Annotated in this window: 95 protein-coding genes and 1 tRNA gene (2 of these 96 running past the window's edge); 62 read left to right on the forward strand and 34 right to left on the reverse strand. The window is 72.0% G+C overall.

The window, feature by feature from the left end; all coding sequences use genetic code 11:
• Nucleotides 1-170, reverse strand: the 5' portion of a protein-coding gene (locus ACZ52J_RS11045; RefSeq protein WP_465617609.1) for an MBL fold metallo-hydrolase. The gene continues 529 nt to the left of window position 1, outside the view; the window shows 170 of its 699 coding nt (coding positions 1-170); the start codon lies at nt 168-170; the stop codon falls past the left edge of the window.
• A 327-nt stretch (nt 171-497) separates the two neighbouring features.
• Between ACZ52J_RS11045 and ACZ52J_RS11050 the strand changes: the two genes are divergently transcribed.
• Complete coding sequence (locus tag ACZ52J_RS11050) at nt 498-1349, forward strand: fumarylacetoacetate hydrolase family protein (protein ID WP_465617611.1); 852 nt, start codon at nt 498-500, stop codon at nt 1347-1349.
• Nucleotides 1350-1387: 38 nt separating this feature from the next.
• On the opposite strand, the gene ACZ52J_RS11055 is transcribed toward ACZ52J_RS11050, so the two are convergent.
• Complete coding sequence (locus ACZ52J_RS11055) at nt 1388-2143, reverse strand: TetR/AcrR family transcriptional regulator (RefSeq protein ID WP_465617613.1); 756 nt, start codon at nt 2141-2143, stop codon at nt 1388-1390.
• A 207-nt stretch (nt 2144-2350) separates the two neighbouring features.
• Here ACZ52J_RS11055 and ACZ52J_RS11060 point away from each other — a divergent pair, with 207 nt between their 5' ends.
• The 4 genes from ACZ52J_RS11060 to ACZ52J_RS11075 all read left to right on the forward strand — a co-directional run bounded on the left by ACZ52J_RS11060 (nt 2351) and on the right by ACZ52J_RS11075 (nt 8111).
• A complete protein-coding gene (locus ACZ52J_RS11060) occupies nt 2351-4057 on the forward strand; it encodes a DUF885 domain-containing protein (protein ID WP_465617615.1) in 1707 nt (568 codons plus the stop codon).
• Between the two features lie 185 nt (nt 4058-4242).
• Entirely contained in the window at nt 4243-5913 is a 1671-nt protein-coding gene (locus tag ACZ52J_RS11065; protein ID WP_465617616.1) for an MFS transporter, read from the forward strand.
• 171 nt (nt 5914-6084) lie between these two features.
• Entirely contained in the window at nt 6085-6999 is a 915-nt protein-coding gene (locus ACZ52J_RS11070; RefSeq protein WP_465617618.1) for a carbohydrate kinase family protein, read from the forward strand.
• A gap of 104 nt (nt 7000-7103) precedes the next feature.
• Nucleotides 7104-8111, forward strand: a complete 1008-nt coding sequence (locus tag ACZ52J_RS11075) for a trypsin-like serine peptidase (protein WP_465617620.1) — start codon at nt 7104-7106, stop codon at nt 8109-8111.
• A 114-nt stretch (nt 8112-8225) separates the two neighbouring features.
• Here the strand turns inward: ACZ52J_RS11075 and ACZ52J_RS11080 are convergent.
• Nucleotides 8226-8297, reverse strand: a tRNA-Arg gene (locus tag ACZ52J_RS11080).
• Between the two features lie 180 nt (nt 8298-8477).
• Here ACZ52J_RS11080 and ACZ52J_RS11085 point away from each other — a divergent pair.
• The 26 genes from ACZ52J_RS11085 to ACZ52J_RS11210 all read left to right on the forward strand — a co-directional run bounded on the left by ACZ52J_RS11085 (nt 8478) and on the right by ACZ52J_RS11210 (nt 36501).
• Nucleotides 8478-8897, forward strand: a complete 420-nt coding sequence (locus ACZ52J_RS11085) for a response regulator (protein WP_360498807.1) — start codon at nt 8478-8480, stop codon at nt 8895-8897.
• Nucleotides 8898-8991: 94 nt separating this feature from the next.
• Nucleotides 8992-10647: an arginine--tRNA ligase gene (argS, locus tag ACZ52J_RS11090; protein WP_360498596.1), complete on the forward strand. Its 1656-nt coding sequence runs from the start codon at nt 8992-8994 to the stop codon at nt 10645-10647.
• A gap of 88 nt (nt 10648-10735) precedes the next feature.
• Nucleotides 10736-12127: a diaminopimelate decarboxylase gene (lysA, locus tag ACZ52J_RS11095; protein ID WP_465617622.1), complete on the forward strand. Its 1392-nt coding sequence runs from the start codon at nt 10736-10738 to the stop codon at nt 12125-12127.
• Nucleotides 12128-12264: 137 nt separating this feature from the next.
• Nucleotides 12265-13557, forward strand: a complete 1293-nt coding sequence (locus ACZ52J_RS11100; protein WP_360498600.1) for a homoserine dehydrogenase — start codon at nt 12265-12267, stop codon at nt 13555-13557.
• 9 nt (nt 13558-13566) lie between these two features.
• On the forward strand, nt 13567-14667 hold the full coding sequence (gene thrC, locus ACZ52J_RS11105) for a threonine synthase (RefSeq protein WP_465617624.1): 1101 nt from the start codon (nt 13567-13569) through the stop codon (nt 14665-14667).
• A 366-nt stretch (nt 14668-15033) separates the two neighbouring features.
• The gene (thrB, locus tag ACZ52J_RS11110) at nt 15034-15972 is read left to right on the forward strand and encodes a homoserine kinase (RefSeq protein ID WP_465617626.1); all 939 of its coding nucleotides are present in this window, start codon (nt 15034-15036) and stop codon (nt 15970-15972) included.
• A gap of 599 nt (nt 15973-16571) precedes the next feature.
• Nucleotides 16572-18680, forward strand: a complete 2109-nt coding sequence (rho, locus tag ACZ52J_RS11115; RefSeq protein ID WP_465617628.1) for a transcription termination factor Rho — start codon at nt 16572-16574, stop codon at nt 18678-18680.
• Between the two features lie 140 nt (nt 18681-18820).
• Nucleotides 18821-19957, forward strand: coding sequence for an LCP family protein (locus ACZ52J_RS11120; RefSeq protein ID WP_465617630.1), 1137 nt, complete (start codon nt 18821-18823; stop codon nt 19955-19957).
• A gap of 137 nt (nt 19958-20094) precedes the next feature.
• Nucleotides 20095-20316: a 50S ribosomal protein L31 gene (gene rpmE, locus ACZ52J_RS11125; protein WP_030057539.1), complete on the forward strand. Its 222-nt coding sequence runs from the start codon at nt 20095-20097 to the stop codon at nt 20314-20316.
• A gap of 156 nt (nt 20317-20472) precedes the next feature.
• Nucleotides 20473-21549 (forward strand): peptide chain release factor 1, encoded by a 1077-nt coding sequence (prfA, locus tag ACZ52J_RS11130; RefSeq protein WP_360498609.1) that lies wholly within the window; start codon nt 20473-20475, stop codon nt 21547-21549.
• A gap of 64 nt (nt 21550-21613) precedes the next feature.
• A complete protein-coding gene (gene prmC, locus ACZ52J_RS11135; RefSeq protein ID WP_360498611.1) occupies nt 21614-22480 on the forward strand; it encodes a peptide chain release factor N(5)-glutamine methyltransferase in 867 nt (288 codons plus the stop codon).
• A gap of 157 nt (nt 22481-22637) precedes the next feature.
• Nucleotides 22638-23285: an L-threonylcarbamoyladenylate synthase gene (locus ACZ52J_RS11140; protein ID WP_360498613.1), complete on the forward strand. Its 648-nt coding sequence runs from the start codon at nt 22638-22640 to the stop codon at nt 23283-23285.
• Nucleotides 23286-23317: 32 nt separating this feature from the next.
• The gene (locus tag ACZ52J_RS11145) at nt 23318-23959 is read left to right on the forward strand and encodes an arsenate reductase/protein-tyrosine-phosphatase family protein (RefSeq protein WP_360498809.1); all 642 of its coding nucleotides are present in this window, start codon (nt 23318-23320) and stop codon (nt 23957-23959) included.
• Between the two features lie 270 nt (nt 23960-24229).
• Complete coding sequence (locus ACZ52J_RS11150) at nt 24230-25510, forward strand: serine hydroxymethyltransferase (protein WP_465617633.1); 1281 nt, start codon at nt 24230-24232, stop codon at nt 25508-25510.
• 173 nt (nt 25511-25683) lie between these two features.
• Complete coding sequence (locus tag ACZ52J_RS11155; protein WP_360498617.1) at nt 25684-26961, forward strand: MraY family glycosyltransferase; 1278 nt, start codon at nt 25684-25686, stop codon at nt 26959-26961.
• Nucleotides 26962-27259: 298 nt separating this feature from the next.
• Nucleotides 27260-27703, forward strand: coding sequence for a hypothetical protein (locus tag ACZ52J_RS11160; protein ID WP_360498619.1), 444 nt, complete (start codon nt 27260-27262; stop codon nt 27701-27703).
• A gap of 285 nt (nt 27704-27988) precedes the next feature.
• A complete protein-coding gene (gene atpB, locus ACZ52J_RS11165) occupies nt 27989-28804 on the forward strand; it encodes a F0F1 ATP synthase subunit A (protein ID WP_360498621.1) in 816 nt (271 codons plus the stop codon).
• A 90-nt stretch (nt 28805-28894) separates the two neighbouring features.
• Nucleotides 28895-29131 carry an ATP synthase F0 subunit C gene (gene atpE / locus ACZ52J_RS11170; RefSeq protein ID WP_030282059.1) on the forward strand — a complete coding sequence of 79 codons (237 nt, stop codon included), beginning with the start codon at nt 28895-28897 and terminating at the stop codon, nt 29129-29131.
• 34 nt (nt 29132-29165) lie between these two features.
• Nucleotides 29166-29723 carry a F0F1 ATP synthase subunit B gene (locus ACZ52J_RS11175; RefSeq protein WP_360498623.1) on the forward strand — a complete coding sequence of 186 codons (558 nt, stop codon included), beginning with the start codon at nt 29166-29168 and terminating at the stop codon, nt 29721-29723.
• On the forward strand, nt 29720-30535 hold the full coding sequence (locus tag ACZ52J_RS11180; RefSeq protein ID WP_465617637.1) for a F0F1 ATP synthase subunit delta: 816 nt from the start codon (nt 29720-29722) through the stop codon (nt 30533-30535). Before ACZ52J_RS11175 ends, ACZ52J_RS11180 begins: the two co-directional genes overlap by 4 nt.
• Nucleotides 30536-30691: 156 nt before the next feature.
• A complete protein-coding gene (gene atpA, locus ACZ52J_RS11185; RefSeq protein WP_030235796.1) occupies nt 30692-32266 on the forward strand; it encodes a F0F1 ATP synthase subunit alpha in 1575 nt (524 codons plus the stop codon).
• Nucleotides 32267-32298: 32 nt separating this feature from the next.
• A complete protein-coding gene (locus ACZ52J_RS11190) occupies nt 32299-33213 on the forward strand; it encodes a F0F1 ATP synthase subunit gamma (RefSeq protein ID WP_360498627.1) in 915 nt (304 codons plus the stop codon).
• A 2-nt stretch (nt 33214-33215) separates the two neighbouring features.
• Nucleotides 33216-34661, forward strand: coding sequence for a F0F1 ATP synthase subunit beta (gene atpD, locus ACZ52J_RS11195; protein ID WP_360498629.1), 1446 nt, complete (start codon nt 33216-33218; stop codon nt 34659-34661).
• A gap of 184 nt (nt 34662-34845) precedes the next feature.
• The gene (locus tag ACZ52J_RS11200) at nt 34846-35229 is read left to right on the forward strand and encodes a F0F1 ATP synthase subunit epsilon (protein WP_360498631.1); all 384 of its coding nucleotides are present in this window, start codon (nt 34846-34848) and stop codon (nt 35227-35229) included.
• Nucleotides 35230-35377: 148 nt separating this feature from the next.
• Nucleotides 35378-35878, forward strand: coding sequence for a DUF2550 domain-containing protein (locus ACZ52J_RS11205; protein WP_360498633.1), 501 nt, complete (start codon nt 35378-35380; stop codon nt 35876-35878).
• A gap of 50 nt (nt 35879-35928) precedes the next feature.
• Nucleotides 35929-36501, forward strand: a complete 573-nt coding sequence (locus tag ACZ52J_RS11210) for a cob(I)yrinic acid a,c-diamide adenosyltransferase (protein WP_121174231.1) — start codon at nt 35929-35931, stop codon at nt 36499-36501.
• Here ACZ52J_RS11210 and ACZ52J_RS11215 read toward each other — a convergent pair.
• Nucleotides 36498-37136: a hypothetical protein gene (locus ACZ52J_RS11215; protein ID WP_465617640.1), complete on the reverse strand. Its 639-nt coding sequence runs from the start codon at nt 37134-37136 to the stop codon at nt 36498-36500. The two genes, ACZ52J_RS11210 and ACZ52J_RS11215, sit on opposite strands and share 4 nt — an antisense overlap.
• A gap of 156 nt (nt 37137-37292) precedes the next feature.
• Here ACZ52J_RS11215 and ACZ52J_RS11220 point away from each other — a divergent pair, with 156 nt between their 5' ends.
• The 5 genes from ACZ52J_RS11220 (at nt 37293) to ACZ52J_RS11240 (ending at nt 43374) form a co-directional block, all read left to right on the forward strand.
• Nucleotides 37293-38495 (forward strand): sensor histidine kinase, encoded by a 1203-nt coding sequence (locus ACZ52J_RS11220; protein ID WP_465617642.1) that lies wholly within the window; start codon nt 37293-37295, stop codon nt 38493-38495.
• Nucleotides 38492-39142: a response regulator gene (locus ACZ52J_RS11225; protein WP_465617644.1), complete on the forward strand. Its 651-nt coding sequence runs from the start codon at nt 38492-38494 to the stop codon at nt 39140-39142. Before ACZ52J_RS11220 ends, ACZ52J_RS11225 begins: the two co-directional genes overlap by 4 nt.
• A 229-nt stretch (nt 39143-39371) precedes the next feature.
• On the forward strand, nt 39372-40241 hold the full coding sequence (locus ACZ52J_RS11230; RefSeq protein ID WP_360498641.1) for a 3-hydroxyacyl-CoA dehydrogenase family protein: 870 nt from the start codon (nt 39372-39374) through the stop codon (nt 40239-40241).
• A 354-nt stretch (nt 40242-40595) separates the two neighbouring features.
• On the forward strand, nt 40596-40919 hold the full coding sequence (locus ACZ52J_RS11235; protein ID WP_360498643.1) for an STAS domain-containing protein: 324 nt from the start codon (nt 40596-40598) through the stop codon (nt 40917-40919).
• A gap of 205 nt (nt 40920-41124) precedes the next feature.
• Nucleotides 41125-43374 (forward strand): ATP-binding protein, encoded by a 2250-nt coding sequence (locus ACZ52J_RS11240; RefSeq protein WP_465617646.1) that lies wholly within the window; start codon nt 41125-41127, stop codon nt 43372-43374.
• A gap of 4 nt (nt 43375-43378) precedes the next feature.
• On the opposite strand, the gene nucS is transcribed toward ACZ52J_RS11240, so the two are convergent.
• Complete coding sequence (gene nucS, locus ACZ52J_RS11245) at nt 43379-44038, reverse strand: endonuclease NucS (RefSeq protein WP_360498647.1); 660 nt, start codon at nt 44036-44038, stop codon at nt 43379-43381.
• A gap of 481 nt (nt 44039-44519) precedes the next feature.
• Here nucS and ACZ52J_RS11250 point away from each other — a divergent pair, with 481 nt between their 5' ends.
• The gene (locus ACZ52J_RS11250; RefSeq protein WP_360498649.1) at nt 44520-44912 is read left to right on the forward strand and encodes an SCO5389 family protein; all 393 of its coding nucleotides are present in this window, start codon (nt 44520-44522) and stop codon (nt 44910-44912) included.
• Between the two features lie 147 nt (nt 44913-45059).
• Here the strand turns inward: ACZ52J_RS11250 and ACZ52J_RS11255 are convergent, their stop codons facing one another.
• Nucleotides 45060-46208 carry an LLM class flavin-dependent oxidoreductase gene (locus ACZ52J_RS11255; protein WP_465617783.1) on the reverse strand — a complete coding sequence of 383 codons (1149 nt, stop codon included), beginning with the start codon at nt 46206-46208 and terminating at the stop codon, nt 45060-45062.
• 391 nt (nt 46209-46599) lie between these two features.
• Here ACZ52J_RS11255 and ACZ52J_RS11260 point away from each other — a divergent pair, with 391 nt between their 5' ends.
• Nucleotides 46600-46941 (forward strand): ATP/GTP-binding protein, encoded by a 342-nt coding sequence (locus ACZ52J_RS11260; protein WP_360498651.1) that lies wholly within the window; start codon nt 46600-46602, stop codon nt 46939-46941.
• Between the two features lie 35 nt (nt 46942-46976).
• On the opposite strand, the gene ACZ52J_RS11265 is transcribed toward ACZ52J_RS11260, so the two are convergent.
• Nucleotides 46977-47744: an ABC transporter permease subunit gene (locus ACZ52J_RS11265; protein WP_465617649.1), complete on the reverse strand. Its 768-nt coding sequence runs from the start codon at nt 47742-47744 to the stop codon at nt 46977-46979.
• A 1-nt stretch (nt 47745) separates the two neighbouring features.
• Nucleotides 47746-48750: an ABC transporter ATP-binding protein gene (locus tag ACZ52J_RS11270; protein ID WP_465617651.1), complete on the reverse strand. Its 1005-nt coding sequence runs from the start codon at nt 48748-48750 to the stop codon at nt 47746-47748.
• Nucleotides 48751-48842: 92 nt separating this feature from the next.
• On the opposite strand from ACZ52J_RS11270, the gene ACZ52J_RS11275 reads away from it, so the two are divergent.
• Nucleotides 48843-49640 (forward strand): alpha/beta fold hydrolase, encoded by a 798-nt coding sequence (locus ACZ52J_RS11275; RefSeq protein WP_465617652.1) that lies wholly within the window; start codon nt 48843-48845, stop codon nt 49638-49640.
• Complete coding sequence (locus ACZ52J_RS11280) at nt 49637-49957, forward strand: hypothetical protein (protein WP_360498659.1); 321 nt, start codon at nt 49637-49639, stop codon at nt 49955-49957. Before ACZ52J_RS11275 ends, ACZ52J_RS11280 begins: the two co-directional genes overlap by 4 nt.
• A 106-nt stretch (nt 49958-50063) precedes the next feature.
• Here the strand turns inward: ACZ52J_RS11280 and ACZ52J_RS11285 are convergent, their stop codons facing one another.
• The 3 genes from ACZ52J_RS11285 to mce form a co-directional block, all read right to left on the reverse strand.
• Nucleotides 50064-50993: a coiled-coil domain-containing protein gene (locus ACZ52J_RS11285; protein WP_189915750.1), complete on the reverse strand. Its 930-nt coding sequence runs from the start codon at nt 50991-50993 to the stop codon at nt 50064-50066.
• A 107-nt stretch (nt 50994-51100) separates the two neighbouring features.
• On the reverse strand, nt 51101-55894 hold the full coding sequence (locus tag ACZ52J_RS11290) for a hypothetical protein (RefSeq protein WP_465617654.1): 4794 nt from the start codon (nt 55892-55894) through the stop codon (nt 51101-51103).
• A gap of 511 nt (nt 55895-56405) precedes the next feature.
• A complete protein-coding gene (mce, locus tag ACZ52J_RS11295; protein ID WP_360498661.1) occupies nt 56406-56873 on the reverse strand; it encodes a methylmalonyl-CoA epimerase in 468 nt (155 codons plus the stop codon).
• A gap of 245 nt (nt 56874-57118) precedes the next feature.
• Here mce and ACZ52J_RS11300 point away from each other — a divergent pair, with 245 nt between their 5' ends.
• Both ACZ52J_RS11300 and meaB read left to right on the forward strand, forming a co-directional pair.
• Nucleotides 57119-58312, forward strand: coding sequence for an acetyl-CoA C-acetyltransferase (locus tag ACZ52J_RS11300; protein ID WP_465617655.1), 1194 nt, complete (start codon nt 57119-57121; stop codon nt 58310-58312).
• Between the two features lie 85 nt (nt 58313-58397).
• Nucleotides 58398-59354: a methylmalonyl Co-A mutase-associated GTPase MeaB gene (meaB, locus tag ACZ52J_RS11305; protein WP_465617657.1), complete on the forward strand. Its 957-nt coding sequence runs from the start codon at nt 58398-58400 to the stop codon at nt 59352-59354.
• A gap of 76 nt (nt 59355-59430) precedes the next feature.
• Here meaB and ACZ52J_RS11310 read toward each other — a convergent pair whose 3' ends face one another.
• The 5 genes from ACZ52J_RS11310 to ACZ52J_RS11330 all read right to left on the reverse strand — a co-directional run bounded on the left by ACZ52J_RS11310 (nt 59431) and on the right by ACZ52J_RS11330 (nt 63231).
• Nucleotides 59431-59946, reverse strand: a complete 516-nt coding sequence (locus ACZ52J_RS11310) for a MarR family winged helix-turn-helix transcriptional regulator (protein ID WP_360498667.1) — start codon at nt 59944-59946, stop codon at nt 59431-59433.
• 40 nt (nt 59947-59986) lie between these two features.
• Entirely contained in the window at nt 59987-60796 is an 810-nt protein-coding gene (locus tag ACZ52J_RS11315) for an AIM24 family protein (RefSeq protein ID WP_360498813.1), read from the reverse strand.
• Nucleotides 60797-61035: 239 nt separating this feature from the next.
• Entirely contained in the window at nt 61036-61686 is a 651-nt protein-coding gene (locus ACZ52J_RS11320) for an AIM24 family protein (RefSeq protein WP_360498669.1), read from the reverse strand.
• Nucleotides 61686-62324, reverse strand: a complete 639-nt coding sequence (locus tag ACZ52J_RS11325; RefSeq protein WP_360498671.1) for an AIM24 family protein — start codon at nt 62322-62324, stop codon at nt 61686-61688. Before ACZ52J_RS11325 ends, ACZ52J_RS11320 begins: the two co-directional genes overlap by 1 nt.
• A 109-nt stretch (nt 62325-62433) precedes the next feature.
• Nucleotides 62434-63231, reverse strand: coding sequence for a DUF2127 domain-containing protein (locus ACZ52J_RS11330; protein ID WP_360498673.1), 798 nt, complete (start codon nt 63229-63231; stop codon nt 62434-62436).
• Nucleotides 63232-63545: 314 nt separating this feature from the next.
• Here ACZ52J_RS11330 and ACZ52J_RS11335 point away from each other — a divergent pair, with 314 nt between their 5' ends.
• Nucleotides 63546-63857, forward strand: coding sequence for a DUF3817 domain-containing protein (locus ACZ52J_RS11335; RefSeq protein ID WP_360498675.1), 312 nt, complete (start codon nt 63546-63548; stop codon nt 63855-63857).
• A 166-nt stretch (nt 63858-64023) separates the two neighbouring features.
• On the opposite strand, the gene ACZ52J_RS11340 is transcribed toward ACZ52J_RS11335, so the two are convergent.
• Together ACZ52J_RS11340 and ACZ52J_RS11345 are read right to left on the reverse strand one after the other, a co-directional pair.
• Nucleotides 64024-65652 (reverse strand): M4 family metallopeptidase, encoded by a 1629-nt coding sequence (locus tag ACZ52J_RS11340; RefSeq protein WP_465617660.1) that lies wholly within the window; start codon nt 65650-65652, stop codon nt 64024-64026.
• Between the two features lie 410 nt (nt 65653-66062).
• Nucleotides 66063-67682, reverse strand: a complete 1620-nt coding sequence (locus ACZ52J_RS11345; RefSeq protein ID WP_360498679.1) for a M4 family metallopeptidase — start codon at nt 67680-67682, stop codon at nt 66063-66065.
• Nucleotides 67683-68178: 496 nt separating this feature from the next.
• On the opposite strand from ACZ52J_RS11345, the gene ACZ52J_RS11350 reads away from it, so the two are divergent.
• From ACZ52J_RS11350 to ACZ52J_RS11360, 3 genes are all read left to right on the forward strand, one after another.
• Nucleotides 68179-68715 carry a MarR family winged helix-turn-helix transcriptional regulator gene (locus ACZ52J_RS11350; RefSeq protein WP_465617662.1) on the forward strand — a complete coding sequence of 179 codons (537 nt, stop codon included), beginning with the start codon at nt 68179-68181 and terminating at the stop codon, nt 68713-68715.
• Nucleotides 68716-68791: 76 nt separating this feature from the next.
• Nucleotides 68792-69133: a DUF3817 domain-containing protein gene (locus tag ACZ52J_RS11355; protein ID WP_360498683.1), complete on the forward strand. Its 342-nt coding sequence runs from the start codon at nt 68792-68794 to the stop codon at nt 69131-69133.
• Between the two features lie 257 nt (nt 69134-69390).
• Nucleotides 69391-71076 carry an acyl-CoA mutase large subunit family protein gene (locus tag ACZ52J_RS11360; protein WP_360498685.1) on the forward strand — a complete coding sequence of 562 codons (1686 nt, stop codon included), beginning with the start codon at nt 69391-69393 and terminating at the stop codon, nt 71074-71076.
• 151 nt (nt 71077-71227) lie between these two features.
• Here the strand turns inward: ACZ52J_RS11360 and ACZ52J_RS11365 are convergent, their stop codons facing one another.
• Nucleotides 71228-71914 (reverse strand): TetR/AcrR family transcriptional regulator, encoded by a 687-nt coding sequence (locus ACZ52J_RS11365; protein WP_396287743.1) that lies wholly within the window; start codon nt 71912-71914, stop codon nt 71228-71230.
• Nucleotides 71915-72289: 375 nt separating this feature from the next.
• Here ACZ52J_RS11365 and ACZ52J_RS11370 point away from each other — a divergent pair, with 375 nt between their 5' ends.
• The 4 genes from ACZ52J_RS11370 to ACZ52J_RS11385 all read left to right on the forward strand — a co-directional run bounded on the left by ACZ52J_RS11370 (nt 72290) and on the right by ACZ52J_RS11385 (nt 77080).
• Nucleotides 72290-73282, forward strand: a complete 993-nt coding sequence (locus tag ACZ52J_RS11370) for a tetratricopeptide repeat protein (RefSeq protein ID WP_465617664.1) — start codon at nt 72290-72292, stop codon at nt 73280-73282.
• A 767-nt stretch (nt 73283-74049) separates the two neighbouring features.
• Nucleotides 74050-74721: a DUF6230 family protein gene (locus ACZ52J_RS11375; protein WP_360498689.1), complete on the forward strand. Its 672-nt coding sequence runs from the start codon at nt 74050-74052 to the stop codon at nt 74719-74721.
• Between the two features lie 158 nt (nt 74722-74879).
• Nucleotides 74880-75584, forward strand: coding sequence for a DUF6114 domain-containing protein (locus ACZ52J_RS11380; protein WP_465617666.1), 705 nt, complete (start codon nt 74880-74882; stop codon nt 75582-75584).
• Nucleotides 75581-77080 carry a hypothetical protein gene (locus tag ACZ52J_RS11385; RefSeq protein ID WP_465617668.1) on the forward strand — a complete coding sequence of 500 codons (1500 nt, stop codon included), beginning with the start codon at nt 75581-75583 and terminating at the stop codon, nt 77078-77080. The genes ACZ52J_RS11380 and ACZ52J_RS11385 overlap by 4 nt, the downstream gene beginning before the upstream one ends.
• A gap of 81 nt (nt 77081-77161) precedes the next feature.
• Here ACZ52J_RS11385 and pyk read toward each other — a convergent pair whose 3' ends face one another.
• The 8 genes from pyk to ACZ52J_RS11425 all read right to left on the reverse strand — a co-directional run bounded on the left by pyk (nt 77162) and on the right by ACZ52J_RS11425 (nt 90802).
• Entirely contained in the window at nt 77162-78589 is a 1428-nt protein-coding gene (pyk, locus tag ACZ52J_RS11390) for a pyruvate kinase (RefSeq protein ID WP_360498694.1), read from the reverse strand.
• Between the two features lie 94 nt (nt 78590-78683).
• On the reverse strand, nt 78684-79907 hold the full coding sequence (locus ACZ52J_RS11395) for an acetate kinase (protein ID WP_465617670.1): 1224 nt from the start codon (nt 79905-79907) through the stop codon (nt 78684-78686).
• A complete protein-coding gene (gene pta, locus ACZ52J_RS11400; protein WP_465617672.1) occupies nt 79904-82063 on the reverse strand; it encodes a phosphate acetyltransferase in 2160 nt (719 codons plus the stop codon). Before pta ends, ACZ52J_RS11395 begins: the two co-directional genes overlap by 4 nt.
• A 132-nt stretch (nt 82064-82195) precedes the next feature.
• A complete protein-coding gene (locus tag ACZ52J_RS11405) occupies nt 82196-82870 on the reverse strand; it encodes a hypothetical protein (protein ID WP_465617674.1) in 675 nt (224 codons plus the stop codon).
• A 46-nt stretch (nt 82871-82916) separates the two neighbouring features.
• A complete protein-coding gene (glgB, locus tag ACZ52J_RS11410; RefSeq protein ID WP_465617676.1) occupies nt 82917-85307 on the reverse strand; it encodes a 1,4-alpha-glucan branching protein GlgB in 2391 nt (796 codons plus the stop codon).
• Nucleotides 85308-85382: 75 nt separating this feature from the next.
• On the reverse strand, nt 85383-86873 hold the full coding sequence (locus ACZ52J_RS11415; protein ID WP_465617678.1) for a maltokinase N-terminal cap-like domain-containing protein: 1491 nt from the start codon (nt 86871-86873) through the stop codon (nt 85383-85385).
• 252 nt (nt 86874-87125) lie between these two features.
• The gene (treS, locus tag ACZ52J_RS11420; protein WP_360498703.1) at nt 87126-88850 is read right to left on the reverse strand and encodes a maltose alpha-D-glucosyltransferase; all 1725 of its coding nucleotides are present in this window, start codon (nt 88848-88850) and stop codon (nt 87126-87128) included.
• Nucleotides 88847-90802: an alpha-1,4-glucan--maltose-1-phosphate maltosyltransferase gene (locus tag ACZ52J_RS11425; protein ID WP_465617785.1), complete on the reverse strand. Its 1956-nt coding sequence runs from the start codon at nt 90800-90802 to the stop codon at nt 88847-88849. The genes treS and ACZ52J_RS11425 overlap by 4 nt, the downstream gene beginning before the upstream one ends.
• A gap of 1140 nt (nt 90803-91942) precedes the next feature.
• Between ACZ52J_RS11425 and glgP the strand changes: the two genes are divergently transcribed.
• The gene (gene glgP / locus ACZ52J_RS11430) at nt 91943-94645 is read left to right on the forward strand and encodes an alpha-glucan family phosphorylase (protein WP_465617680.1); all 2703 of its coding nucleotides are present in this window, start codon (nt 91943-91945) and stop codon (nt 94643-94645) included.
• An 80-nt stretch (nt 94646-94725) separates the two neighbouring features.
• Nucleotides 94726-95208 (forward strand): hypothetical protein, encoded by a 483-nt coding sequence (locus ACZ52J_RS11435; RefSeq protein ID WP_465617682.1) that lies wholly within the window; start codon nt 94726-94728, stop codon nt 95206-95208.
• Between the two features lie 101 nt (nt 95209-95309).
• Here the strand turns inward: ACZ52J_RS11435 and ACZ52J_RS11440 are convergent, their stop codons facing one another.
• On the reverse strand, nt 95310-97211 hold the full coding sequence (locus ACZ52J_RS11440) for an ABC transporter ATP-binding protein (RefSeq protein ID WP_465617684.1): 1902 nt from the start codon (nt 97209-97211) through the stop codon (nt 95310-95312).
• Entirely contained in the window at nt 97208-99028 is a 1821-nt protein-coding gene (locus tag ACZ52J_RS11445) for an ABC transporter ATP-binding protein (RefSeq protein WP_465617686.1), read from the reverse strand. Before ACZ52J_RS11445 ends, ACZ52J_RS11440 begins: the two co-directional genes overlap by 4 nt.
• Before the next feature lie 232 nt (nt 99029-99260).
• Between ACZ52J_RS11445 and ACZ52J_RS11450 the strand changes: the two genes are divergently transcribed.
• Nucleotides 99261-100694 carry a family 2B encapsulin nanocompartment shell protein gene (locus tag ACZ52J_RS11450; protein ID WP_465617688.1) on the forward strand — a complete coding sequence of 478 codons (1434 nt, stop codon included), beginning with the start codon at nt 99261-99263 and terminating at the stop codon, nt 100692-100694.
• A gap of 9 nt (nt 100695-100703) precedes the next feature.
• On the opposite strand, the gene glgX is transcribed toward ACZ52J_RS11450, so the two are convergent.
• Entirely contained in the window at nt 100704-103028 is a 2325-nt protein-coding gene (gene glgX / locus ACZ52J_RS11455; RefSeq protein WP_465617690.1) for a glycogen debranching protein GlgX, read from the reverse strand.
• 212 nt (nt 103029-103240) lie between these two features.
• On the opposite strand from glgX, the gene ACZ52J_RS11460 reads away from it, so the two are divergent.
• From ACZ52J_RS11460 to ACZ52J_RS11475, 4 genes are all read left to right on the forward strand, one after another.
• On the forward strand, nt 103241-104479 hold the full coding sequence (locus tag ACZ52J_RS11460) for a L,D-transpeptidase (protein WP_465617692.1): 1239 nt from the start codon (nt 103241-103243) through the stop codon (nt 104477-104479).
• Between the two features lie 208 nt (nt 104480-104687).
• Nucleotides 104688-105935, forward strand: a complete 1248-nt coding sequence (locus tag ACZ52J_RS11465; protein ID WP_465617694.1) for a L,D-transpeptidase — start codon at nt 104688-104690, stop codon at nt 105933-105935.
• A gap of 255 nt (nt 105936-106190) precedes the next feature.
• Complete coding sequence (locus tag ACZ52J_RS11470) at nt 106191-107396, forward strand: L,D-transpeptidase (protein WP_465617696.1); 1206 nt, start codon at nt 106191-106193, stop codon at nt 107394-107396.
• Between the two features lie 140 nt (nt 107397-107536).
• The gene (locus ACZ52J_RS11475; RefSeq protein ID WP_465617698.1) at nt 107537-108082 is read left to right on the forward strand and encodes an ATP-binding protein; all 546 of its coding nucleotides are present in this window, start codon (nt 107537-107539) and stop codon (nt 108080-108082) included.
• 268 nt (nt 108083-108350) lie between these two features.
• On the opposite strand, the gene ACZ52J_RS11480 is transcribed toward ACZ52J_RS11475, so the two are convergent.
• The 3 genes from ACZ52J_RS11480 to ACZ52J_RS11490 all read right to left on the reverse strand — a co-directional run bounded on the left by ACZ52J_RS11480 (nt 108351) and on the right by ACZ52J_RS11490 (nt 110407).
• Nucleotides 108351-109190: a hypothetical protein gene (locus tag ACZ52J_RS11480; RefSeq protein ID WP_465617700.1), complete on the reverse strand. Its 840-nt coding sequence runs from the start codon at nt 109188-109190 to the stop codon at nt 108351-108353.
• Between the two features lie 210 nt (nt 109191-109400).
• Nucleotides 109401-109601: a DUF397 domain-containing protein gene (locus tag ACZ52J_RS11485; RefSeq protein ID WP_465617702.1), complete on the reverse strand. Its 201-nt coding sequence runs from the start codon at nt 109599-109601 to the stop codon at nt 109401-109403.
• On the reverse strand, nt 109598-110407 hold the full coding sequence (locus ACZ52J_RS11490) for a helix-turn-helix domain-containing protein (protein WP_465617704.1): 810 nt from the start codon (nt 110405-110407) through the stop codon (nt 109598-109600). Before ACZ52J_RS11490 ends, ACZ52J_RS11485 begins: the two co-directional genes overlap by 4 nt.
• A gap of 163 nt (nt 110408-110570) precedes the next feature.
• Between ACZ52J_RS11490 and ACZ52J_RS11495 the strand changes: the two genes are divergently transcribed.
• The 4 genes from ACZ52J_RS11495 (at nt 110571) to ACZ52J_RS11510 (ending at nt 114287) form a co-directional block, all read left to right on the forward strand.
• Entirely contained in the window at nt 110571-111005 is a 435-nt protein-coding gene (locus ACZ52J_RS11495; RefSeq protein ID WP_360498727.1) for an ATP-binding protein, read from the forward strand.
• A gap of 249 nt (nt 111006-111254) precedes the next feature.
• Nucleotides 111255-112565 (forward strand): AAA family ATPase, encoded by a 1311-nt coding sequence (locus ACZ52J_RS11500; RefSeq protein WP_465617706.1) that lies wholly within the window; start codon nt 111255-111257, stop codon nt 112563-112565.
• Complete coding sequence (locus ACZ52J_RS11505; RefSeq protein WP_465617708.1) at nt 112519-113148, forward strand: RloB family protein; 630 nt, start codon at nt 112519-112521, stop codon at nt 113146-113148. The genes ACZ52J_RS11500 and ACZ52J_RS11505 overlap by 47 nt, the downstream gene beginning before the upstream one ends.
• Before the next feature lie 197 nt (nt 113149-113345).
• Entirely contained in the window at nt 113346-114287 is a 942-nt protein-coding gene (locus ACZ52J_RS11510) for a DMT family transporter (RefSeq protein ID WP_465617710.1), read from the forward strand.
• 57 nt (nt 114288-114344) lie between these two features.
• Here the strand turns inward: ACZ52J_RS11510 and ACZ52J_RS11515 are convergent, their stop codons facing one another.
• Nucleotides 114345-115100 carry a TetR/AcrR family transcriptional regulator gene (locus tag ACZ52J_RS11515; protein ID WP_465617712.1) on the reverse strand — a complete coding sequence of 252 codons (756 nt, stop codon included), beginning with the start codon at nt 115098-115100 and terminating at the stop codon, nt 114345-114347.
• Nucleotides 115101-115289: 189 nt separating this feature from the next.
• Here ACZ52J_RS11515 and ACZ52J_RS11520 point away from each other — a divergent pair, with 189 nt between their 5' ends.
• Nucleotides 115290-115343: the beginning of an NADPH-dependent FMN reductase gene (locus ACZ52J_RS11520; protein WP_360498732.1), read on the forward strand. It continues 540 nt past the right edge of the window; the window shows 54 of its 594 coding nt (coding positions 1-54); its start codon is at nt 115290-115292; its stop codon lies off the right edge, out of view.

Raw genomic sequence — 115343 nt, forward strand, 5'->3', positions numbered from 1 at the left:
AGCGCGGCCGGGTCCGGCCCGACGGCGCGGACGGCCTTCTCGATGGCGTCGGCCGAGTCGGCGATGCCGGTGTCGACCAGGGTCAGGCCGTGTTCGTCCCGCCACAGGTAGGCGGTGCCGAACTCCAGGGTGATCATGTGCAACTCGTCGCGTACCCGGGTGATCTCCATGGTCCGGATCCTGCGCGCCGCGCCGCCGCGGCACGCCCGCGTTCGCCCTGGGCGTGCGGGTGTTCGCCACAGGCGAAGCCGTTCGTGGCCGCCGGGTGGGGAGCGTGGGGTGGGGACCGTGGGGTGGCGACCGTCTTCGGCGGCGGTCCGGTGTCAACCGTGCGTGCACCCGAGCCGGGGCCCGGGCCGCGACGGGAATCGGGAGGATTTCGCCCATCGGGACGGTCTGGTCCCCCCACCCCGCGCGTTGGTATACCTCGTTGCCAGACTCGGGAGCGGTGTCCGTACCGCCCCGGTGAGCTGCGACGAAAGGCTGGTGACGGATCGATGAAGCTCCTTCGCGTCGGACCCCCGGGCGCCGAGCGCCCGGTCGTGCTGGGTGAGGACGGCACCGCGTACGACCTCTCCGGGCGGGCCCGTGACCTCGACGGGGCCTTCCTGGCCGGGCTGGACCCGGCCGCGCTGGCCCGGGACGTGGCCGCCGGCGTCCTGCCGGTGGTGGACCTGGCCGGGCAGCGCGTGGGCGCGCCGGTGGCCCGGCCGGGCAAGGTGGTCGGCATCGGGCTCAACTACCGCGACCACGCGGCCGAGGCCGGGGCCGCGATCCCGGACGAGCCGGTGATCTTCCTCAAGCCGAGCTCCACGGTGGTCGGCCCGTACGACGAGGTGCTGGTGCCGCGCGGCGGCGAGAAGACCGACTACGAGGCCGAGCTGGCCGTGGTGATCGGCCGTACCGCCCGCTACCTGGACTCGCACGCCGAGGCGGCCGCGGTGATCGCCGGCTACACGATCGCCAACGACGTCACCGAGCGGGCCTTCCAGTTCGAGCGCGGCGGCCAGTGGGACAAGGGCAAGTCGGCGGAGACCTTCACGCCGCTCGGGCCCTGGCTGGTCACCGCCGACGAGGTGGCGGACCCGCAGGACCTGTCGCTGAGGCTCTGGGTCAACGGCGAGCAGCGGCAGCACGGCAGCACCGCCGAAATGATCTTCCCGGTGCTCGAACTGGTCCGCTACGCCAGCCGGTTCATGGTGCTGGAGCCCGGCGACGTGATCATCACCGGCACCCCGGCCGGGGTCACCCTGGGCCGCCCCGGCACACCGTTCCTCGCCCCGGGCGACGTCGTCGAGATCGAGATCGACGGCCTCGGCCGCCAGCGCCAGGTCCTCGGCAAGGCGTAGCCCCGCGCAGCCCCGACCCTTGGCACGGGGGTCGGGCCCTACCGCGCCGCCAGCACCTCGCGCAGCCGCTCCGCCCGCGGCGCCTGCGGGCCCTCCAGCGCGAGCAGCCCCGCCAGCACCTGCGCCGTCTGCGGATCGTGCAGCGCCGTCGCCGCCGCCATCGCGGTGAACTGGTCCACCAGCCAGTCGCGCAGCCCGGCCACCGGCAGCGCGCGCCCCTCGTCCAGCCAGCTCAGCGACGCGCCCTCGACCACCGCGATCCACGAGCGCACCAGCAGCGTCAGCCGCGGACCGGCCTCCCGCACGCCCAGGTGGCGCAGCGTCCGCCGCAGCGCGGCCCGCCGGACGTCGTCCACGATCGCCGAGGTGCGGGCCGTCTCCACCACCGAGCCGCCGCGCAGCAGCGCCGAGTAGCCCGCGTCGTGCTCGGCGACGAAGGCGAAGTAGCCGTCCAGCACGGCCGCCAGCTGCTCGGACGGCGTTCCGGCCAGCGGGACGGCGAAGCGGCTGGTCAGTTCGTCGGCCGCGGTGCGCAGCGCGGCCTCGTACAACTGCTGCTTGCCGCCCGCGAAGTAGCGGTAGACCAGCGGCCGGGAGGCTCCGGCGGCTTCGGCGACGTCGTCCAGGCTCACCTCCTCGGGCGGTCGGCGGGCGAACAGCTCCAGGGCGACCGCGATCAGCTGCTCGCGCCGCTGCTGGACCGGCAGCCGCCGGTAGCCGGTGCGGCGCGGGCGCGCGTCGGGGACGGCCGGGGCGGGCACCTGGTCGGATGCCGAGGTGGGGCGGGCTTCCATGGCCGTCAGCGTAATGGGCGTCCGACCGATCGGATCCTGTCCGGCCGAACGGATTTTCGCGGGTCGTCCCCGGACATCGGTCGTCGCCGAGCGCGGGCCGTCCCCGAGCGTCGGTCGTCCCCGAGCGCGGGCTGTCCCCGAGTACGGGCCGACGGATGCCGGTGGCAAAGGGGTTGCAAACGGGCCGCACCACGAAATGATGTCCGGATGGTTGAAAAACTGATCACCGCCGACGGCAGCACCCCGCGCCGCATCGCGGACGGCTACGTCCGCGCCCTCGCCGAGCTCGACCCGCTGACCGCGGTCTACCTCGGCGTCAACCCCGAGGACGAGCGGCTGCCCGACCTCTCCCCGGCCGGTCGCGAGGCGATCGCCGACCTCGCCCGCCGCACCCTGGCGCAGCTCGACGAGGCCGAACGGGCCGGCGCCGCCGAGGACGAGGCCGAGCGCCGCTGCGCCCGGCTGCTGCGCGAGCGGCTCAGCGCCGAACTCGCCGTCCACGACGCGGGGGAGAACTTCCGCGCGGTGCGCAACCTGGCCTCCCCGGTGCACGACCTGCGGGAGTCCTTCACGCTGATGGCCACCGGCACCGAGGGTGAGTGGCAGGTGGTCGGCCGCCGGCTGGCGAAGGTCCCGGTCGCGCTGGAGCAGTACCGGCAGACCCTGGCCGAGGGCGTCGAGCGCGGCCTGCTGTCCGGCCCGCGCCAGGTGACCACGGTGGTCGGGCAGATCGGTGAGTGGCTGGAGGGGGACGTGCCCGGCGGCTGGTTCGGCCAGTTCGTCCAGGACGCGCCGGAGGGCCTGCGCGCCGAGCTGTCCGGGCACGCGGTGGCCGCCGCCGAGGGGCTGGCCGCGCTGCGCGACTGGCTGCGCGACGTGTACGGCCCGGCCGCCGCCGGCACCCCGGACGCGGTGGGCCGCGAGCGCTACCGCCGGTGGGTCCGCTACTGGGCCGGCGCCGACCTGGACCTGGACGAGGCCTACGCCTGGGCCTGGACCGAGTTCCACGACCTGCTGGCCCAGATGCGTGCCGAGGCCGAGAAGGTCCGCCCGGGCGCCGACCCGATGGCGGCGATGGCCTGGCTGGGCACCCACGGCCGGGCCGTCGAGGGCGCCGAGGGCATCCGGGAGCACCTGCAGGGCCTGATGGACCAGGCGATCCGGGACCTCCAGGGCATCCACTTCGACCTGGCCGAGCCGGTCACCCGGGTCGAGTCGAAGATCGCCCCGGCCGGCAGCGCCGCCGCGCCGTACTACACCCCGCCGTCGCTGGACTTCAACCGCCCCGGGCGGACCTGGCTGCCGCTGCTCGGCCGGGAGCGCTTCCCGCTCTGGGACCTGGTGTCGACCTGGTACCACGAGGGCGTGCCGGGCCACCACCTGCAGCTCGCGCAGTGGAACTACGTCGCCGACCGGCTCTCCACCTACCAGGTGAGCCTCGGCGGGGTCAGCGCCAACCTGGAGGGCTGGGCGCTGTACGCCGAGCGCCTGATGGACGAGCTCGGCTACCTCACCGACCCGGGCCAGCGCCTCGGCTACCTCAACGCGCAGATGATGCGGGCGCTGCGGGTCATCGTCGACATCGGCATGCACGCGGGCCTGGCCTTCCCGGCGGACTCCCCGTACAAGCCGGGCGAGCCGGTGAGCCCGGAGCACGCCCGCGAGTTCTTCGGGCAGTACTGCGGCCTGTCCGACGACTTCCTGGACAGCGAGCTGGTCCGCTACCTGGGCATGCCCGGCCAGGCGATCGGCTACAAGCTCGGCGAGCGCGCCTGGCTGCGCGGCCGGGCGGCGGCGCGGGCGGCGCACGAGGCGCGCGGCGAGGAGTTCGACCTCAAGGCCTGGCACATGGCGGCGCTCTCGCAGGGCTCGCTGGGTCTGGACGACCTGGTTGAGGAGCTCTCGGCGCTCTAGTCGGCGGCACCGGACCGGGGTTCGCGCCGGGGTCCTGGGGGGCTCGTCCCGAAGTCCCAGGGCCCTGGTTCTTTTGTCCCAAATGTCTGATTTGGCAAGATTTTTCCTTGCCATGGCGTCGGGCCGGGGTATTGGCTGGAAGGCGACTGCGTGACCTCTCCGCCCGACTCCGGAAGGTTCGACCAGTGACTGCGCAACCCGCCACCGGTCATGAGCACGCGGACAGCCGACGCTGGTGGGCGCTGGCCGTCATCGCCGTCGCCCAGCTCATGATCGTCCTCGACATCACCATCGTGAACATCGCACTGCCGTCCGCCCAGCGCGACCTGGGCATCTCCGACGCCGACCGGCAATGGGTGATCACCGCCTACACGCTCGCCTTCGGCGGCCTACTGCTGCTCGGCGGACGGTTGGGCGACCTCTTCGGCCGAAAGCGCGTCTTCACCATCGGCCTGCTGGGCTTCGCCCTCGCCTCCGCCCTCGGCGGCGCGGCGACCGACTCGGCCATGCTCTTCGGCGCCCGTGCCCTCCAGGGCGCGTTCGGCGCCCTGCTCGCCCCCTCCGCGCTGGGGCTGCTCTCCACCACCTTCTCCGACCCGAAGGAACGCAGTACGGCCTTCGGCATCTTCGGCGCGATCGCCGGCGGCGGCGCCGCGATCGGCTTCATCGCCGGTGGCCTGCTGACCGAGTACCTGAACTGGCGCTGGTGCCTGTTCGTCAACACCCCGATCGCCGTCGGCACCGCCTTCGCGGCCTTCTCCGTGCTCCAGCGCGACCACGTCGCCAAGGGGCGCCGGGTCAGGCTGGACCTGCCCGGGGCGCTGCTCGGCTGCGGCGGCCTGCTGGCGATCGTCTTCGGCACCTCCGAGGCCGTGACCCGGGGCTGGGCCGACGGCCTGGTGCTCGGCGCGCTGTTCCTGGGTGTGGCGCTGCTCGCGGTGTTCGTGCTGGTCGAGCGGCGCAGCGCGCACCCGCTGCTGCCGGTGCACATCGTCGCCGACCGCAACCGCGGTGGCGGCGCGCTCTCGGTCGGCCTGGCCATGGTCGGCATGTTCGGCCTGTTCCTGTTCCTCACCTACTACCTGCAGGCCATCAAGCACTTCTCGCCGGTGGTGTCCGGGCTGTCCTTCCTGCCCATGACGGCCGCCATCGTGCTGGCGTCGACGGGCATCGCGGCCCGGCTGATGACCAGGGTGCCGTCCCGGAACCTGATCGCACCGGGGCTGCTGCTCGCCGGGGCCGGCATGGCCTGGCTGACCCAGATGAAGGTGGACAGCCCGTGGGCCGGCATGGTGCTGCCCGCCGAGCTGCTGCTCGGCTTCGGCATGGGCCTGGTGTTCATGCCGTCGATGAGCCTGGCCACCCTCGGGGTCGCCCCGAACGAGACCGGCGCGGCCTCCGCCACCATCAACTCGGCCCAGCAGGTGGGCGGTTCGTTCGGCACGGCGCTGCTGAACACCATCGCGGCCAGTGCCACCGCGAGCTTCCTGGCCACCCGGATCGCCTCCGACCCGGCGGTACGGGCGCAGGGCGCGGTGCACGGCTACGTGACCGCGACCTGGGTGGCGATGGGCGTCCTGCTGCTGGCCGCGCTGGTCGCCTTCCTGATGATCGACCACCGGCCGGAGCCCGGTGAGGCCACCGCCGTCGTGGGCGGCGCGGAAGCGGAGGCCGCGGCAGCCACCGCCGTGCGGGCCGTGGACGGACGACCGGTGGACGGACGACCGGTGGACGGGCAGCCCGTCGACGGGCGGCCGAGCCCGCGGGAGGCCGCCATGGCCGACGTCAAGGCCAACGTCCGGGCGGGTGGCGAGGTCCGGACGGAAGCGGGGGTGGAGCGGCCACCGACCGATTGAAAGTTGCAGCAAGGTCTTGCAGTCAGCCTTCGGCGCCTGCTTGACTCCTGGCCACCGTCCGGGGATCAAGGAGGCGCCGCCGTGCTGCCCGAGTCTGAGCCATCCGAATCCGAGCCGTCCGGATCCGAGCCATCCGGATCCGAGCCGTCCGCGACCGTGCCGCCCACGACCATGGAGTCCTCGCCGCCCGAATTCGACCTGCTCGTCGTCGGCGGCGCCGGCGTGGACACCATCGTCCGGGTCGAGCGGCTGGAGATCCCGCCCGGCGACTCGCAGTTCGTCGGACCGGTGCGCGACTACGTCGGCCACACCGGCAACGGCGTCGCCCTCGGCGCCCACCACCTCGGCCTGCGCACCGCCTTCCTCGACTTCCTCGGCGCCGACCCGCAGGGCGCCCTGATCCGCGCCGCCTACGCGCGCTACGGCCTGCACTTCGCGCACCTGGTGAGCCCGCACGGCACCCCGCGCGGGGTCAACCTGGTCGACGCCGCCGGCCGCCGGTTCTCCTTCTTCGACGGCCGCCACCCCGCCGACCTGCGGCTGCCGCGCGACTTCTACCTGCCGTACGCCGAGCGCAGCCGGCACGTCCACCTCTCCATCACCGGCGTCAACCGGGACATGTACGGCGACCTGCGCCGGCTCGGCCGCACCACCTCCACCGACCTGCACGACTGGGACGGCGCGAACCCGCACCACCGGGACTACGCGCTCGGCTCCGACCTGGTCTTCCTCTCGGTGGCCGGCTGCCGCGGCCGGCACGAGGAGGTGATGCGCGCGATCCTCGCCGAGGGCCGCGCACGGGTGGTCGTCGCCACCGCGGGCGCCGAGGGCTGCCACCTGCTCGCCCGGGAGGACGGCGTGCTCCGCCACCTGCCGGCCGTCGACCCGGGCCACCCGGTGGTGGACACCAACGGCGCCGGGGACGCCTTCGTCTCGGGCTTCCTGTACGCCTGGTTCCAGGGGCGCCCGGCGCTGGACTGCGCCCGGGCCGGCTCGCTGGCCGGGGCCTTCGCCTGCACCGCCGCCGGGACGCACACCGCCTTCATCGCGGCGGGGGAGCTGAACCGCTTACTCGACGCCGGGTGAGCTTTTTCTCATCAGGATCCCAGCCTTCGATAACGACCTTTCCAGGCGGAGGCGGCATAGTCGTTGACCGAACGCCGCCACCGAACCCGGCAGGAGAGCCAGGCATGGGTCAGCACCGCCTCCCGAGGTCCCGCCGCCGACGCCTGCTGGCCCCCTCCCTGTTCGCCGCGCTGTCCGCGGTCGTGGTGGCCGCCGTGGTGACCGGGACGCACATGCTGGACCTGTCCGACGCGACGGCCGCCGGAAAGGCCGCCCGCAGCACCCGCACCGCCGTTGTCGCGCCCGACCCGACCGGCACGGAGGCGGCGGCCGCCCCGGTCGCGGCGCCCGCGCCGACCGACAGCCCGACCCCGAGCGACCCGCCCGCGCCCACGTCCTCGCCCACCCCCGCGCCCGTCCCCACGAACACCGACACCCCGACGGCCGCCGCGACCGCCACCCCCGCCACCTCCGGCGCCGCCCTCGGCGCCACCGCCCCCGCCCCCGCCGACGCCCGCGAAACCGCCACCGTCGGCGCGCTGTTCAGCGGATCGGTCGCGGCCGGCAACCACTTCTGCACCGCCAGCGTGCTGCACAGCGCCACCGGCAACCTGCTGCTGACCGCCGCGCACTGCCTCACCGGCACCGACGGCGTCACCTTCGCCCCCGGCTACCGCGACGGCTCCGCCCCGTACGGCACTTGGCGGGTGACGGCGATCCACACCACCAGCGGCTGGTCCCAGAAGGGCGACGTGGACGAGGACTTCGCGATCCTGGAGACCGCCCCCAGCAACGGCCGCAAGGTCGAGGACGTGGTCGGCGGCAACCACCTGGGCGCCGACGAGCCCGTCGACGCCCCCGTCCGCCTGTACGGCTACCCCGCCGACTCCGAGACGCCCGACCTCTGCACCAACTCCACCGGCCGGCAGAGCACCTACCAGCGGGTCATCCAGTGCCCGGCCTACCCGGCCGGCACCAGCGGCGGCCCCTGGATCAACACCGCCACCGGCGACGTGGTCGGCGCCATCGGCGGCTACCAGCAGGGCGGCGACTCCGACGACGTCTCCTACAGCGCCTACTTCGACCACACCATCGCGGCCCTCTACATCCAGGCCGAGGCCACCGCGTCCTGACCCGGCCCGCCCGTCCGGCCCCCGGGCCGGAGCGGCAGGCCCGGAACATGACGAAGGCCCAGATCCGTGGATCAACTCCACTGATCTGGGCCCTGGTTACACTCTCGCGAAGAGTGCCCCCGGTAGGATTCGAACCTACGCACCCGCCTCCGGAGGGCGGTGCTCTATCCCCTGAGCTACGGGGGCCTGTCGGCCTGTCGGACGCTTCCGCGTTCCGACGGAATGAACACTACCAGGCTTCGGCAGCGGTCCGTGCACGGGTTTCCCGGAAGATCGTCGGGGTGGCGACGGGCGGCGGGGGAGCGGAAGTGTCCAAAGGCCGGACGGGGCGGTGGGGCCGCGGATAACCTCGGTGAGGTGTCGGGAGTGTCCGGGCGGGTCCTCGTGGTGGACGACAGCGAGGTGATCCGCCAGCTGATCAGGGTCAACCTGGAGCTCGAGGGCTTCGAGGTGGTGACCGCCGCCGACGGCGCCGAGTGCCTGGAGGTCATCCGCCGGGTGGAGCCCGACGTGGTGACCCTGGACGTGATGATGCCGCGACTGGACGGCCTGCGGACGGCGGCCCGGCTGCGCGCGACGCCGGACACCAGCCGGCTGCCGATCGCGATCGTGAGCGCCTGCACCCCGGCGGATCTGGACCTGGGGGACACCGTCGGTGTGGACGGCTACCTCGGCAAGCCCTTCGACCCGGCCGACCTGGTGGCGCTGGTCCGGCGCCTGATGCGGCTCACCGGCCGGCCCGACGGGTTTCGCCCTGAGCGAACAGAGCGTACGGAACGCGGCTGACACCCCGGGGCGGACGGCGCGTCGGCGCCTCCGGGCGTCTCAACCGGTAAACCGGGTGGCGGGCGGGTACCCCGTCTCGCCTACGCTTGGCGTCGTGACCCCCGCAGACCTTTCCCAGGCAATCCAGGCCGCAGTGAGCACCGCCGTCGAGGCGGGCGAGCTGGCCGTCGCCGTGCCCGAGCACGTGACGGTCGAGCGGCCCAAGAACAGGGACCACGGCGACTACGCGACCAACGTGGCCCTTCAGCTCGCCAAGGCGGCCGGCAAGCCGCCGCGAGCCGTTGCGGAGGTCCTGGCCGAGCGCCTGCGCGGGATCACCGGCGTCGCCAAGGTCGACATCGCCGGTCCGGGCTTCCTGAACATCACCCTGGACACCGCCACCGCGGGCGCGCTGGCGCGCACCGTCGTCGAGGCGGGCGAGGCCTACGGCCGCAACGAGGCGCTCAACGGCCTCAAGATCAACCTGGAGTTCGTCTCCGCCAACCCGACCGGCCCGATCCACATCGGCGGCGTCCGCTGGGCCGCCGTCGGCGACTCGCTGGCGCGCGTGCTGCGGGCCTCCGGCGCCGACGTCACCACCGAGTACTACCTCAACGACGCCGGTGTGCAGATCACCAAGTTCGCCGCCTCGCTGCAGGCCGCCGCGAACGGCCGCGAGGTGCCCGAGGGCGGGTACGTCGGCGAGTACATCGTCGACATCGCCAAGGCGCTCACCGACGCGATCCCGGGCGTGCTCGACCTGCCCGAGGACGAGCAGCTGCGGGTCTTCCGCACCGAGGGCCTCAAGCTCATGGTGGCCGAGATCAAGCGCTCGATGGACGAGTTCGGCACCCACTTCGACGTGTGGTTCTCGGAGAACACGCTGCACGAGTCCGGCGCCGTCGAGAAGGCCCTCGACCGGCTGCGCGAGCAGGGCCACGTCTTCGAGCAGGACGGTGCGATCTTCCTGCGCACCACCGACTTCGGTGACGACAAGGACCGTGTCCTGATCAAGGCCGACGGCGACAAGACCTACTTCGCCGCCGACGCCGCGTACTACCTGTCCAAGCGGGACCGCGGCGCCGAGGTCGCGCTCTACATGCTGGGCGCGGACCACCACGGCTACGTCAACCGCCTCAAGGCCATCTCGGCCTGCGCGGGCGACGACATGAACCACAACATCGAGGTGAAGATCGGCCAGTTCGTGAAGATGCTTCGCGACGGCGAAGAGGTCCGCATGTCCAAGCGTGCGGGCAACATCATCACGATCGACGACGTGGTCGAGTGGATCGGCGTGGACGCCGCCCGCTACACCCTGGCGCGCTCCTCCACGGACTCGACGATCACGCTGGACATCAACGTCCTCACCAGCCAGACCAACGAGAACCGCGTCTTCTACGTCCAGTACGCGCACGCCCGGATGTCCTCGCTGCAGCGCAAGGCGGCGGACCTGGGCATCACGCGCTCGGCGGACTTCAAACCGGAGCTGCTGAGCACGGAGTGGGAGACCGACCTGCTCGGTCAGCTCGGCGAGTTCCCGCGCGTCATCGCCGCTGCCGGCGAGCTGCGCGAGCCGCACCGGGTCGCCCGCTACCTGGAGGACCTGGCCGGCGCGTACCACCGCTTCTGGGACAACTGCCCGGTCCTGCCCAAGGGCGACGACGAGGCCACGGACCTCACGCACGCCCGCCTCTGGCTGGTCGAGGCGACGCGCACCGTGCTCGCCAACGGCCTGACGCTCCTGGGCGTCTCGGCGCCCGAGCGGATGTAGGCACCACCCCCAAGCGCACGGCGGGGGCGGCTGACGGTCAACGGAGACCGTCGCCGCCCCTCGCCATAGGCCCCGAAGGACAGGATCGATGAGCCGTTCCGCACACCCCGCAGGCCCCCGTCACGGCGATGTCCTGCCCGAGGGCCACTACCAGGCCCCGCCCGCCGACCTGAACGCGCTCGACCCCAAGGTCTGGTCGCGCACCGTCGCCCGCGACGCCGAGGGCGTGGCCACCGTCGGCGGGATCGACGTCAGGCGGCTGGCAGCCGAGTTCGGCACCCCGGCGTACGTGCTGGACGAGGAGGACTTCCGGTCCCGGGCGCGCGCCTGGCGGGACGCCTTCGGCACCGAGGCGGACGTCTACTACGCCGGCAAGGCGTTCCTCTCCAAGGCGGTCGTGCGCTGGCTGCACGAGGAGGGCCTCAACCTCGACGTGTGCAGCGTGGGCGAGTTGGCCGTGGCGCTGGCCGCCGGGATGCCGCCGGCGCGGATCGCGCTGCACGGCAACAACAAGTCGGTGGACGAGCTCGAGCACGCGGTGAAGACCGGCGTCGGGCACATCGTGGTCGACTCCTACGAGGAGATCGAGCGGCTCGCCGCGATCGCCGCCCGCCAGGGCGTGCGCCAGCAGGTGCTGATCCGGGTCACCGTCGGCGTCGAGGCGCACACCCACGAGTTCATCGCCACCGCGCACGAGGACCAGAAGTTCGGCCTCTCCCTGAACGGCGGCGCGGCCGCCGAGGCGGTGCGCCGGGTGCTCCGCCACGACAGCCTGGAGCTGCGCGGCATCCACTCGCACATCGGCTCGCAGATCTTCGACACGGCCGGCTTCGAGGTGGCCGCCCGCCGGGTGGTCGGCCTGCTGGCGCAGATCCGCGACGAGCACGGCGTCCAGCTGCCCGAGATCGACCTCGGCGGCGGCCTCGGCATCGCGTACACCAGCGAGGACGACCCGCGTGAGCCGGCCGAGATCGCGGCCGCGCTGGCCGACATCGTCCGCCGCGAGTGCGCCGCCGCGAACCTGGACGCCCCCCGGCTGAGCGTGGAGCCGGGCCGGGCGATCGTCGGCCCGACGGCGTTCACGCTGTACGAGGTCGGCACCGTCAAGCCGCTGGAGGGCCTGCGCACCTACGTCAGCGTGGACGGCGGGATGTCCGACAACATCCGCACCGCGCTGTACGACGCCGAGTACTCGGTGGCCCTGGTGTCGCGCACCAGCGACGCCAAGCCGATGCTGGTCAGGGTGGTCGGCAAGCACTGCGAGTCCGGCGACATCGTCGTCCGGGACGCCTTCCTGCCGGCCGACCTGGCCGCGGGCGACCTGATCGCGGTGCCCGCCACCGGCGCCTACTGCCGCTCGATGGCGAGCAACTACAACCACGCCCTGAAGCCTCCCGTGGTGGCCGTCAAGGACGGCGCGGCGCGGGTGATCGTCCGGCGCGAGACGGAGGAGGATCTCCTGCGTCTCGATATCGGATGACGAAATCCTTGTCTCAGATCATGGAACGACCGTAGATCCGTACGGAAAGTCCCGGAGACTGGTACGGACCGAAGTTCCCGGCGGCCCCGGAAAACCGCCGGAAATACCGAAGCACGATGAATGCAGAGCGGAGTCGGATGATGCGTACGCGACCGCTGAAGGTGGCGTTGCTGGGTTGTGGTGTGGTGGGCTCCGAGGTGGCGCGCATCATGACGACGACGGCCGACGACCTCGCCGCTCGCATCGGTGCCCCGGTGGAGCTGGTCGGGATCGCGGTCCGCCGGGCCGGGCGGGTGCGCCCGGGCGTGCCCGAGCACCTGATCACCACCGACGCCGAGGCGCTGGTCAACCGGGGCGACATCGACGTGGTGGTCGAGGTCGTGGGCGGCATCGAGCCCTCCAAATCCCTGCTCCTGTCCGCGTTCAAGCAGGGTGCCTCGGTGGTCAGCGCCAACAAGGCGCTGCTCGCCCAGGACGGCACCGAACTGCACGCCGCGGCCGCCGAGGCCGGGGTGGACCTGTACTACGAGGCCGCGGTGGCGGGCGCCATCCCGCTGCTGCGCCCGCTGCGCGAGTCCCTCGCGGGCGACAAGGTCGACCGGGTGCTGGGCATCGTCAACGGCACCACCAACTTCATCCTCGACAAGATGGACACCACCGGCGCCGGCTACTCGGAGGCGCTGGAGGAGGCCACCGCGCTGGGCTACGCCGAGGCCGACCCGACCGCCGACGTCGAGGGCTTCGACGCCGCCGCCAAGGCCGCGATCCTGGCCGGCATCGCCTTCCACACCAAGGTCACCGCGGCGGACGTCTACCGCGAGGGCATCACCGAGGTGACCGCCGCCGACATCGCCTCCGCGAAGGAGATGGGCTGCGTGGTCAAGCTGCTCGCGATCTGCGAGCGGGCGTCCGACGGCGAGTCCGTCACCGCGCGCGTCCACCCGGCGATGATCCCGCTCTCGCACCCGCTGGCCTCCGTCCGCGAGGCGTACAACGCGGTGTTCGTCGAGGCCGAGGCGGCCGGCCGACTGATGTTCTACGGCCCGGGCGCGGGCGGCTCGCCGACCGCCTCCGCGGTGCTCGGCGACCTGGTCGCGGTCTGCCGCAACAAGCTGGCCGGCGCCACCGGCCCCGGGGACTCGGTGTACACCCGGCTGCCCGCCAAGCCGATGGACCAGGTGGTCACCCGCTACCACGTCAGCCTGGACGTGGACGACCGTGCGGGTGTGCTCGCCCAGGTGGCGTCCGTCTTCGCCGAGCACGGCGTCTCCATCGACACCGTGCGCCAGCAGGGCCGCGACGGCGACGCCTCGCTCGTCGTGGTCACCCACCGTGCCACCGACGCCGCGCTGTCGGCGACGGTCGACAAGCTCCGCGCGCTGGACAGCGTGCGGGACGTGGCCAGCATCATGCGGGTCGAAGGGGAATAAGGAACAGCCATGAACGCCGTTGCCGAGAACGTCGTCCGAGGCGCGCACACCCACCAGTGGCGCGGCCTGATCGAGGAGTACCGGGACCGCCTGCCGGTCACCGCGGCCACCCCGGTGGTCACCCTGCTGGAGGGCGGTACGCCCCTGGTCCCCGCCCAGGTGCTCTCCGAGCGCACCGGCTGCGAGGTCTACCTCAAGGTCGAGGGCGCGAACCCGACCGGTTCCTTCAAGGACCGCGGGATGACGATGGCCATCTCCAAGGCCAAGGAGGAGGGCGCGCAGGCGGTCATCTGCGCGTCCACCGGCAACACCTCGGCCTCCGCCGCCGCCTACGCGGTGCGGGCCGGGATGGTCTCCGCGGTGCTCGTCCCGCAGGGCAAGATCGCCCTCGGCAAGATGGGTCAGGCGCTGGTGCACGGCGCCAGGATCCTGCAGGTCGACGGGAACTTCGACGACTGTCTCACCCTTGCGCGTGAACTGTCCGAGAAGTATCCGGTGGCCCTGGTCAACTCCGTGAACCCGGTGCGGATCGAGGGCCAGAAGACCGCGGCCTTCGAGATCGTCGACATGCTCGGCGACGCCCCGGACATCCACGTCCTGCCGGTCGGCAACGCGGGCAACATCACCGCGTACTGGAAGGGCTACCGCGAATACGCGGCGGACGGCCTGGCCTCGCGCACCCCGCGGATGTGGGGCTTCCAGGCCTCCGGCTCGGCCCCGATCGTGGACGGCGCCCCGGTGCTCAAGCCGCAGACCATCGCCACCGCGATCCGGATCGGCAACCCGGCCTCCTGGGACTTCGCGCTCGCCGCGCGGGACGAGTCCGGCGGCCTCATCGACAAGGTGACGGACCGTCAGATCCTGTCCGCCTACCGGCTGTTGGCCTCGCAGGAGGGCGTCTTCGTGGAGCCCGCCTCGGCCGCCTCGGTGGCCGGCCTGCTGGCCAAGGCGGAGGCCGGCCTGGTCGACCCGGGCCAGCGGATCGTCTGCACCGTGACCGGCAACGGCCTCAAGGACCCGGACTGGGCGGTGGCCGGCGCGCCGCAGCCGCAGATCGTCCCGGTCGACCCGGAGGCCGCGGCCCGTAGCCTCGGTCTGCTCGACCGGTAACGGGGTCTGACACTGCGACGGGCCGACCCTTTCGGGGGTCGGCCCGTCAAAGTTCTCCCCTGACACTTTTGTGTCAATTCTGCTTCGCATTCCGCTCCGATTTCGCCCCGCTCTTTGACAGAGAGGGGTGCGCATTCCGGCCAGAACCGGCAACACACCAGATCGAAGGCCCACGGGGTGTACCGCTCGGGAACCTCTCTTCGATACTCTGGCTTCGGCCGTGTGGCACATGCCCCGGGCTCGGCGCCGTCCGGGCCGCGCCGACGACTGTGACCGCCCGCCCCGAGGGGCCTGCGGCCCTTTCCCCCACCCTCGTATACGACGACGCGCTCCGCGCCGCCCGATTTCCCCAGGAGAGTCCACCGCATGGCCGGTCCTGCGTTCCGTGCCGCCGCCGTCCGGGTCAGGGTTCCCGCGACCAGCGCCAACCTCGGCCCGGGCTTCGACGCCTTCGGACTCGCACTGGGTCTGTACGACGACGTGGTCGTCCGGGTCGCTGATTCCGGTCTCTCCGTCGACATCGCCGGCGAGGGCGCCGAGACGCTGCCGCGCGACGAGCGCCACCTGCTGGTCCGCTCGATGCGCGCCGCCTTCGACCGGCTCGGCGGCCAGCCGCGCGGCCTCGAAGTGGTCTGTGCCAACCGGATACCGCACGGCCGGGGCCTCGGCTCCTCCTCCGCCGCCATCTGCGCCGGCATCGTGGCCGCCCGCGCGGTCACCATCGGGGGCCCGTCCGCGCTGGACGACGACGCGCTGCTGGCCCTCGCCTCCGAGCTGGAGGGCCACCCGGACAACGTCGCGGCCTGCCTGCGCGGCAACTTCACCATCGCCTGGACCGACGAGGAGTCCGCCAAGGCGGTCGCCCTGGAGCCCGCCGCGCAGGTCGTCCCGGTGGTGTTCGTCCCGGCCGGCGAGGTGCTCACCGAGACCGCCCGCGGCCTGCTGCCGAAGACCGTCCCGCTGGCCGACGCCGCGGTCAACGCCGGCCGCTCCGCGCTGCTGGTGGAGGCGCTGACCAGGCGCCCCGAACTGCTCCTCGCCGCCACCGAGGACCGCCTGCACCAGGACTACCGCGCCTCCGCCATGCCGGACAGCGCCGCACTGGTCGGCGTACTGCGTGCGGAGGGCGTCCCCGCGGTCATCTCCGGGGCCGGCCCGACCGTCCTGGCGCTCACCGACGAGGCGAACGCCGACAAGGTGCTCGCCTTCGCCGGGCACCACGGCCACGGCGGCGATCCGGCGTTCGCCGCGCACCGGCTGGACGTCGACCGGACCGGGGCCGTCGTGCTCCCACTGGACGCCTGAGCAGCACGGACGTGCCCGCCCGGGCCCGGCACCGGCCCCGCGCCGAGCCGGGGCCGCCGGACACGATTGGCAAGCACCAGGCTGGGGAATGTCTGAGGGGGTCGGTAGTGTTAACCTCATTGCTGCACCAGGTGCCCTCCGGGGCTCGGTGCGCCGCGTCCCGATCCCAGCACTCCACTGCCGTGGAGTCGCGGCGATGCACGGGGCGACGATTCTCCGGGAGCCCACCGCAGCGCGTACGCAGCCTGCCTGCGCGACATGCGGCCGCATCCCGAAGCCGTGACGGCACCTGACTCCCACCCGCGGCCTCCCACCTCGAGGCCAGGACGGGCGGAGCGCGGGCCACCGTCACGCGACGGGGGCCCGGGATTCGCAGGCAGCGTGGGGGTTACGCCCTCAGGGGAGGTCGACACACGACCGGCCCACGCGCCACTCAGCACCACCGTGCTTCACGCACCGCACCTCGCAGCCCTCCCTCGACAGGCTCCCGCCGTTCGAGGGATCACCGCCTCGGACCGACGCAGTCGAGCGTTGGTCAGGACAGCACAACCGGTCGCCGAGCCAGACAGGCCGACGTCCGCTCCAGGGAAGGACCCTTAGTGAGCGACTCCACCGATCTGATGGGCGCGCGCCCGGACGCCGACGCGTCGGACGCAGCCGCCGCCCCCGCCGCCCCGGCACGGCGCCGCCGCAGCGCCGCCGCGGGCCTGGACGGCATGGTCCTGGCCGAGCTGCAGAAGCTCGCCGCGGACCTTGGCATCACCGGTACCGGACGCATGCGCAAGAGCCAGCTGATCGAGACCATCAAGGAGAAGAGCGGCGGGGACCCGCTGCTCGCCGCCGGTGGCGCCCCGGCCGCCAAGCGCACCGCCGCCAAGGCGGACGCCGAGGCCCCGGCCGAGAAGCCCGCCCGCCGCACCAAGGCCGCCGCCAAGGCGGCGGAGGCCGAGACCCCGGCCGCCGCCGAGGCGCAGGCCCAGATCGAGATCCCGGTCCAGGCCGCCGCCGAGACCGCCGCGCCGGCCCGTACCGAGCGCACCCGCCGCCGTGCCACCTCGGCCGCCGGCGCGCCCACCGCCCCGTCCGGCGAGGCTTCGGCCGAGGCCGCCACCGTCGCGGTCGCCGAGCCGAAGCAGGCCGAGGCCCGCCCGGCCGAGACCCGCGGCTTCGAGGGCCGTGAGGACGGCCGCGAGAGCCGCCGCGACCGCCGTGAGCGCCGCGACCGCCGCGACACCGGCGAGCGCACGGAGCGCACCGAGCGCACCGACCGCCAGGAGGGCGGCGAGGCCCAGGACGGCGACTCGCGCGAGTCGCGTCGCGACCGCCGCAACCGCCGCGAGCGCACCGACCGCCAGCCCCAGCAGGGCCAGCCGCAGGGCAGTGGCCAGGGCGACCAGCCGCAGGGCCGCCAGGCCCAGCCGGCCCAGCAGCCGCAGGTCCAGCAGGGCGGCTACGACGACGACGAGTTCGGCGAGGGCCGTCGCGGCCGTCGCGGCCGTTACCGCGACCGCCGGGGCCGTCGTGGCCGCGACGGCTTCGAGGCCGGCCCCGTCGAGACGCAGATCGGCGAGGACGACGTCCTGATCCCGGTCGCGGGCATCCTCGACATCCTCGACAACTACGCGTTCGTGCGCACCTCCGGCTACCTGCCGGGCCAGAACGACGTCTACGTCTCGCTCGCCCAGGTCCGCAAGAACGGCCTGCGCAAGGGTGACGCCATCACCGGTGCGGTGCGCCAGCCGCGCGACGGCGAGCGCCGCGAGAAGTTCAACGCCATGGTGCGGCTGGACTCCGTCAACGGCATGGACCCGGAGAGCGGCCGGGGCCGCCCCGAGTTCAACAAGCTCACCCCGCTCTACCCGCAGGAGCGGCTGCGCCTGGAGACCGACCCGGGCGTGCTGACCACCCGGATCATCGACCTCGTGTCGCCGATCGGCAAGGGCCAGCGCGGTCTGATCGTCGCGCCGCCGAAGACCGGCAAGACGATGGTGCTGCAGGCGGTCGCCAACGCGATCACCCACAACAACCCCGAGTGCCACCTGATGGTCGTCCTGGTCGACGAGCGTCCGGAAGAGGTCACCGACATGCAGCGGTCGGTGAAGGGCGAGGTCATCTCCTCGACCTTCGACCGCCCGGCGGAGGACCACACCACCGTCGCCGAGCTGGCCATCGAGCGCGCCAAGCGCCTGGTGGAGCTGGGCCACGACGTGGTCATCCTGCTGGACTCGATCACCCGCCTGGGCCGTGCCTACAACCTGGCGGCGCCGGCCTCCGGCCGCATCCTGTCCGGTGGTGTCGACTCGACCGCGCTCTACCCGCCGAAGAAGTTCTTCGGTGCCGCGCGCAACATCGAGAACGGCGGCTCGCTGACCATCCTGGCCACCGCGCTGGTCGAGACCGGTTCGCGCATGGACGAGGTGATCTTCGAGGAGTTCAAGGGCACCGGCAACATGGAGCTCAAGCTCGACCGGAAGCTCTCGGACAAGCGCATCTTCCCGGCCGTCGACGTGGACGCCTCCAGCACCCGCAAGGAGGAGATCCTGCTCGGCAGCGAGGAGTTGGCCATCGTCTGGAAGCTGCGCCGGGTGCTGCACGCGCTCGACTCGCAGCAGGCGATCGAGCTGCTCCTGGACAAGATGAAGCAGACCAAGAGCAACGCCGAGTTCCTGATGCAGATCGCCAAGACCACCCCCGGCTCGGGCGACTGACCGTAGCCGGACGGCTGTCGAAGCACGGAACCCCGGATCGCGCGAGCGGTCCGGGGTTCCGTGCGTTCGCCGCCGGGTTGTTCCAGAGTTGGGACAACTTGGGGCCTTTGGATCATGTTGTCCGATTTACTCTGGACCGTATGGCCGAGCACAAGAGGATCCCGAGTCGCCGCCGCAAGGTCCTGCGGACGGCCGCATGCGCGTTCGTCGCGCTCGTCGTCCTCGGCACCGGAGCGGCCGTCTACGCGTACGTGAAGCTCAACGACAACATCAAGAGCGTCGACATCGACGGCCGCCTCGGTGGCGCCCGCCCGCCGGCCGCCACCGACGGCTCCTTCAACATCCTGGTGCTGGGCTCCGACTCGCGGAACGGCGAGAACGGCGACCTGGCCGGCGGCAACACCGGCGACACCGCCCGCTCGGACACCGCGATGGTGGTGCACGTCAACCAGGACCACTCGCGCGCGCAGATCGTCTCGATACCGCGCGACACCCTGGTCGCCCGCCCCGACTGCACCGACGCCAACGGCAGGACCGTCCCCGGCGTGAAGCGCGCGATGTACAACAGCGCCTTCGAGAGCGGCGGCGCGGCCTGCGCCGTCAAGACCACCGAGCAGCTCACCGGGCTGCGGATGGACCACTACCTGCAGATCGACTTCGCCGGCTTCGCCCGGGTCGTGGACGCGATAGGCGGGGCCACCGTGACCACCACGGTGGCCATCCACGACAAGGACAGCGGGCTCGACCTGCCGCCCGGGCAGCACCACCTGGACGGAAAGCAGGCACTGGCCTTCGTCCGGACCCGGCACGGCGTCGGCGACGGCAGCGACCTCGGCCGGATCGAGCTGCAGAAGCAGATGGTGAAGTCGCTGCTCCAGCAGGCCGGCGGGGCCGGCCTGTTCACCAACCCGGTCAAGCTGTGGTCCCTCGGCGACACCGTGACCAAGAGCATCACCACCGACTCCGCGCTCGGCTCGGTGAACTCCCTGGTGGGGCTCGTCCAGGAGCTCAAGGGGATCGGGCCGGACCAGCTCGGCATGGTCACCCTGCCGGTGGAGACCGCCCCCGGCGACCCGAACCGGGTGGTCGAGCAGCAGCCGCAGGCCGACCAGGTCTGGGCGGCACTCAAGGCCGACCGGGAGTTCCCCCCGGAGGTCGTCTCCGCGCAGCCGGAGAACCCCGCCCAGGCGGCCCCCACGGCCACTGCGTCGGCCCCCGCGCGGACCGCGGGGAAGCAGACCGCGAAGGCCGGCGCCAAGGCCACCACCGCGCGCTGAGCGGGCCCGGAATATCCCGGAACGCGACCCGGTTTGGGAAGATGCGGCCGGTCCTGGCAGACTGGTCCGTCGGTCCCGGTTCACGTGCGGCGCTCCAGCCGCCGACCCGGTGCCCTCCCGAAACCTAGGAGAACCCCTTGAAGCCCAACGTTCACCCCGAGTACGTGGTCACCCGTGTGACCTGCACCTGCGGTGCCGAGTTCACCACCCGCTCGACCGAGACCAGTGGCGAGATCCGCGCCGAGGTCTGCTCGCAGTGCCACCCGTTCTACACCGGCAAGCAGAAGATCCTCGACACCGGTGGCCGCGTGGCCCGCTTCGAGGCCCGCTTCGGCAAGCAGCACAGCGCGAAGGCCTAGCGCTCCCTCGGCGCCGGTTCCCGGCGCCCCCGTACTTCGTTGTCGGGGGCGCAGGGGGCCGGCGCCGTTCGCGTCCCCCCGCACGTTCCCCCCTCCCCAGCAGATCTCCCCAGCAGATCTCCACCCGATCCGAGCCCCCGGGAAGAAGGCCACCCCATGTTCGAGGCAGTCGAAGAGCTCCTCGTCGAGCACGCCGACCTCGAGACGAGGCTGGCCGACCCGTCCGTCCACGCCGACCAGAACAACGCCCGCAAGCTGGCCAAGCGGTACGCCGAGCTGACCCCGATCACCCGGGTCTACCGGCAGTGGCGGCAGGCCGGCGAGGACATCGAGGCCGCGCGCGAACTCGCTGCCGAGGACCCGGAGTTCATCTCCGAGGTGAAGGACTCCGAGGCGCGCCGCGACGAGCTCACCGAGGAGCTGCGGGTCCTGCTGGTGCCGCGCGACCCGAGCGACGACAAGGACGTCATCCTGGAGATCAAGGCGGGCGAGGGCGGCGAGGAGTCCGCGCTGTTCGCCGGTGACCTGCTCCGGATGTACCTGCGCTACGCGGAGCGGGTCGGCTGGAAGACCGAGCTCATCGACTCCAACGAGTCCGACCTCGGCGGCTACAAGGACGTCTCGGTGGCCGTGAAGACCAAGGGCAGCACCGAGCCCGGCCAGGGCGTCTGGGCGCGGCTGAAGTACGAGGGCGGCGTGCACCGCGTGCAGCGCGTCCCCGCCACCGAGTCCCAGGGCCGCATCCACACCTCCGCGGCGGGCGTGCTGGTCACCCCCGAGGCGGAGGAGGTCGAGGTCGAGATCCTCGCCAACGACCTGCGGATCGACGTCTACCGCTCCTCCGGCCCCGGCGGCCAGTCGGTCAACACCACCGACTCCGCGGTCCGGATCACCCACCTGCCGACCGGTATCGTGGCGTCCTGCCAGAACGAGAAGAGCCAGCTGCAGAACAAGGAGCAGGCGATGCGCATCCTGCGTTCGCGGCTGCTGGCCGCCGCGCAGGAGGAGGCCGAGCGCGAGGCCTCGGACGCGCGCCGCAGCCAGGTCCGCACGGTGGACCGCTCCGAGCGGATCCGGACGTACAACTACCCCGAGAACCGCATCTCGGACCACCGCACGGGGTTCAAGTCGTACAACCTGGACCAGGTCCTGGACGGTGACCTGAACGCGGTGATCCAGTCCTGCGTGGACAAGGACGCGGCGGCCAAGCTCGCCGCGGCCCAAGAGAACTGAGACCGGCGCGCCCCAGCCCACGCGCAGTCCGAAGCCGGAGCGCAGAAAACATGAGGTCGTACGGATGAACCTGCTGCTCGCCGAGGTGGCCCAGGCCACCCAGCGGTTGGCCGCGGCCGGCGTGCCGTCGCCGCGTTTCGACGCGGAGGAGCTCGCCGCCTACGTCCACCACGTCAAGCGCAGCCAGCTGCACACGGTGAAGGACGCCGACTTCGACGCCCGCTACTGGGAGGCCGTCTCGCGCCGCGAGGCACGCGAGCCGCTCCAGCACATCACCGGGCGGGCGTTCTTCCGCTACCTCGAACTGGCGGTCGGCCCCGGCGTGTTCGTGCCCCGGCCGGAGACCGAGACGGTCGTCGAGTGGGCCATAGACGCGGTGCGCGACATGGACGTGGCCGAGCCGCTGGTGGTGGACCTGTGCTCCGGCTCCGGCGCGATCGCCCTCGCCCTGGCCCAGGAACTGCCGCGCTCGACCGTGCACGCCTTCGAACTGGACGAGGGAGCGCTGGAGTACACCCGGCGCAACATCGAGTCCAGCCCGGACCGCGCCCGGGTCACCCTGCACGCCGGGGACGCCACCCGGGCCTTCGAGGGCGACCACTCCTGGGACGGCCGCTTCGACCTGGTCATCTCCAACCCGCCGTACATCCCCCTCACCGAGTGGGAGTACGTCGCGCCGGAGGCCCGCGACCACGACCCGCAGATGTCGCTGTTCTCCGGCGAGGACGGCCTGGACACCATCCGCGGCATCGAGCGGGTGGCCGCGCGGCTGCTGCGCCCGGGCGGCGCGGTGGTGATCGAGCACGCCGACCAGCAGGGCGGCCAGGTGCCGTGGATCTTCAACGAGGAACGCGGCTGGACGGACACCGCCGACCATCGCGACCTGAACAACCGGCCGCGCTTCACGACCGCCCGGAGGGTCGGGTCGTGAACATCAAGCGCCGTACGACCGCCCGGAGGGTCGGGTCGTGAACATCAAGCGCCGTACGACCGCCCGGAGGGTCGGGTCGTGAACATCAAGCGCCGTACGACCGCTCGCAAGGCCGCCTTGTAACCGCCATGAGCCACTTCGGAAGGGGACCGCACCGATGAGCCGCCGCTACGACTGTGCCGATGCCGGGGACCGCGCCACCGGTCTGCGCGAGGCCGCTTCGGCCGTCCGCCGCGGCGAACTCGTCGTGCTGCCCACCGACACCCTGTACGGGGTCGGCGCGGACGCCTTCTCCCCGGAGGCCGTCGGCGAGCTGATGACCACCAGGGGCCGCGGCCGCAACACGCCGTCGCCGGTGCTGGTCGGCTCGCCGACGACGCTGCACGGCCTGGTCACCGACTTCTCCGAGCAGGCGTGGGAACTGGTCGACGCCTTCTGGCCGGGCGGGCTCACCCTGGTCGCCCGGCACCAGCCCTCGCTGCGCTGGGACCTCGGCGAGACCCGCGGCACCGTCGCGGTCCGGATGCCGCTGCACCCGGTCGCCATCGAGCTGCTGAACGTGACCGGCCCGATGGCCGTCTCCAGCGCCAACCGGATCGGCGGGGAGTCCCCGCTGACCTGTGACGAGGCGCAGGCGCAGCTCGGCGACGCCGTCTCGGTCTACCTGGACGGCGGGTCGGCCGACCACTCCGCCGCCTCGTCCATCGTCGACGTCACCGGCAAGGTCCCGGTTCTGCTGCGGGCCGGCGCGATCAGCGTCGAGCAGCTGAGGGAGGTCGTCCCCGACCTGGAGGCCGGCAGTTGACGCCCACCGCCTCGCTCCATGCCGGGCCCGGCATAGCGCCGTACCTGAGCGTGGGCCCCAGGCCGCTGGACCACTTCCGGATCCTGTTCGTCTGCACGGGGAACATCTGCCGCTCGCCGATCGCCGAGCGGCTCACCCGGCGTGAGCTGGACACCCGGCTGAGCCCCCGGGTGGCCGGGCGGATCCTGGTGGAGAGCGCTGGTACCTGGGGCCACGAGGGTGCGCCGATGGAGGACCACGCGGCGACCGTGCTCGACGAGTACGGTGCCGACAGTGGCGGCTTCACCGGCCGTGAGCTGCTGGACGAGCACGTGGTGGAGGCCGACCTGGTGCTCACCGCGACCCTGGACCACCGCGCCCAGGTGATCTCGATGGGCCACGAGGCGGGGCTGCGCACCTTCACGCTGAAGGAGTTCACCCGCCTGGTGCGGACGATCGACCCGGGCACGCTGCCCGACCCCCGGCGCGGTGCCGACGTCACCGAGCGGGCCCGCGCGCTGGTCCGGGCGGCCGCCGCGCTGCGCGGCTGGCTGCTGGCGGCCACCCCGGAGTCGGACGAGGTGGACGACCCGTACGGGGCGCCGATCGGCATGTTCCGCAACTGCGGCGAGGAGATATTCCACGCGGTCGACCCGGTGGTCACCGCGCTCACCGGCGTGTCCGCGCCGCGCTGACGCCCCGCCCCGCCCCGCGAGCGAGCCGAAGGGCCGCGCCGGTGCCGAAAGGGAGAAGGGCCAAGCCGCCGACGAAGGAGGTGGCGCAGTGCCCGCCGACCGTCGGCGCCGGGTCAGGAGCGGCCCGGAGGCGAGCCGAGCGGCAATACAGAGGGCCCGAACGGCCGCGTCCCGACGGGCCGGGCGGCGGCGGCCGTCCTACGCTGGTCTGACCGGCCCCCAGCCTCCGGCTGGGAGGTGCCCCCACCCGCAGCGCCCGGGAGCCCCGCCATGACCGTCACCGATGCCGCGACCGGTTCGACCGCGACGAGGGGGCGCCCGTGGGCGTCCGAGGCCCTGCACCGGGCGGATCCGCAGCTGGCCGACCTGCTGGCCGCGGAGGCCGAGCGGCGCGCCGAGACGATCCAGCTGCTGGCGGGGGAGAACCTCACCACCCCGGCCGTCCTGGCGGCCCTCACCGGCCCGCTGATCGACAAGTACGCCGAGGGCTACCCGGGGCGCCGGCACCACACCGGCTGCATGCTGGCGGACGCCGCCGAGCTGCTGGCGATCGACCGGGCCCGCGAGCTGTTCGCCGCCCCGCATGCCAACGTCCAGCCCCGGTCGGTGACTTCGGCGATGCTGGCGGCGTACGCGGCGCTGCTGAAGCCCGGTGACGGGGTGCTCGCGATGTCGCTGGAGCACGGCGGTCACCTCAGCTGCGGCTCGCGCGCCAACTTCTCCGGCCGCTGGTTCGCCTTCACCGGCTACGGCGTGCGCGAGAGCGACGGGCTGATCGACCTCGACCAGGTGCGCGAACTGGCCCGGCTGCACCGCCCCAAGGCGATCGTGGCGGGCTCGATCTCCTACCCCCGGCATCCGGACTGGGCGGCCTTCCGGGAGATCGCCGACGAGGTGGACGCCTACCTGATCGCCTCCGCGGCGCAGACCACCGGTCTGGTCGCGGCGGGGGTGGCGCCCTCCCCGGTGCCGTACGCGGACGTCACGGTGGCGGCCACCCACAAGCTGCTGCGCGGTCCGCGCGGCGGCCTGCTGCTGTGCACCGCGGAGCTGGCCGAGCGGATCGACCGGGCGGTGTTCCCGTTCAGCCAGGGCGGCGCGGCGATGAACGAGGTGGCCGGCAAGGCGGTCGCCCTCGCGGAGGCCTCGACGCCCGCCTACCGGGCGTACGCGGAGCGGACGGTGTCCGGGGCGCGGGTGCTGGCCGAGGGGCTCGCGGAGGCCGGAGCGCGCCCTCTGACGGGCGGGACCGACACCCATCTGGTGACGGCGGACGTGAGCCCGCTCGGCGTGACCGGCGCGGAGGCCGAGCGGCGCTGCGCGGCCGCCGGGCTGCTGCTCGGCAAGTGCGCACTGCCGTTCGACCAGGCGCCGCCCGCCGAGGCCTCCGGGATCCGGCTGGGGACGGGCACCGTGACCAGCCAGGGGATGGGCGGGGCGGAGCTGTCCGAGATCGCCGGGCTGATCGTGCGGGTGCTCGCCGGGGGAGCCGTCGCCCCGGCCGCGGTGCGGGTCCGGGAGCTCGCGCTGGCGTTCGCCGACCGGTCCTGACGGCGGTCCGTCCACGGGCATCCGGATCTCCTACCCGGGAGAGCGAACCGCGATGCACGTCCCGGGCGTCCGACTCAATAAGGTGGGTGCCGTGGCGACGCACCTCGAACCCCGGGAAGGCAGGGGAGTACCTTCGGTACTTCCCCGTTCGACAGTGATGCAGGAGGCCAGTGGTGCGTGAGTATCTGCTGGTGCTGTTCTGCACCGCCGCCGTCACCTACCTGCTGACCGGCCCGGTCCGGAAGTTCGCCATCGCGGCCGGCGCCATGCCGCCGGTGCGCGCCCGTGACGTCCACCGCGAGCCCACGCCGCGGCTCGGCGGCATCGCGATGTTCGGCGGGCTGTGCGCGGGCATCCTCGTCGCCTCGCAACTCGACAACCTGAGCAAGGTGTTCACCCAGGGCACCGACATCCGCGCGCTGCTGTCCGGCGCCGGGATCATGTGGCTGCTCGGCGTGCTCGACGACAAGTGGGGCGTGGACGCGCTGGTGAAACTCGGCGGCCAGATGATCGCCGCCGGTGTGATGGTCTGGCAGGGTGTCACGGTCATCACCCTCCCGGTGCCCGGTGTCGGCGCGGTCGCGGTGAGCCCGACCCAGGGCATGGTCATCTCGGTCACCCTGGTCGTCGTCATGGTCAACGCGGTGAACTTCATCGACGGTCTGGACGGCCTGGCCGGCGGCATGGTCTGCATCGCCGCGATGGCGTTCTTCCTGTACAGCTACCGGCTCTGGTACGGCTACGCGATCACCGACGCGGCCCCCGCGGTGCTGTTCAGCGTGCTGCTGATCGGCATGTGCCTGGGCTTCCTGGCGCACAACATGCACCCCGCGCGGATCTTCATGGGCGACTCCGGCTCGATGATGCTGGGCCTGATGCTGGCCGTCGCCGCGATCTCCATCACCGGCCGGGTCGACCCCGACCTGATCAACAACGAGACCGGTTCGCAGACCGCCACCGTGCACGCGTTGGTGCCGATCTACATCCCGCTGCTGCTGCCGCTGACGGTCATCGCGCTGCCGCTGGCCGACCTGCTGCTCGCGGTGGTGCGTCGCACCTGGGCCGGCCAGTCGCCGTTCGCCGCGGACAAGCGCCACCTGCACCACCGCCTGCTGCAGGTCGGTCACTCGCACAGCCGGGCCGTGCTGATCATGTACTTCTGGGCCGCGCTGATCGCCTTCGGCACGGTGGCCTTCTCGGTCAGCAACACCGGCCGCACCGTGGTCCTGACACTCGCCGGGCTCTGCCTGCTCGGCCTGGTGGTGCTGCTCACCCCGCGGTTCCGGCCGCGCGCCCCGCGGGCGGTGCAGTCCTTCGTCCCGCCGCGGTACCGCCGGCAGTCCTCGGGTCCGATGGCCGAACTGTCGGCGAAGGACAAGCAACTTCTGGGTGAAGCCAGCCGGGACTCGTCCGAGCGGGCCGACCACGGACCGGCCAGCGGCCGTCACTGACAAGGGAGTTGGCGATCCGTCAAATGGCTTCACCCATACGGCGGATTCGCTGAGCCGTTGGTGTGACAGGTGCCACACAATCATGGTAAAGCTCTCATCAAATAGTTTGTGATACCGTTCACGAGTACCGAGAACACGCCGAAAGTCCTGACAGGTGGATGACTTCCGTCCCTGTCGGTCTCCCTTGACGGGCCCGCCGTTCCAGCGGGCGGCCCGACGGCGATGCCTCGGTCGGTGTCACTTCACCACCGTCTGTGCCCGTCCCCCGCCACATCGACATGCCGCCGGAGCTGCCGACATGCCGTCCACCGACGCCCGGATCCTCCGAGGCGCCGCGATTCCCACTGCGGTCGCCGGGATCATCGCCATGGCGATCTCGTTCGCCGTCGCCGGCGGGAAGGGCCTGCTCGGCGCCCTCTTCGGCGCTCTGCTCGTGATGGCCTTCTTCAGCTTCGGCCAGGTCGCGCTCGACCGGCTGACCCGGTCGAACCCGCAGATCATGATGGCCGCGGCGCTCCTGGTGTACACCACGCAGATCCTGCTGGTCGGCATCGTCCTGGCCGTCTTCAAGGACACCACGCTGTTCAACCGGCAGGCCTTCGCCTTCACCCTGCTCGGCTGCGCGCTGATCTGGACGGGCTTCCAGGTGCGCGGCGCACTCAAGGCCAAGACCTTCTACGTCGACCCCGACGCCTCGGAAAAGAAGGGCGACAAGCCCTCCGACTCCGGACGTCAACAGTGACGAGGCCCGGCTGTCCCCCCAACGAGGGGGGCGGTGTTTATGCCGCACTGACGGCCTGCTATCGTCCGTCGCAACAACGGAGTACGGGAAGAGGCCTGGTCTGTCCGGACAGCGGACTGATCGCCCCCCGGACCCGCGCAGTCTTCGATGATCCCGCAGTCGCGCAGCGCGCCGTCGAGCGGGGTCGGCGAGAAACCCATCAAGTTCCAGTGCCGCTCCGTGGCCGTAGGCCACGCCGACACACCGAGGTTGCCGTATCCATGCGTCACGACGAAGGAGTCCGTGGTGAGTGCTGAACTCACGTCGTCCCTCGCCTCAGGCAGTTGCCACTTCGGGGACGCTGGCTGCGGCTTCCCGGCCCCGGGTCTGAACGAATTCGACTTCAAGCCGATCTTCACCATCGGCAGCTTTTACTTCAACAAGCCGATGCTGCTGTCGATGATCGTCGCAGTGTTGGTGGTCGTCTTCTTCTGGGCCGCCTTCGCCAAGCCGCGCCTGGTCCCCGGCAAGCTGCAGCTGGTCGCCGAGATCGGCTACGACTTCGTCAAGCGCTCCATCGTGCTCGAGACGATCGGCAAAAAGGGCGAGAAGTACGTCCCGATGCTGGTCTCGATGTTCTTCTTCATCTGGCTGATGAACATCATGTCGGTCATCCCGTTCGCACAGTTCCCGGTGACGGCGGCGATCGCGTTCCCGGCCGGCCTCGCGGCGGTCGTGTGGGTCACCTACATGACGCTGACCTTCAAGAAGCACGGCTTCGTCGGCGGTTTCAAGAACCTCTGCTGGCCCTCGGGCATCCCCGGCTGGGTCATGTTCATCCTGGTGCCGATCGAGTTCTTCTCGAACATCTTCGTGCGCCCGTTCACGCTCGCGGTCCGAGCCTTCGCGAACATGTTCGCCGGCCACCTGCTGATCGTGATGTTCTCCATCGCCTCCTGGTACCTGCTCAGCCCGACCCTGGGCGCGCTGTACGGCTCGGCCTCGTTCGTCGTCGCCGTCGCGCTGACCGCCTTCGAGCTGCTGGTCCAGTTCCTGCAGGCCTACATCTTCGTGATGCTGGCCAGCAGCTACATCGCCGGTGCCCTCGAAGAGTCGCACTGAGCCAGGGGCTCAGCCCCTCCCCAGAACCACCTCCCGGATCGCCCGGTGGCCAATCACCACCGGTTCACCACCCTGCAAAGGACAACGTCAATGAGCATCCTCGCTGAGGGCACTGTCTACGGTTCCGTCGCCTCCATCGGCTACGGCCTCGCCGCCATCGGCCCCGGCATCGGCGTCGGTCTGATCTTCGGCAACGGTGTCCAGGCGATGGCCCGTCAGCCCGAGGCTGCCGGTCTCATCCGTTCCAACATGTTCATCGGCTTCGCGCTGACCGAGGCGCTGGCCCTCATCGGCATCGTCATGCCGTTCGTCTTCGGCAACAAGTAATCCTGCCGCAGACCCTTTCGAGGAAGGTCCAGATATGAGCATGTTGGCTCAGCTCGCGGCCGAGGAGAAGATGAACCCTCTCCTCCCCAACTGGCCCGAGATCATCATCGGCCTGCTCTGCTTCTTCATCGTCTTCGGTCTGCTCGGCAAGAAGCTTCTTCCCAGCATCGAGAAGGTGCTGTCGGAGCGCCGGGACGCCATCGAGGGCGGCATGGAGCGCGCCGAGGCCGCTCAGGCCGAGGCCCAGGTCGTGCTCGAGCAGTACCGCGCCGAGCTTGCCGAGGCACGTCACGAGGCTGCCCGCATCGTCGAGCAGGCTCGTGAGCAGGGCGCTGCCCAGCTCGCCGAGATGCGCGAGGAGGGCCAGCGTCAGCGCGAGGCCATCGTCGCGGCCGGTCACGCCCAGATCGAGGCGGACAAGAAGCAGGCGACCACCGCCCTGCGCCAGGACGTGGGCTCGCTGGCCACCCAGCTGGCGTCCCGCATCGTGGGTGAGTCCCTGGAGGACCACACCCGGCAGAGCGGCGTCATCGACCGTTTCCTGGACGAGCTGGAGGCCAAGGCCGCCGTTGCTCAGGGCGCGGCCAAGTGATCGGCGCCAGCCGTGAGGCCCTCGTCGCCGGCCGGCGGAACCTGGAGAGCCTGACCGACTCCACCTCGGTGGACGCGGCCAAGCTCGCCGAGGAGCTCACCGCCGTCACGGCCGTGCTGGACCGCGAGGTGTCGCTGCGCCGAGTCCTGACCGACCCCTCCCGGTCGGGCCAGGACAAGGCCCAGCTGGTCAGCTCGCTGCTGACCGGCCAGGTCTCCGGCGAGGCCGTCGACCTGGTCTCCGGTCTGGTCCGCTCCCGCTGGTCGGGCTCGCGCGACCTGGTGGACGCGACCGAGGAGCTCGCCGCGTACGCCGAGATCATCGCCGCGGACAGGGCCGGCGCCCTGGACGACGTCGAGGACGAGCTGTTCCGCTTCGGTCGGGTGGTGAGCGGCTCGCACGAGCTGCGCGCCGCGCTGACCGAGCCGAAGGCCGGTGCCGTCGCGAAGGCCGAGCTGATCAAGAAGCTGCTCGGCGGCCGCGCCAACGCCGGCACCGTCCGGCTGGTCACCGCCGTCGTCAACGCGCCGCGTGGCCGTAGCCTGGAGCAGGGCCTGGAGTCCTACTCCAAGCTCGCCGCCGCACGCCGCGACCGCATGGTGGCCCTGGTCGCCACCGCGGTGCCGCTGTCGGACACCCAGAAGGAGCGCCTGTCCGGCGCTCTGGGCCGGATGTACGGCCGCCAGGTCCACCTGAACATCGACGTCGACCCCGAGGTCGTCGGCGGTGTCCGGGTGCAGATCGGCGACGAGATCATCAACGGCACCGTGTCGAGCCGCCTTGAGGGCGCTCGCCAGTCGCTCGAAGGCTGAGCACCGAAGCAGCACATCCGACCCTCGGTCGGGAAACCGGCTCCCCAAGGAGCCGGCACATCGTACGGCCGGTTCGAAAGACCCGGCCGAGAGTCGAATACTTGCGGCCCTCAATGGCGGGCCGAGGATCGCAAACTAGGAGAGCAGGGAAGCCTGATGGCGGAGCTTACGATCCGTCCGGAGGAGATCCGGGACGCGCTGGCCGACTTTGTCCAGTCGTACCAGCCGGACGCCGCTTCTGTGGAAGAGGTCGGTACGGTCACTGACGCAGCGGACGGCATCGCGCATGTCGAGGGCCTGCCCTCGGTCATGGCGAACGAGCTGCTGAAGTTCGAGGACGGCACGCTCGGCCTCGCGCTGAACCTCGACACCCGCGAGATCGGTGTCGTCGTCCTCGGTGAGTTCGGCGGCATCGAAGAGGGCCAGACCGTGCGCCGCACCGGCGAGGTCCTCTCGGTTCCGGTCGGCGACGGCTACCTCGGCCGCGTCGTGGACCCGCTGGGCAACCCGATCGACGGCCTGGGCGACATCGCCTCCACCGGCCGTCGTGCCCTGGAGCTGCAGGCCCCCGGCGTCATGGCCCGCAAGTCGGTCAAGCAGCCGCTGCAGACCGGCATCAAGGCCATCGACGCGATGACCCCGATCGGCCGTGGCCAGCGTCAGCTGATCATCGGTGACCGCCAGACCGGCAAGACCGCGGTGGCCGTCGACACGATCATCAACCAGCGTGACAACTGGCGCTCGGGCGACCCGGAGAAGCAGGTCCGCTGCATCTACGTCGCCGTGGGCCAGAAGGGCTCCACCATCGCGTCCGTCCGCGGCGCCCTGGAGGAGGCCGGCGCGCTGGAGTACACCACCATCGTGGCTGCTCCCGCCTCCGACCCGGCCGGCTTCAAGTACCTCGCCCCGTACACCGGTTCGGCCATCGGCCAGGAGTGGATGTACGACGGCAAGCACGTCCTGATCATCTTCGACGACCTGTCGAAGCAGGCCGAGGCCTACCGCTCCGTCTCCCTGCTGCTGCGCCGCCCGCCGGGCCGCGAGGCCTACCCGGGTGACGTGTTCTACCTGCACTCCCGCCTGCTGGAGCGCTGCGCCAAGCTGAACGACGCCCTGGGCGGCGGCTCGATGACCGGTCTGCCGATCATCGAGACCAAGGCCAACGACGTCTCGGCGTACATCCCGACCAACGTCATCTCCATCACCGACGGCCAGTGCTTCCTGGAGTCCGACCTGTTCAACGCCGGCATCCGCCCGGCCGTGAACGTCGGTATCTCGGTCTCCCGCGTCGGTGGCTCCGCACAGATCAAGGCCATGCGCTCGGTCGCCGGCCGTCTGCGTCTGGACCTCGCCCAGTACCGCGAGCTGGAGGCCTTCGCCGCCTTCGGTTCCGACCTGGACGCGGCCTCCAAGGCCCAGCTGGAGCGCGGTGCGCGCATGGTCGAGCTGCTGAAGCAGGGCCAGTACCAGCCGTTCCCGGTCGAGGAGCAGGTCGTCTCCATCTGGGCCGGCACCACCGGCAAGCTGGACGACGTCCCGGTCGCCGAGATCCGCCGCTTCGAGCGTGAGTTCCTGGACCACGTCCGCCTGCAGCACAAGGACCTGCTCGCCGGCATCGTCGAGACCGGTCTGCTCGCCGACGGCACCGTCGACGCGCTGACCACGGCGATCGACGCGTTCAAGCAGGGCTACCAGACCGCTGACGGCAAGCTGCTCTCCGAGCAGGCCTGAGTCCGGTAGCGAGGGAAAGGACGTAACGACCCATGGGAGCACAGCTTCGGGTCTACAAGCGCCGGATCCGCTCTGTCACCGCGACGAAGAAGATCACCAAGGCGATGGAGATGATCTCCGCGTCGCGCATCGTCAAGGCGCAGCGCGCGGTGGCCGCCTCCACTCCGTACGCCGATGAGCTCACCCGGGCGGTGACGGCGGTGGCCACCCGGTCCAACGCCAAGCACCCGCTCACCACCGAGAACCCGAGCGCCTCGCGCGCCGCCGTGCTGATGATCACGGCGGACCGCGGTCTGGCGGGCGGCTACTCGACCAACGCCATCAAGGCCGCCCAGGTGCTCACCGAGCGCCTGAAGGCCGAGGGCAAGGACGTGGTGACGTACATCGTCGGCCGCAAGGGCGTCTCGTACTACACGTTCCGCGGTCTCGCGATCACGGGCTCGTGGACGGGATTCTCCGACAAGCCGACCTACGGTGACGCGAAGACCGTGGCCGCCGACCTGATCGAGGCCTTCACGGCCGAGACGGGCGGCGTGGACGAGCTCCACCTGGTCTCGACCGAGTTCGTGTCGATGCTGACGCAGAACGCGGTGGAAGCCCGGCTGCTGCCGCTGAAGCTGGACGAGGTCCAGCTCAGCGACCAGACGCCGGCCAAGTCGGAGATCTTCCCGCTGTACGACTTCGAGCCGTCGGCGGAGGGCGTCCTGGACGCGCTGCTGCCGCGGTACGTCGAGAGCCGGATCTACAACGCGATGCTGCAGTCGGCTGCCTCCGAGCACGCCGCTCGTCGTCGCGCGATGAAGAGCGCGACGGACAACGCCGGCGAGCTCATCAAGTCGCTCACGCGGCTTGCCAACTCGGCCCGTCAGGCCGAGATCACCCAGGAAATCAGCGAGATCGTCGGTGGCGCCAACGCGCTGGCCGACGCTAGCCGCGGGAGCGAATGAGTATGACCACCACTGTTGAGCCGACCACGGCGACGGGCCGCGTCGCGCGGGTCATCGGCCCGGTCGTCGACGTGGAGTTCCCCGTCGACGCGATTCCGGAGATGTTCAACGCCCTGCACGTCGAGGTGGAGAACCCCGACGGTTCGGGCAAGAAGATCCTTACCCTCGAGGTTGCCCAGCACCTCGGCGACGGCATGGTCCGCGGCATCTCGATGCAGCCGACCGACGGCCTGGTCCGTGGCGCGCAGGTCACCGACACCGGCTCGGCCATCTCGGTGCCCGTCGGCCAGATCACCAAGGGCAAGGTCTTCAATGCCCTCGGTGACGTGCTGAACGTCGACCAGGAGGAGTTCGACCAGCAGGTCGAGGTCCGCTGGCCGATCCACCGCAAGGCGCCCGAGTTCAAGGACCTCGAGTCCAAGACCGAGATGTTCGAGACCGGCATCAAGGTCATCGACCTGCTCACCCCGTACGTCACGGGTGGCAAGATCGGTCTGTTCGGTGGTGCCGGTGTCGGCAAGACCGTTCTGATCCAGGAGATGATCTACCGCGTCGCCGAGAACTTCGGTGGTGTGTCGGTGTTCGCCGGCGTCGGCGAGCGCACCCGTGAGGGCAACGACCTCATCGACGAGATGGTCGACTCGGGCGTTCTGGACAAGACCGCGCTGGTCTTCGGCCAGATGGACGAGCCGCCGGGCACCCGTCTGCGCGTCGCGCTCTCCGCGCTGACCATGGCGGAGTACTTCCGTGACGTCGAGAAGCAGGACGTGCTCCTCTTCATCGACAACATCTTCCGGTTCACCCAGGCCGGTTCCGAGGTGTCGACCCTGCTCGGCCGCATGCCCTCCGCGGTGGGCTACCAGCCGAACCTGGCCGACGAGATGGGCCTCCTGCAGGAGCGCATCACCTCGACCCGCGGTCACTCGATCACCTCGATGCAGGCGATCTACGTCCCCGCGGACGACCTGACCGACCCGGCGCCGGCCACCACCTTCGCCCACCTGGACGCGACGACCGTTCTGTCGCGTCCGATCTCGGAGAAGGGCATCTACCCGGCCGTCGACCCGCTGGACTCCACGTCCCGCATCCTCGACCCGCGGTACATCGCGCAGACCCACTACGACACGGCCCTCCGTATCAAGGGGATCCTGCAGAAGTACAAGGACCTCCAGGACATCATCGCGATCCTCGGTATCGACGAGCTGTCCGAAGAGGACAAGATCACGGTGCACCGTGCCCGTCGCATCGAGCGCTTCCTCTCGCAGAACACCTACGTGGCGAAGCAGTTCACCGGTGTCGAGGGTTCGACCGTGCCGCTGTCGGAGACCATCGAGGCCTTCAACGCGATCGCGGACGGCAAGTACGACTCCGTCCCGGAGCAGGCCTTCTTCATGTGCGGTGGCATCGAGGACCTCGAGAAGAACGCCGCCGAGCTGGCGAAGAAGTAATCGCGGCCGGTAGCAGCTGAGTGACCGTGAGGGGTGGCCCCCGAGCCTGGGAGCCACCCCTCGCGTCGCATCGGCTGTGATTCCGGTCAAATCCGTGCCGCCGGTTTCATGCCGGAGGCACGGGGCCGTTATTCTTACCGAAACTCCCGAGTAATCGGGCGTTGCATGAGCCTAGGAGCCCACGTTGGCTGAGCTGCACGTCGAGCTGGTCGCAGCCGACCGCAAGGTGTGGTCCGGTGCGGCCACCATCGTCGTCGCCCGTACGGCCTCCGGTGACACCGGCATCATGCCGGGTCACACCCCGGTGCTGAGCGTGCTGGAGACCGGCCCGGTCACCATCCGCACGGTGGACGGCGGCACCGTGATCGCCGCGGTGCACGGCGGCTTCATCTCCTTCGCCGACAACAAGCTGTCTCTGCTCGCGGAGATCGCCGAGCTGGCGGACGAGATCGACGTCGCGCGTGCCGAGCGCGCACTGGAGAAGGCCCAGTCGGACCTGGACGAGCACGCCGAGCGGCGTGCGGAGGTCCGTCTGTTCGCGGCGCGCGGCCTCAAGGTCCACGCCTGAGTGTGCCGGACCCCGGCTTGGCGGGGTCGACCGACGGTCCCGGGGACGCGCGAGCGTGACCCCGGGACTGTCGTCGTAGTTGGTAGGTCAGCGCGGTCGCTTGATACGACCGCTACGGGGAACGCGGGTAGCGAGGAGGTAGGTGAGCATGGTCCTCGCGCTTGTGGTGTGTGCGGCGGTCGTGGCGCTGGGTGTGATCGGCCTGATGGCCTTCGCCGTCCGCCGCCGCTTGATCCAGCGGGTAGGCGGTACGTTCGACTGCAGTTACCGGCTCAAAATGCCCGCCGACGCCTCGACGCAGCCCGACCTCGACGAGAACGGCAAACCCACCTCCGCCCCGGTCCCCCCGACCGACGGCAAGGGGTGGGTTTTTGGTATCGGCCGGTACAGCGGCGACTCGATCGAGTGGTTCCGGGTCTTCTCCTACGCCCCGCGTCCGCGCAAGGTGCTGCCGCGCCGGGAGATCGAGGTCCTCGGCCGGCGCTACCCGGAGGGCCAGGAGGAACTGGCACTGCTCTCCGGCTCGGTGGTGCTGCGCTGTCTGCACAACGGGGCGCCGCTGGAGCTGGCGATGAGCGACGACGCGCTGACCGGCTTCCTGGCCTGGCTGGAAGCGGCCCCGCCCGGGCAGAGGGTCAACGTCGCCTAGGGTCGTTTCCGGGGTTAACGCGGCCTAACCTGCCCGGCTAGGGTGGCCGCATGGTCAATCTGACGCGCATCTACACCCGTACCGGCGATGACGGCACCACCGCGCTCGGCGACATGAGCCGGACCACCAAGACCGACCCGCGGCTGATCGCGTACGCGGACGCCAACGAGGCGAACGCGGCGATCGGGGTGGCGCTCGCGGTCGGGGCGCTGCCCGAGGACGTGGCGGCGGTGCTCGTCCGGGTCCAGAACGATCTGTTCGACGTCGGCGCCGACCTGTCCACCCCGGTGGTCGAGGACCCGAAGTACCCGCCGCTGCGGGTGCTGCAGTCCTACGTCGACCGGCTGGAGGGCGACTGCGACCACTACCTGGAGCAGGTGGAGAAGCTGCGCAGCTTCATCCTGCCCGGCGGCACGGCCGGCGCGGCCCACCTGCACCTGGCCTGCACGGTGGTGCGGCGGGCCGAGCGCTCCACCTGGGCGGCGATCGCGGAGCACGGGGACACCGTCAACCCGCTGACCGCGAAGTACCTCAACCGGCTCTCCGACCTGCTGTTCATCCTGGCCCGGGTGGCCAACAAGGAACGCGGCGACGTGCTCTGGGTGCCGGGCGAGAACCGCTAGAGCTGCTTGGCCGGGGCGTCCCCAGTCGGGGCGTGTCCGGCCGGGGCGTGCTCGGCCGGGGTCTGCTCCTTCACCACGCGGCCGTTCTCGACCCGGACACCGGCCGGCGGCTCCTTGGGCCAGCGCGAGAAGCAGCCGGCCACGATGACGTTCACGACGGCCGTGATGCCCAGCCGCCAGTACCACTGGGCGAAGGTGCCGTAGTGGGCGGAGCCCCCGGAGAGCGGGACGAGCAGGGTGATCAGGGTGAGCGTGATCGCCGCCGAGACGGTGGTGCGCCCGGCGATCTGCCACTCGTACCTGGTCCGCTCCGGGCCGTACTTCGGCGAGGGCAGCGGCTTGGGGCCGCCGGCGAAGCGGTGCTGGAAGTGCCGGTCGGCCCAGCCGACCAGCGAGGGGCCGTACCCGACGGAGAATCCGGCGTAGCTCGCGGCGAGCGCGTGCGTCCAGCTCGCCTCGGTGCCGCCGCGCAGGTCGAGCACGGTGAGCGCGTACAGGGCGAGGTCGACGGCCGGGAGGCCGAGCAGCAGCACGGTGCTGGTGCGGCGCCAACGCAGCAGGTAGCGGGCGGAGAGGGCCAGGCCGAGCACGATCCACCAGGAGATCTCGGCCGCGACGATGAGGGTGACGATCACGTTCTGCTCCCGGACGTTCGGCGGTGTGTCCAGCCTGGCGCGGGGGTGCGCCGGTGTCGTCGTCGCGCGGTGCCGTCCGGGTCTGCATCTTTCGATGTAGCGGGCTCCTCCGCGGACCGGAGCCGGACGGGCCGCCGGGGATGGTGAGATGGGGGTGTGCCCGTTCCGTCCCTCTCCCCGCGCCGGCTCGACCGGCTGATCGCCCTGTGCGGGCTGCTCGGCGGCACCGTGCTCATCGTCTTCCGGGTGTACGAGAACGTCGACCGCGTGCCGCTGTGGGCCGTGGTGCTGCCGATGCTGGTGATGGCCGGGCTGGAGTTGTGCCGACGCACCAGACCGGTGCTCGCGGTGTCGCTCGGCGGGCTGGCCTTCGCGGCCAGCCTGTTCACCGGCAGCCTGCTGGCGACCCTGATCATGTACACCGATCTGCTGTACGCGGCGGTGACCTACGGCAGCCGCCAGATGTCGCGGGTGCTGCACCTGGCCGGCGGGGCCACCGTGCTGGTGCTCTCCAGCCTGGCCTGGTACGCCGGCGGCACCCCGGCCGGGCTGCTGATCGCGGTGATCAGCGCGCTGGTCTTCCTGGCCCCGGTGTGGACCGGCGACGTGGTGCGCAAACACCGGCGGGAGGCGGAGACCGAGCGGCTGCGGGCCGAACAGACCGCGCTGCTCTCGGAGATGGACCGGCGCGAGGCGGTCGGTGCCGAACGGGCCCGGATGGCACGGGAGTTGCACGACGTGGTGGCCAACCACCTGTCGGCGATCGCGATCCACGCCACCGGTGCGCAGTCCGTCGCCAAGCGGCGGAGCCTGCCCGCGGACGACCCGCTGGTGGAGGTGCTGGCGGTGATCCGGGAGAACAGCGTCCAGGGATTGGCCGAAATGCGTCGCATGATCGGACTGCTCCGGGACAGCGGCGGCGGAGAGGTCGACGAGTCGTACGCGGCGCCCGACCTGGCCGCGGTGGACGCCCTGGTGGCCAAGGCCCGGGCGGCCGGCCAGGACGTCGGGCTGGACTTCGAGCTGGCCGAGCACGGCGAGCGCGGGGAGGTGCCGGTGCCGGTCGGGCTGGCCGCGTACCGGATCGTCCAGGAGTCGCTGACCAACGCGCTCAAGCACGCCGGGCCCGGACTGGTCCGGCTGCGGCTGGAGTTCGGGGCGGAGGACCTTCGGATCGCGGTCGACAGCCCGTACCGGGGCGAGGCGGGCCGCGGACTGCCCGGCGCCCGGGCCGGGCTGGTGGGCATGGCGGAGCGGGCCGGACTGCTCGGCGGCAGCTTCCAGGCCGGGCCGAAGGACGGAAACTGGAGCGTGCGCGCGGTGCTGCCGCGCGCCCAGGGGAGTGAGGGGCGGGCATGACGATCCGGGTGCTGGTGGCGGAGGACCAGGCGGCGGTACGGACGGCGCTGGTGATGATCATGCGCGCCGAGCCGGAGTTCACGGTGGTGGGGCAGGCCGCCGACGGTGAGGAGGCGGTCCGGCTGGCGCTGGAACTGCGGCCGGACGTGGTGCTGATGGACGTGCAGATGCCCCGGCTGGACGGCGTCTCGGCGACCCGCGAGGTGGTCGCCGCCGGGGCCGCCCAGGTGCTCGTGCTGACCACCTTCGACCTGGACGAGTACGTCTACGGCGCGCTGCGGGCCGGCGCGGCCGGGTTCCTGCTCAAGGACCTGGAGGCGGACACCCTGATCGAGGGCATCCGGACGGTGGCGCGCGGGGACGGCATGCTGGCACCCTCGGTGACCAGGCGGCTGATCGGCGCGTTCGCCCGCCCGGACCGGCTGGTCCTGCCCGAGGCCCGGGAGGCGGTGGCCGGGCTGACCGTCCGTGAGCGGGAGGTGCTGGCCTGCATCGGGGCGGGGCTGTCGAACGGGGAGATCGCGGCCCGGCTGACGATGGCGGAGGCGACCACGAAGACGCACGTCAGCCGGATCCTGGCGAAGCTGCGGCTGCGCAGCCGGGTGCAGGCGGCGATCCTGGCCCAGGACCTCGGTCTGACCGTCTGACCATCCGAGCGTCTGACCATCTGAGCGTCGGCCCGGCTGACCGTCTGACGAGCTGCTTGGGCAGCTGACCGGGTCGGTTGCAGATCACACTCTCGATTGCTACTGCGTGAGCGATTTGGGCACTAGAGTCCCGGAAACGAGCGATGCGGCTCCACACGGCGGTCACCCCTGCCCTGAGCCGCCTTCAGGGCCCGCCCGCGGGGCGGCGACGGCATCGGGAGACCCAGCCATGAGCAACGCGTCCAGCAAGCAGATCGCCGTCATCGGTGCCGGCCTGATGGGCGCCGGCATCGCCCAGGTGTCCGCGCAGGCCGGCCACCCGGTGGTGCTGCGGGACGTCACCGAGGAGGCGCTGCAGCGCGGCCTCGCGGGCATCCGCGCCTCGTACGAGAAGTTCGTCGCCAAGGGCAAGCTGAGCGCCGAGGACGCCGAGGCCGCGCTGGGCCGGATCACCACCACCACCGACCTGGGCGCGGTCGCCGAGGCCGACATCGTGGTCGAGGCCGTGTTCGAGAAGCTGGAGGTCAAGGAGGCCGTCTTCCGCGAGTTGGACAAGCTCGCCAAGGACGGCGCCGTGCTGGCCTCCAACACCTCCGCCATCCCGATCACCCGGATCGCCGCCGCCACCCAGCGCCCGGAGTCGGTCGTCGGCGTCCACTTCTTCTCGCCGGTCCCGATGATGAAGCTGGTCGAGCTGGTCCGCGGCTACAAGACCAGCGACGAGGCGCTGGCCACCGCCCGCGCCTACGCCGAGGGCGTCGGCAAGGAGGTCGTGGTGGTCAACCGCGACGTGGCCGGCTTCGTCACCACCCGACTGATCACCGCGCTGGTCGTCGAGGCCGCCAGGCTGTACGAGTCGGGCGTCGCCACCGCCGAGGACATCGACACCGCCTGCCGCCTCGGCTTCGGCCACGCGATGGGCCCGCTGCAGACCGCCGACCTGACCGGCGTGGACATCCTGCTGCACGCCGCCCGCAACATCTACACCGAGACCCAGGACGAGAAGTTCGCCGCCCCGGAGATCATGGCCCGCATGGTCACCGCCGGCGACCTGGGCCGCAAGAGCGGCCGCGGCTTCTACCCGTACGAAGGCAAGTGAGCCGACCGGGCTGAACGACCCCGCGGGCCGTGCGATCGGAGCATCGTACGGCCCGCTCCGCCGGGTCTGGTGAGTTTCCTCACGCCGGGTGCCGCAGACGGGTGATTTGGGCGGTAATCGAGCGTAGGTGTGGAGACTTCCTGCGTATATTCCCTCGGACGAGTGAAGTTGCTTCAGATCCGGCCGGAAGCAGCAACCTGCGGAGCAGCTACGCCGTCAGATGAGGGAACCCGGCAGTCCGACCGGGTCCGGGCGTGGGGCTGCGGCCCGCCCGGACGCACACCCCGCTCCCGCACCCGGTACGCCCGGGGCGGCCCCACCCCGCACCAGGCCGTCCAGGCGAAGGAGGAGAGCGTGCGCATCACCGGCGACCACACGGCGCTGGCCATCGAAGGCCGCCTCGACGTGCGCACCGCCGCCGACGCGCGGGCCCGGCTGCACCATGCCGTGGACGGCGGCTACGGCGACCTCGTGCTCGACCTCGCCCGACTGGAGTTCTGGGACGCCACCGGCCTCGGCGTGATCATGGGCACCCACCGACGGGCCGGCCGGATCGGCCGCCGCCTGGTGCTGCGTTCCGTCCCGGCCCAGCTCCAGCGGCTCCTGGTGGCCACCAAGCTGCACCGCATCCTGGCCGTCGACGGCGGCATCGCCGAGGCGCACGGCATCGTCCTGTAACGCGCCCGGTCAGCCAACACGCCTGGTCAGCGCTCCGGGACGGCCCCCGGCCCCGGACCGCCCTGCACGGGCGGGCCCGGATGTGCGAGAGTCTGCCCGTCAGAAGACGGCCGCCGGGGCTGCCCCCAGACCGCCCGCGGCCGCGACCGGGACGTCAGCCGGTCGGCGCGGGGCGCCGGCGGCCGAGCACGATGCGGAGCAGAACGTGGCACAGCCATCCGGGGAGATCCGGCAGGAGGCCGCCCGCACCCGCGGCGGCGAACTGGTCTCCGGCGCCCTGCTGGTGGGAGTCGGCGCCCCGGACGGCTCCGAGGCCCGGCCCTGCCCCGAGGAGTGGCGGCCCCGCCCGCGCCGGATCGAGCGCAGCGAGCCCGCCCGCGGCCCGGTCGGCGGCGTCGGCCGCGCGGTCGGCCCGCTCGCACTCGGCGCCGGACCCGCCGACCTGCCGCTGCTGGACCGCGAGGCGGACATCGCCGAGCTGCTCGGGCTGCTCGCCGAGGGCCGCTCGATACGCCTGGTCGGCCAGGCCGGCTCCGGTCGCAGCGCACTGCTGTCGGCCGTCGCCGAGGCCGCCGCCGACCTCGCCCCCGGCGGTGTCGTCCAGCTCTGCGGCCACCGCCGTACCGTCGCCGACCTGCTCCAGGACCTCTTCGCGGCCACCCACCAGGCCCCCGGCTACCGGCCCGATCCCGGCGGGCTGGCCGCCCACCTCGCCGAGGTCGGCGCCGTCGTGGTGATCGACACCGCCGAGCTCTCCGGCGACGAGCTGGAGCACCTGCTCGCCGTCGCCCCCGGCTGCGCCTTCCTGGTCTCGGTCGCCCCGGACAGCCCGCCGCTGTCGGCCGGCTCCCGGATGCAGGACCACCTCGTCGCCGGGCTCTCCCGCGCCGCCTGCCTCGCCCTCACCGCCCGGCTCGCCGGGCGGCCGCTGGACGTCGCCGAGAAGGCCTGGGCGGTGGACCTCTGGTTCGAGTCCGAGGGCCTGCCGCTGCGCTTCGTCCAGGCCGCCGCGCTGCTGCGCCAGCGGGACGTCTCGGTGGACGCGCTGGTCGCCGCCGAGGACGACCGGATGGACGTCTTCGGCGCCGTCGAGGGGCCCGTCCGCGACCCCGACCCGGCGATCCGCGAGAACGCCCTGCGCCGCACCGTCCCGCTGCCCTCGGTCGCCGAGACCGCCTCGCCCGCCGTCCGGCTCGCCGAGGGGCTGAGCGAGCCCGCGCAGGCCGTGCTGCGGCTCGCCGTCGCCCTCGGCGGGGAATGCCCCACCGCGCCGCACCTGCCCGCGCTGATCGACGTCGGCCTGGGCGAGGCCGCCCTCGCCGAACTCGCCGACGCCGGATTGGCGGTGTCCATCGGCGGGCACCACCGACTGACCGCCGGCGCGCTCGACCTGCTCCTCCCGCACTGGCCGGCGCTCGGCTGCGTGGACGGCGCCGCCCAGCACTTCGCCTGGTGGGTCGGGCACAGCTCGGTGACGCTGGACCAGATCGCCGCCGAGGCCGAGGTGCTGATCGGCGTCCTGCTCGCCGACCGGGCCGCCGGACGCCACGACGCGGTGGTCCGGCTCGCCCGGGCGGCGGCGCCCGCGCTGGCGCTGGCGCTGCGCTGGGGGGCCTGGGAACGGGTGCTGCAGCTCGGCCTGGAGGCGGCCCGCCGGGCCGGCTCGGCGAGCGACCAGGCCTGGTTCCACCACGAGTCGGGTGTGCACGCGATCTGCGTCCAGCAGCCGTCCCGGGCCGTAGCGGAGCTGGAGACCGCGCTCACCCTGCGGGTGTCCGCGGGGGAGCAGCGCGGGGTGGCCTCCGCGCGCCGGATGCTCGACCTGCTGCGCGCCGACGGGCGGCAGCTGCCGGCCGCCACGCCCACGGGGCCCGGTCGCGCGCCGGTCATCCGCAAGATCGCCGCCCGGGTGCCGGCCCGGTTGAAGTCCAGCAAGCGGCGGCGGGTGGCCGTGGTCACCACGGTCGTGCTGACCCTGGGAGTGCTCGGGACGGCGGTGGCGATGAGCCTCACCGGGCCGGACGAGCACACGTCGAAGGACCCGCACAGCGGTCGGCTGGACGAGGGCGGCGGCGCCCAGGACGCGCCGTTCCCGCAGCCCTCCGGCAGCGCCTCCCCGAGTGCGGTCGCAACCGCGCCGGGCGGCCCGGCGACGCAGAGCGGCAGCCCGGAGCCGACGGCGAGCGGCAGCGCCTCGCGCTCGGCGAGCGCCTCGCCGACGAAGAAGCCGAGCTCCTCGCCGGGGGCGACCGGGTCGCAGGCCCCGCAGCCGCCGCAGCCGCCCGTACCGGGACAGCCGCAGCCGCCGGCGCCGCAGCCCCAGCCGCCCACGCCTCAGCCGACGTCGCCCAAGCCGACCGGCAGCACGCCCACGCCGACCCCGAGCGCCACGCCGACCGCGACGGCCACCCCCACCGGGGTGCCCAGCCCGTCGGCTTCGACGTCGTCGGGCTGACCGGTCAGAACAGCTTGAGCTTGTCGTCGTCGATGCCGCGCAGTTCGTCGTAGTCCAGCACCACGCAGCCGATGCCGCGGTCGGTGGCCAGCACGCGGGCCTGCGGCTTGATCTCCTGCGCGGCGAAGACGCCCTTGACCGGGGACAACAGCGGGTCCCGGTTGAGGAGTTCGAGGTAGCGGGTGAGTTGCTCGACGCCGTCGATCTCGCCGCGGCGCTTGATCTCGACGGCCACCGTGGCGCCGTCGGCGTCGCGGCAGAGGATGTCGACCGGGCCGATCGCGGTCGGGTACTCGCGGCGGATCAGCGACCAGCCGGCACCGAGCACCTCCATCCGGTCCGCGAGCAGCTCCTGGAGGTGTGCTTCGACGCCGTCCTTGATCAGGCCGGGGTCCACCCCCAGCTCGTGGGACGAGTCGTGCAGCACCTCCTCCAGCGTGATGATGAGCTTCTCGCCGGCCTTGTTCTCCACCGTCCAGACCCCGTCGGCCTCCTTGAGGGCGCACGGCGGGGACATCCAGTTGAGCGGCTTGTAGGCGCGGTCGTCGGCGTGGATGCTGACGCTGCCGTCGGCCTTGACCAGGATGAGCCTGGTGGCGGAGGGCAGATGGGCGGAGAGCCGACCGGCATAGTCGACTGAGCAGCGGGCAATTACGAGACGCACGGTCGACCACGCTAGCCCACCGGGGCCAGTTGATGCGATTCCGCGACGACGGGGTGAAGAAAGCGCGAACCCCGCGAACATTGAGGTTCGGCAATTCCGCTCCCGCTCGTCGCGGTCTGGCGCCCATCCCATCTGGTCGCTACGGTGTGTGACGGCACGCTCGCGGGATCGCTGTCAACGGGGATGGAGACTTCAGATGAACGATCCGACAGGATCCGGCCAATCTGGTGCACCGCAGCGTATTTCCGAAGCAATCCGCAGGAATGACCGGCCTGCCCCGTCGTTGACTGCCACGCTGTTCTGAGCGCGGTCGGTGTTCGGGGCGTCACGTCCCGTGCCGCCACCGCTGGTCGCGAAGGTGCCGGCAACCCCCGTCCCACGGTGTTCCGGACACCACACGCGATTTCGCTCACCCTCACCTGAGCTTGGACTACGCACGACCACCCGGGCGCCGCGCGGGTGGACCGCGAGAGGAGAATCCATGTCGCTCGACGTCTCACCGGCCCTGCTGGAGAAGGCCGAGCGGGGCGAGGTCGACGAGCGGGAATTCGTCGACTGCGTCCGCGTCTCCCTGCCGTACGCCTGGGACCTGATCAGCTCGCTGGTCGCCCAGGCGAAGGTCGACGGCACCGACTTCGCCGACAACCACGTACCGCCGCCCAGCGAGCAGGCCCGTGGCCAGCTGCTGCGCGCCTTGGCCAGCGACGCCATCCGGGGCGCCCTGCAGCGCCACTTCGGTGTACGGCTGGGCTTCCAGAACTGTCACCGGGTGGCCGTGTTCCTGCCCTCGGATGCCAACGAGGCGCGGTTCACGCGCTTCACCTCCGTCCGGGAGCAGCTGCTCAACCAGTCCGAGGAACTGCGGGACTGCTGAGTGGCGGTACCGCCGCCGCGGCGCCGGCCGCCCCCGTCCTCCGCATCGGAGGGCGGAGGCGGTCGGCGCCGCGGCGGCGCGGGGCCGGTCGGTGACGGGCCCCTTTTCGACGGGCCCCTTTTCGGCGGGCCCGCTTTCGGCGGGTCCTCAGCCCAGCTGCGGCAGCACCTCGGAGCCGAGCCGGGCGATGTTGTGCAGGGTCGCCTCGTGGTCGCCGCTGCCCTCGGCGAGCAGGGCGAACCGGCGGATGCCGGTCCGCTCGGCGGTGGCCAGCAGCCGGTCGGCGCACTGCCGCGGGGTGCCCACCGCGTGCAGGTCGCAGAGGAGTTCGGTGTACTCGCGCGGGTCGCGCATCTTGCGCTCGCGGCCGTCCACCGTGCGGTGGGCGCCGAGCCCGTACTCGAACCAGCCGGGCATCGAGCCCAGCAGGGTGGACCGGGCCGCCGCGGCGCGGTCGTCGACCTGGGCCACCCCGGCCGCCACGTGCGCGCGGCCGACCCGGCGCAGCTGCTCCTCGCTGCGCCCGGCGGCCAGCCAGGCGGTGCGGTACAGCTCCAGCATCCGCAGCTTGTCGTCGTCCCCGGAGTGCATGCCGAGCAGCATCGGCAGGCCGCGCTCGGCGGCCAGCTTCACCCCGCCCGGCGAGGTGCAGGCGACCACCACCGGCGGTCCGGCCACCGGCCGCCCGGTGGCGGTGAGTTCCTCGCCGAGGCCCTCGGCGTCCTGGCGCTGGCGCGGGAAGCGCACCGGGCCGGACTGCTCGTCGAAGCCGAGCCAGCTGCTCAGACCGGGCCGCCGCAGCGGTTCGGTGGCCCGCGGCACCACCGCCACCTCCGGGAAGGCGAACTGCGGGCCGTCCGCGCCCACCCGGGAGCCGCGCAGCCAGCGCAGCAGCAGGTCCAGCCGCTCCGGGAAGCCGTTCTCGAAGGCGCCCACGCCGTCGCCGAAGATGTCCAGGTCGATCCACGGCCCGCCGCGGCCGACCCCGAGCGTGAAGCGCCCGCCGGAGGTGAGGTGCAGCAGCGCGGTCTGCTCGCCGAGCGCCACCGGGTGGCGGGTGGACAGCACGCTGACCGCCGTGCCGACGCCGATCCGGCGGGTGCGGCCGAGCAGTAGGGCGGCCAGCGTCGCGGCGTCCGGGCAGACCCCGTACGGGACGAAGTGGTGCTCGGCCAGCCAGACGCTGTCCAGGCCCGCCCGCTCGGCCTCGACGGCGGACCGGACGGTGCGCTCCAGCGCCTCGCCGTGGCTCTGCCCGGGGAACTGGGCGGACAGCATGAACAGCCCGACCCGCACCGGCGCGGTGTTCGCCGGCAGCGCCCCCGCGCGCTGCGTGGTGGGCAGCGGCTCGCCCGCGACGGCCGTCACCGGGGGGACGGCGGTCAGCGTCGGGCTGGGGGCGGGCGGCCGGGCCCCGACGGGTCGGCGGGTCTCGGCACGGGCATCGGTCTTGGTCATCCTTGGGCCTCCTCGGGTGCGCGCAGGGTCTGCGGGCCCCGCCTGTTCCCCTTGTGGGTATCCGATGTCATGTGCCAATGGCACGCTGAACCCCGAATTTCCCCGATGATCGGGTGGATCTCGGCAAAAACACCGGAGCGTCGGGCGAGCCCGTGATAGAGGCCGTTCAGAAGGTCGGCCGGCCGTAGGCTTGAACGGCCCAGAGCCCCCGGAAGAGAGGCAGTCCACCGTGTCGCCGCGCCGCAACCGGATCAAGAGCGCCGCCCCCCGCGAGAGCGCCGCCCCGCGCGAGAGTGCCGGGCCGACCGCCCCGCTCGGTGGATCGCTGCGCCGTACCGAGAGCTACCAGGGCGACGACTGGGTGGTCCAGACGGTCGCGGGCACGGCGGGGCGGCCCTACCGCTGCCCGGGCTGCGACCAGGAGATCCCGGCGGGGGTGGGCCACGTGGTGGCCTGGCCGATGCACGGCGCCGGGGTGGACGACCGGCGGCACTGGCACCGCGCGTGCTGGGGAGCGCGGGAGCGCCGGGCCTCCAACATCCTGCGAGGCCGCGGCGCTCCGCGGTACTGAGGGCCCTTCGCGGGGGCCGGGCGGGCCGAACCGCCTTACGCGTCGCGCTTCTTGAACACCAGCATGCCGCCGACCAGGGCCGCGGCGGTCCAGGCGAGGCAGATGGCGAAGCCGGCCCACGGCCCGTACGGCTGGCCGTGCTGCTCGTACACCAGCAGCATCCGCGAGCCCGCGTAGTCGGGGAAGTAGTGGGCCAGGGTCTTGACCTTCGGCACTGCCGAGAGGATCGGCGAGAGCAGGAAGAAGAACGGGACCAGCACGCCCAGTGCGAGCGTCTGGTTGTGCAGCATCGTGGTGACGCCCGCCGAGAACAGGCAGAGCATCGTCAGGTACAGCGCGGCGCCGAACACCGCGCGCAGCACGTGCGGTTCGCCGAGCGTGGTGGAGTGCGAGCCGAGCAGTGCCTGGCCGACGAAGAAGGTGACGAAGGCCGTCACCAGGGAGACCGCCAGGGCGAGCGCGCCGAGCACCGCCGCCTTGCCGCCGAGCAGGGTGGCGCGCTGCGGGACGGCGGCCAGGGTGACCCGGATCATGCCGCTGCTGTACTCGTTGCCGATCGCCAGCACGCCGAAGACGATGATGGCCAGCTCGCCGAGCATGATGCCGGCGAAGGCCGTCCCGGTGGCGTCGAACGGGGACTGCTCGTTGCGGCGGAACTCGGTGAAGTTGTTGTTGGTGAGCAGGGACAGCAGCGCGCCGATGCCGACGGTGACGACGAAGGCCAGCGCGAGCGTCCAGACCGTCGAGCGGACGCTGCGGATCTTCGTCCACTCGGAGCGCAGGATCGCCGGGAAGGACGTCATCTCAGTTCTCCTCCTGCCGTGCCGCGGCGGTCTGCCGGGCGCCGTCCGCCTTCCAGCCGGCGCCCCAGGCGCCGGGTGCGCCGGCCGCGTCCCGGCCCGGTCCGTCGCCCGCGTGGTACTCCACCGAGTCGGCCGTCATCTGCATGAACGCCTCCTCCAACGAGGCCTGCTGCGGGCTGAGTTCGTGCAGCACGACGCCGTGTGCCGCGGCCAGTTCGCCGAGCCGGGCGAGGTCGCCGTCGACCACCTCGTAGGAGCCGTCCGGGCCCGGTTCGTGCCGCAGGCCGGCGTCGGCCAGCACGTCGAGCAGCCGCTCGGGTTCGGGGCTGCGCAGCCGTACGGCGGAGCGGGAGTTGTGCCGGATGAACTCCGGCATCGGCATGTCGGCGAGCAGCCGGCCCTTGCCGATGACCACCAGGTGGTCGGCGGTGACGGCCATCTCGCTCATCAGGTGGGAGGAGACGAAGACCGTCCGGCCCTCGGTGGCGAGGCGCTTCATCAGGTTGCGGATCCAGAGGATGCCCTCCGGGTCCAGGCCGTTGACCGGCTCGTCGAACATGACGATCTCCGGGTCGCCGAGCAGCGCGGAGGCGATGCCCAGGCGCTGGCCCATGCCGAGGGAGAAGCCGCGGGCCCGCTTGCGGGCGACCGGGGTGAGGCCGACCAGGGCGAGCACCTCGTCCACCCGTCGCTCCGGGATCCGGTTGCTCTGGGCGAGCCAGAGCAGGTGGTCGCGGGCGGTGCGGCCGGGGTGGACGGCCTTGGCCTCCAGCAGTGCGCCGATGTACTTGAGCGGCTCGCTGAGCTGTCCGTAGCGCTTGCCGTCGATGGTGACCCGGCCGCCGGTCGGGCGGTCGAGGTCGAGGATCATGCGCATGGTGGTGGACTTGCCCGCGCCGTTCGGGCCGAGGAAGCCGGTCACCACGCCCTGGGGGACCGTGAAGCTGAGCCGGTCCACCGCGAGCGTCTTGCCGTAACGTTTCGTCAGGTCGTGCAACTCGATCATTCGCGCTCCCTTACTCTCTGTCAGGCTAGGACAAAGCGGATATCGCGGCCCGCTGAGTGGGCCCGCCGGGCGCACCGGAATACGGTGGGCCCATGACCGAGCTCCCCTCCGCAGTGTCCGTCCGCGAGAGCGGTACCGGAACACCCCTCGTGCTGCTGCACGCCTTTCCGTTGAACGCCTCGATGTGGTCGTCCCAGCTGGACGCGCTGCCCGGCCTGACCGGGGACGGAGCCCGGGTGCTCGCCCCCGACCAGAGAGGGTTCGGCGGCACCGAGCTGGGCGTCGACGAGCCCTCGCTGGACCGGGTCGCGGACGACCTCGCACTGCTGCTGGACGCCGCCGGGATCGAGCGCGCGGTGGTCGGCGGGCTCTCCATGGGCGGCTACGTGGCGCTGGCCTTCGCCCGCCGCCACCCCGGGCGGCTGTCCGGCCTGCTGCTGGCCAACACCCGCGCCACTGCCGACACCGACGCGGTACGGGCCAACCGGGAGCGGATCGCCGCCGCCGTCACCGCGCGGGACAGCGTGCGGCTGCTGCTGGACGAGCAGGTCGCGGCCGGGCAGCTCGGGCCCGACTCGCAGCACCTCGTGGAGCGGGTGGAGACGATGGTCGCCGCCGCCTCGCCGGCCGCCGTGGCCTGGGCCCAGCGGGCCATGGCGGCCCGTACGGACGCCCGGGACGTACTGGCCGGGCTGCGGGTGCCGGTGGCGGTCGTGGCGGGCGCCCAGGACCCCCTGGTGGCGCCGGAGGAGGCCGAACTGATGGTCCGGGCCCGCCCGGACGCCGAGCTGACCGTCATCCCCGGGGTGGGCCACCTGAGCGCCCTGGAGGCGCCCGACGCCTTCGACACCGCCGTCCGCGCCCTGCTCGCCCGGGTGGCCGCCGGATGAGCCAGGAGAGCCGGGACGCGGCGGCCTGGGACTTCTCGGCGCTGGAGGTCAGCGGTCGGATGCCCGTGACCAACCGGAGCGAGGGGCTGGTCGAGCTGACCCTGGAACCGCTCGGCGAGGACTACTGGATGCGCCCGGGGGAGACCTTCATCGTCACCTCCTACGGCGACTACGGGTCCGGCCACCCCTTCGAGGTGCAGTACTGGCCCGACTCGGTGTCGGTCTGGTGTACCTCCTGGTTCGGCACCGTCTCCGACGACGAGGGCAACCAGCTCAGCAGCGGGTACCAGCGGCCGGACGGCGCCTACCCCCGGTAGAAGACCCCCGAGATGATGACGGGGCGACAGCCGACAGGCCCTCACCCGGGCGGGTGAGGGCCTGCGGTACGGCGGGGTACGGCGGGGTGCGGCGGGGGAGCCGGCGTCAGCGCGACTGCTGGGCGGGCACGCCCATGGTGTCGTCGTTCGGCAGCGAGGCGGCGGCCACGGCCGCGCCGGTCAGCGTCGCCAGCATCTCGCGGACGTTGGTCAGCTGGGCGTTGATGCTGTCGCGGCGGTTGGTGAGCGCCGCCAGCTCGCGCTCGGATTCGCTGCGGATGCGGTCGGCCTTGGCGTTGGCGTCCGCCACGATGTCCTCGGACTGGCGCTGGGCCGTCTCGACGGTCTGGCGGGCCCGGCGCTCGGCGTCGGTGCGCAGCTTCTCGGCCTCCAGGCGCAGCTGCTCGGCCCGGTGCTCGATCTCGGCCAGACGCTTCTCGGCCTTGGCCTGACGGGCGGCCAGGTCGCGCTCGGACTGCTCGCGGCGCTTGGCCAGGTTGGTCTCGAACTCCAGCGCGGCCTGGGCGGCCTTGGTGCGGGTCTCCTCGAAGAGGGCGTCCGCCTCCTCGCGCTTGTTCTGGGCGTCCTTGTTGGCCTCGGCGCGCAGCTGGGCGGAGTCGCTCTTGGCCTTGTCGACGATCCGCAGACCCTCGTCCTCGGCCTTGGCCTTGCGGTCCTTGGCGTAGTTCTCGGCCTCGGTGCGGACCTGCTGGGCGGCGGCCTCGGCGAGCTCGCGGTGCTGCTCGGCGGCGCGGTGCGCCTCGTCGCGCAGGTCCTTGGCCTCCTCCTCGGCGAGCCGCAGGATCTTCTCGACGCGGGCGCCGAGACCGGCGTACGAGGGCTCCTGCTCGACGACCGCCGCCTGGGCGGTCTGCGTCTCCAGGTGGAGCTCCTCGATGCGCTTCTCCAGCGCACTGATCCGGGTCAAGGCACTGTCACGGTCGGCCACCAGCTTGGTGATCCGCTCGTCGACCTGGGCACGCTCGTACCCACGGCGCACCAGGTCGAAGCCGTGAGGGGAGTGACTGTCGCTCATGGGGTTCTGGGCTTCCTGTCGTCAAACCGCTGAGGTGGTTGAGGGAATCCTGACACGGTACCGGAGTGTCGACGGCGAAATGCCGTTCTCTCGCGGACAATGTCCGCTCAATCGGGTGGCGCGTTCTTGGAACGATTGCCACCCGAACGGGGGGAGCCGACTCCGGCACCGGCCTTGGCACCCCCGTCCTTCTTGGTGTTGCTTCCCCCGTTGGCCTGGGCGACCGGTGACGGTGCCTCGAAAGCCTCCAGCGCGGACAGCACGTCCTGCACCCTGGAGATCTCGGTGTTGATGTCCTTGCGGCGGCGCACCAGCTCGTCCAGCTCGCGCCGGCCCTCGTCGGTGACCCGCTTCGCCTCCGCCTTCGCCTCGGCGAGCATCCGCTCCGCCTCCGCCCTCGCCAGCTCGACCTGCTCGTCCGCGGCCTCGTCGGCCTCCCGCAGACGCTTCTCCGCCTCGGCCGCCGCCCGGTCCAGCTGCTCCTCGGCCTCGGCCTCGGCCGACCGCAGCTTCGCCTCCGCCTTCTCGATGAGCGCCTCGGCGCGGTCGGTGGAGTTGGCGAGCTTGGTCTCCGCCTCCTTGAGCAGGCCCTCGGCCTTGCGGACCGCCGACAGACGGACCTTGCTGGCCTCGGCAGAGGCCTCCGAGGTGAGCTCGCCCGCGCGGTCCTCGGCGGCCGCGACCAGCGCCGCGGCGCGGTCCTCGGCCTCGGCGACGGTGGCCACCGCCTGCTCCTCGGCCTCGGTCAGCTGCTCCTGCGCGGCCGTCACCAGCGCGTCCACCCGCTCGCCGGCCGACTTCATGGCCGCCGCGTTCTCCTTGCGGGCACGCTCGTGCAGCGCCTCCACCTCGGCGTCGGTGCGCTCGCGCAGCTCCTCGGCGCGCTCGCGGATCGCGGTGGCGTCCCGGCGGGCCTCGGCGAGCAGCGTGTCCGCGTCGGAGCGGCCCTTCTCGACCTCGGCCTGGCCGGCCGCCTCGCCGGCGAGGACCAGCCGGTCGGCCTCCTTGCGGGCGGCGGCGACCATCGCGTCCGCCTGCTCCTCGGCGGCGGCGGTGGTGGCCAGCGCGGTGGTCTGGGCGTCCTCGCCGAGCGCCTCGGCGTCGGCGAAGGCCTTCTCCAGGACCGACTTGGCGTGCTCGCGGGTGGCCTTGTCGAACTGCTCGGCGGCCTCCCGGGTCTCCGCGTCGTACGCGTCGGCCCGGGCGTGGGCGGCGCTGTCGTACTCGTCGGCCAGCGTGCGGGTGGCGAGGGCGTACTCCTCGGCCTCGGCGCGCAGCCCGGCTGCCAGCTCCTCGGCGTCGGCGACCGTCCGGGCGCCCTGGGCCTCGGCCTCGGCCACGGTCCGGGCGGCCTGCGCCTCGGCGTCGGCGCGCAGCTGCTCGGCGGCCTCCCGGGCGGCGCGCAGCTCGGCCTCGGCGTCCGCGCGCAGGTGCTCGTCGTAGGCCTGGGCCTCGGCGCGCTGCCGGCCGAGCTCGGCCTCGACGGCCTCGCGTTCGGCGGCCAGCTCCAGCTCGGTCCGCTCGCGCAGCGCGGTGGCGTACTGCTCGGCGTCCGCGCGCTGCTCGCTGGTCTCCCGGTCGGCGAGCTCGCGCTGCTCGGCGGTCTCGCGCTCGGCGAGCTCGCGGACCTCGGTGGCGTACTGCTCGGCGTCCGCGCGCTGCTCGGCGGTCTCCCGGTCGGCCAGTTCGCGCTGCTCGGCGGTTTCGCGCTCGGCGGTCTCGCGCAGCTCGGTGGCGTACTGCTCGGCGGCCTCGCGGACCTCGGCGGCCTCCTGCCCGGCGGCGGCCTTGAGCGCGGCGATCTGCTCGGCGGCGGCCTCGTGCATGCCGGCCACCGACTGGCGGACCTCGGCGGCCTCCTCCTCGGCGACGGCGACCAGTTCGGCGCCCTCGGCCTTCGCGGCGGCGATCAGCTCCGCACGGTCGGCCTTGGCCTGCTCCAGCTCGGCCGAGGCCTCGGCGCGGATGCCGTCGGCGGTGGCGCGGGCCTCGGACAGCTCGCGGCCGGCCTCGGCCCGGACGGTCCCGGCCTGCTCGTTGGCCAGCGCCAGTTCGGCGGCGGCCTTCTCGCGGACGGCCTTGGCGTCCTTGGCGGCATCCGCCCGGCGCTGCTCGGCGGTGGCCTCGGCGCGCGCCAGCAGCTCGTCGGCGGCCTCGCGGACGTCGGTGGCGTACGCCTCGGCGGCCGTGCGGATCTCGGCGGTCTCGGTGGTGGTGCGTTCGGTGAGGTCGGTGGCGTGCTGTTCGGCCTCGGTGCGGACGCGGTCGGCGTAGGCCTCGGCGCTCTCGCGCTGCTGGGTGGTCTCGTGCCGGGCGAGGGCGCGCAGTTCGCCGGCGGCCTGCTCGGCCTCCGCCCGCACCTGCGCGGCGTAGGTGTCGGCGGCCGTGCGGATCTCGGCGGTCTCGGTGGCGGTGCGTTCGGTGAGGTCGGTGGCGTGCTGTTCGGCCTCGGTGCGGACGCGGTCGGCGTAGGCCTCGGCGCTCTCGCGCTGCTGGGTGGTCTCGTGCCGGGCGAGGGCGCGCAGTTCGCCGGCGGCCTGCTCGGCCTCCGCCCGCACCTGCGCGGCGTGGGCGTCGGCGACCTCGCGGACCTCGGCGGCGGCCTGCTCGGCCTGCGTGCGGGCGGTCTTGGCGGCGGCCAGCTGGTCGGCGGTCTCCTCGCGCTCGCGGCGCAGCCCGGTGGCCGCCTCCTCGTGCTCGCGGCGGCTCTCCTCGCGCAGCGCGTTCGCGGCGGCCTCGGCCTCGGCCCGGGTGCGGGCGGCCTCGGTGTCGGCCTCGGTGCGCACCCGCTCGGCGTCGGCCACCGCGGCGTCCCGCGCCGCGTTCGCCTCGGCCTGCGCCTCGGCGGTCACGGCTTCCGCGGCGGCGTTCGCCTCGGCCCGTACCCGCTGGTCGAACTCGCTTGCCTCGCGCCGGAGTTCGGCGGTCTCGCGCTCGGCGGCGGTGCGGTTCTCGGCGGCCGCGGCCTTGGCGGCGGAGAGTGCGTCCTGACCCTGCTGCTCGGCGGTGGCGGTGATCTTCCCGGCCTCGGCGCGGGCCCGGGCCAGGGTCTGCTCGGCCCGGCCCTGGGTCTCGGCAGCCTGCTCCTGGGCCTGCTCGCGCAGCCGCTCGATCTCGCCCGCCGCGCCCGCGCGCAGCTCGTCCGCGTCGGCCTTGGCCCTGGTGAGCAGTTCCTCGGCGTTCTTCGCCGACTCCTCGATCTGCAGCACCGCCTGCCGGCGGGCCTCGCTGCGGACCCGGTCCGCCTCGGCGGCGGCCTGGGCGCGCAGCTCCTCGGCCTCGGCACGCAGCCGGGCCGCCTCGTCCTGCATCTGCTCGATCCGCTCGCGGATCGCGGCGGCGTCGTCCAGAGCGGCGTTCTGGGCCTGCTCGACGGCGGCCTGGGCCTGCTCGCGCAGGCGCTGCGCCTCGGCGGCGGCCTCGGTGCGGATCCGCTCGGCCTCGGTGGCGGCCTCGCTCCGGGCGGTCTCGGCGTCGTGGTTGGCCCGGCCGAGCACCTCCTCGGCGGTCTTGGCGGCCTTGGCGAGGTGGACGGTGGCGTCCTTGGCGCCGGCCGCCCGGCCCTCCTCCTCGGCCTCGCTGCGCAGACGCTGGGCCTCGGACTCGGCCTGCGCCCGCAGGTCGGCCACGTCCCGCTCGGCCCGGGCGCGCATGTCGGCGATCGCGGCCTCGGCCTCGGCGCGCAGCTCGGCGGCGACCGACTCGGCGGTGGCCCGCAGGCGCTCGCTCTCCTCGGAGGCGGCGGCCTTGGCGGCGTCGGCCTCGGCCTGCCGGGTGGCGGCCGTGGTCCGTACGGTCTCGGCCTCGGCGCGGATCGCGTCGGCTTCCTTCGTGGCCTGGGCCACCATCCGGGCCACCTCGGCCCGGGCGGTCTGCGAGCGCTGCTCGTTGGCGGCCTCACCGTCGGCGACCTTGCGGACGGCGGCGGCCTCGGCGTCGGCCTGGAGCTGCTCGGCGGCCTGCTCGGCCTGGGCGCGCAGCGCGGCGGCCTCGTGGCGGGTGCGCTCCGCCTCGGCGATCGCCTCGGCGCGCAGCCGCTCTATCTCGGCCTTGGCGGCGCCGAGCTGCTGCTCGGCCCGGGCCTGTTCGGCGGCGGCCTGCTCCTTGAGCCGGCCGATCTCGCCCTGTGCGACGGCCAGCTGCTGCTCGGCCGCGGCATGGGCGGCGGCCAGCTCCTGCTGGGCCTGGCCGCGGGCGGCGTCCACGTCCGCGGCGGCCTGGGCGCCGGCCTGCTGGGCCTGCTCGGAGGCGGCACGCAGCAGGCGTTCGGCGTCGGTCTGGGCCCGCTGGAGGGCGGCCTCGGCGGCGGCGTGGGCCTCGCCGCGGGCGGCGTCCACATCGGCGGCGGTCTGGGCGCGGGCCTGGTCGGACAGGGCGACGGCCTCCGCGCGGGCGGCGGCGACCATCCGCTCGGCCTCGACGCGGGCCTCCTGGAGGAGGCGCTGGGCCTCCTGCTCGGAGCCGGCCCGGGTCTGCTCGGCCCAGCCGTTGACGTGCTGCTCGGCGGAGCGGCGCAGCTCGGCGAGCTCGTCCTCCAGCTGGCGGCGGCGGGCGGTGAGCTCGGCCTCCAGACGGGCGGTGCGCTCGGCGGCCTCGGCCATGATCCGCTGGGTCGCGGCCTGGGAGTCGCGCAGCTGACGCTCGGCGTCGGCGCGCAGCTGCTGGGCCTGCATCTCGGCGGTGCGGAGCATCTGCTCGGCCTGGCCGGAGACGGCGTCGAAGGCGCGCGGCTGGGCGAGCATGCGACGGGACTCGTGCAGCTTCGCCCGGAGCACCTCCACCTGGTAGGCGAGGTCTTCGGCATGCTCGGCTGCCTTGTCCCGCTCCTTCCGAGTCCGACCCATCTCGGCCTCGAACTGGGAGAGGTGATCGTCAGCCTCGTAGCGGTCGTTGCCCCGCACTCCGCGGTCCCATCCATCTCCTGGTCGCGTCCTCGACCCGGCCGGTCCGGGGCGCCCGTTTCCGGGGTGCCGGTCCGACTGGTCCTTGCATCCGCGGCAGGTGGACGACCCCTCGCCAATCCGGGGCCGCCCGCCGCGGTCGTCGGAGTCCGGGGCGCGGAAGCGCGGCGGTGCCGCGTTCCCCCGTCCGAGTGGACTCCTGGGCGAACTCTTGCCTTGTGGAGAATGGTGACAGATCCGTCTTGCGACTGTTCAGCCGTGCCCGCGTAATGGACTCCCCTTGCGACGGGCCGACCGCTGGAGGGCGAACGGGCCTGTCTTCGGCCGTGCCCGTCGCCTCCGTCCCCCGGAGTCGTCGCGCACCTGGGCATTGTAGTGGGCGCGCACGGCGGGGGAACGGCCGCATGGGGGTTTTCCGGCTGTTCCGGCCAGGTTACTGACGGGTCATGACCGTAAGGCCCGTCGGATGCCGCCCGGGCGCGCGACACCCTGGGGGCACTCCGGTGGACGATCAGTGCTCCTCGTCGGCGCTCTCGGCGCCCTGGGCGCTGTGGGCGTTCTGCGCGGACGTGACCAGCTCGGTCAGCACGCCGCCGCAGTCCTTCGGGTGCAGGAAGGTGATCCGCGAGCCCATCGAGCCGATCCGCGGCTCGTCGTAGAGGACCCGGACACCCTTGCCGCGGATGGCCTCGGCGTCGCCGTCCACGTCGGCGGTGCCGAAGGCGATGTGGTGCACGCCCTCGCCGTTCTTCTCCAGCCACTTGGCGACGGTGGAGTCGGGCCGGGTGGGCTCCAGCAGCTGGAGGTAGGAGGCGCCGCCGTCGTCGGTCCCGTTGATCCTGAGCATGGCCTCGCGGACGCCCTGCTCCTCGTTGACCTCGGAGTGGAAGACCTCGAAGCCGTAGGTGGCGCGGTAGAACTCGACCGTCTTGTCGAGGTCTCGGCAGGCGATGCCGATGTGGTCGATTCGGGTCAGCACGGCAACCTCCGGGTGGTTGGGGACAAGGGTGGCACCAAGTGCAGCGCATGGCCCGCGGCGGACGCCAGCGTCGGACGTGCGAGCCTGCTCACACGCTGCGGGGTTCACCCGGACCGCATCGGCACGGTGTTGACTGGAGGGTGCCAGTGCGCTCGATCACACCGTCGCTCCGGTGACGGGCGGGTAACAGGTCAGTACATTGAGCGCATCCTCACCTGGCCACGACGTGCGAAGGGGCCCGTCCCATGACCAACACCACCTCTGTGATCGTTGCCGGTGCACGGACCCCGATGGGGCGCCTGCTCGGATCCCTCAAGGGCTTCTCCGGCGCCGAGCTCGGCGGCGTCGCCATCAAGGCCGCCCTGGAACGGTCCGGCATCACGGGGGACCAGGTCCAGTACGTGATCATGGGCCAGGTGCTGCAGGCCGGCGCGGGCCAGATCCCGGCCCGCCAGGCCGCCGTCAAGGCCGGCATCCCGATGAACGTGCCCGCCCTGACCATCAACAAGGTCTGCCTCTCCGGCCTGGACGCCATCGCGCTGGCCGACCAGCTGATCCGCGCCGGCGAGTTCGACATCGTCGTGGCCGGTGGCCAGGAGTCGATGACCAACGCCCCGCACCTGCTGCCCAAGTCCCGCGAGGGCTTCAAGTACGGCGCGATCGAGATGCTGGACGCCATGGCGTACGACGGCCTCACCGACGCCTACGAGAACATCCCGATGGGCGAGTCCACCGAGAAGCACAACACCCGCCTGGGCATCCCGCGCGACGTGCAGGACCAGATCGCGGCCGCTTCCCACCAGCGGGCCGCCAAGGCGCAGGCCGACGGCGTCTTCGACGCCGAGATCGCCCCGGTCGCCATCCCGCAGCGCAAGGGCGAGCCGGTCCTGTTCACCCAGGACGAGGGCATCCGCGCGGACACCACCGTCGAGGGCCTGGCCAAGCTGCGCCCGGCCTTCACCAAGGACGGCACGATCACCGCCGGCACCTCCTCGCAGATCTCCGACGGCGCCGCCGCGGTGGTCGTGATGAGCAAGGCCAAGGCCGAGGAGCTGGGCCTGACCTGGATCGCCGAGATCGGCGCGCACGGCAACGTGGCCGGCCCGGACAACTCGCTGCAGTCGCAGCCGTCCAACGCGATCAAGCACGCGCTGGCCAAGGAGGGCCTGGAGGTCGCCGACCTCGACCTGATCGAGATCAACGAGGCGTTCGCGGCCGTCGCGTACCAGTCGACCAAGGACCTGGGCGTCTCCTCGGACATCGTCAACGTCAACGGCGGCGCCATCGCGCTCGGCCACCCGATCGGCATGTCCGGCGCCCGCGTGGTGCTCAGCCTGGCGCTGGAGCTGCAGCGCCGCGGCGGCGGGGTCGGCGCGGCCGCGCTGTGCGGCGGCGGCGGTCAGGGCGACGCGCTCATCGTGCGCGTCCCGAAGGCCTGATCAGCTGATCTGAACTTCGGGGCTGCGGACCGCCACAAGCGGTCCGCAGCCCCTTCGGCATCCGCATCCGCGCTAGGAGCTCCTGATGATCGATGTCGCCACGCTGGTCGAGCAGGCCCGGCAGGGCCGGCCGCGGGCCGTCGCCCGGCTGATCACGCTGGTCGAGAACGCCGCCCCGCAGCTACGGGAGGCCATGGCCGCGCTCGCGCCGTACACCGGCCAGGCCTACACCGTCGGCCTGACCGGCTCGCCGGGAGTCGGCAAGTCCACCTCCACCTCGGCGCTGGTCTCCGCCTACCGGCGGCTCGGCAAGCGGGTCGGCGTCCTGGCCGTCGACCCGTCCTCGCCGTTCTCCGGCGGCGCGCTCCTGGGCGACCGGGTCCGGATGCAGGACCACGCCACCGACCCCGAGGTGTTCATCCGCTCGATGGCCACCCGCGGCCACCTCGGCGGGCTCTCCTGGACGGCCCCGCAGGCGCTGCGAGTACTCGATGCGGCCGGCTGTGAGGTCATCCTCGTCGAGACCGTCGGGGTCGGGCAGTCCGAGGTCGAGATCGCCGCCCAAGCCGACACCACCGTGGTGCTCCTCGCCCCCGGAATGGGCGACGGCATCCAGGCCGCCAAGGCCGGGATCCTGGAGATCGGCGACGTCTTCGTCGTCAACAAGGCCGACCGGGACGGCGCCGACGCCACCGCCCGGGAACTCAACCACATGCTGGGCCTCGGCGAGGCCCGCGAGGCGGGCGACTGGCGCCCGCCGATCGTGAAGACCGTCGCCGCCCGCGGCGAGGGCGTGGACGAGGTGGTCGAGGCGCTCGAGAAGCACCGCGCCTGGCTCGAGGAACACGGCGAACTCGCGGTCCGGCGCCGCCGCCGGGCCGCCGAGGAGATCGAGGCCATCGCCCTGGCCGAACTGCGCGCCCGCATCGGCGACCTGCGCGGAGACCGACACCTGGCCGCCCTGGCCGAACGCGTCGCCAACGGCGAACTGGACCCGTACGGCGCAGCCGACGAACTCGTCGCGGGCCTGACCACGAGCTGAGCCGGTCCTTTCGCCGCGGTTTCACGTCGCCGCCCCGCCGGACGGGTCCGGCGGGGCGGCGGGGCGGCTGTGGAGCCTACGGGCGGCCGCGGAGGCCGCGGAGGTGTTCGGCGATGGGGGCGAGGGCCGCGAACATGGCGTCCAGCTGGTCCGGGGTGAAGCGGTCGATGAAGTGGGCCCGGACGCTGCGTACGTGGTCCGGGGCGACGCGCTGCATGGTTTCCCAGCCCTGCTCGGTGAGGTGGGCGTAGAGGCCGCGGCGGTCGCCGGGGCACTCCTGGCGGAGGACCAGGCCGGCGTTCTCCATGCGGGTGATCTGGTGGGAGAGGCGGCTCTTCGACTGCAGTGTGGCGGTCGCGAGGTCGGTCATCCGCATGCGGCGGTCGGGGGCCTCGGAGAGCACGACCAGGATCTCGTAGTCGTTGATCGCCAGGTTGTGGGGCTGGAGTTCGCGGCTGAGCTGGTAGTCGAGCAGCTTGGCGACCTCCAGATGGGCGCGCCACATCCGCTGCTCCCTGGCGGTCAGCCAGGGAGTCTCCTCCTCGGGCTGCGACGGAGGGTTGTCCGCAGTGTCGATTGTGTGCGTATCCATGGGATCCAGCATAGCCGATTTAGTTCAATCTTGTACAAGTTTACAGGCCGAAACGCCGACCGAGGTCGCCCAGGTTACCCAGACCCGGCATGTTGGGGTTGCCGCCGCCGTGGCCGGCCGTGCCCGGCTGGGACGGCACCCCGCCGACCGGGACGCCCGCCTCGGCGCCGACGTGGCCGACCGCCCGATCCGCCATCAGTTTCTCGCTGGACTGCAGCAGTACCTGCCCGGCGCCGATGAACTCGAACTGGTGCTCCTCGCCGGAGGCGCCGCCGATGCCGGTCAGCCGCCGGATGCCGCCGATCAGTCCGTGCATGTAGTCGTGGTCGTAGTGGTGGCACGGCGCCGGGCAGTCCGCCCAGCCGACCAGGGCCTGCGGGTCCACCCGGATCGGCGGCTCGACGAAGTGCACCGGCCCGTTGGAGGCGGCGACGAAGCGGCCGGTGCCGAGCAGGGTCAGGAAGCCCGGGATGATCGACTGCTTGAGCCGCAGCGTCGGGTCGAAGGCGAGCAGGTTGCCGGAGCGGACGGTCAGGTTGCCGTCCTCCAGGTCGTACGAATTGAGGTCGAACGCCCGGTCGGCCAGCAGCAGCTTGCCGCGGCCCTCGGCGACCACCCAGTCCGACGCGTGCATCGGCGAGTTGAAGTGCTGCCCGAGCATCCGGTCGACCATTCCGGCGCCGACGCCCTTGAAGGTGATGTCGCCGTAGTAGGCGATCATCTTGCCCTTCTGCAGGAAGTAGGACCCGTTCAGCTCAACCGAGAAGGCGTACGGGTTGACGTTGTCGTTGACCGGCAGGCTGTACACGTCGTGCACCACCGGGCCGGCGCCGCCCTGGGTGGTCGGCAGCGGGGCGATCGGGCCGCCGAACTGCTCCTGGGCGTACGGCTGTTGGGGCGGCTGCGGGGGCTGGTTCGGCTGCCCGGGCGGGGGCGTCGGGTACCCGCCCTGCTGCGGGTGGCCGCCCGGCGCCGGGTAGCCCTGCTGCGGGCCGTGGTTCGGCGGGGGAGGCGGCGGCATGACGAAGCCGGGCTGGGTGGGCTGGTCGTGCGGCGACGACCCGTACGGGGGCTGCGGCGGGTAGGACATCAGAGCTTCTCCTCGCTCGCCTGGACGTACACCGCGCCCTGCCCGGACAGCTCCAGCTGGAACGCCTCGCCCGAACCGCGGCCGATCATGTCGCGCCAGCCGAGCGCGGTGGACAGCTTGTTGCGCACGTCGCCGCGGTGCGCCACGTACGCCTGCGGGTCGACGTGCACCGACTGGCCGGGGACGATCGGCAGCTCGAAGACGCCGCCGTGGGCCATCACCGCGACGGAGCCGTTGCCCTCCAGCTTGGTGGTGAACAGGCCCTGCCCGGTGACCTGGCCGCGGACCATGCCCATCACGCCGCCCTGCGCGCCCATGAACATGGTGGACTGCCGCAGCGTGCCCTCGAAGGCGAGCAGCCGGTCCGCCTCGACGTACAGGGTGTCGCCGAACAGGTCGATCACGTGGACGTGGTGGCCGCCGTGGCCGAACATCACCCGGCCCTGGCCCTCGACGCTCATCAGCGGGGTGTCCTCGTTGGCCACCCGGCGGCCGATCATCGACATCACGCCGCCCTGCCCGCCGGTGATGTTCGGCGTGAAGCGGACGTCGCCGCTGTACGCGAGCATCGCGCCGCGCTGGCTGAACAGCCGCTGCCCGGGCACCACCTGGGCCTCGATCATCTTGCCGTTGATCTTCGTGAAGCCCATCAGACGTCACCACCGATGGTGATCTTCTCGGAGGGCTGGACGTACACCAGGCCGTCGCCGGTGAACTCGACCTGGACGGCCTCGCCGCCGCCCTCGCCGATCACCGTGGTCCAGCCCGCGCCCGATTTCAGGCTGCGGTGCAGGTTGCCGGTGTGCGCCACGTACGCGCCCGGGTCCACGCGCAGCGGCATGCTCTTGTCGACCCGCAGGATGATGGCGGGCCCGTTGGAGGTGAGGGCGGCCCAGCCGTGGCCCTCCACCTTGGTGGTGAAGAGGCCGTTGCCGGAGGACATGCCGTTCAGGCCGGTGAAGCTGGTGCCGGTGTGCAGGGTGGACTCGGTGCAGAGCAGGTTGTCCGCCTCGACGTACAGCGCTTCGCCGTTCAGCCTGACCAGGTTGATCTCGGTGGCCTTGTCGGCGAAGTAGCAGGTGCCCTGGCCCTTCACCTCCATGACGGTCATCTTCTCGCCGGTCAGCCGGCGCGCGACCATGCCGCGCAGGCCGTCCCCACCGCCGGTCAGCTTCTTGAAGGTCATCTGCCCGGTGTAGGCGACCATCGAGCCGTGTCTGGCCTTGACGGCGTCGCCGCCCAAGTCGACGGCGAGCACTCGCGATCCCTGGAGTCTGAACTGTGCCACGGCCGCAATCTAGCCGCTGCGGCCGTGGCCCGGGGAGGGTTCGGGGCCAAACCGGTACGGGGCTGCGACAAACGGGCCCGGTCAGCGCCGGGCGTGCGCCCCGTGCCGGTCAGCTCCGCGCGTGCGCCCCGTGCCCGGCGCGCGGGATCGTGCCGGCCGACTGCTCGACCTCCAGCAGCGAGGCCGAGTGGCGCTCCGCCTCGAAGGCCACCACGCCGCCGCGCAGCCCGAACAGGCGCTTGGAGAGCATGATCCAGAGGACCGCCGCGATGTTCAGCAGCAGGGTGCAGATCTTCACCGCGCTGACGTGGTGGCTCAGCTCGTAGCCCTCCAGCGGCAGGAAGGCCGCGGTGGCGACCACCGTCAGGTACTCGGCCCAGCGCTTGTTCAGCCAGAGGCCGACCGCCTCGACGATCTCGATCAGGGCGTACGCCAGCAGCGCGCCCGCGACGATCAGCAGGGTGCTCTTCTTGAAGTCGAAGGTCTTGCGGATCGTCTCGACGATCGGGGCGTGCTCGAGGTCCCAGTGGAAGTGGTCGGTGACCGGCCTGAAGACCGTCAGGTTCTGGTCGAAGACCCGGTGCACCGCGTCCTGGCTGTTGGAGAACTTCCACACGGCCCAGGCGATCACGATGATCAGCAGCCCGCGCAGCACCCGCTCGATGGCGAGGAAGCGCAGGATGAAGAGGTCCCGCAGCGCCTTGCCGCGCGGCACCAGCGGCGCGTTCCCGGCGGGGCCGGAGCCGTGCGGGGCGCCCAGTGCGAAGTCGCCGCAGCGCAGGCAGCGCCAGGCGTCGCCGAGGGCGGTGGCGGCGTGCAGCCGGGAGGCCAGCTCGGGCTCGGTGGGTGCGTAGGTGACGTGGCCGCGCTTGGCGCAGGTCCGGCGGTCCCAGTCGCGCTTGAACATGTGGTGACTACCCCCGTGGCGTGATGCTTCCGGCGCCCGGATCGGTGGGCGCGCGGGCAGCAGGATAGGGGTTCCCGGTGACGGGCGGTCGCGCTCGGTCGTGTTCCGGCACACAGCTGTGACAACGCGGCGGGGCCGCGGCGCCGGTGGGGGCGGGTGCGGTGGCGGCGGCGTGGGCGGGTGTTGTGAGATCGGGCACGGAGTTCGCCCCCGGCCGGGGACTCGGACATGTGCTCGGTGATAATGACCGGAAGGCTTGTGAGTCGCTTCACAAGCGCGCCCACGCCTCCGACCCCCGTATTGAGGTATCCCACGTGAACAGCAGCGCCGTCCACCGCCTGCGCCTGGTCTCCGGCCCCGAAGGGGTCTCGTTCATCCTGCTGCTGATCTGCTCGGTACTGAAGCGGACGACCTCCTTCGACGCCGTCCCGGTGATGGGCATGGTCCACGGGATCCTGTTCATCCTGTACGCGATCTTCTGGATCCAGGCCTGGCAGACGCAGAAGTGGGACGCCAAGCGCGGCATCCTGCTGTTCGTCCTCTCGGTGCTGCCCACCGGCGGCTTCTTCGCCGAGCGGATGCTCGGCCGCGAGGAGCGCGGAGAGCTGAAGCCGGCCACCGCCTGAGCCCAGCCTTGAGCCGCAGCCCTGAGCCGCAGCCGCGATCCGCAGTCGCGATCCGCAGTCGTGATCCGGGGCGCGGACGGTCGACAGGCTGCCACGGCCTCCTCTCCCAAAGGGCCGCGGCAGCCTGTCGCCGTTTCTTACCGGGGGTGGCTCGCGCCGGGTGCGGCTAGTTGACGTTCACGCCGCTCCAGGCCGCCGCGACCGCCTTGTACTCGGTGCTGGTCGCGCCGTACAGGTCGGTGGCGGCCTTCAGGGTCGCCGTGCGGGCGGCCTTGTAGTTGGTGGTGGAGGTCATGTAGACGGTCAGGGCGCGGTACCAGATGGCCGCCGCCTTGGTCCGGCCGATGCCGGTCACCGTCGAGCCGTTGGAGGTCGGGCTGTTGTAGCTGACCCCGTTGATCACCTTGGCGCCGCTGCCCTCGGAGAGCAGGTAGAAGAAGTGGTTGGCGACGCCGGAGGAGTAGTGGACGTCCTTGTTGCCGACGGTGGAGGACCAGTAGTCGGCCGAGGCGCCGTCCTTGGACGGCTTGTCCATGTAGCGCAGCGGGGTGCCGTTGCCGTTGATGTTGAGCTTCTCGCCGATCAGGTAGTCCGGCGGGTCGGAGGGCAGGTTGGCCGACCACTCGACCATGGTGCCGAAGATGTCCGAGGTGGCCTCGTTGAGGCCGCCGGACTCGCCCGAGTAGTTCAGGCCGGCGGTGGCGGAGGTGACGCCGTGGCTCATCTCGTGGCCGGAGACGTCGATGGCGGTCAGCGGGTGGGTGTTGCCCGAGCCGTCGCCGTAGGTCATGCAGAAGCAGGAGTCGTCCCAGAACGCGTTGACGTAGTTGGTGCTGTAGTGGACCCGGCTGGCGGCGCCGACGCCGTTGTTCTTGATGCCGCTGCGGCCGAAGGTGTTCTTGTAGAAGTCCCAGGTGGCCGCGGCGCCGAACTGGGCGTCCACGGCGGCGGATTCGCGGTTGGACGGCGAGCCGTTGCCCCAGGAGTTCGTGGTGTTGGCGAACAGCGTGCCGCTGCCCGAGGTGCCGCCCTTGAGGTCGGTGGTGGACTGGTTGCCCCGGGTGGCGTCCTTGAGCTGGTAGTTCGAGCCGCTCTGGGTGGTGGTCAGCGTGACGGTGCCGACGTTGACGCCCTTGCCGGTGCCGGTCGCGGTCTGCACGTGCTCCTGGCTGGAGAGCACCTGGCCGGTGGCGGCGTCGGTGACGACCTCCTGGCGGCTCGGGGTGCCGTCCGCCCGCTCGCCCGTGACCGTCGTGCGGTGGGCCAGGCGCGGGGCGCCGTCGGTGGCCCAGACGACCAGCTCGGTCGCGTCGGCGCCGTCGACCCGGGTGAGCGCGGCCTCGTCCTCGTCGGCGGCGGTGCCGACCGTCGCGCGCACCGCGGCGGTGGCCCGCTCGGCGGCCTGGCCCGCGGCGAGGCCCGGGGTCAGGTCGGGCACGGACAGCCGGCCGGCGAAGGCGCGGTCGACCGAGCCCACCGATCCGTCGGCCTTCTGGTGGACGACCAGGTCGCCGCCGATCACCGGCAGGCCGGCGTAGGTCCGCTCGTACCGAAGGTGGCGGGTGCCGTCCCGGTCCACCACCACGTCCTTGGGGACCAGCTTCTCCTGGCCGCCGAGGGCGAGGGCCTGGGCGACCGGGGCGCTCTGGCCGGCGGCCAGCGCGAGCAGCGCGGACTGCTGCTGCTCCGGTGCGGGGGCGGCGGCCTGGGCGGCGGGGACGGCGGCGATCTGGACGACGCCGGCCAGCAGGGCGGTGGCGGAGAGTACAGCTCCGACAGTCAGCTTTCGCTTCACGTACGGGGGTTCCTTCCACGAGACCCGCGGGTGCGTGCGGGTGCGCCTCGTACCGGGGCGCCGGGGTTGGCACCGTGGGGCGGTAGGGCGCGGACGTGCCGGTCCCGTGCGGTTCCTGACGCTCCGCCGGAATGGGTGGGGGTGGCGGAGGTCGGACGGGACTTGGTCAGAAGCATGACAATTTCTGGCAGGGATGGACAGGCCGCGTCCGGGGATTGGCCAGGAACCGCCAGTCCCGGTACGGATGGTTCGGCTGCCGTCGGTTGCCCGGTATGGGCGGTTCGTCCTGCCTGGCGGAACCCCGCCAACCGGACCGACGTGGCAACTCAACGGCCCTGGCCCGGAACGGGCGGACGCCCGGGGCCTGTCCTCCGACGGGCCCCGGGCGTCCGGATCGCTTGCGCGGTGCGTCAGTTGACGTTGACCGCGGTCCAGGTCGCGGCGACGGCGCTGTACTCGGCGCTGCTCGCGCCGTACAGGTCGGTCGCCGCCTTGAGGGTGGCGGTGCGGGCGGCCGCGTAGTCGGTGCTGGAGGTCATGTAGGTGGTCAGCGCCTTGTACCAGACCTGAGCGGCCTTGTCCCGGCCGATGCCGGCGAGGGTGGAGTTGTTGTAGGTCGGGCTGTTGTAGTTGACGCCGTTGATGGTCTTGGCGCCGCTGCCCTCGGCGAGCAGGTAGAAGAAGTGGTTGGCCACGCCGGAGGAGTAGTGGACGTCCAGGTTGCCGACCGAGGACGACCAGTAGTCGGCCGAGGCGCCGTCCTTGGACGGCTGGTCCATGTAGCGCAGCGGCTTGCCGTCACCGTTGATGTTGATCAGCTCACCGATCAGGTAGTCCGGCTTGTCGGCGGGCAGGTTGGCGTAGAACTCGACCATGGTGCCGAAGATGTCCGAGGTGGCCTCGTTGAGGCCGCCGGACTCGCCCGAGTAGTTCAGGCCGGCGGTGGCGGAGGTGACGCCGTGGCTCATCTCGTGGCCGGCCACGTCCAGCTCGGTCAGCGGGTGGGTGTTGCTGGTGCCGTCGCCGTAGGTCATGCAGAAGCAGGAGTCGTCCCAGAACGCGTTGACGTAGTTCTTGCCGTAGTGGACCCGGCTGGCGGCGCCGACGCCGTTGTTCTTGATGCCGCTGCGGCCGAAGGTGTTCTTGTAGAAGTCCCAGGTGGCCGCGGCGCCGAACTGGGCGTCCACGGCGGCCGACTCCGCGTTGGAGGCCAGGCCGTTGCCGAAGCTGTCGGTCGAGTTGGCGACCAGGGTGCCGGAGCCGGAGGTCCTGCCCTTCAGGGTGTAGGTGGCCTGGCCGCCGCGCGAGGCGTCCTTCAGCTGGAAGCTGGTGCCGCTCTGGGTGGTGGTCAGCGGGACGGTGCCGACGAAGACGCCCTTGCCGGTGCCGGCGGCGGTCTGCACCTCCTCGTGGGTGGAGAGCACCTGGCCGCTCGCCGCGTCGGTGACCAGCAGCTGGCGGCTCGGGGTGCCGTCGGCGCGCTCGCCCTCGACGGTGGTGCGGTACGCCAGGCGCGGGTTGCCGTCGGTGGCCCAGACCACCAGCTCGGCCTTGCCGGTCTGGTGCACCGCCGTCAGCGGCGCCTCGTCCGCGTCGGCGGTGATGCCGACGGTGGCCTGCACGGCGCCGGTCGCCTGGGCGGCGGCCTTGTCGGCGGGGATCTGCGGGGTGAGGCTCGGCGGGGCGATCGTCGCGCCGGTGGCCTTGTCGACGGAGGTGGTCGAGCCGTCCGCCTTCTGGTGCACGACGAGGTCGCCGCCCAGGACCGGGAGTCCGGCGAAGGTGCGCTCGTAACGGAAGTGACGGGTGCCGTCGGCGTCCACCAGGGCGTCCTTGGCGACGAGCTGCTCCTGGCCGCCCAGGGCCAGGGCGTGCGCCACCTTGCCGGCCTGGCTGTTCGCCAGGGCGATCAGGTCGGCGGTCCGGGAGTGCGGGGCCGGGTCCGCGATGGCCGCGGTACCGGCCTGGACAACGCCGGTGAGCAGGGCGGTGGCGGAGAGTACGGCGACTGCGGCGAGCTTTCGCTTCACGGACGAGTCCTTCCGGGAAACCGCGTGTGGGCGCGGTCGCGCCGCGTCCCGGGGGCCGGGGTCGGCACCTGAGGGGCAGGACGGGCACTGACGTGCAGGACCCCGAGCGGTCGAGCGGCTGGCCACCGGTGGGTGGGGGTGGTGGCTGCCGGACGGGGTTGGCGGAAAGCATGACAATCGAGCAAATCAAATGACAGGTCTTGCTCATGAATTGGCCAAGTCCCGCCAGGATGAAGGATTGTGAACGGACGGACGAAAGGGATGAATCACCCCGCCTTTCGGCGGGTTGCGGTCCGAATCGAGGCCCGCCGGCCCGGGGTTGACGCGATCGGCGGTCAACCCCGGTGTGCCGCACGCGTGTTGCCGCCAGTTCACACTGGCGCAATGTCCTGGTATGGACCTGGCGGTCCGATTGGCGGGATCCCGCCACGTGTTGCGCTTGTCCACCATCAGGACGGCTGGTAGCACGCGTCCCATCCGCCGGTACGGTAAGGAGGTGGCCAAGCCCCTCGCTCTCGACTTCGACCCGATCGCCCGCGCCGACGAGCTGTGGACCCGCCGCTGGGGCGGAGTCCCCTCGATGGCGGCGATCACCTCGATCATGCGCGCCCACCAGATCCTGCTCTCCCGGGTGGACGCGGTGCTCAAGCCGTACGGGCTGACCTTCGCCCGCTACGAGGCGTTGGTGCTGCTGACCTTCAGCCGGACCGGCGAGCTCTCGCTCTCCAAGATCGGCGAGCGGCTCATGGTCCACCCGACCAGCGTGACCAACACCGTCGACCGCCTGGAGCGGGCCGGCCTGGTCGCCCGCCGCCCCAACCCGCTGGACGGCCGCGGCGTGCTGGCCGCGATCACCGAGCGCGGCCGCGAGGCGGTCGAGGAGGCCACCCGCGAGCTCATGGCGATGGAGTTCGGGCTGGAGGAGTACGGCCCCGAGCAGTGCCGCCAGGTGTTCGAGCTGCTCAAGCCGCTGCGGATCGCGGCCGGCGACTTCTCCGAGCCGGACGAGGGGGCTGCGAAGGAGCAGGCGTGAGGGCGGCTACCCTCGTGGGAGCGGTGCGCGGATCCGGGCGTACCGGCCGAAAAAGCCGAGCGAGGCGAGGAAGAGTATGAAGGCGACCCCCCTGCTGGGCTGGTACCGGGCCCTGGCCATTGCGACCGGTGTGGCACTGCTGGTGTTCTGCGGCTTCATGGTCGCGAAGTACGGCTTCAGCACGGCCGAGGACGTGACCACCTACGTCGCGATGCTGCACGGCTACCTGTACATCGGGTACTTCGTGGTGACCTTCCTGCTCGGGCAGAAGCTGAAGTGGCCGCTCGGCCGACTGGTGCTGACCCTGGCGGCGGGCTGCATCCCGTTCCTCTCCTTCGTCTTCGAGCGCAAGGTGGCCGGCGAGGCCGCCGCGAAGCTGGCGGCGGGCACCGGCGCCCGCCAGCCGGCCGGCGTCTGAACCGGGAGCCCGCACGAGGGCCCCTCCCCCCGCCGCGGGGGAGGGGCCCTCGGCGTTTCGCGGGGCGGGCCCTCGGCGGCCGTGGGCCTCGGCCGTTCGCGAGGCCCTCGGCGTTCGTGGGCCACCGGGGCGGTTTCCCGGTCTTTCGCGGCCGTCATCCGTCGACAAGTACTAGGACGTCCGAGTAAATTAGTAGGACGTCCTAATAGCTGTGCCGCCCCGTCGCCGTGGCGGCCGTACGGAGCGGAGTTCGGGCCATGGACGCCGAGGAGATCGAGCGCGGACGGCAGCGCTGGCAGCAGCGGTACGACAAGGCCCGCCGGCGGGACGCGGACTTCACCACGCTCTCCGGCGACGAGGTCGAGCCGGTCTACGGCCCGCCCGCCGGGCAGGCCTACGAGGGCTTCGAGCGGATCGGCTGGCCGGGCGAGTACCCGTACACCCGCGGCCTGCACCCGACCGGCTACCGGGGCCGCACCTGGACCATCCGCCAGTTCGCCGGCTTCGGCAACGCGCAGCAGACCAACGAGCGCTACCGGATGATCCTGGACGCGGGCGGCGGCGGCCTCTCGGTCGCCTTCGACATGCCCACCCTGATGGGCTACGACTCGGACGACCCCAAGTCGCTCGGCGAGGTCGGCCACTGCGGCGTGGCCATCGACTCGGCCGCCGACATGGAGGTGCTGTTCAAGGGCATCCCGCTCGGCGAGGTCACCACCTCGATGACGATCAGCGGCCCGGCCGTCCCGGTCTTCTGCATGTACCTGGTCGCCGCCGAGCGCCAGGGCGTCGACCCGGCGGTGCTCAACGGCACCCTGCAGACGGACATCTTCAAGGAGTACATCGCGCAGAAGGAGTGGCTCTTCGCCCCCGAGCCGCACCTGCGTCTGATCGGCGACCTGATGGCCTACTGCGCCGAGGGCATCCCCGCGTACAAGCCGCTGTCCGTCTCCGGGTACCACATCCGCGAGGCCGGGGCGACGGCCGCGCAGGAGCTGGCGTACACCCTCGCGGACGGCTTCGGCTACGTCGAGCTGGGCCTGTCCCGGGGCCTGGACGTGGACGTCTTCGCGCCCGGCCTGTCCTTCTTCTTCGACGCGCACCTGGACTTCTTCGAGGAGATCGCCAAGTTCCGCGCCGCGCGCCGGATCTGGGCCCGCTGGATGCGCGACCGCTTCGGCGCGAAGACCGACAAGGCGCAGTGGCTGCGGTTCCACACCCAGACCGCCGGCGTCTCGCTCACCGCGCAGCAGCCGTACAACAACGTGGTCCGCACCGCCGTCGAGGCGCTGGCCGCGGTGCTCGGCGGCACCAACTCGCTGCACACCAACGCCTTGGACGAGACCCTGGCGCTGCCCTCCGAGCAGGCCGCCGAGATCGCCCTGCGCACCCAGCAGGTGCTGATGGAGGAGACCGGCGTCGCCAACGTGGCCGACCCGCTGGGCGGTTCCTGGTACGTCGAGGCGCTGACCGACCGGATCGAGCAGCAGGCCGAGGCGATCTTCCAGCGGATCCTGGACAAGGGCCGCGAGGACCACGAGATCGGCCCGATCACCTCCGGCATCCTGCGCGGCATCGAGGAGGGCTGGTTCACCGGCGAGATCGCCGAGGCGGCCTTCCAGTACCAGCAGTCGGTGGAGAAGGGCGACAAGCGCGTGGTCGGCGTCAACTGCCACCCGGGCAGCGTCACCAAGGAGCTGGAGATCCTGCGGGTCAGCCACGAGGTCGAGCGCGAGCAGGTGCGCGTGCTGGGCGAGCGCAAGGCGGCCCGGGACGAGGCGGCCGTGCGGGCCGGGCTGGACGCCATGCTGGCGGCGGCGCGCTCCGGCGAGTCGATGATCCCGCCGATGCTGGACGCGGTGCGCGCCGAGGCGACGCTGGGCGAGATCTGCAACGCGCTGCGGTCGGAGTGGGGGACGTACCAGGAGAACGCGACGTTCTGACCGCGCTCACCGCCCCGAGCGCCCCGAGCACGCTGGAGCGCCCCGAGCCCCCGAGCGCCCCGGGCGCCCGGAGGTGAGTGGGCGAGGGGGCGAGCGGACGAGCCGCAGCCGCCCGTACGGAGTCGTCCGTACGGGCGGCTGCGTCGTGTCCTCAGCAGGTGGTGAGCGGTCCCAGCAGCAGGTCGGTGAAGCGGCGGGTCCAGTCGGGGGTGATCGGCTCGCCGCTGACCAGGACGCGGTGTTCGACGGTGCCCGCGATGGTGTCGAAGATGATGTCGACCTCCTCGCGGGCGGACTCGGCGTCGGTGTCCGCCTCGAGTTCGCCGCGCGCCTGTGCAGCCGCCCGGCCCTGGCGGACCAGCCGCTTCTGCGGGTCCACGATGGCCTCGCGGATCCGGCGGTGCAGCTGCCGGTCGCGGATGCCCTCGGCGAACAGCGCGAGCAGTGAGGCCTGGGTCTCGGGGCGGGCCAGCAGGTCGGCGAACTGGGCCACCACGGCCTCGATGTCGGCCCGCAGGCTGCCGAGGTCGGGCATCACCAGGTCGTCGAAGAGGGTGGCGACGGCGTCGACCACGAGCTCGTTCTTGGACGGCCAGCGGCGGTAGAGGGTGGTCTTGGCGACTCCGGCCCGGCTCGCCACGTGGCCCATGGTCATTCCGCCCCAGCCGAGTTCGGCGAGGGCCTCGCGGGTGGCGTCGAGGATCGCGCGGTCGGCGGCGGCACTGCGCGGGCGGCCCTTGGCGCGGGCGGCGCCGGCGGCCTCGGGGGCCGGGCTCGCCGGGGCCGTGCACGGGGGGACCGTGCTCTCCGGGCTCGGGTGGGGCTGGGGGGCCGGCACCGGGCCTCCTTGCGCTTTACTGGTAAGTAACTTGGGCGGGGCTGGTAACGGTAGCGACTGTTGGCCGATTCGGGCAGCCGGGCCACCCGGGAAAGTGGGGCAGCTCACGTCCCCGAACCGCCGGTGGGGCTTGCGGCCGGGGCACCGGATCCAGTTACGCTACGACTCGTAGCGAAAGAGCAGGAAAGCCAGTGACAACCAGGCGCCGCAACCGTGGGACGGGAGCGGCGCGGGCGCGGGTGGGGATCCGCGCCGAACGGTCCAGGCTACCGGGGGACGGGTACGACGCCCGGGAACCCGCGCCGCGCGGCCCGCGCGGAGCGACTTTCCCGAGGATGGTGCCCGCGAGCAGTGCGGACGGGGGAGGATAGTGCCATGCAGCCACGGAATTCGCGTCCCAACAGCTCCGCCCTGCGCGGCGCGGTCGACCTCGCCGCAGTGAAGGCGGCCGGCGAGGCCGCCCAGAAGGCCGAGCAGGCCCGGGCCGAGCGGGCCCGCCAGACGGCCGCCGCCGAAGCGGCCGGTGTCGCCCCCGCCCAGCCCGCGCACCCGCTCGTCATCGACGTCACCGAGGACACCTTCGAGACCGAGGTCGTCCAGCGCTCCACCGAGGTGCCGGTCGTCATCGACTTCTGGGCCGAGTGGTGCGGCCCCTGCAAGCAGCTCAGCCCGGTCCTGGAGGACCTGGCCGAGGAGTACGCCGGCCGCTTCGTGCTCGCCAAGATCGACGTGGACTCCAACCAGCTGCTCGCCCAGCAGTTCGGCATCCAGGGCATCCCGGCCGTGATGGCCGTGGTGGCCGGCCAGCTGGTGCCGCTGTTCCAGGGCGCGGAGAGCGCCGCCAACATCCGCAAGGTGCTGGACCAGCTGATCCTGGTCGCCGAGCAGCGCTTCGGCGTGGCCGGCGGCGCGGCCGCCCCGGGCGAGGCCCCGGCCGCCGCCCCGCAGCGCCCCGAGGACCCGGCGCTGGCCGCCGCGCACGACGCGCTGGACGCCGGCGACCTGGGCGGCGCCATCCAGGCGTACAAGAACGTGCTGACCGAGGAGCCGGGCAACACCGAGGCCAAGCTGGGCCTGGCCCAGGCCGAGCTGCTGCAGCGGATCGAGGGCCTGGACCTGCAGGCCGTCCGGGCGGCGGCCGCCGCCGACCCGAAGAACGTCGGGATCCAGCTCCAGGCGGCCGACCTGGACCTGGTCGGCGGCCACGTCGAGGACGCCTTCGGGCGTCTGGTGGACACCGTCGGGCGGACGGCCGGCGAGGACCGGGACACCGCCCGGCTGCGCCTGCTGGAGCTGTTCGAGGTGATCGGGTCGGACGACCCGCGGGTCACCGCGGCTCGTACGGCGCTGGCGCGCGTGCTGTTCTGAGCCCGGTTCGGGCGCGGCGCGCGTCCGGTTCGGGTCTGGTTCGGGCCTGATGCCGGCCCGGTTCGGGCGCGGTTTCGGCCGCCGGCTGGCACGGTGGATGACCTGCGGTGTCGCCAGGTGATTTGCCGACAATCCGGTCAACCGGACAGAGGTTTACCAAATCTTGATTTCACCCGTGGGTGGTCACCGTACGTGACCACCCACGGGTGTTTCGTTAGTGTTTCCGGCAAATTTCGCCGTCACGTTTCCTTCAAGGCGTCACACATGGTGCAAATCGGGCTCAGTTCATGATCGACGCCACTCAATGTTGCATTACCCGTCAGTAAGGCACCCCTTGTGCTTCGCCCGGGATTCAAGCAGCATCGGCGTCGCCCGGTCCCAGACTCCACACCCTCCGACAGTCCGTCGGTGACGCGGAGCGCGGGATCCCCACCGGGCGATCCGCCGACCCCGGTCGGCGGTAGGGAGGGCAGGGGGGTATCCGCGGTCCCACGGCGGTTCCTGTCCTTCGACCGGCCGCGCGGCCCTGCGCGGTCGCTGGTTGTCGCTCGGGGGTGATCGCCGATGTCGTCGGTCCTGCCCGCCGCCCCACAAGGTCGGCCGGCGCTTGGCCGGGAGGGCCGCTGTACGCGGGCCACTCCCGCGTCCGCCGACGCCCGAGGCGCTCTCCGCTACCGAGGACGTAGCTCTCTCCCATCCCAGGCCCCCACCGGCGCGGGACGCGCCGCCGGGGAGCCGGAGATGTACGTCCTAGAAGGAGGACTCGCATGTCCAAGACCTACGGCAAGACCCGCTGGAAGCGCTTCGCCCTGGTGATGGTGCCGAGCGTCGCGGCCACCGCGATGGTCGGCGTCTCGATCGCCAACAGCGCGCTCGCCGCCTCGTTCAGCATTTCCGGCCAGCAGTTCAAGGTCAGCACCGACCAGCTGCACGGCACCAACTTCGCCCAGTTCGGCTCGGTCGACATCGAGGCGAACGGCAAGCCGCACCCGGTCGCGGTCTCGGCCTTCGACCACGCCGACATCACCAACCTGTGCCAGTCGGTGGTGACCGACCTGTCCGCGTTCGGCCTGGGCAAGATCACCCTGCAGCTGCACGCCGGCACCGAGGCGGGCAAGCCGGTTCAGGCCGACAACCTGCTGATCGACCTGGAGCAGCTGAAGGCGGACGCGACCTTCACCGACATCAACATCGGCCAGGACGCCTCCACCCTCTCCGGCTCGGCCACCCAGGGCTGGACCCCGCACCCGGGCGTCACCAAGGCGGGCGGCGGCGCCGGCCTGCCGACCGGTGCGGTCGGTTTCGCCCAGGCCGCCAAGAAGGCCGACCTGAGCGGCGTTCAGCAGGTCGCCCGGGCCACCTCGGCCGGAACGTTCAAGCTGAACGGCCTGAACCTCGCGCTGAAGAGCGGCGACGGCGCGGGCAACGAGTGCTTCTGAGCCTCGCCTGACGGCACGGCCGCCCGGCGCGCCTGACGGCGTGCCGGGCGCAGTGCCCGATCGACGGGTCCACCCGGAGCCGGGGGCGGCGGACCACCGCCGTCCCCCGGCCCACCCCCAATTGTTCGTCCCTCGTAGCGACATCGAGGAGCTGCACCATGTCCAGCGCAACGGTCGAACCCCGGACCGGCCACCAGAACCCGATCGGGTGGCTCTGGCGGCACTTCCGTGATTTCCGCCGCACCAGGCCCTTCTGGGGTGGCCTGCTGGCCATGATCGCCGGCGTCCCGATCCTCTACTTCCCGTACGCGCACCTGACGTTCGGTGGCCTGACCATCGCGATGTCCACCACGGCCGGCGCCGGATCGCTGATCATCGGCGTCCTGATGATCATCCTCGGTCTGACCGCCTGGTTCCAGCCCGCCGTGCGGGTCTTCAGCGGCATCGCCACCATCCTGCTGACCCTGGTCTCGATCCCGGTGTCCAACCTGGCGGGCTTCGGGCTGTCGCTGCTGCCGGGCCTGATCGGCGGCGGGCTGATGGTCTCCTGGGCGCCGATGCCGGAGCCGAAGGACGATTCGGCGGCCAGGGGCGGACGCCGCCGGGCCAAGGGCGCCGACGTGGCTACGGCGGGTAACGCGGTGGCGGAGAGTGTCGCCACCGAGCAGGCCACCGAGCAGGCCGTCGAGGCGCCCGCAGCGGCGCCCGCCGAGACCGTGGCTGAGACCGCCGCCGAGGCGCCCACCGCCCAACTGCCCGCCCAGGGCGCGCCGCAGGAGCCGGCCGCCGAGGCCGCCGAGCCGACCGCCAAGCCCACCGTCCCGAAGCAGACCGGCGCCGCCGATCCGGAGGGGGCGCGGTGACCGGCCCGGCCGAGCAAGCCGACGGTACGGCCGTCCCGGCGCAACGCTCAGGCCGGCACGCGGCCCCGCGCACGCCCGTACGGGTCCGGCTGAGAGGCCGCGCGCTGGCGATGGCCGCGGTGCCGACCGCGCTGCTGATGGCCGCCGCCTACACGCCCAACCCGGCGCTGGCCGAGTCCGCGGCGGGCAAGCCGTGCGGCAACGCGCCGGTCGCCGTGCCGGACGTCGCGCCGGTCGAGACGCCCGTCCCCAAGACCGAGTTGCCCGAGCCGCCGCCGGGCCCGACCGCCGCGCCGACCACGGCACCGGGGGCGCCCACCTCCGGTCCCTCGACCGGGCCGAGCTCGGTGCCGACCCAGGCCCCGACCCAGGCCCCGACTCACGCTCCGACCGCCGCGCCCACCCCGCAGCCCACCTCGCCGGTCAAGCCGCCGTCCGCCGCGACGCCCGCCACCCAGCCGCCCGCCGCCCGCGCGGCCGCGCAGCCGCAGGCCGCGGCCGCCACCACAGACGCGGTCGCGCCGAGCACGGTCCAGCAGGGCGCCGGAAGCGGTCCGGGCCTGGCGACCCAGGCCGGGCTGATCGACGACATCGTCGGCGGCATCAACCACCTGCTGAACCCGAGCGCCTCGCCGAGCCCGAGTCCGACCCAGGCCCCCAAGCCCGGCACCACCCCGGCCCCGGCCACCACCCCGGCGCCGGCCACCACTCCGGCCCCGCGCGACGGCACCCCGGCCCAGCCCGCGCCCGTCCAGCCGCAGGCCCAGGGCGCCGCGTCGCCGGCAGCCCAGCCCTCGGGCGGCGCGGCCTCGTCGGCGGCGACGCCGAGCGGGAAGGCGAGCCCCAAGGCGACGCCCTCCACGGGTGCGTCGCCCTCAGCGGGCGCCTCCGGTACCGCCTCGCCGACCGCGGGCGCCACCGGCACCCCGTCCGCCTCGCCCACCGCCAACCCCAACTGCGCTGTGGACGCCAGGAGTCTGACCGCCGGCGCGGCCGCCGCCGGGCAGGTCGTCCCGGAGCAGAACTGGACGCTGCAGACCAGTCGGCTCGCCCTGCACGGCGCGGTCTTCCACGGCGTCTACGACGTGAAGACCCCGACGAGGACCAAGCGGGTGCTGAAGTTCGTCGTCGACAGCGTGGACATCGACGATCTCGACATGTCGACCCTGGAAAGCAACGGCGTGACCTTCCACGTCCAGGGCGCCAAGGGGTCCACCTCGACCATGCGCAACGGCCCGGTCACCATGTACGTGGAGCGGCTGTCCGGCCACCTCTCCAAGCTGCTCGGCCTGCCGATCCCGATCGACCTGGGCGAGATCACCCTCACCCCGGACACCCTGCCGCGCTGGCTGTACGACCTGATCGGCGCCATCCCGATCCCGCTGGACCTGGAGCTGACCGGCGTCACCGCCAAGCAGGCCGGCCAGTTCGGCGGCACCCTGCACATCCCGGGGATGCACTTGTTCAACGACGACGCGCCCTACAGCGACAAGTAGCCGACGCCGTAACGCCCGTGGGGCGGCCCTCCGCACAGGAGGACCGCCCCACGGGCGTTCTTGCGGCCTACGGCCCGACGCTCACTCGCCCCGGCTGCCCAGGTGGTGCACCTGCACCATGTTGGTGGTGCCCGGGATGCCGACCGGGACACCGGCGGTGACGATCACGGTCTCGCCCTCGGCGAGCCGGCCCAGCCGCAGCAGCTCACGGTCGACCTGGGCGACCATGGCGTCGGTGGTGGCGACCTGCTCGGTCACGTACGCCTCGACGCCCCAGCTCAGCGAGAGCTGGTTGCGGGTCGCGGAGTCGGGGGTGAACGCGATCACCGGGATCGGCGAGCGGTAGCGGGACAGCCGGCGCGCGGTGTCGCCGGACTTGGTGAACGCGACCAGGGCCTTGCCGTCGAGGAAGTCGCCCAGCTCGCACGCGGCGCGGGCGACCGAGCCGCCCTGGGTGCGCGGCTTGCGGCCAGGGTTGAGCGGCTGCAGGCCCTGGGAGACCAGCTCCTCCTCGGCCTTCTCGCAGATCCGGCTCATGGTGCGGACGGTCTCGACCGGGTACTTGCCGACGCTGGACTCGGCGGAGAGCATGACCGCGTCGGTGCCGTCCAGGATGGCGTTGGCGACGTCGGAGACCTCGGCGCGGGTCGGGCGCGAGGCGTGGATCATCGACTCCATCATCTGGGTGGCGACGATGACCGGCTTGGCGTTGCGGCGGGCCAGCGTGACCAGCTGCTTCTGGACCAGCGGCACCCGCTCCAGCGGGTACTCCACGGCGAGGTCGCCGCGGGCGACCATGATGGCGTCGAAGGCGAGGACGATCTCCTCCATGGCCTCGACGGCCTGCGGCTTCTCGATCTTGGCGATGACCGGCACCCGGATGCCGACCTCGTCCATGACCTCGTGGACGTCCTTGATGTCGTCCGCGTTGCGGACGAAGGACAGCGCGACCATGTCGACGCCCAGGCGGAGCGCGAAGCGCAGGTCGTCCTTGTCCTTCTCGGACAGGGCGGGCACGTTCACGGCCGCGCCGGGCAGGTTGATGCCCTTGTTGTTCGAGAGCACGCCGCCCTCGACCACCACGGTCTTCACCCGCGGGCCGTCGACGCTGACGACCTCCAGGGCGATGACGCCGTCGTTGATCAGGATCGGGTCGCCGGGCTTCACGTCGCCGGGCAGGCCCTTGTAGGTGGTGCCGCAGATGTACTGGTCACCGGGGACGTCCTCGGTGGTGATGGTGAACTCGTCGCCGTTGTCGACGGTCACCGGGCCGTTGGCGAAGGTCGCCAGACGGATCTTCGGACCCTGAAGGTCGGCAAGGACGCCGATGGCCTTGCCGGTGTCCTCCGAGACCTGGCGGACCTTGCGGTACCGCTCCTCGTGGTCCGCGTGGTTGCCGTGGCTCATGTTCAGTCGGGCGACGTTCATGCCCGCTTCGACGATGGCCTTCAGCTGTTCGTAGGAGTCCGTCGCCGGACCCAGGGTGCAGACAATTTTCGCTCGGCGCATATCGATCAGTCTATCCGTTCGTGTTATGCGTGCATTCGGTGCGGACCGGGAGGAATCGTCAGCGAATCGTTTCGAGGAGTGAGACGATTTCGTGTCATTCCTCGGACTGTCGGTGTTCCCGGTACACCAGCGCGAAGGCCTGCCGGGCGATCTCCAGCTCCTCGTCGGTGGGCACCACGGCGACCGTCACCCGGGCGTACGCGGGCGAGATGATCCGGGCCTCGCGGGAGCGCACCGAGTTCAGCTCCGGGTCCACGGCGATGCCCAGTTCGTCCAGCCCCGCGGTGGCCGCCGCGCGCACCGGCGCCGCGTTCTCCCCGACGCCCGCGGTGAACGCGATCGCGTCCACCCGGCCGAGCACCGCGTAGTAGCCGCCGATGTACTTGCGCAGCCGGTGGATGTAGGTGTCGAAGGCGAGCTTCGCGTCCGCGTCGCCCTCGTCGGCGCGGCGCATGATCTCGCGCATGTCGTTCTCGCCGCACAGGCCGCGCAGGCCGCTGCGGCGGTTGAGCAGGTCGTCGATCCCGTCGATCGACAGTCCGCCGACCCGGTGCAGGTGGAACACCACGCCGGCGTCGATGTCGCCCGAGCGGGTACCCATGACCAGGCCCTCCAGCGGGGTGAGGCCCATCGAGGTGTCCACGCAGCGGCCGCCGCCGACCGCCGAGGCGGAGGCCCCGTTGCCCAGGTGCAGCACGATCACGTTGACCTCGGCCGGATCCTTGCCGAGCAGCCGGGCGGTGGCCCGCGAGACGTACTGGTGCGAGGTGCCGTGGAAGCCGTAGCGGCGCACCCGGTGCTGGTCGGCGACGTCCTTGTCGATCGCGTACCGGGCCGCGAACTCGGGCATCGAGGCGTGGAAGGCGGTGTCGAACACGGCCACCTGCGGCAGGTCGGGGCGCAGTGCCCGGGCCACCTCGATGCCGGTGATGTTGGCCGGGTTGTGCAGCGGCGCGACCGGGATCAGCCGGCGGATCTCCTTGAGCACCTCGTCGGTGATCACGGTCGGCTCGGTGAACCGCAGGCCGCCGTGCACCACCCGGTGGCCGATCGCGGCCAGTTCGGGGGAGTCCAGCCCGAGGCCGTCGGCGGCCAGTTCCTCGGCGACGGCCTTCAGCGCGGCGGCGTGGTCGGGGAAGACCTGCGCGGCCTCGCGCGGCTCACCCCCGCGCGGGGTGTGCACCAGGCGGCCGGCGCCCTCGCCGATCCGCTCGACCAGCCCGGCGGCCAGCCGGGCTCCGTCCAGCATGTCGATCAGCTGGTACTTCACCGACGAGGATCCGGCGTTCAGAACCAGAACGCGGGTGCCTTCACTCATGCGCCGGGCTCCTTGTGGTCCTGGGACTGGATGGCGGTGATCGCGACGGTGTTGACGATGTCCTCGACCAGCGCGCCGCGCGAGAGGTCGTTGACGGGCTTGCGCAGCCCCTGCAGCACCGGGCCGACCGCGACCGCGCCGGCCGAGCGCTGGACGGCCTTGTAGGTGTTGTTGCCGGTGTTGAGGTCCGGGAAGATCAGCACGGTCGCTCGCCCGGCCACCGGCGAGCCCGGCAGCTTGGTGGCCGCGACGTGCTCGTCCACCGCCGCGTCGTACTGGATCGGGCCCTCCACCAGGATGTCCGGCCGCAGCTCGCGGACGAGCTCGGTGGCCTTGCGCACCTTGTCGACGTCCGCGCCGGAGCCGGAGGTGCCGGTGGAGTACGAGAGCATCGCGACCCGTGGCTCCACCCCGAACTGGGCGGCGGTGGTGGCGGCCTGGATGGCGATGTCGGCCAGCTGCTGGGCGTCCGGGTCGGGGTTGACCGCGCAGTCGCCGTACACCAGCACCTTGTCGGCCAGGCACATGAAGAAGACGGAGGAGACGATCGAGGCGCCCGGCGAGGTCTTGATCACCTCGAAGGCGGGCCGGATGGTGGCCGCCGTGGAGTGCACCGCGCCGGACACCATGCCGTCCGCGATGCCCTCCTGGACCATCAGGGTGCCGAAGTAGGACACGTCGGTGACCACGTCGAGGGCCAGCTCGACCGTCATGCCCTTGTGGGCCCGCAGCTTCGCGTAGAGCTCGGCGAACTGGCGGCGCAGCGGGCTGGTGGCCGGGTCGACGATCCGGAGCTGCGCGCGGTCGGCGCCCGGCTCTCCCCCGGCCCGGCGGCCGGGAGGTGGCCCCGCCTCCGGCAGCTCGATGCCGAGCCCCGCGGCCTTGCGGCGCACCGCGTCCGGCTCGCCGAGCACGGTGAGGTCGCAGATGTTGCGGCGCAGCAGGATCTCGGCCGCGCGGAGCACCCGCTCCTCGGTGCCCTCGGGCAGCACGACGTGCCGGCGGCCGGCCCGGGCGCGCTCCAGCAGCGCGTGCTCGAACATCATCGGGGTGACCCGCTCGGACCGGCCGACCTCGATCCGATTGGTCAACTCGGCCGTGTCGACGTGCAGTTCGAACAGGCCGAGGGCGATCTCGGCCTTCCGGGGGCTGGCCGAGGTGAGCTTGCCCTCCAGGTGGGTCAGGGTGGCGGCGGTCGGCCAGCTGCCCTCGGGGACGACCGCGACCGGGGTGCCCGGGGCGAGCCGGGCGGCCAACGCCAGCACGTTCGGGCCGGGGTGCTGGCCGAGCGTCAGCAGCACGCCGGCGATCGGCGGGGCGCCGGCGGCGTGCGCGGCCAGCGAGCCGATCACCAGGTCGGCACGGTCCCCTGGGGTGACGACCAGCGCGCCCTCGGTCAGCGCGTCCAGGAAGGTCGGCAGCATCGCGCCGCCGAAGACGTAGCCGCGCACGTCCCGGGCCAGGCCGGCCGCGTCCCCGAGCAGCACCTCGGCGCCGGTCGCCTCGACCAGCTGGGCGACGGTCGGCGCGGCCAGCGCCGGCTCCTCCGGGATGACGTAGGCGGGGATCGGCAGCTTCTCGGTGAGCGTGCGCTGGATCCGCTGCTTGCCGCCGGGGGCGACCCGGTTGGCGATCATCGCCAGGGTCTCGCAGCCGAGGTCGGTGTACGCCCGGTGCGCGTTGCGCACCTCGGCGATCACGGCCTCCGGGTCCTCGGCGTGCCCGCCGACCACCGGCAGCACGGCGGCGCCGAACTCGTTGGCGAGGCGGGCGTTGAAGGCCAGCTCGTCCGGGATGTTGGTGTCGGCGAAGTCGGTGCCGAGGACCAGCACCGCCTGGCAGCGCCGCTCCATCGCGCGGAACCGGTCGACCAGGACGGAGACCAGTTCGTCCTGTCCCTGGGCGGCCTGCAGCGCGGCGGCCTCCTCGTAGGTGAGGCCGTACAGCTCGGCGCCGGGCTGGTCGATCCGGTAGCGGCCGCGCAGCAGCTCGACCACGTGGTCCGTGCCCGGCTGCCCGGGCGCGGCGGCGTGCACCAGCGGGCGGAAGACCCCGACCCGGTCCACCTGGCGGGTGAGCAGTTCCATGACCCCGAGTTCGACCGCCTGCCGGCCGTCCCCCCGGTCGATCCCGGTCACGTACACGCTGCGCGCCACGCGGATGTCTCCGTCCCGTCGTCTCGGTGGGTGGTCATCTCGACCATACCTTCGCACCCCGAACGGACGTCGGCGAGCAGAGGCGCTGAGCGGTGGCAAGCGGCCGAAGGTCACCGAGGGAGGAGTCGGAGGTCAGGGCCGGACCATGGCGAGCTCCGAGCCGGACAGCTCCACCGTCATCCCGCTGAAGTGCAGCTCCGACACGCGTCGGTCCACCAGCCAGCCGTGCGGCCGTTGCAGGAAGGTGTCGCGGCCGGGGGTCCAGCCGTCGGCGGCGAGCGCGGCCTGCAGCCGGGCCTGCACCTCGGCGGGCGACAGGCCGGTGCTGCTGCCGATCGTGAGGGTCCGGGAGCAGAAGTTCGTGCCGCAGTAGCCCTCGTCGGCGTGCTCGATGGTCACCCCGGGTGGCAGCGGCACCTCGGCGAGGCTCGGGATGAAGGGCTCGTAGACGGCGAGCTGGTAGAGGAGGGCGATGGCCGCTCCGGCGACGGCGTGAGCGCAGACCACGACGGCCGCTCCGGTCTCGGGGTCGATGCGCCCCTTCGGCCGGGGGTCGCGCAGCCGCTTCTCGCCCAGCACGCCCGCCAGGATCGCCAGGCTCGCCACGAACGGGTACCCGGCCTCCAGCTCGGCCATGGGCCGGATGAAGAACCACTCGTACTCCAGGCCCACGATGGCGGTGGCCAGGCCGGCCAGGACGGCGAAGACCGCCGCCCCGACCGCCCGGGTGCGGACCACCGCCGCCCAACAGGCGAAGGGCACCAAGAGGTAGATCCACCCCAGCACCGTCCACAGCCACATGTGCAAGCCCCCCGCCTGCTGACGATCACTCTCAGGCGGGGAGCCTAGGTGCTCAGGCCGGGCGGAGCCAGAGGGTGGCGAGCGGGGGGAGGATCAGTTCGGCGGAGCGGGGCTGGCCGTCCCACTCCACCGGGTCGGCCTTGACCGGGTGGGAGTTGCCGATGCCGCCGCCGCCGTACTCCTCGGCGTCGGTGTTCAGCACTTCCTCCCACAGCTGGTCGCGGCCGGCGAGGCGGGGCAGGCCGACCCGGCGGGCGTGCCGGACGACCGGGGAGAAGTTGCAGACCGCGACGAGCGGGGTGCCGTCGGCCGCGTAGCGGACGTAGGAGAGCAGGTTGTCGTCGGCGGCGCCGCCGTCGAGCCAGCGGAAGCCGTCCGGGGTGGTGTCCAGCTCCCACAGGGCCGGGGTGTCGAGGTAGTGCCGGTTGAGGTCGCGGACCAGGCGGCGCACCCCGAGGTGGTCCCGGTGGGCCGGCCACTGTTCGTCGAGCACCCACCACTGCGGGCCCTGCTCGTGGTCCCATTCCGCGCCTTGGGCGAACTCCTGCCCCATGTACAGCAGTTGCTTGCCCGGGTGGGACCACATGAAGCCCAGGTAGGCGCGGTGGTTGGCGCGCTGCTGCCACCAGTCGCCGGGCATCTTGGAGACCAGGGACTGCTTGCCGTGGACGACCTCGTCGTGCGAGATCGGCAGGATGTAGTTCTCCGAGTAGGCGTACACCATCGAGAAGGTGATCTCGTTGTGGTGGTACTTGCGGTGCACCGGTTCCTTGGACATGTAGACCAGGGAGTCGTGCATCCAGCCCATGTTCCACTTCAGCCCGAAGCCGAGGCCGCCGGCGTCGGTGGGGCGGGTGACCCCGTCCCAGGCGGTGGACTCCTCGGCGATGGTGATCACGCCGGGGCAGCGCCGGTAGACGGTGGCGTTCATCTCCTGCAGGAAGGAGGCAGCGTCCAGGTTCTCCCGGCCGCCGTACTGGTTGGGCGTCCAGGCGCCGCCCTCGCGGGAGTAGTCGAGGTAGAGCATCGAGGCGACGGCGTCCACCCGCAGGCCGTCGATGTGGAACTCCTCGCACCAGTAGACCGCGTTGGCGACCAGGAAGTTGCGCACCTCCGTGCGGCCGTAGTCGAACTCCAGCGTCCCCCAGTCGGGGTGCTCGGCGCGCAGCGGGTCGGCGGGCTCGTACAGCGGCTCGCCGTCGAAGCGGGCGAGCGCGAAGTCGTCCTTGGGGAAGTGCGCGGGCACCCAGTCGACGATCACGCCGATGCCGTGCCGGTGCAGGGCGTCCACCAGGTACCGGAAGTCGTCCGGCCCGCCGAGCCGGGCGGTGGGGGCGTAGTAGCCGGACACCTGGTACCCCCAGGAGCCGCCGAAGGGGTGCTCCATCACCGGCATCAACTCCACGTGGGTGAAGTTCAACTCCTGGAGGTAGCGGGGGAGTTCCTCGGCGATGGCGCGGTAGTCGGTGAGGTCCGGGCGCCAGGAGGCCAGGTGCAGCTCGTACACCGACATCGGCGCCCGGTGGTGCGTGGTGCGGGCCCGGCGGGCCATCCACTCGTCGTCCTGCCACACGTAGGCGGAGGAGGTGACCACCGAGGCGGTGCCGGGCGGGCACTGGGCGGCCCGGGCCAGCGGGTCGGCCTTGTCGAGCACCCAGCCCTGCCGGGTGTGCACCTCGTACTTGTACGTGGTGCCCTCGGCCAGGCCCGGGACGAACAGCTCCCAGATGCCGGACGAGCCGAGCGAGCGCATCGGGTGCCCGGTGCCGTCCCAGTGGTTGAACTCGCCGATCAGCCGCACCCCGGAGGCGTTCGGCGCCCAGACCGCGAACGCGGTGCCGGCCACGCCGTCGACGGTGCGCACGTGCGAGCCGAGCGCCCGCCACAGCTGCTCGTGCCGGCCCTCGGAGATCAGGTGCAGGTCCAGGTCGCCGAGCGTGGGCGGGGTGCGGTAGCCGTCCTGCTGGCGCAGCGGCTCGCCGTCCGGGTAGGTCACCAGCAGGGAGTAGTCGGGCAGTTCGCGGCCGGCCACCAGGCCGGTGAACAAGCCGCCCTGCTGGTGGGTGAGTTCGGCCGGGCCCTGGGGGGTCTCGACGACCACCCGCTCGGCGAACGGGCGCAGCACCCGGATCGCCGTGCCGCCGTGCACCGGGTGCGCGCCGAGCAGCGCGTGCGGGTCGTGGTGGTGCCCGCTCACCAACCGGTCCACCTCGGACGGCGGCAGCGGCGCCTCGGGCAGGCGCAGGACTGTGATTCGCCCGCTCGCCTCCGGGCGCTCTTGATCCGGCGCCGACGGTCGGCGCTCCGTCGCTCCTGCGTCGCTCCCTCGCTTCTCCCTTTCGGCGTCGGCGCGCCCTTCGGCTCGGGGCAGGTCGGAGGCGCCGGCCAGGAAGGTGGCCGGAACTGTGCGGTTGGGGCGGCCGGTCGGGTCGAGCGGCGTCACGGCGTGGTCCTCCTGCGGCGGGGGGTGGGCGAACTCGTGGCGGGCGGGCGGGCGGGCGGGACGGGGAACGCGGGGTCAGACGGACAGGGCGAGCCGGTTGATCGCGGCCAGCGGGATCGGCAGCCAGCTCGGCCGGTGCCGGGCCTCGTACACCACCTCGTACACCGCCTTGTCGATCTCCAGCGCCCGCATCAGCTCCGGCGAGGCGGCCGGGTCGGCGCCGCCCCCGGCGGTGTAGCCGGCGCAGAAGGCGGTGCGGTTGCGCTGAGCCCAGGCGGCGGCGAGATGGGCCAGTTCCGGGTCGACCGGGCCGCCGGCCAGCAGGTGGGCGGCCGCGTAGTCGAAGGACCGGAGCATCGCGGCGACGTCGCGCAGGGCGGGCTGCGGTTCGCGGCGCTCGTTGACCGACTTGGCCGGCTCGCCCTCGAAGTCCAGCAGCACCCAGCCGTGCGGGGTCCGCATCGCCTGCCCGAGGTGCAGGTCGCCGTGGATGCGCTGGACCGGCAGGCCGTCCGGGTGGGCGTCGGCGAGCTGTTGGAAGGCGGCGCGCAGCGCGGACCGGAAGCGCAGTAGTCCGGGGACGGCGGCGACGGCGCTGTCCAGCCGGTCGGCCATCGTGGTGGCCAGCCGACCGGTCTGGGCGCGGTCGAGCCGGGCGACCGGCATCGAGCGGGCCAGTACCCGGTGCACCTCGGCGGTGGCCCGGCCGAGCCGGTGCGCCTCGATGGCGAAGTTGCCGGGGGAGCGGTCGCCCTTGAGCCGGCCGACCTGGTCGAGGGCGAGTTCCCAGCCGTCCTCGGCGTCCGGCAGGTAGCGCTGGAGCAGGCCGAGGGTGGCGGGTTCGGCGCGTTCCATCCGGCTCTCGAACCAGGCGGCGACCCGGGGGATGCGGGTGGAGCCGGCCCGGGAGAGGGCGAGCGAGAGTTCGAGGTCGGGGTTGGTGCCGGGGTGGATGCGGCGGAACAGCTTGAGGATGTACGAGGTGCCGAAGATGACCGAGCTGTTGGACTGCTCGGCGGTGGAGGCGCGGCCGGGGAGGTTGGCGGGCAGACCGGAGCCGGGGGTGCGGCGGAAGGACAGCGAGCCGAAGCGGTCACCGGTGGCGAGGTGCTCCAGCAGGCGCCCGGTGAGTTCGGCGTCGTGTACCGCGTCGTAGAGGGTCGCGCCGTCGTACGGGCCCTGGCTGAGTCGGCCGAGCACCGCGCCGGGCCCGATGTCCCCGAGCCCCTGGGAGCGGATGCCGAGCAGCAGCTGGTAGATGTCGCCGTGCGGGGCGCCGGCCGTGGTGGCGTGCTCGACCCGTAGCAGCAGGTGCAGCAGGGCCGGGTCGCCGACCTGCAGCGGGGTGCCGACCACCGGCGTGAGGCCGGTGATGGGCCGTCCCTTCCCGGCGTACCAGCGCTGGGTGGGCAGCCACGCGGCGATCAGCGGCAGTGCTGCCTGGACGAGCTCGCTGACCCCCAGGGTGGTTCTCCGGGCCCCGGAGCCCCGCGCGCCGGTCGGCGCGGTGGAGCCGGCCGGGGCGTCGTGCTGCACATGGGCTTGAGAGCGGGAGGTTTCGGACATGACTCCCTTTCCCCGGAAGCACGCGGACTGCCCGACGGGTCGTGGCCGGGTCCGTCAGTCTTCCGGATTTCGGCGGCGCGGCGGTCGCGGCACGCGAGTTTGGCTCGGGTGTCACGCCTTCGTGTGGGTGGCCGTTGGGCTGTTCTCCGTACGCGGTGGTGCAGAGAACTCCGGGGGCGCTGGGGTTCAACTGGCGCCCCCGGAGGGTCTGGTGGTGCTGACGTGGTGCGTGCGGCGAGGCGCGGCGGATCGTTACTTCGACCGCCTGGTCCCGCTCAGGCGCGGGGGCTGCCGGAGCTGGAACCAGTAGAAGCCGTGCCCGGCCAGGGTGAGCAGGTAGGGCCACTCACCGATCGACGGGAAGCGCACCCCGCCGATCAGCTCGACCGGGTACCGCCCGCCGTACTGCCGCAGGTCCAGCTCGGTCGGCTGCGCGAACCGCGAGAAGTTGTTCACGCACATGACCAGGTCCCCCTCGTACTCGCGCACGAAGGCCAGCACGGCGGGGTTGCTGGACGGCAGTTCGGCGTAGCTGCCGAGGCCGAACGCCGGATTGAGCTTGCGGATCTCGATCATGCGACGCGTCCAGTGCAGCAGCGAACTCGAACTGCTCTGCTGCGCCTCGACGTTGGTCACCTGGTAGCCGTACACCGGGTCCATGATGGGCGGCAGACTGAGCCTGCCCGGGTCGGCGGAGGAGAAACCCGCGTTGCGGTCCGGGGTCCACTGCATCGGCGTGCGCACGCCGTCCCGGTCGCCGAGCCAGATGTTGTCGCCCATGCCGATCTCGTCCCCGTAGTAGAGGACCGGCGAGCCGGGCAGGGAGAACAGCAGGGCGGTGAACAGCTCGATCTGGTTGCGGTCGTTCTCCAGCAGCGGGGCGAGCCGGCGGCGGATGCCCACGTTGGCGCGCATCCGGGGGTCCTTGGCGTACTCCGCGTACATGTAGTCGCGCTCCTCGTCGGTGACCATCTCCAGGGTCAGCTCGTCGTGGTTGCGCAGGAAGATGCCCCACTGGCAGCCGTTGGGGATCTGCGGGGTCTTGGAGAGGATCTCGGACACCGGGTAGCGGGACTCGCGGCGCACCGCCATGAAGATCCGCGGCATCACGGGGAAGTGGAACGCCATGTGGCACTCGTCGCCGCCCGAGGTGAAGTCGCCGAAGTAGTCGACGACGTCCTCCGGCCACTGGTTGGCCTCGGCGAGCAGCACGGTGTCGGGGTAGTCGGCGTCGATCTCCTTGCGGACCCGCTTGAGGAACTCGTGGGTCTCCGACAGGTTCTCGCAGTTGGTGCCCTCGCGGGCGAAGAGGTACGGCACCGCGTCCAGCCGGAAGCCGTCGATGCCGAGGTCGAGCCAGAACCGCAGCCCGGCGATCATCTCGTCCTGGACCCGGGGGTTGTCGTAGTTGAGGTCCGGCTGGTGCGAGAAGAAGCGGTGCCAGTAGTACTGCTTGCGGACCGGGTCGTAGGTCCAGTTGGAGGTCTCGGTGTCGACGAAGATGATCCGGGCGTCCGGGTACTGCTTGTCGTCGTCGGCCCACATGTAGAAGTCGCCGTACGGCCCGTCCGGGTCCGTCCGGGAGGCCTGGAACCACGGGTGCTGGTCGCTGGTGTGGTTCATGACGAAGTCGATGATGATGCGCATGCCGCGGGCGTGCGCGGCGTCGACGAACTCCATGAAGTCGGCGAGGTCGCCGAACTCCGGCAGCACCGAGGTGTAGTCGGACACGTCGTACCCGCCGTCGCGCAGCGGCGAGGCGAAGAACGGGGGGAGCCAGAGGCAGTCGATCCCGAGCCACTGGAGGTAGTCGAGCTTGGCCGTGAGCCCCTTGAGGTCCCCGACCCCGTCGCCGTTGCTGTCCTGGAAGGACCGCACCAGCACCTCGTAGAAGACCGCACGCTTGAACCACTCGGGGTCGAGCTTCTTCTTGGAGGTCTCGGGGAAGGTGTCGGGGACGGGCTCGTTCACTGTCACGCTGGGTTCCTCCGAACCGTGAGGAGGTGAGCCGGCTCGGCTGAGGGATCGAGCCGGACGTAGTTGCGCCGGCCCCAGGTGTAGACGGCGCCGGTGAGCTCGTCGTGCACCGCGTACGGGCCGTCGCCGTCGAGCGTGACGGTGGCCTCCTGCACGTGGTGCGGGTCGAGGTTCACCACGGTGATGACCTGGTCGGTGAGGCCCTCGGGGGTGGTCGCGGTCTTGGAGTAGGCGAGCACCTGGTCGTTGTCGGTGGGGTGGAAGCGCAGGTCGCGCAGCTGCTGCAGGGCGGGGTGGCGCCGGCGCAGCCGGTTCAGCACGGTCAGCAGCGGGGCGAGGGTGTCGGTGCGGTTCCAGTCGCGCGGGCGCAGCTCGTACTTCTCCGAGTGCAGGTACTCCTCGGAGCCCGGGTGGGCCGGCTCGTTCTCGTACAGCTCGTAGCCGGCGTAGACGCCGTAGCTGGGGGAGAGGGTGGCGGCGAGCACGGCGCGGATCGCGAAGGCGGCGCGGCCGCCGTGCTGCAGGTAGGCGTGCAGGATGTCCGGGGTGTTGGCGAAGAAGTTGGGGCGCATGTAGGCGGCCGCGTCACCGGTGAGCTCGGTGAGGTACTCGGTGAGTTCCTGCTTGGTGGTGCGCCAGGTGAAGTACGTGTACGACTGGTGGAAACCGATCTTCGCCAGGGTGTGCATCATCGCCGGGCGGGTGAAGGCCTCCGCCAGGAACACGACATCCGGGTCGGTTCGGGCGATGTCGGCGAGCACCTTCTCCCAGAACAGCACCGGTTTGGTGTGCGGGTTGTCGACCCGGAAGATCCGCACGCCGTGGGACATCCAGAATCGGAGGAGCCTGAGGGTTTCCTTGACGATTCCATCCATGTCCTGATCGAAGTTGATCGGATAGATGTCCTGGTACTTCTTCGGCGGGTTCTCGGCGTAGGCGATGGTGCCGTCCGCGCGGTGGCTGAACCATTCCGGATGCTTGTTCACCCAGGGGTGGTCGGGGGAGCACTGGAGGGCGAAGTCGAGCGCCACCTCCAGGTGCAGCGCCTGGGCCTCGGCGACGAAGTGGTCGAAGTCCTCGATGGTGCCGAGGTCGGGGTGGACCGCGTCGTGGCCGCCCTCGGGGGAGCCGATAGCCCAGGGCGAGCCGACGTCGTGCGGACCGGTCGTCAGGGTGTTGTCCGGGCCCTTGCGGAAGGCTCGGCCGATCGGGTGGACCGGCGGCAGGTAGACCACGTCGAAGCCCATCGCGGCGATGGCGGGCAGCCGTTCGGCGGCGGTGCGCAGGGTGCCCGGGCGCGGCGCCTCGACGCCGCTCGGGTCCACCGCGGCGCCCTCCGAGCGGGGGAAGAACTCGTACCAGGAGCCGAACAGCGCGCGCTCCCGGTCCACCTGCAGCGGCAGCGGGCGGGAGGCGCTCAGCAGTTCGCGCAGCGGGTGACGGGCCAGCAGCTCCAGCACCTCGGGGGCCAGGGCGGCGGCCAGCCGGGACAGCGGCGGCATGGTCGAGTCGCGCAGCGCGTCGGCGGCGGCCAGGACGTCGGCGCGGCCCTCCTTCTTCGGCACGCCGGCCGCGGCCTGCTCGAACAGCCGGGCGCCCTCCTCCAGGACCAGCGCGGTGTCGATCCCGGCGGGCAGCTTCACCGAGGCGGTCCTGCGCCAGGTGGCGATCGGGTCGCTCCACGCCTCCACCAGGTACGACCAGCGGCCGGGCGCGGTCGGCGTGACGTACGCGCCCCAGCGGTCGGTGCCCTCGGCGAGCTCGCGCATCGGCGTCCAGGGGCCGCTGCGGCCGCGCGGGTCGCGCAGCACCACGTTGGCGTTGACGGCGTCGTGGCCCTCGCGGAAGACGGTCGCGGTGACCAGGAAGGTCTCGCCGGCGACCGCCTTGGCCGGGCGGCGGCCGGCGTCGACGAGGGGACTGACGTCCAGGACGGGGATGCGGCCGATCACGGTGTCGCTCTCTGTCTTGCGGGCGGAGGGCTTGGCAGCGGACTTGGCAGCGGGTTTGGCGGCACCCTTCGCGGCGGTCGCCTTCGGGGCGGTCGCTTTCGCAGCGGTCGCCTTCGGAGCGGCCGCCTTCTTCGCGGCGGTCGTCCGGCGCGGTGCGGGGTCGGCCCCGTCGCCGGCCTTCGGGGTGGCGGCCGACGCGGTGGCGGTGGTGCGGCGCGTGGTGGTGCGCCTGCGGGGTGCCGCGGTCCGGTCCTCCTCGGCCCCGGGTTGTGGGGCCGCTGCGGAGGGCTGTACCGCTGAGGGCTGTGCTGCTGAGGGCTGCTCTGCGGGGGGTTGGGATTCGGAGGATCCGGTACGGACCGCCCCGGCCGCCCTGGGTGCGGGCATCGCCGGATCTGTCCGAGTGTCAGAATCCATCCGTCCGGCGGATTCCGCGACCGCTGTGTCGAGGGTTTCGGCCACAGGTGTGGACTGGTCCCGCGTGTCGCCGTGCATGCCAAGCTCCTGCCCGAGATCGGCGGCAGCTCCCGCGGGCCGGGGTCGGGCCAGGGGAGTACCGGGAGGACTGCTGGGTGGGGAGGACGTGCGACCGGAGCCTGCCCGCGCCGCTGTCCCCGGCAACCTGCCCGGCGCCCGCCGAGTCGGTGGCGGGACGCCCCGGAGCCCGTGCGCGTCCCGGCGCGCGCCTCCGGGGGCACGCCCCCGGGCGGCCCGGTCCACCCGTGAACGAGCAGGCCGGGCACAAGGACACGCGTCGACGAGCGGTGATCGCCGAATGGGCTAAAGCGGACGGGAACAGCCAACGCGAAAAAGGATTCGGACGTGCTGCTTCGAGGGGGACGCCACCCGTCGCCGTACTCCCCACAGCATCAACGACCTTCGGTCATCCTCGCATCGGCGACAAGGTTTTTGCACCGGTACGACAGGAGTTTCGGACCTTCTCCCGAGCGGATGCGCCATCGGAAATGGATTCGTACCGCAGAGTTCACGTATTGGTAGCGCGGCCCCCGGAAAAGTGCGCCTCGCGCGCCCCCCGTGCAGACCAATGCGCCGAATGCGATCTCATCAATAGGCCGAACGGATGCCTAATAGCCCACTTGACGCACTGTCGGGCCGACCGCCGCGGCTACGCTTCACGCCGTGAAGGCAATCCGCAGATTCACCGTCCGCACCGTCCTGCCCGAACAACTCCAGCCGTTGCACGAGCTGGCCCTCAACCTGCGCTGGTCCTGGCACCCCGAGACCAGGGACCTCTTCCGGTCCGTGGACCCGGAGGTCTGGGCCGCGACCGGCGAGGACCCGGTGCGCCTGCTCGGGGAGGTCCCGGCCGCCCGGCTCGCCGCGCTCGCCGCCGACCGGCGGTTCCTGCGCAGACTCGGCGACCTCGCCGACGACCTGCGCGACTACCTGACCGGCCCGCGCTGGTACCAGGCCCGGCAGCAGGAGACCGGGGCCGCCCCACTGCCCGCCGCGATCGCCTACTTCTCGCCCGAGTACGGCATCGCCGCCGCGCTGCCCCAGTACTCCGGCGGGCTCGGCATCCTGGCCGGCGACCACCTCAAGGCCGCCAGCGACCTCGGCGTCCCGATCATCGGCGTCGGGCTGTTCTACCGGCACGGCTACTTCCGGCAGTCCCTCGGCCGGGACGGCTGGCAGCAGGAGCGCTACCCGCTGCTGGACCCGGACGAGCTCGCCGTCAGCCCGCTCCGGGAACCCGACGGCACCCCCAGCCGGGTCGACCTCGTCCTGCCCGGCGGCCGCACCCTGGCCGCCCGGATCTGGAAGGCCCAGGTCGGGCGGGTGCCACTGCTGCTGCTCGACTCCGACATCGAGGCCAACTCGCCCGCCGAGCGCGACGTCACCGACCGGCTGTACGGCGGCGGCAGCGAGCACCGGCTGCTCCAGGAGATGCTGCTCGGCATCGGCGGCGTACGGGCGGTGCGCGCCTACTGCCGGCTCACCGGGCACCCCGCCCCCGAGGTCTTCCACACCAACGAGGGCCACGCCGGCTTCCTCGGCGTCGAACGGATCCGCGAGCTGGTCGCCGAGGATGCGGCCGGCCTCGACTTCGCCGCCGCCCTGGAGTCCGTCCGGGCCGGCACCCTCTTCACCACCCACACGCCCGTCCCGGCCGGCATCGACCGCTTCGACCGCGAGCTGGTCGCCCGCCACTTCGGCGGCGACACCGCGCTGCCCGGCGTCCCGGTCGACCAGGTGCTCGCGCTCGGCGCCGAGACCTGGCGCGGCGGGGACCCGAAACTGTTCAACATGGCCGCCATGGGCCTGCGGCTCGCCCAGCGCGCCAACGGGGTCTCCACCCTGCACGGCGAGGTCAGCCGCTCGATGTTCAACGGCCTCTGGCCCGGTTTCGACCCCTCCGAGGTGCCGATCACCTCGGTCACCAACGGCGTGCACGCCGCCACCTGGATCGACCCGGCGGTGGTCCGGCTCGGCGCCGCCGGGATCGGCGCCGAGCGCGCCGAGGAGGCGATGACCACCGGCGAGGCCACCCGCTGGACCGGCCTGGAGGCGATCGGCAACACCGAGATCTGGGACCTGCGCCGCACCCTGCGCGCCCAGCTGGTGGACGAGGCCCGCCGTCGGCTGCGCGCCTCCTGGCACCAGCGCGGGGCCGGCGAGGCCGAGCTCGGCTGGGTCTCCTCGGTGCTCGACCCCGACGTGCTCACCATCGGCTTCGCCCGCCGGGTGCCCTCGTACAAGCGGCTCACCCTGATGCTGCGCGACCCGGAGCGGCTGCGCGCCATGCTGCTGCACCCCACCCGGCCGGTGCAGATCGTGGTGGCCGGCAAGGCTCACCCGGCCGACGACGGCGGCAAGCGGCTGATCCAGCAGATGGTCGCCTTCGCCGACGACCCGGCCGTCCGGCACCGGATCGTCTTCCTGCCGGACTACGACATGGCGATGGCCCGGCACCTCTACCCGGGCTGCGACGTCTGGCTCAACAACCCGCTGCGCCCGCTGGAGGCCTGCGGCACCTCCGGGATGAAGGCCGCGCTCAACGGCTGCCTCAACCTGTCCGTCCTGGACGGCTGGTGGGACGAGTGGTACGACGGCCGCAACGGCTGGGCGATCCCCACCGCCGACGAGAGCGGCGGGGTGCCCGACCCGGACAGCGGCGAGGCCGAGCGGCGCGACGACATCGAGGCGGCCGCCCTCTACGACCTGATCGAGGACCAGGTCGCCGCCCGGTTCTACGACCGGGACGCGGACGGGCTGCCGCACCACTGGATCGCCATGGTCCGGCACACCCTGGTCACCCTCGGGCCCAAGGTGCTCGCCGGGCGGATGGTCCGCGAGTACGTCGAACGGCTGTACGCCCCGGCGGCGCTGGCCCAGCGGGAGCTGGCGGCGGGCGGGCGCGCGGCGGGCGAGCGCCCGGAGGTGAGCGGGCGAATCACCGCGCGGGAGCTGGCGGGGTGGAAGGCGAAGGTCCGGGAGGCCTGGTCGGCCGTCCGGGTCGAGCACGTCGAGGCGGACTGCCCGGCCGAGGCCCAGGAGCTGGGCAGCTCGCTGGCGCTGCGGGTGCAGGTCGCGCTCGGCACGCTGGATCCGGATGACGTCGAGGTCCAGGTGGTCTCCGGCCGGGTGGACGAGTCGGACGGCATCTCGGACGCCTGCCTGCTCGCCCTCAAACCGGTCGGCGGGCCCGACCTCGACGGCCGCACCCGCTACGAGGGCGCGCTGGAGCTGTGCCGGACCGGCCCGTTCGGCTACACGGTCCGCGTGCTGCCCGCGCACCCGCGGCTGGCCTCCCCGGCCGAGCTCGGGCTGGTCGCCCTGCCGGCCGAGTCGGCCGGGATGGACGCGGGGCTGCTGCGCTGACGGCGCGCCGGATGACTGCCGCCCGTCCGCCACGGACGACAGTCATCCGGTTGCCCCGCGTGTCGGGCGGGGGGAGCGTGATGCTCCTGATGCGAACCGTCCGCGCGGCCGCCCTCGCCGCGCTCTCCGTCGTCCTCGTGGCGTGGCCGGCCCAGGCCGCCACCGGCCCGCTCGCGGCGCCCCCGGCGACCGCGCGGCTGTCCGTCGAACTCTGCCCGCCGCAGGGCCCGGTGGTCCCGGGCGAGACCGGGATCCTGGAGGTGCAGGTCACCAACCGGGGCCCGGCGGCCACCAGCGACACGACCCAGGTGGTCGTGCACTTCCCGTCGCCGGGCGTGGTGCAGTCGGCCGACCCGCCGGTCACCCTGACCTACTTCGGCACCGGCAGCTCCTACGGGATCCCGGCCGGCCTCGACGCGACCTTCATCGACCCGGCCGTGGTGATCGACCCGGCGGCCGTCGCCGGGCAGGTGCTGCCCGGCGGAACGCTGGACGTGGTGGCCGCGCAGGAGGACTGCCCCTCGCCCGACTGGCACACCGCCTACGCGGTGACCGTGGACTGACGGTTCCACCGGGGGGCGGCCCGGCCGGGTGCGTAACGGCGCACCCGGACGGGCACATTCACGGGTCGGGGACCGGGTCCCCTCGGACCGGCCGGGTCCCCTCAGACCAGGCTGTCCCGCCAGGCCCGGTGGAGGGTGGCGAAGCGGCCGGCGCCGTCGATCAGCTCCTGCGGGGAGCCGTCCTCCACGATCCGGCCCTGGTCCATCACCAGGACGCGGTCGGCGATCTCCACGGTGGAGAGGCGGTGCGCGATGATCACCGCCGTCCGGCCGGCCAGCACCGTGCGCATCGCCCGCTGGACGGCCTGCTCGCCCGGAACGTCCAGGGAACTGGTCGCCTCGTCCAGGATCAGCACCGCCGGGTCGGCCAGCAGGGCGCGGGCGAAGGCCACCAGTTGGCGCTGGCCGGCCGAGATCCGGCCGCCGCGCTTGCGCACGTCGGTGTCGAAGCCGTCCGGCAGCTCGGCGATGAACCCGTACGCGCCGATGTCACGGGCGGCCTGTTCGACCTCCTCGCGGGTGGCGCCGGGGCGGCCGATCGCGATGTTCTCGGCGACGGTGCCGGAGAACAGGAAGGACTCCTGGGTCACCATCACCACCCCGCGCCGCAGCTCGGGGGTGGCCAGCTCGCGCAGGTCCACGCCGTCCAGCCGGATCCGGCCGTCGCTCGGGTCGTAGAAGCGGGCCAGCAGCTTGGCGAGCGTCGACTTGCCCGCGCCCGTCGCGCCGACCACCGCGACCGTCTGCCCGGCCGGGATCAGCAGGTCGAAGGGCGCCAGCACCTCCCTGCCGGTGGGGTAGGCGAAGCGGGTCCGCTCGAAGGACACCTCCCGGCCCTTGACCGTGATTCGCCCGCTCGCGGCCTGCGGCAGCTCCTTCGGCTCGGCCGGTTCGGCGACGGTCGGCTCGTGGGCGAGCAGGCCGGCGATCTTCTCCAGCGCGGCGGCGGCCGACTGGTAGCTGTTCAGGAACATCGCCAGCTGGTCGATCGGGTCGTAGAGGCGGCGCAGGTAGAGCACGAAGGCGGTGAGCGCGCCCACCTCCAGCGTGTCGTCCACGACCAGGTAGGCGCCGAACAGCACCACGCCGGTGACCCACAGGTTGGCGGTGGCCCGGGAGAGGCCGACATAGCGGGCGATCTCCAGCAGGCCGTCCGCAGTCGCGGTGGCGGACTGCCGGTTGACCAGCGCGAACGCGGCGTCGTTGGCCTTCTCGCGGCGGAAGGCCTGCACCGGGCGGATGCCGTTCATCGTCTCGGTGAAGCGGACGATCAGCGAGGCGGCCGAGGTGCGGGAGCGGCGGTAGACCCGGCGCGAGCGGCTGCGGAAGGAACGGGCGATCAGGGCCAGCGGCACGGCCGACACCAGCGAGACCAGGCCGAGCCGCCAGTCCAGCACCAGCAGGAGCACCGAGATGTAGCAGACCGACAGGAAGACCGTCAGCAGCTCCTGCAGACCCTCGGAGAGCAGCTCGCGCAGCGCGTCGATGTCGCTGGTCGCCCGGGAGATGATCCGGCCCGAGGTGTAGCGCTCGTGGAAGTCCAGGCTCAGCCGCTGGGCGTGCCGGAAGATCCGGCCGCGCAGCTCCAGCAGGATGTCCTGGTTGACCCGGGCGCTGATCTTGATGAACGCCCACTGCAGCACCGGGCTGAGCAGCGCGCAGAACAGGTACGCGGCGATGACCGCGACGAGCGGGCCGGAGTCGTGCTCGCGCAGCGCCGGGATGGCGCGGTCCATGGCCACCGCGACCAGCAGCGGGCCGGACTGCAGGGCGGCCTGCTGGACCAGGATCACCACCATCGCGACGGTGATCCGGGCCCGGTGCGGGCCGAGCAGCGAGCGCAGCAGCGCCCGGGGCGCGCCGGGCGGGACGGGGATGTCCTCCTCGTCGGCCGGGGGCGGGGGCAGTTCCTCCTCGGCGGACCGGGCGGCCTTCGTGGGATCGGCCGTCGCGGGCTCGCCCTTCGCGGGGTCGGCCTTCGTGGGATCGGCGGTCGTGGTCACGGGGCTGCACTTCCTTCGGGCACGAGGGCGGCCTCGCCCGACATCAGTTCGCGGTAGTGCGCACAGTCGCGCAGCAGCTCCTGGTGGGTGCCGACGGCCTCGATCCGGCCGTCCGCCAGCACCGCGACCCGGTCCGCGAGCAGCACGGTGCTGGGGCGGTGGGCGACCACCAGGGCGGTGGTGGTGCCGAGGACCTCGCGCAGTGCCCGCTCGACCAGGGCCTCGGTGTGCACGTCCAGGGCGGAGAGCGGGTCGTCCAGCACCAGGAAGGCCGGGTCGCCGACCACCGCGCGGGCCAGCGCGAGGCGCTGGCGCTGTCCGCCGGACAGGCTCAGGCCCTGCTCGCCGACCTCGGTGTCCGCGCCCTCGGGGAGCTTGTCCACGAAGCCGGCCTGGGCGGTGGCGAGCGCGGAGCGCAGCTGCTCCCCGCTCGCGCCCGGGGCGCCCATCAGGACGTTCTCCCGGACGGTGGCGGAGAACAGGGTGGGCTCCTCGAAGGCGACCGCGACGAGTTCGCGCAGCCGCTCCCGGGGCAGGTCGCGCAGGTCCCGGCCGTCCAGCGTGATGGTGCCGGCGGTGGCCTCGTACAGCCGGGGGAGCAGCGCGGTGAGCGTGGTCTTGCCGCTGCCGGTGGCGCCGACCAGGGCCATCGTCTCGCCGCTGCGGATGTGCAGGTCGATGCCGGTCAGCAGGTCGGGGCTGCCGGCCGGGGCGTCGGGGTAGCGGAAGCGGACGCCGGTGAAGCGGATGCCGTCCCGGGCGCCGAGCCCGGTGGCGGTGCCCGGGTCCGGGGTGTCCGGCTCGTCCAGCACCTCGAAGAAGCGGTCGGTGGCGGTGGCGGCCTCGTTGGCGTAGGCGAGCAGCCAGCCGAGCGACTCCACCGGCCAGCGCAGTGCGAGCGCGGTGGAGAGGAAGGCGACCAGGGCGCCCGCGCTCAGCTCGTCGTGGGCGACCAGGTAGGCGCCGGCGGCGAGGGCGCAGCCGAGGGCGATCTCGGGCAGGCCGATGATGACGGACCAGAGGTTGGCGAGCAGGTGGGCCTTGTGCAGCTCGGTGCGGCGCAGCTCCTGGGACTGGGCGCGGAAGCGCTCGGCCATCGAGCGGTGACGGCCGAAGGCCTTGAGGATCCGGATGCCGAGGACGGACTCCTCGACCACGGTGGCGAGGTCGCCGTTCTGGTCCTGGGCGAGGCGGGAGGCGCCGGAGTAGCCGGACTCGAAGCGCCGGGTGAGCAGGAACAGCGGGACGACGGGCACCAGGGCGATCAGCGCGAGCCGCCAGTCCTGGGTGAACATCACCACCGCGCCGGCCAGGAACATCACCGAGTTGACGATCAGGAAGACCAACGGGAAGGCCAGGAACAGCCGCATGGTGTACATGTCCGCGGTGGCCCGGGAGAGCAGCTGGCCGGAGCCCCAGCGGTCGTGGAAGGAGACCGGCAGCCGCTGGAGCTTGGCGAAGAGGTCGCCGCGCATGGCCGTCTCCAGCCCGGCCAGCGGGCGGGCCAGCACCACCCGGCGGGTGTAGAAGAGTCCGGCCTCGAAGAGCCCGAGGAGCAGTAGCAGGCCGACCAGCGGCCGGAGGGCGGCCAGGTCGTGCGTGGCGAGCGGACCGTCCACGATCCGGCCGAGGAGCACCGGGACGGCGAGCGTGCTCAGCATGCCGAGCGTGGCGGCCGTCACCGAGACGGCCAGCCGGCCGCGGACGGCGCGCGCGTACGGCCACAGGCGCAGCAGCGAGCGGACCGTGGAGCGGGGGCGCGCGGTCACGGTCCCGTCGGCGGGCGCGTTGTCGGTGTCATGTCGGTTCTCGGCCATCGCGGTGAGGGTAGGCGGAGAGGCCGTCACTTCTCATCCGGTTTTTCGCCCCTGTCGGTGCTGTCCGGCGAGAACCGGCCACTCGGACGGGTGGTGCGCGGGCGGACGCGGGGCGTGTGCGGCGGTTCGTGCAGGGACGAATGCGCCGGGCGCCTCTTGCGAGCCCCACCCGATCGGCCGATGGAATCTCCTGACGGATGTTCATTGATACGTGAGTGACAGGAGTGTGCACATGACGGTGGAAACCGAACCCACCGCGGCCCCCGGCCCAGGCCGCGCGACCGTGGAAGTCCGGGCCCAGCTCAGCCTCAGCACGACCGCGGCGCGGAACCTGGCGACCACGACCAAGTCGAAGCCGCAGATGCAGGAGATCACCTCCCGCTGGCTGCTGAAGATGCTGCCCTGGGTGCAGGTCAGCGCGGGTACCTACCGGGTCAACCGCCGCCTCAGCTTCGCCGCCGGGCGCGGCCGGGTGGGCTTCGCCAAGGCCGGTTCCACGGTGAGCGTGGTCGCCCCCTCGCTGCGCGAGGTGCCGGCGCTGCACGGTTACGAGGACGACGCGGTCCTGGAGGAGCTGGCCCGCCGGTTCGTGCAGCGGGACTTCGCGGTGGGCGACGTGCTGGTGCAGGAGGGTGCGCCGATCGAGGAGGTGTTCCTCGTCGCGCACGGCAAGGTGGACCGGATCGGCACCGGCAAGTACGGCGAGCAGACCGTGCTCGGCTCCCTCGCGGACGGCGACCACATCGGCGACGAGGCGCTCACCGAGCCGAACGGCACCTGGCCGTACACCGTGAAGGCGGCGACGTCGGGTGTCGCGATGGCGTTGCCCTGGGCGGTCTTCCAGGAGCTGGTCGACCGCTCGGACTCACTGCGCGAGCAGTTGCTGGGCTTCGCCGCCGACGCCGCGCAGGCCCAGAACGAGCACGGCGAGGCGCGGATCGACCTGTCGGCCGGCCACGAGGGCGAGTACGAGCTGCCCGGCGCGTTCGTGGACTACGAGCTGAGGCCGCGCGAGTACGAGCTGAGCGTCGCGCAGACCGTCCTCAAGGTGCACACCCGGGTCGCGGACCTCTACAACAAGCCGATGAACCAGACCGAGGAGCAGCTGCGGCTGACCATCGAGGCCCTGCGGGAGCGGCAGGAGCACGAGCTCGTCAACAACCCGGAGTTCGGCCTGCTCGGCAACACCGACTTCGACCAGCGGATCCAGACCCGCTCCGGGGCGCCCACCCCGGACGACCTGGACGAGCTGCTGAGCTTGCGCCGGGACACCGACTACCTGTTCGCCCACCCGCGGGCGATCGCCGCCTTCGAGCGGGAGTGCAACAAGGTCGGTGTCTACCCGGCCACCGTCGACGTCCTCGGCAAGCGCCGGCCGACCTGGCGCGGGGTGCCGATCTTCCCGTGCAACAAGATCCCGGTGTCCGACCAGCAGACCAGCGCGTTCATCGCGATGCGGGTCGGCGAGGACAACCAGGGCGTGGTCGGGCTCACCCAGATCAACATCCCGGACGAGGTCGAGCCGGGTCTGAACGTCCGCTTCATGGGCATCGACGAGAAGGCGGTCGCCTCCTACCTGGTCAGCACCTACTACTCGGCGGCGGTGCTGGTGCCGGACGCGATCGGCGTGCTGGAGAACGTCGAGCTCGGGCACGCCCGGGGCTGAGCCGGGCCCCTAGGCCCCGGGGGCGGGCGCGCGCAGCAGCTGCAGTGAGCGCCCGCCCAGGACGACGGCGCCGTGCGGGTACGGCTCGCCCGTGCCTCCCGCCGCCCCGGCCGTGCCTCCCGCCGCCCCGGCTGTGCCGACTGCCGCCCTGGCCGTGCCGACTGCTGCCCCGGCCGTGCCGACCGGAGTCTCGGCCGTGTCGATCACCGTCTCGTACGGGGCCTCGGGCGCCGCCCAGGGCTCACCGGGCAGGGTGAACACCGTGGCCTGGTGGCCCGCGTTGAGCAGCAGCAGGAAGCTGTCGTCCCGCAGCGGCCGTCCGGTGTCGTCCCGTTCGGACATCGCGGTGCCGGACAGCAGCATGCCCAGGCAGGCGGTCGGCGCGAACCAGTCGGCCTCGGTCATCTCCTTGCCCAGCGGGGTGAACCAGGCCAGGTCGGGCTGGCCGCCGGGGGTGGCGGCCCGGCCCGAGAAGAACGCCCGCTGCCGCAGCACCGGGTGGGAGCGGCGCAGCCGGATCAGCCGGGCGGTCAGCTCGGTCAGCTCCCGCCAGCCGGGCTCCGCCAGCAGTGACCAGTCCAGCCAGCTGACCTCGTTGTCCTGGCAGTAGGCGTTGTTGTTGCCGCCCTGGGTGCGGCCCAGCTCGTCCCCGGCGGTGAGCATCGGGACGCCGGTGGAGAGCAGCAGGGTGGCCGTCAGGTTGCGCAGTTGGCGCAGCCGCAGCGCGCGGACCGCCGGGTCGGCGGTCTCGCCCTCGACGCCGTGGTTCCACGAGCGGTTGTCGTCGGTGCCGTCGCGGTTGGCCTCGCCGTTCGCCTCGTTGTGCTTTCGGTCGTAGGAGACCAGGTCGCGCAGGGTGAAACCGTCGTGCGCGGTCACGTAGTTGACGGAGGCGTACGGGCGGCGGCCGCCGCGCTGGTAGAGGTCGGAGGAGCCGGAGAGGCGGTAGCCGAGCTCGCGCACGTCGGGGCGGGCGCCGCGCCAGAAGTCCCGTACGGTGTCGCGGTACTTGTCGTTCCACTCGGCCCACAGCGGGGGGAAGCCGCCGACCTGGTAGCCGCCCGGGCCGACGTCCCACGGCTCGGCGATCAGCTTCACCCGGCTGAGCAGCGGGTCCTGGGAGACGGCGGCGAGGAACGGGTGGTCCATGTCCACGTCGTCGCCGCCGCGCGGGCCGCCGCGGGCGAGGGCGGCGGCGAGGTCGAAGCGGAAGCCGTCCACGCCCATCTCGGCGACCCAGTAGCGCAGCGAGTCGGTGATCAGCCGGATCACCTGCGGGCGGCGGGTGTCCAGGGTGTTGCCGCAGCCGGTGTAGTCGGCGTAGCCGCGCGGGCGGTTCGGCGGGAGGCGGTAGTAGGCGGCGTTGTCGATGCCGCGCAGCGAGAGCATCGGGCCGAGCTCGCCGGCCTCGGCGGTGTGGTTGAACACCACGTCCAGGATCACCTCGATCCCGGCGGCGTGCAGGGCGCGGACCATCCGCTTGAACTCGCCGACCTGGCCGCCGCGCGAGCCGGAGGCGGAGTAGCCGGCGTGCGGGGCGAAGTAGCCGACCGTGTTGTAGCCCCAGTAGTTGACCAGGCCGCGCGCCTGGAGGTGGTCCTCGGTGGCGTACTGGTGGACCGGCAGCAGCTCGACGGCGGTCACGCCGAGGCGGGTGAGGTGGGCGATCGCGGCGGGGTGGGCGAGGCCGGCGTAGGTGCCGCGCAGGTGCGGCGGGATCTCGGGGTGGCGCATGGTGAAGCCGCGCACGTGCAGTTCGTAGAGGACCGTCTCGGCCCACGGGGTCTTCGGGCGGTGGTCGTCGTACCAGTCGTCGTCATCGTGGACGACCACGGCTCTGGGCACGTAGGGCGCGGAGTCGCGGTTGTCCCGGACGGTGTCGGCGACGTCGGCCTCCGGCCAGTTGCGGACGGCGGCGCAGGCGGCGTCGTGCGAGGTGTAACAGCCGTCGACGGCGCGGGCGTACGGGTCCAGCAGCAGTTTGGCCGGGTTCCAGCGGGCGCCGGTCCACGGGTCCCACCGGCCGTGCACGCGGAAGCCGTAGCGGGTGCCGGGGCGCACGCCGGGGAGGAAGCCGTGCCAGATCTGGAAGTCCTGCTCGGTGAGGCGGTGCCGGCTCTCCCGGCCGTCCTCGTCGAAGAGGCACAGCTCGACGGCCTCGGCGCCGGCCGCCCAGAGCGCGAAGTTGGTGCCCCGGCCGCCGACTTGGTCGGTCCGGAAGCGGGCGCCGAGCGGCTGCCAGCTGCCGGGCCGCGGTGGCTCGACTGATGGCTCGACGGTGTGCGGGCCGCCGTCCGGCCTTACCCCGGCTTCCAGCTCCTGCCCTGACGCCATGGCCGTACCCTCCCTGGGCGGGGTGTCCCGGACCCCGTTCACTTCCTCTTTCCCGGATTGCGCAGATCGGAAGCCGCTGAACGGGGGCTTACCGGCGGATGGCGGGCAGGGGATCGCCGGTGGATGGCGGGATTCCGGGCCGCTCGGCGTGTCCCCGGGTCGGCGCCCGTCGTTGTTCCGGGCGTCGGACGCGAACAGTGGGAGGCCCCGGGATGCGGTGCCGAGGACGGGTGTGGGCGCGGGGCGCGGCGGTGGTGGCCTGCTGTCTGGCCGTCCTCACGGGCTGCGGCAGCGGCGGCTCCCCGGCCGCGCCCGACGGGGACGCGGTCGGCTCCGGGGCGCCCACCGCGCCCCCGGCGGAGGCGCCGTCCCGGGCGGTGCTCACCGTGCAGCCGGCCGACGGCGCGCAGGACGTGCAGCCGGAGGGCGCGGTCCGGGTGGGTGCCGCGCAGGGCCGGCTGGTGTCGGTCCGGCTGGCCGACGCCAAGGGCACCGAGGTGCCCGGCACGATCACCCCGGACGGCGCGGGCTGGGGGCCCGACGGCCCGCTGCCGCTGGGCACCGCGTTCACCCTGGACGCCGTCGCCGAGGACGACCAGGGCCAGAAGGCCGCCCAGCACTCGGCGTTCTCGACCGTCGCCCGGGCGCACACCTTCGTCGCCTTCTTCACCCCGGAGGACGGTTCCACGGTCGGCGTCGGCATGCCGGTCTCGCTGCGCTTCAGCCGCCCGATCGCCGACCGGGCGGCGGTGGAGAAGGCCGTCCAGGTCAGCGCCGACCCGCCGGTGGCGGTGGCCGCGCACTGGTTCGGCAACCAGCGGCTGGACTTCCGCCCGCAGCAGTACTGGGCGGCCGGCACCAAGGTCTCGGTGGCGCTGCGGCTGAAGGACGTGCAGGGCGCGCCGGGCGAGTTCGGCAGCCAGAGCCGGGACCTGCGCTTCACCGTCGGCCGGGCGCAGGTCTCCACCGTGGACCTGGACGCGCACACCCTGACCGTCCGGACCGGCCAGGGCGGCAAGGTGGTGCGGGTGCTCAAGGTCTCCGGCGGCAGCCCCGACCACTCCACCTACCGGGGGGTGATGGTGGTGTCGGAGAAGTACAAGGTGACCCGGATGAACTCGCAGACCGTCGGCATGGGCGACGAGTACGACATCAAGGACGTCCCGCACGCGATGCGGCTGACCACCTCCGGCACCTTCCTCCACGGCAACTACTGGGCGGACCCCAAGGTGTTCGGCACCGCCAACACCAGCCACGGCTGCATCGGCCTGGCCGACGCCAAGGGCGGCACGAGCAAGGACACCCCGGCGGGCTGGCTGTTCGAGCACACCATCGCGGGGGACGTGGTGGAGGTGAAGGGCCCGTCCGGGGACTTCGTGCCGCCGCAGAACGGGCTGAACGGCTGGAACATGCTCTGGGAGCAGTGGGTGGCCGGGAGCGCGCTGCGCTAGCCGCGGGCGCCCGTCGCGCCGTCACGCCCGGTTCACCCACCTTCACCCGGTTCTGCTCGGTTCCGCTCGACACCCCTGCGAATTCACTCGAACAGCCCAGTTATCCTGCTCCGACGCGTCCGCAGCCAGGCGCGAAAGATCGGCGCCCGGTGCAACTCATGGGGGCACTCAACGCGTCAAGAGAGTGAATACCGGGAGGGGAGAAACCGTGAAGACGGGTAAGACGGCCGGCGCCGCGATACGTACCACCAGCCGCTACGCGATGGCGTTGGCCATGGGTGGGGTGTTGCTGCTCACCGCGGCCTGCAACGACGACAAGGGCAGTGGCTCCGGCGGCTCAGGGGGATCCGGCGGGGGCAACGCGGCCAGCGCGCCGGCCTCGGCGGACGGGGGCGGTTCGGGGACGCCGAAGACCTCGGCCGCGGTGATCGCGGTCGAGCCGAAGGACGGTGCCCAGGACGTCCAGCCGACCGGGCTGCAGGTGTCCGTCTCGAACGGCAAGCTCACCACGGTCGAGGTGACCGACAAGGACGGGAAGCCGGTCGAGGGTGCGATCGCCCCGGACGGCACCGGCTGGAAGCCCGCGGCGGCGCTCGCCGTCGGCATGGCGTACAAGGTGAACGCGCAGGCCAAGGACGGGGCGGGCCTGGTGGCCGCGTCCACCACCTCGTTCACGACCCTGACGCCGGACAAGAAGATCTCCACCAACGACAACATCAGCGACGGTGCCACCTACGGCGTCGGCATGATCGTCTCGGTGGAGTTCAACAAGGCGGTCAAGAACAAGGACGCCGTCCTCAAGGGCATCACCTTCGAGACCGGCAACGGCACCGTGGTGAAGGGCCACTGGTTCGGCGACAAGCGGGTCGACTTCCGCCCGGAGCAGTACTGGGCGCCGGACACCAAGGTGACCGTCAAGTACCGGCTGAAGAACGTCGAGGTCGCCCCGGGCATCTACGGCGACGTGGACAAGGACGAGCCGTTCACCATCGGCCGTTCGCAGATCTCCACCGCGGACGCCAAGTCGCACCAGATGACCATCGAGCGGAGCGGCCAGAGCACCACCGTGCCGGTCACCCTCGGCGCGGACGCCACGCCGTCCTGGGGCGGGGCCATGGTGGTCATGTCCAAGGAGAAGGTCACCCGGATGAACTCGCAGACCGTCGGCCTCGGCGGCGAGTACGACATCCAGGACGTGCCGCACGCGATGCGGCTAACCACCTCCGGCACCTTCGTGCACGGCAACTACTGGGCGAATCCTTTCGGCAAGTCCAACGCCAGCCACGGCTGCGTGTCGATGCAGGACGTCAAGGGCGGCAGCGACACCTCGGTGGCGGGCAAGTTCTTCAACGACTCGATGGTCGGTGACGTCATCAAGGTCGTGAACACCAAGGAGAAGACCGTCGACCCCTCCAACGGGCTCGGCGGCTGGAACGTGGACTGGGCCAACTGGTAGTCCCTACCCGGAGGTTGGCCCGGCTAGTCCGGGCACTCCGGTGAGTTTGTCGCCGAGCGGTCCGATCCTCACCCGTTGGGGTCGGGCCGCTCGGCTTTCCGGGGCGGGAAGCCCCGCGCATGTCGCAACCTTTCCGATGGCCGGGTGCGTGTATCCGGTCGGGTCCGTCGCAGGTCCGTCGTAGGACCGTCGCGGGTTCACGGGGAGTTCGGGGAGTCCAGAGAGAGGGAATCGACGTTGAGGTCGATACGCAGAGTGGTTACCGCCGGCCTGGTCGGCGGGGCGATGGCGCTGACGGCCGCCTGCGGCGGTGGCAGCGGCGGCAGTGGGGGCGGCAGCGCGGCCAAGGCCGACCTGGGGGCCGGTGCGGCCGCATCCAAGCCCGCGGCGGCGCCCACCGGCACGGCGCCGAAGGTCTCGAAGGCCGCGGTGAGCATCGAGCCCAAGGCCGGCTCGGTGGACGTGGCACCGAACGCGATCAAGGTCGGTGCGACGGGCGGCAAGCTCACCACCGTCAAGGTGAGCGACCGGACGGGCCAGGAGGTCCCCGGCACCATCTCCGCCGACGGCGCCTCCTGGACCCCGTCGGCCGCCCTGGCGGTGGGCACCGCCTACCAGGTCAGCGCGATGGCCGCGGACGCCGACGGCGCGGTCGCCACGGCCGACAGCAACTTCACCACGCTGACCCCGACGGCGCTCGCCAAGGCCTCGGACAACGTGGACAACGACGCCACGTACGGCGTCGGCATGATCGTCTCGGTGAACTTCAGCAAGGACGTCAAGAACAAGGACGAGGTCCTCAGGGGCATCACCTTCCAGGCCGACAACGGCACCGTGGTCAAGGGCCACTGGTTCGGCGACCGCCGGCTGGACTTCCGCCCCGAGCAGTACTGGGCGCCCGGCACCAAGGTGGTCGTGCACTACCGCCTCAAGAGCGTCGAGATCGCCCCCGGGGTGTACGGCGGTGACCGGGACGAGCCCTTCACGATCGGGCGATCCCAGATTTCGACGGTTGACGCCGCCGCGCACAAGATGACGGTCGTCCAGAGCGGGCAGTCCAGCGACATCGACATCACCGCCGGCTCGCCCGAACACGCGACCTGGAACGGCACGATGGTCGTCATGGCCAAGGAGGGCGTGGTGCGGATGCAGTCCAGCACCCTGCCCGGCATGACCGGTGCGCCGTACGACCTCCAGGTGCCGCACTCGATCCGGCTCACCGACAGCGGGACGTACGTGCACGGCAACTACTGGAGCAACGTCTTCGGTGAGGACAACGTCAGCCACGGCTGCGTCGGGCTCAAGGACGTCAAGGGCGGCGGGGACAGCACCTCGATGGGCAAGTTCTACAGCGGCTCGATGGTCGGGGACGTCGTGGTCGTGAAGAACTCGACCAAGAAGGAGACGCTCGACCCGTCGAACGGGCTGAGCGGCTGGAACGTGCCGTGGGGCTCCTGGTAGGAGCGGTCGGGGGGTCAACTCGGGCTTGACGGAAGTCGGTCCGGGTCGGCCCCCTCTTGCATCCGGCATATGCCGACTCGGGGGAGATCGTTTGCTCATTGTCCGTACGCGCCTGCTTGCGTTCCGCAATGATGGTCCGCATGGCGGGTTGGGGCGAAACAGATCAGTCATCAGTTCCCGGGGCCGGCACGGTCGCCGAGGCGTCCTGGATCGACGTCCAGGGATCGCTCTCGGCGCTGGAGCGGCTCAGCTCCGAGGAGCTGGAGGAGATGTATTCCGGCAGGCTGTGCGATCAGTCCTCGCCGAACGAGGTACGGCTGCCGTCCCGGCCGGAGTCGGGCCCGGTGGCCCGCCGGCTGGTGCTGTCCGTCCTGGAGTCCTGGGACCTCCACCCGTACCTGGAGGCCGGTGAGTTGCTCACCAGCGAGCTGGTGGCCAACGCGGTGCGGCACGCCGCAGGGCGCACCATCGGCCTGCACGTCAGCCGCAAACCGGGCTGGCTGCGGGTCGAGGTCCGCGACTCCTCCCGGGCGCTGCCCTGCATGATCCTCGCCGAGCCCAGGCCGGTGAACGAGCGCGGCCGGGGGCTGAAGATCGTCGACGACCTCTCCGACCGCTGGGGCGCGGACCTGCTGCCCCGGGGCAAAGGGGTCTGGTTCGAGCTCAAGGTGCGCGAGCGGCCCTGAGCCGCGCTCTCGGGTCCGGATACACGCAGGGCCCCCGAGAGCGCCGTGGTCCGGCGGATGGGGGCCCCTGCAAGTCATCGCGCCGGCCAAGGGGGTGCGTGCCCGCGCGATGGGCGTCGGCAGTGCCAGGTCGGGCCCGCCGAAGTTCGATGCCTTGACTATCGCATGGATCTCAGCATGTGGGCAAACCGGACGGCTTGGAATGCAAGGTTTGTAACCTAGTTCACCTTTGGATTTTGCATAGGTTAACGCCGCCACCTGTGAATATTCATGATCGCGATGATGTGCTCATCGCTTGGCGGGCGCGGGCGGCGTGTGTGCGGACGGCCGCGGGGGAGAGGTGTCGGCGGGGCGGCGGCGGTGCCTTGGGGGTGCCACGGCAGGCGCGGCAGAGGCCGCCCAGGAGGGCATGCGGGCGGCAGGGGGTGCGGCAGTCGGTGCACTCGATGATGCGGGTGGGTTGCGGTTCGGGGCGCGAGCGCTCCGGGGGCATCTTGTCGAGCAGACGACGGCGGGTGAACGCCACCGGGCTGTGGACGCCCTCCGGTGGCAGGCCTGCGGTGAGAGCGGCCGTGAAGAGGGCCAGGGTGGTGCCCCGGGCCAGCCACTCGGCGGCCAGCGGTTCCAGGGCCGCGCAGTCGGCGCCGGAGAGCGGGAGACGGGCGTCCGCGATGCCGAGGCCGGCGAGCGCGGCGTAGGCGGGGGAGACAGGGGAGGCGCGTCGCTCCTTCGGGGGATCGGGCGCGTTTTCCGTTGACTCCCGGGGGCTTTCGCCGGTGGCGATGAAGTGGTTCCACCAGGCGTCGCTGCGCGGCGTCCGGGAGAAGTACGTCCGGAACACCCACTGGGGGCGGTCGGCGTTCACGCGCTCGCGGACGCGGCGCAGGTGACCTGCGGCGGAGAGGTTGTTGAGCGCCGTGCGACAGGCCATCTGGCCGTAGTGCGGGTTGATGGCGGCGAGCGTTTTGACGTCCATGGCGGCGCCGTCGGGCAGGTGGTCGATGAGCGAGGCGAGGTACGCCTCGCGCGCCGGAAGATCCGCGAAGTACCTCGCAGAACGGGGAAGTTGCCCCGGCGCGGACTGCTTGCCGTATCCGGGCGCGGCCATGGCAGTAGAGTCGTGGGTAGCCACAGGATCGAATCCTCTTCGATCGTGCCGGTCAGACCCCCGTTCGGTGTTCGTAGCACCGGCGGGGGTCGATTCATTAGTGCGCACGCTACACGGAGGGACCGACTGTGGCGAAGCGATGACGAATAGTCATATCTGCTGTGCACAGCGGTGGTTGGAAGGTGATTACCCACCCATTCAATTAAGGGGTCACTCGTCTTCGGCGGCTTGAGCTTCGGGGGCGAAGGAGACGAACGCGGACCACGCCTCGGGGGAGAAGGCGAGGGTCGGGCCGGCCTTGTCCTTGGAGTCCCGGACGTGGATGGCGGAGGGGCAGGACGCGACCTCGACGCAGTTGCCACTGTCGAGGTCGCTGTAGCTGGACCGGAACCATGGCCTTTCGGTGTTCACAGTTGCTCCAGTGTTTTTCGGATGAGCTGTGCTGATTCCCGTGGGTTCAGGGCTTGCGAGCGGATCATTGCGTGGCGTCGGCTGAGTGCGCCTACGAGTCGCGGTTCGGAGTGGAGAGCGTTCGTTAGGTGCGTCTCAACGTACGCATACTGCTCGTTGTTGATCGTTTCCAAGATGGCGAGCGATCCCGGGAGTCCGGAAGGCGTCACCTGTGCGATAGGTACGATCTGGATCCGGATGTTGCGTGAGTCCTCGAACTCAAGCAGCCGGTGGAGCTGCTCCTTCATGGCCTCCCTGCCGCTGATGGAAGTGTGGAGGGCTGCTTCGTAGATGGTGAAGCTGAACAGCACCTCGGGCTCCATGAGCCTCTCTTGTCGCTTGAGGCGAAACGCCAGGCGTTCCTCAATGGTGGCGCTGTCCACGGGTGGCATGTGATGGCTGAGGAGTGTGTTGGCGTAAGCCTTGGTCTGCAACAAGCCCGGGATGTGAAGGGCTTCGTAGAAGTAGCAGGCAACCGCCTCCTTCTCAACGTCAAAGAAGACATCGCTGCGCGCAGGTCTGGCCTCGGGGGTGAGGTAGGGGTGAGCGCCCACCAGCATCCCCTTCGCGTCGCACAGCTCATCCGCCACTTGAAGCAGTTTGAGCGACGGCCGGCGCCTCCCCGCCTCCATCGACCGCACGCTCTCGATGTCGTAGCAGGCAGCCTGGCTCAGCTGCTCCCGCGTCACACCCGCGCGAGTACGCCATCGCTTGAGCTGATCGCCGCAGTACTTCCATGACATCGGGTTTTCCTTCGGCGTGCTCATCCCCGGTGGCCCCTCCCTGCCCTGGTCGCAGGGCGGTTCAAGCTCTCGCTGTACCTGCGGTGTAACTGCTGAGGCTATGCCCGTCTGTCGACCCTTGAAGGGTGAAGTGGCCGAACTCAGCCCTTGTGAGTGAAGCCGTCCGTACACCCCCTCAAGGATTCTGATGCTCACTCAGCCCGTCGACGCCGTCGAGTGGATGTTCCCCCGCCTGCCCCGCAGCGCCGGCCGTGCCCGGATCCGCTTCCTCCGGATGGCCTTCGAGTGGGAGGTGCCCGTCGACTCGGCGGAGACCGCGCTGATCCTCCTCAGTGAACTCGTCACCAACGCCTGCCGCCACGCCCGGTCCCCGCGTGACCGGATGATCGGCGTCCGAGTTCTCCTTCCCACCTCCTCCCTGCTCCGCATCGAGGTCTCCGATGCGAACCCCGAGCTCCCGACCCTCCGCCACGCCACCCCGGAGGACGAGTCCGGCCGGGGCCTCGAACTCGTCGCGGCGCTCGCCACCTCCTGGGGCGCCCACCCCCGGGGCGAGGGCTACATCGGCAAGACCACCTGGTGCGAACTCGCCCTCCCCACCCCGGCCAACCCGCACGACTGACCACCCCGCCACCCGCGCGGGAAGTCGGCCCAGCCGACTTCCCGCGCGGCCTGGCGGCGGTTACTCGTAACTGTGGCGAAATCACCCGTTTGCGTCCCCCTGCTTGTGCCCTCGGGGGCTCCGCGTGTGAGGTCTGCGGGTTCCGGGGAGGTCACTGGCGTGTGGCAGCCATTCCAGGCTTGCCGAAGGCCTGTTTGCGCGATTCACTTGCACAGAAGAGGCTGGAAACCCGCGAAGGGGGGATCACAGATGCTGCTGAACTTCAGGGTCGCGAACCACCGCTCGATCAGGGACGAGCAATCACTACAGCTCAACCCGGTCTACGACGCGGACAGGCCTCCGGGAACGCACTGGGAAGCGGTGCCTGTGGTGGGCATCTTCGGAGCCAATGCCGCCGGCAAGTCGAACGTCATCGATGCGCTGGCGTACATGAGCAGGATGGTCGTCGACTCGTACCGTGACGCGGAGCCGGACGGGGGCGTGACCCGCCAACCGTTCCGCCTCGACGAAGCCGCGCGCAGCGAACCGTCCTGGTACGTGGCCGACCTGCTGATCGACGGAATCCGCTACACCTACGGGTTCAGCGTGGACGACAACCGGGTGGTCGACGAATGGCTACACAGCTTCCCTCATGGCAGGAAGCGCAAGATCTTCGAGCGTTCGGTCGACGGGGTGGAGATCGGTGACTCACAGCACCGGCGCGAGCTGGAGCTGGTTGAGAACATCACTGAGCCCAACGTCCTCTTCATGTCCCTCGCGGCCCGGTCACGGCAGCAGGACTTCCGGCCGGTGTACGACTGGTTCGCCCGTAGCCTCCTGTTCAGTCGGCGCATGGGCATGCTCGGCACAACGCGAATCCTTGAGAACCTGGATCGGCATCCCGAGCTCATCGGCCTGCTGCAGGCTGCGGACCTAGGGATCGCGGAATGCGGTACGGAGCGTGTGCTGCTTGATGAGGAGCAGTTGCGGAAGAGGTACGGTTCGCGCATCCCGCAGCGAGTGCTGGCGGACCTTGAAGAGCGAGGTCCGCGTGAGGTCATGCGCCCGTGGATAGGGCATCGCGGGCGTGACGGGATCGTCAGGATGGATCTGTCCGACGAGTCCGAGGGAACGCAGGCTCTGCTGCGGCAGGCGCCCCGATTCATGTCGGTGCTCCGATGGGGCGGGACCTTCGTGGTGGATGAAATCGATTCGAGCCTCCACCCGATTCTGACCGCACGCCTGATCGGGCTCTTCCAGAATTCCGCGACTAATCCGAATGGTGCTCAGCTGATCTTCACCTCCCATGATGCCAGCCTGCTCGGACGAGCTGACGGTGAAGAGATCCTGCGGCGCGACCAGGTCTGGTTCGTGGAGAAGAACGAGTACGGCGAGACCGAATTGGTCGCCCTCGCCGACTTCAAGCCACGCCAGGAGGAGAACCGCGAGCGGCGGTATCTCAGCGGGAGCTACGGCGGCGTGCCGTACATCGACGACAATTTTGCCAGTGCCGTGGCGGCGCGGGGGGACAACGATGGCAAGGGCTGCCAAGCCGAGCGGACGCAAGCGTCCCTGTTTTGACACCTCACTGGCCAGGCGGGCGGGACAGCGGGAGCCGAGGCAGAGGCTGCTGGTGGTCTGCGGCGCGAAGGCGACTGAGCGCGACTACCTTCAGGGGCTGAAGTCGAGCGCCCGGAATTCAGCGGTCTCCCTGAGGGTCGTTGAACATCCGAGGTCACCCTCCCAGGTCGTTGATCATGCCGAGCTTCTGCGTGACCAGGCCGGCGGTGAGTACGACGAGGTGTGGTGCGTTCTCGATGTCGACGAATTCCCTGACCTGGGGCAGGTGGTGGCCGAGGCGCGGAAGAAGAATATCGAGGTGGCGTTCTCAAATCCCTGCTTCGAAGTGTGGCTCCTGCTGCACTTCGCGGAGTATCGCCGCCCGGCTCGGTCGTTCAAGGAACTTGTGCCAGCGCTTGAGAAAATCTTCCCGACCGGATATGAGAAGGCCGGTATGAAGTTCGACCTCTACAAGCCGCACTGGCGGTTGGCCGCCAGCCGGGCGAAGCAACTGGCTGAGCCTGGGAACGAGCACGAGGTCAATCCCTCCACTGGCATGTGGAAGCTCGCGCTCGCCATCGGAGGCGAAGAGACGCAGCCGTGACGGGTCAGTACCATCGACCCGTGAACCTGTACTGGCACGTCGTACTGCCGCCGCTCAGCGCCTGACGGGCGCGCGCTCCGGTGGCTTGATCCCCTGCGACCCCGGCTCGGCCTGATGGCGGCCGCCGTGGGCTGATGGCGTGCGTCCGTTCTCGGAACCAGTTTCCCGATGGTCCTCGACGACGGAAGTTCACGACTGTGCCGAATCGCTTGTTCTCGCCTGCCCGTCCCCTGCCCACGGCTCTCCGTCGCGCCCGCCCCCGCGCGCTCGGCGGCCCGGTGCCGATCCTGCTCGCCGCCGTGCTCTGGGGCACGACCGGGACGGCGGCTTCGCTGGCTCCCGGGGGCGCCCCCGCGGCGGGGATCGGGGCTGCCGGGCTGGTGCTCGGCGGGCTGCTGCTGTTCCTGTCCGACCGCTCAGTCCGCACCCTGCCCCGGGCCTGCGGGCCGCGCGAGCGGTGGCAACTCGCGCTCGGCGCGGTCGCGGTGGCGGGGTACCCGGTCACCTTCTACCCGGCGGTGAGCCGGACCGGGGTGGCGGTGGCGACGGTGATCGCGCTGGGCAGCGCGCCGGTGTTCACCGGGCTGCTCGGGTGGCTCGCCGGGCAGGGGCGGCCGGGCGGGCGCTGGGCCGGGGCCACGGCGATGGCCGTCCTCGGGTGTGCGGTGCTGGTGCTGGGGCCCGAACTCGCCGGGGGCGGCGCTGCGGTGGACGGCCTCGGGGTGCTGCTGGCGGTGCTGGCCGGGCTCTCGTACGCCGTGTACTCGCTGGTCGGCGGGCGGCTGATCGCGGTGGGGCGCCCGTCCGGCGGGGTGATGGGGGCGATGTTCGGCGGGGCGGCGCTGCTGGTGCTGCCGGTGGTGGCCCTCGGGCCGGTGGGGTGGCTGCTCTCGGTGCGGGGCGCGGGGATCGTGCTGTACCTCGCGGTGGTCACCACCTGCCTCGCGTACCGGCTGTTCGGTCACGGCTTGCGGCACGCCACCGCGCAGACCGCCACGACGCTGACCCTCGCCGAGCCCGCCGTCGCCGCCGTGCTGGGCGTGGCGGCGCTGGGGGAGCGGCTGCCGGCCGTCTCCTGGTGCGGGCTCGCGGTGCTGGCCGGCGGGCTGGCCTTCCTCGCGCTCCCCGCCCGCCGGTAAGTGCACTGCCGCCGCACGGGAAGTCGGACCGGCCGACTTCCCGCGCGGCGGGGGCGGTCAGATGCCGAAGTGGGCGGTGATGCCGTCGAGGACGCAGTCGAGGCCGGTCTCGAACTGCCAGTCGGGGTCGTCCTTGCGGGTGGCCTCGTACAGGTAGCGCTCGTAGCTGGGGTAGCGGCCGGTGTTCATCAGCCAGGTCATCCGCGGGGCGAGGCCGGCCCGGGTCTGGTCGCCGTCGGACCAGCCGTGCTGCCGGCGGAGGTTCTCCAGGGCGACCTCGGCGGCGACCGAGCCGTGCACGTAGCCGCTGACGGCGCGGAACACCGCCATGGTGGTGTCGGCGTCCAGGCCGTGCCCGGCCAGGGCTGCGAACGCGCGCTCGGGGACGGCGAGTTGGTTGGGGGTGAGGGAGAACGGGGTGGCCGTCCGGACCGTCCACGGATGGGCCAGGGTCATCGCCCGGAGGTGGACGGCCAGCGAGCGCATGGCGTCCCGCCAGCCGTCGGCCGGGGTGTCCAGGGGGAGCCGGCCGTACACGAAGTCGACCATCAGCTCAATGAGTTCGTCCTTGCCGGAGACGTACCGGTAGGCGGCCATGGGGGCGACGCCGAGCTCTCCGGCCAGGCGGCGCATGGTGACGGCGTCCAGACCCTCGGCGTCGGCAATGGCGACCGCGGCCTCGGCGATCCGCTGCGGGGTCAGTGTGGTGCGCGGCGCGGGGGCCGGACGGGCGAGGCGCTCCCAGAGTGAGACCTGGGCCTTGTCGTCGCCGGCCGCGGGGGTGCCCCCGGCGGGTGCCTGCTGAGCGGGCATGGGGCGGGCTCCTTCCGACTGCGGTGTTCCTCACCGTATCACCCGGGCGTGTACGGCGTATCTGAAGCGTACGTCGTATCTACAGTGGACGGCGTACGCGCCTATGTGTACGTTGTATCTGTCGGATACGCCGTACACATCGCCGTACACGACATCGCGCCGTCCATCACATCCCGGAGGGGGACCCCCATGTCCACGGAGCAGAACCTGCAGATCGCGGTCATCGTCGGCAGCACCCGCGAC

Source organism: Kitasatospora sp. NPDC034035 (genome assembly GCF_055575755.1).

Excerpts from the sequence above, each read along its gene's own strand:
- ACZ52J_RS11050 (WP_465617611.1), top strand. The coding sequence starts at position 498 with ATGAAGCTCCTTCGCGTCGGACCCCCGGGCGCCGAGCGCCCGGTCGTG.
- ACZ52J_RS11055 (WP_465617613.1), bottom strand. The coding sequence starts at position 2,143 with ATGGAAGCCCGCCCCACCTCGGCATCCGACCAGGTGCCCGCCCCGGCC.
- ACZ52J_RS11060 (WP_465617615.1), top strand. The coding sequence starts at position 2,351 with ATGGTTGAAAAACTGATCACCGCCGACGGCAGCACCCCGCGCCGCATC.
- ACZ52J_RS11070 (WP_465617618.1), top strand. The coding sequence starts at position 6,085 with ATGGAGTCCTCGCCGCCCGAATTCGACCTGCTCGTCGTCGGCGGCGCC.
- ACZ52J_RS11075 (WP_465617620.1), top strand. The coding sequence starts at position 7,104 with ATGGGTCAGCACCGCCTCCCGAGGTCCCGCCGCCGACGCCTGCTGGCC.
- lysA (WP_465617622.1), top strand. The coding sequence starts at position 10,736 with ATGAGCCGTTCCGCACACCCCGCAGGCCCCCGTCACGGCGATGTCCTG.
- ACZ52J_RS11100 (WP_360498600.1), top strand. The coding sequence starts at position 12,265 with ATGATGCGTACGCGACCGCTGAAGGTGGCGTTGCTGGGTTGTGGTGTG.
- thrC (WP_465617624.1), top strand. The coding sequence starts at position 13,567 with ATGAACGCCGTTGCCGAGAACGTCGTCCGAGGCGCGCACACCCACCAG.
- thrB (WP_465617626.1), top strand. The coding sequence starts at position 15,034 with ATGGCCGGTCCTGCGTTCCGTGCCGCCGCCGTCCGGGTCAGGGTTCCC.
- ACZ52J_RS11120 (WP_465617630.1), top strand. The coding sequence starts at position 18,821 with ATGGCCGAGCACAAGAGGATCCCGAGTCGCCGCCGCAAGGTCCTGCGG.
- prfA (WP_360498609.1), top strand. The coding sequence starts at position 20,473 with ATGTTCGAGGCAGTCGAAGAGCTCCTCGTCGAGCACGCCGACCTCGAG.
- prmC (WP_360498611.1), top strand. The coding sequence starts at position 21,614 with ATGAACCTGCTGCTCGCCGAGGTGGCCCAGGCCACCCAGCGGTTGGCC.
- ACZ52J_RS11140 (WP_360498613.1), top strand. The coding sequence starts at position 22,638 with ATGAGCCGCCGCTACGACTGTGCCGATGCCGGGGACCGCGCCACCGGT.
- ACZ52J_RS11150 (WP_465617633.1), top strand. The coding sequence starts at position 24,230 with ATGACCGTCACCGATGCCGCGACCGGTTCGACCGCGACGAGGGGGCGC.
- ACZ52J_RS11160 (WP_360498619.1), top strand. The coding sequence starts at position 27,260 with ATGCCGTCCACCGACGCCCGGATCCTCCGAGGCGCCGCGATTCCCACT.
- atpE (WP_030282059.1), top strand. The coding sequence starts at position 28,895 with ATGAGCATCCTCGCTGAGGGCACTGTCTACGGTTCCGTCGCCTCCATC.
- ACZ52J_RS11175 (WP_360498623.1), top strand. The coding sequence starts at position 29,166 with ATGAGCATGTTGGCTCAGCTCGCGGCCGAGGAGAAGATGAACCCTCTC.
- atpA (WP_030235796.1), top strand. The coding sequence starts at position 30,692 with ATGGCGGAGCTTACGATCCGTCCGGAGGAGATCCGGGACGCGCTGGCC.
- ACZ52J_RS11190 (WP_360498627.1), top strand. The coding sequence starts at position 32,299 with ATGGGAGCACAGCTTCGGGTCTACAAGCGCCGGATCCGCTCTGTCACC.
- atpD (WP_360498629.1), top strand. The coding sequence starts at position 33,216 with ATGACCACCACTGTTGAGCCGACCACGGCGACGGGCCGCGTCGCGCGG.
- ACZ52J_RS11205 (WP_360498633.1), top strand. The coding sequence starts at position 35,378 with ATGGTCCTCGCGCTTGTGGTGTGTGCGGCGGTCGTGGCGCTGGGTGTG.
- ACZ52J_RS11210 (WP_121174231.1), top strand. The coding sequence starts at position 35,929 with ATGGTCAATCTGACGCGCATCTACACCCGTACCGGCGATGACGGCACC.
- ACZ52J_RS11225 (WP_465617644.1), top strand. The coding sequence starts at position 38,492 with ATGACGATCCGGGTGCTGGTGGCGGAGGACCAGGCGGCGGTACGGACG.
- ACZ52J_RS11230 (WP_360498641.1), top strand. The coding sequence starts at position 39,372 with ATGAGCAACGCGTCCAGCAAGCAGATCGCCGTCATCGGTGCCGGCCTG.
- ACZ52J_RS11250 (WP_360498649.1), top strand. The coding sequence starts at position 44,520 with ATGTCGCTCGACGTCTCACCGGCCCTGCTGGAGAAGGCCGAGCGGGGC.
- ACZ52J_RS11265 (WP_465617649.1), bottom strand. The coding sequence starts at position 47,744 with ATGACGTCCTTCCCGGCGATCCTGCGCTCCGAGTGGACGAAGATCCGC.
- ACZ52J_RS11270 (WP_465617651.1), bottom strand. The coding sequence starts at position 48,750 with ATGATCGAGTTGCACGACCTGACGAAACGTTACGGCAAGACGCTCGCG.
- ACZ52J_RS11275 (WP_465617652.1), top strand. The coding sequence starts at position 48,843 with ATGACCGAGCTCCCCTCCGCAGTGTCCGTCCGCGAGAGCGGTACCGGA.
- ACZ52J_RS11280 (WP_360498659.1), top strand. The coding sequence starts at position 49,637 with ATGAGCCAGGAGAGCCGGGACGCGGCGGCCTGGGACTTCTCGGCGCTG.
- ACZ52J_RS11285 (WP_189915750.1), bottom strand. The coding sequence starts at position 50,993 with ATGAGCGACAGTCACTCCCCTCACGGCTTCGACCTGGTGCGCCGTGGG.
- ACZ52J_RS11300 (WP_465617655.1), top strand. The coding sequence starts at position 57,119 with ATGACCAACACCACCTCTGTGATCGTTGCCGGTGCACGGACCCCGATG.
- meaB (WP_465617657.1), top strand. The coding sequence starts at position 58,398 with ATGATCGATGTCGCCACGCTGGTCGAGCAGGCCCGGCAGGGCCGGCCG.
- ACZ52J_RS11310 (WP_360498667.1), bottom strand. The coding sequence starts at position 59,946 with ATGGATACGCACACAATCGACACTGCGGACAACCCTCCGTCGCAGCCC.
- ACZ52J_RS11320 (WP_360498669.1), bottom strand. The coding sequence starts at position 61,686 with ATGGGCTTCACGAAGATCAACGGCAAGATGATCGAGGCCCAGGTGGTG.
- ACZ52J_RS11330 (WP_360498673.1), bottom strand. The coding sequence starts at position 63,231 with ATGTTCAAGCGCGACTGGGACCGCCGGACCTGCGCCAAGCGCGGCCAC.
- ACZ52J_RS11355 (WP_360498683.1), top strand. The coding sequence starts at position 68,792 with ATGAAGGCGACCCCCCTGCTGGGCTGGTACCGGGCCCTGGCCATTGCG.
- ACZ52J_RS11360 (WP_360498685.1), top strand. The coding sequence starts at position 69,391 with ATGGACGCCGAGGAGATCGAGCGCGGACGGCAGCGCTGGCAGCAGCGG.
- ACZ52J_RS11370 (WP_465617664.1), top strand. The coding sequence starts at position 72,290 with ATGCAGCCACGGAATTCGCGTCCCAACAGCTCCGCCCTGCGCGGCGCG.
- ACZ52J_RS11375 (WP_360498689.1), top strand. The coding sequence starts at position 74,050 with ATGTCCAAGACCTACGGCAAGACCCGCTGGAAGCGCTTCGCCCTGGTG.
- ACZ52J_RS11380 (WP_465617666.1), top strand. The coding sequence starts at position 74,880 with ATGTCCAGCGCAACGGTCGAACCCCGGACCGGCCACCAGAACCCGATC.
- pyk (WP_360498694.1), bottom strand. The coding sequence starts at position 78,589 with ATGCGCCGAGCGAAAATTGTCTGCACCCTGGGTCCGGCGACGGACTCC.
- ACZ52J_RS11395 (WP_465617670.1), bottom strand. The coding sequence starts at position 79,907 with ATGAGTGAAGGCACCCGCGTTCTGGTTCTGAACGCCGGATCCTCGTCG.
- ACZ52J_RS11415 (WP_465617678.1), bottom strand. The coding sequence starts at position 86,873 with ATGTCCGAAACCTCCCGCTCTCAAGCCCATGTGCAGCACGACGCCCCG.
- ACZ52J_RS11435 (WP_465617682.1), top strand. The coding sequence starts at position 94,726 with ATGCTCCTGATGCGAACCGTCCGCGCGGCCGCCCTCGCCGCGCTCTCC.
- ACZ52J_RS11445 (WP_465617686.1), bottom strand. The coding sequence starts at position 99,028 with ATGGCCGAGAACCGACATGACACCGACAACGCGCCCGCCGACGGGACC.
- ACZ52J_RS11450 (WP_465617688.1), top strand. The coding sequence starts at position 99,261 with ATGACGGTGGAAACCGAACCCACCGCGGCCCCCGGCCCAGGCCGCGCG.
- glgX (WP_465617690.1), bottom strand. The coding sequence starts at position 103,028 with ATGGCGTCAGGGCAGGAGCTGGAAGCCGGGGTAAGGCCGGACGGCGGC.
- ACZ52J_RS11460 (WP_465617692.1), top strand. The coding sequence starts at position 103,241 with ATGCGGTGCCGAGGACGGGTGTGGGCGCGGGGCGCGGCGGTGGTGGCC.
- ACZ52J_RS11475 (WP_465617698.1), top strand. The coding sequence starts at position 107,537 with ATGGCGGGTTGGGGCGAAACAGATCAGTCATCAGTTCCCGGGGCCGGC.
- ACZ52J_RS11480 (WP_465617700.1), bottom strand. The coding sequence starts at position 109,190 with ATGGCCGCGCCCGGATACGGCAAGCAGTCCGCGCCGGGGCAACTTCCC.
- ACZ52J_RS11490 (WP_465617704.1), bottom strand. The coding sequence starts at position 110,407 with ATGAGCACGCCGAAGGAAAACCCGATGTCATGGAAGTACTGCGGCGAT.
- ACZ52J_RS11495 (WP_360498727.1), top strand. The coding sequence starts at position 110,571 with ATGCTCACTCAGCCCGTCGACGCCGTCGAGTGGATGTTCCCCCGCCTG.
- ACZ52J_RS11500 (WP_465617706.1), top strand. The coding sequence starts at position 111,255 with ATGCTGCTGAACTTCAGGGTCGCGAACCACCGCTCGATCAGGGACGAG.
- ACZ52J_RS11505 (WP_465617708.1), top strand. The coding sequence starts at position 112,519 with ATGGCAAGGGCTGCCAAGCCGAGCGGACGCAAGCGTCCCTGTTTTGAC.
- ACZ52J_RS11515 (WP_465617712.1), bottom strand. The coding sequence starts at position 115,100 with ATGCCCGCTCAGCAGGCACCCGCCGGGGGCACCCCCGCGGCCGGCGAC.